Origin of the sequence: Caproiciproducens sp. CPB-2 (assembly GCF_036287215.1) — a bacterium.
In the GTDB taxonomy this organism is placed as follows: domain Bacteria; phylum Bacillota; class Clostridia; order Oscillospirales; family Acutalibacteraceae; genus Caproiciproducens.
This window is the reverse complement of sequence record NZ_CP142860.1, coordinates 2,816,348-2,931,690: the sequence shown is the minus strand read 5'-3', so window position 1 is coordinate 2,931,690 and position 115,343 is coordinate 2,816,348. Positions and strand designations below refer to the sequence as shown.

Sequence of the window (115,343 nt, the reverse complement as noted above, 5' to 3'; positions counted from 1 at the left end):
TCCTGCTCGGTCAGTATTGTAGCACGGATGATGAAGACACGATAGAAAAAGGCGTACAAAGCGTAAAGCGCATCCTTGCGGATAATTATGTACGCCCGGACGAAGCGGAAAAGATCAAGGCAATCCTTCGCAAAAACGGAAACCATACCGTGATCGACATGGTCACGGTGAAGCTGGACATTGTCAAAAATGCTTTCTTTGCTGAATTCTCTAATCTGGGCCTGACAAAAGTTCCGATTGAAGATGAATATCCGGAGAAGTACGACCGGCTTTTATGTGGAGGGATCTGGTGTATCGTTCAGCTTGACTATGAGTACATAGAAGAAGAGAAGAAGAACGGTATGCCGATTCGGATTCGTAAGCTGACGCCGATTCAGATGCCGCACGTGGACATTGAGGAACTGAAGGCAGGGCGCAAGGCGTTCACAAAAGAGGAATGGATGGACGTGCTGCTGCGCTCCATCGGCATGGAACCGGATGAACTGAACGAACGCGAAAAATGGCTTCTGCTGACGCGCATGATTCCGCTTGTGGAGAACAACTTCAATCTCTGCGAATTGGGGCCGCGCAGCACCGGCAAATCGCATCTTTATAAGGAAATATCGCCAAACAGTATCCTTGTTTCAGGCGGTCAGACGACCGTGGCGAACCTGTTCTATAACATGGGACGCAAAACGGTAGGGCTTGTCGGTCTTTGGGATTGCGTTGCCTTTGATGAAGTTGCCGGAATCCACTTCAAGGACAATGACGGTGTTCAGATCATGAAGGACTATATGGCTTCCGGCTCCTTTGCCCGCGGCAAGGAAGAAAAGGCTGCGTCTGCGTCGATGGTATTCATCGGGAATATCAACCAGAGCGTGGACGTGCTGCTGAAAACGTCGAGCCTTTTTGACCCGTTCCCGCCTGAAATGGGCAAGGACACCGCTTTTCTCGACAGAATCCATTGCTATCTGCCCGGCTGGGAAATCCCCAAATTCCGTCCTGAGCATTTCACGGACGATTATGGCTTTATCACCGATTATCTTGCCGAGTTCATCCGGGAGCTTCGTAAAGAGCAATACGGGGATGCGCTGGACAAATATTATCACCTTGGCAAAAACCTGAACCAACGCGACACCATTGCCGTCCGCAAAATGGTCGGCGGTTTTATCAAGTTGCTTTATCCTGACGGTGTTTATACAAAAGAGCAGTTGGAAGAAATCCTGACTATCTCACTGGAGATGCGGCGGCGTGTGAAAGAGCAACTCAAAAAGTTGGGTGGTATGGAGTTTTATGATGTGAACTTCTCCTACATTGATAATGATGACTTTTCGGAGCACTATGTATCCGTGCCGGAACAAGGCGGTGGAAAACTCATTCCGGAAGGAATGTGCAATCCAGGACAGGTTTATACCGTTTCACAGGGCAAGTCTGGCATGATTGGCGTATTCCGTCTGGAATCTCAGATGCTGCCCGGAAACGGGAAATTCGAGCGGACCGGGCTTGGAAGTGACCGGGAACCAAAAGAAGCATCGAATACGGCGTTCAACTTCTTGAAAGCCAACGGCAATCGGATCAGCGGTTCCATCAGCACGACCACGAAGGATTATATTATCAACTATCAGGACTTACAGGGCATTGGAATGACAAAAAGCCTTGCCTTACCTACATTGGTAGCTCTGTGCTCTATCGCTTTGGGAAAACCAACGCTTGGTTCACTGGCTGTTCTTGGAGAGATCAGCATCAGCGGGACTATGATAAAAGCGGACGAGTTGGCAAACGCCTTACAGGTATGCTTGGACAGCGGAGCAAAAAAGGTTCTCCTGCCGATTACATCAGCCGGCGATTTGGGTACAGTCCCTGCAGAATTGGTCGGCTGCTTCAATCTGATTTTTTATCAGAGTGCAGAAGATGCTGTATTCAAGGCGCTTGGTGTTGAGTGATTTTGGCATAATGTATTACTTCAATGTCCGGAGGTGAAACTGCATGGATAAGCCCCGCACCTACATAAGTTCAAAATCTGGTATGTCAATGGATTAGGGTCAAATGTCAGCATGTTTATGGACGAATTAAGAGGGGAAAGGAAATAAGTTTATGCTTAAAGACATAACAACAATTAAAATGTCAGGAGCAAATTTCGACACCTTGACTTCGTTTGATTTCTTCAATCCTCATGATGGCAATAAAATTAAAACTATTAAAGGTGCGCTTCTTTATGGTAGAAACGGTACAGGTAAGAGCACTATTGCAAGAGCTTTCCGGAAACTTGCCGGAGGGGACGCTCCGGTCATAACCAGCGCGACATTTTTTGATGATTCGGGTCATCCGGTGACACTCACCGAAGAAGAAAAAAGACATATCTTTATTTTTGATGAAGACTACGTAAATAAAAATGTAAGATTACAGCAGGATCACCTTGAAACCATTGTTATGCTCGGGCAAGTGGCCGATCTAACAGAGAAAGTTGAAAAAGCAGGGACTGAGCGAGATACGGCAAAAACTGCTTACGAACAACAGGATGCAGTATACAAGGAATACTGTGATGCGAGCAATATTAAATCCCCAAAGCACTATATTAGCCTTTTGGGGAACGCCCTTCGAGGTGATGACAACTGGGCTGGACGTGACAGGGAAATTAACAATGGCCGACAGAACACCGGTGTGAAAGATGATACGTATAAGAAGTTCGTGATACTTACACCATCCAAACCAAAAACGGAACTGATAGTTGACTATAAAGCAAAACAAACGGAACTTGAAGCTGCGAAAACTGGCGCTACTACGATTGATATAGGAGTTCCGTCGATACCAGATTGTTATAGCACTTATGACGATGAAGCTTTACAACTGCTTCTCGCAGAGAAAATAGAGAAACCGGAACTATCTGAACGCGAGAAGAAACTATTCGAATTGCTACAAGATGGAAGAGGCAATGAGCTATCCCAAAGGCTAACTGTGTTTCGCAAAAATGAAACTATAGAATGTCCGTATTGCTTTCAATCAGTGACGCCAGAGCATAGGCAATCTTTAGTAGAGAGTATTGAAAAGGTACTTAGTAAGGCCGTTGAAAGCCATCAGGAGGTTCTCCGAGGTCATATTTTTGTTCAAATTATCATCGATTTGAACCCATATGAAATGCTTGAAGGTTATCAAGCGTGCGTTGATCTGATTGCAAAAATAAATGCTGAAATCCAGGAAAGCAATGAAAATCTGAAAAAAAAGGTTGAAAATCCCTACGAGCCGATTGTTACAAGAACTACCAGCGTTAAGACTTTGGTAACTCAGCTCATTACAGCTCTCGAGGAGTTGGAAAAAGCGAGGGTTGCGTATAATAAAGCAGCAAAGAAGACTGACCCTATTATCAAAGAGCTGAACCGAATCAATGGTGAGATTGCCCATTATGATGTGGTAAATTTAGCTGCACAGTATGAAAAGCAACAGGTTGAATATGTTGCGGCAGAGAAATTGCGCAAAGAACTCAAATTGGTATATGATATAAAGCAAAAAGCATTTGATGATCTGGAGGCGGAGAGAAAAAATATACGAATTGCATGTGATGCCATTAACGCTTGCATAAAATACATTTTCTTTGCAGATGACAGGTTGAAGATTGAGTATGTCGATGGAGCGTATAGGCTTCTGTCACATGGGAAGAGCGTAAAGCCATGCGATGTGTCTGTTGGCGAGCGTAACATCATAGGTCTCAGCTATTTCTTTACAAGTATTCTTGAAGGTAAGGAAGAGGAACATGCCTACGGTGAGGAGTATTTACTTGTTATTGATGATCCTGTTTCCAGCTATGATACGGAGAACAAGATTGGAATTTTGTCATTCTTGAAATATAAGCTGAGCTTATTTTTAGAGGGAAACCTCAACACGAAGGCTTTAGTGATGACACATGACCTAATGGCATTTTATGATGTTCACAAAGTGTTTGAGGAAATTGTGGATGTATGCAAACAGAAAGGATATCCACAAGGGCCAAAATTCAACCGCTTTGAGATACGAGAGGGAGATCTGAATCCGTTTTGCTACAACAATCGGCAAGAGTATACGGAAATTATCAAAGCAGTTTATACATATGCAGCAGGACAAGCCAACGATTACGAACTAATTATTGGAAATATGATGCGTCAGGCGCTGGAGGCATTCTCGACTTTTGAGTATAAGGAGGGTATAGAGGCAATTTCTACGGATCCACAGATTCTTAGTCTGCTGCCGGAGCCAGAGTATGTTTCATATTATAAAAATTTGATGTATCGATTAGTTCTCCACGGTGGAAGTCACAAGGAAGAACAGATAAAGGCCATGAAGGACTTTCGTTTTTTTAGCCTTATATCGGAAAATGAGAAAAAGAGAACAGCAAAGGATGTCCTCTGTTTTATCTATTTACTGAATAAAAGGCATCTGTTGGAGCACTTGAAAGACTTCGGGAACGTTGAGGCTGAATTGCAATCTTGGTGTCAGGATATCAAGGCCAGAGCGGCGGTAATATGAGTATATTTCGGAAATAGCTCTATTTATTTGACCTCAGGTTGGCGCTTTTAATGCACTTACCATGGCTGGTTGTCCCGGACACTAACAGAGCATCGTTGCCGAGAGATAAGAACTGTTTTTTGCCAGTATGGAGAGGACATTCAACAGGACGAAAAAGGTGACATTTCACATTATGTTGCGGGTGACGTAGAAAAAGGCATAGTGATTGATATTACGGGTGACCAGTTTGATGAATTGGCGATATATGTGGGAGAGCTTGATTGCTTTTACAAAAAATTTGAATTTGTTTTTGCTTATGACATGTGCAATCTTGTAAATGCGCGACTCCTATCTTTATACCGAAGAATTCTACAGCACATTTGAACCTCTCATTATGTTTATTTGGTAGTAGATTAAAGCTTTCCCCACAGCAGAGCTGTCAACGAGGAAAAGGATGGTGCTGGATGAAACTGCTTCATCTGTCGGATCTGCATATAGGTCTGAAGCTCTTTAACCGCGACTTATATGAGGATCAATCTTACATTTTGGGACAAGTCATTGAAATTGCCGTAAAAGAACAGCCTGACGCGATTGTAGTTGCTGGGGACATTTATGACAAAGCAATCCCTTCCGCCGAGGCAGTAGAGGTTTTCGACCAGTTTATCTCACACCTGGTGCAGGCCGTTCCGAATGCCGAGATCATGCTCATCAGCGGCAATCATGACAGTGCACCGAGGGTCAATGTGTTTCGAAATATCCTTCAGCGTCAGAAGATCCATATGATCGGGATGCCGCCCCAGATGCCGGAGGAACAGATCGAGAAAGTGGTACTGCAGGACGAATATGGTGATGTAAACTTCTACCTGCTTCCCTTTGTCAAGCCGTCCATGATCAGACCCATCGTCGGCAGCGATGAAAACGGAAATAACCTGTCCTACAACGATGCGATCCATAAGCTGATCCAGCACGAACAGATTGACTCCAATGCCCGGAATGTTCTGGTAAGCCATCAGTTTTATCTTCCTGCCTCAACGGACCCCAACAGTGTGGAACGCATGGATTCTGAGGTTCGCACCGTGGGCAATATCGACGCGGTAAAGGCGGATATTCTGGAACGATTCGACTATGCGGCACTGGGGCATATCCACAAGCCGATGAAGGTCGGCAGCGAGTTTTATCGCTACTGCGGTACGCCGCTTGCATGTTCGGTCAGCGAAGCGGGGCAGCAAAAGGGCATTATAATGGTGAATCTGGAGGAAAAGGGTAAGGTAAAAACAGACGTTCTTCCACTCATCCCCCTCCGGCAGGTGCGGGTCATCACTGGCACCTTACAAGAAGTGCTGATGCAAAGCTGCGGCGATTATGTGACCGTGATCCTCACCGACAAGGTGGACTTTGACATCTTTGATATGCAGGACAAGATCCGCTATGCGTTTCCAAATCTTCTGGAAATCCGGCGGGAAAGCCTTCGGAAAGCAGACTATACTGCGGTATATTCCGCAGACGAGGAGTTGGATGCGTTTGCGCTGTGTAATTCCTTCTTAAAAGATTTGGACGCCAACGAGCAGGCGCTTCTCCGGGATGTGATCAACACCGTGCAGGAGGTGCAGGCATGAGACCAATCACATTGACGATGCAGGCCTTTGGCTCCTATGGCAAAAAGACGAGCATCGACTTTACAAAGCCCAATCAAAACCTATTTTTGATCACCGGCGACACCGGCGCAGGCAAAACCACCATTTTTGACGCCATCGTATTTGCACTCTATGGAGAGGCCAGCTCCAACAGCAACAAAAAGGACGGGGCCGAGCTGCAAAGTCAATTCGTGGATTACGGCACGGAACCTTTTGTGGAGCTAACTTTTTCCGAGCTGACCGGCGGTACTGCGCTGCTCTATACAGTTCGCCGTGTGCCACGGCACATCCGCACACTGAAAAAAGGAGACGGCCTCAAGGACGAAAAAGAAACCGTGTCCCTGACCATGCCCGACGGCATGGAGTATTCCCAGAATCAAAAGGAGACAGACGGTAAGCTGGAGGAAATCGTAGGCCTGTCCAAAGAGCAGTTTATGCAGATTGCTATGATTGCACAGGGTGAGTTCATGGAATTGCTCCGTGCGGATTCCAATAAGAAAAAGGAGATCTTTCGGAAGCTCTTCAACACGGGACTGTTTCAGAATGTTGTGGACGAGCTCGGAAGACGTCGCAAGGATAAGATGGCCGAGATCGCGCAGATCCGCACTGTCTGCCAGACGGAAGTGGCACACATTGTTGTCCCGGAGAATTTTGAACACGCGGAGCAGCTTTCGGAATTAAAGCGGCAGATCTGCACGTCCGAGCACCTGAATGTGGCGGAAATGGAGAGCCTTTTGTGCGACTTGCAGAGCCTTTGCGCGTTGCTGGAAAAGGGCAAAGGCGCTGCAAAGACAGCGTTTGATGAGGCCGGCAAGGTTCGGGATACAAAGCGGGACGCATATAACAATGCCAAGACGCTGCTGGGTTCCTTCGCGCAGATGGAGAAGGCGCAAAAGGAACTGTCAGAATGTGCCGCGGCTGAAAAGGAAATGGACGAGGCAACCCGGTTAATCGCCGCCATCAATGCCAGCTACGAGATTAAAGCCGAGTACCAGAGATTTACAGATGCGGATCAGGCCGCCGCCAAAACAGAAAAAGAACTGTCCGAGCAACGAGAAACGCTGCCCCGCTTGGTGGAAGCGTATGCAAAGGCGGAAGCGGACGAAAAAGCGGCGAAGCTGGCGCAGGTTCAGGAGACTGAAACATTTACAAAAATTTCCCAGCAGGTAAAGAGGGCTCTGGAGGTCTTTGCGAAGCTCCACGCCGCAGAGACCGATCTAAAATCTAAGCAGACTGCTCTTTCGAAGGCGGAGGAAACCGCAAAGTCGGCGCAGGACACTCTGACCGCCTTTGAAACACAGGAGCAGCAGTGGCGCAGGCAGACGGAAGAGCTTGCCAACGCCGGGGAGTTGCTGGCTCTTTGGAATGTCAAAAACAGCGAAGCGGACAACATTGACGCAGAGATTGCCTCCGCAAAGGAACTGCAATCTGCGGTCAAAGCACAGATCAAAAAGGCAGAGCAGACGAAGAAAAAATATGAGCAGGCCCGTCAGAGCTTTGCGGAGAAGAACGCGGAATACGTGGAAAAGCAGATGACTTTTCTGGATGCGCAGGCCGGATTCCTTGCAAAGGAAAAGCTGAAACCAGGTGAACCCTGCCCTGTCTGCGGCTCAAAAGAGCATCCGCAGCCCTGCCGCTTGTCGGAGGAGCATCGGGATCTGACCCGTGAGATCATCGACGCGCTGGCAAAAGAGGTGGAGGAACTCCAGCAGGAGCAGACCGAAGCATCCACCGCTTCCGGCTCTGCGGCGGATATGCTGGCTGAAAAGCAGGGCACGCTCTCTGACGCGCTGGCAAAGCTCCGTGCTCGTATGGTAAAAAGCATTTCGGACGTACCGGAAGAACTGACCCCAGAACAAGCGGCAGCACTGCTTTCTAAACGGAAATCGGAACTTGAGGCGGAGGGCGCTGCCCTTCAAAAAAATGCGGAGATGCTCAGCAGCGTTCAGGAATCCCTGAAGGGAGCCAACGAAAAAAAGAAGACGCTGAAAGCGGCAGCTGACACGGCAACGGAGCAGTTATCCGCTGCAAAGGTGACGTTTGCTGCCACGCAGGAGACGCTCAACGGGCTTCAGGCGCAAAAGGTGTACCCTGCCGAGAAAGATGCAAATCTCGCCCTTGCGCAAGCTACCACGACAAAAGAAGCGGCGGACGCCGCCTATGACGTCGCTCATGCTTCCGCGCAATCCGCGAAAACGGCGAAGGAGACCGCTGAAACTCTGATCAAGCGCTATGATAAGGAGCTTCCAGCTCAGAAGGAAGAACGCGCTAAGCGCATGGAAGCCTATCAAAAAATTCTTGCAGAAAAGGCTCTGTCAGAAGCGAACTGGAAGGCCGTCACGGAGCAACACGAAAAATCGGAGGCAGCCGCCCTGCAGGAAACAATCACGGCGCACGGAACGAAGAAAGCGACTGCAGAGGGCGCTTTTGCTGCGGCCAAGGCTGCTATTGGGGATGCAGCGAAGCCGGAGCTGGAGAATTTGGAAGCTGCTCAAAAAGCAGCCGAAGACGCATTGGAAGTGACTCGGGCTGCGTTGGAGCAGCTGAAAGAATCCTATCGGGTCAATCACGGCGCTTATCTGGCGCTTGCTCCAAAGATGGAGGAGCGAGGCCGAATCACGCAGGAATACACCAAAATTGACAGCCTCTATAACCGTCTGGCCGGAAAAGTGACAGGTGCCAGAATGGACCTTGAGACCTTTGTGCAGCGTTATCATTTGCAGAGAATCCTCTATGCGGCCAACGAGCGCTTTCAGGATATGTCAGCCGGGCAGTATGAGCTGCGCATGATCGGAGATGATCAGGCCGGAGAAGGCAAAAACAGAGGCCTCGACCTGATGGTGTATTCCACGGTCACCGGCAAAGAGCGAGAAGTCCGGACGCTCTCCGGCGGAGAATCCTTCATGGCGGCCCTCTCCCTTGCCCTTGGAATGGCGGATCAAATCCAGGTGAGCTCTGCCTCCATCAACCTCGATATGATGTTCATTGACGAGGGCTTCGGCGCGCTGGACGATCACTCCAGAGATCAGGCGGTCAAGGTGCTGCAACGGATGGCAGCCGGCTCAAAGTTGATTGGCATCATCTCTCATGTTTCGGAGTTGAAGCAGGAGATCGAGGATCAGCTGATCGTCAGCAAGGATGAGGACGGCAGTCGTGTAAAATGGGTGATCAGCTGACAATTTGTCAGCGGTTATTTCAATTTGATTCTCCAGCGGTGCTACTTTCGGCCAGCGTGCTTTCTCCGGTGGCATAGTCGATGTTAACGCCGGGCTGGACGTTGTAGCAGAAGACGCAAAAACATATGCCCTCGCCCTTATCCTCAACCGATTCCGCTTCCATCAATACACCGGAAGCCACAAGGTTATCACCATCGAATATGGGCGTCACGCGATAAAGTACATGGTTGTCCGTTTCCTTTATGTAGTCCGCCACCATGTTCTCAAAAGGCAGCATACCATCGACATTCAGATAGCGTGTGCCGGTGATCAGATTCTTTTTATTCGCGTTTTCCGCGGTGAGCTGATAGCCGATTAAATGGCACCTGTTATAGAGATATTTGCCGTCGACGCAATCGTACTTGACCGTATGCCAGCCCGTGGGCTTTATCTGTCCGATCGAGCCGCGCTCCTTCGTGGGCATCGTGTCCGTGGAAACGCTGGCATAGGCGACTCCACAGCGGCCAAGGCCGTCAAGCTCGCTGTAGGTTTCAAAGGATGTTGTCGTCAGATCGGTATCGGAAAAATACGGCTGATTGTCATTGACGTTGACATATGCGCTGCCGGAATAATCTGGAATTGAGTCTAAGGAGAAGGAGCTTTCTGCGGAGCAGGCGGACAGAAGCAGCCCGATCGCCAGAAACAGCGGGAGCAACGCGCGAATGGACTTTTTCATCGTGTATAGATCTCCTCTGTAATTTTATCGTGAGAAGATCCGGCAAAGTCCTCCGTATGGACGAGCTTCCACCCGCCTTCGGCCAAATCAACAGAGAAAGTTTGATCCGCCGGATACCGCCGGTTCCAGCGGTACAGGATAATTTTTTCGGCCCACCGCAGGTAAGGGGTGACATCGCAATCCTCAACCAAGCAGTATTCGCCGTCTCCAGCCTCAGACATGAAGTTGTCATCCACGTTGATCTGCGGTGCATCGTTCTCCGAGAACTGCTTTGCGGAATAATGGTTCATCCAAAGCTTTCCGTCCTTCGTAGCCTCCAGGATATGTTCTCTTAGAACTCGATCCTGACTCTGCCTGCGATGATTGAACATCATCCCCATGTTGTCGTCTACACATACAATTATTATCATTGATTTCCCTCTAATTATGGTGGTAGATCCTACGATCCAACGCAAAGATTCTCCTGCTGAATTCCCCGGCAGGAACTTCCTCCAGCGTTTCGCGGTAGATCTCCATGTGGCTGTCAATCATATCAATATACGATAACAGCTCCCCCTCGGCGCACATCGGCTGAACGGCGGCACCGAACTCTGGCTCCCCGTGATGCGACAAAAAGAGGTGCTGGAGCAGCACCGATTTTTCCTCCGGCACATGTAGCTCAGCAGCGACATTGGCTACTTCGTAAGCACCCATTACGAGATGCCCCAGCAGTTGCCCTTTCATGGAATAATCCGTGACAAGCCCAAGCTGCGACGTTGTGAACTCCTCGCATTTCGCGAAATCGTGGAGCAGAGTTCCGGCGAGCAGCAGACTGCGGTCGATTACCGATTCGTATAGTCCGGCCAGAAAATCGGCAGTCTTAAGCATATACGTCATGTGCATCAAAAGCCCGTTTAGAAAACTGTGGTGAATGCTTTTGGCCGCGGGGATGCTTTTGACTCTCTCACCGTATTTGTCAAGCATCTCCTTACAGACTGATCTGTAATCCCGATCCTCAATTGTATCGACGGTTTCCAGCAACTTTCGCCAGGTTGCCTCGACGTCGATCGGCGCCGTGGGTACCAGGTCACCAACGCTGTATTGGTCGTTAGTGTCGGCCAAGCACAAACGATCCACCGTTATCTGCAATGTGCCCTTAAACTCGGATACAGTCCCGCGGATTTTCACCACTGCCCCTGTATCCTTCGGCGTCACTGGACCGGTATAATCCCAAATCTGCGCATCGATCGTGCCCGTACAGTCGGACAAGACCATGCTCAGGAACGGTTTCCCACTCATTGTTGTTTTTGCAAACGCATCCTGCAGCAAAAAAAATCCTTCGAACTGATCACCGATGCTCATATCTTTGATGTACATGACTTTACCTCTATTTGTTTTTAATACGCAGATAATCATACCACACATTGGGTACTTCAGACTATCTTAGAATCCGATTTTGGCTTTCAGCATACCGATATTCCGTGGCTCTGCCTGCATTGTGTTCGGGTCGATATCCGGTGCGTCCTTTTTCTCAACCTCCTCTTTCGGCACAACAATTGCAATCACGCTGGAATGCGTGATGAACATCACTTGCGCATATGCGTAGTCTTCAAGTTTGTCATAGAGCCTGCCGGCGCTGCAGGTACCGGCGAAAACGGTTCCCACGCTGTTGGCCACATAGCCGATCGTATCGATGAACGGAAGCTCGACACGAATCGCTTCCGGGTCGTGCGGGTTATCAGGCTCCTTGACCAATTTAACAAGGCGATTAATCTTATACGGGTTCATGCCGAGATAGTGGTTCATGCCGGTGATCGTGACAAAGTAGTTTTCCATGACGCGGACTCCTTTCATAGATGCTTTTTATTACACCTACATCATGCGGCAAATACTGTCCAATAATCAGGACTGTTTAGGGGAACGGGGAAAAAGGCACAGATTTTTACAATTTTGGTTGTCATACAAATTCAATTATGATATCCTGATGTTGTCCTGAGTATTGGACACCACTTTCATTATGCTTACAACATAACAACAACATAACCGAAAGCATAATGAATGAAGGAAGGCAATCCACATGTCGGATGATTACGGATATTTTGGAAAAGGCATCGATGGATATGTGCAATACATGCAGACTTTTAACGAGGTCAAAAAAGGCGGGGGCGGCGGCCCAAAAAAGAACGGCTGCTACATTGCAACCGCCGTCTATGGGTCTTATGACTGCCCGGAAGTATGGACGCTGCGCCGCCTCCGCGACTACAGGCTGAAGCGGACAGCGCCCGGACGCGCTTTCGTCCACTGCTACTATGCAGTCAGCCCCACCTTGGTCAAATGGTTCGGTGGCCTCAATTGGCTGAAACGGCTTATTCGCCGCCACCTTGACCACTTTGTAACCAGCCTGAAAACCGCAGGCGTGGAGGACACGCCCTACAACGACCCTGAAAATTAGCATTTATGGGAGGCGTTCCATATGGCTCGATCAGAGCGTCAAAAGTTAAAACTGCTCTATCTGCGTGATTACCTGCTGCGGAATACGGACGAGCAGCATCCCGTAACGATGAAGCAAATTATTGCCTACCTTGACCAGAACGACATCACGGCAGAACGCAAAAGCATCTATACCGATATTGAACTGCTTCGGACATATGGTATGGACATTATCCAGGAGTCGGGCAATTATTGCGTCGGAAGCCGATATTTTGAGCTGCCGGAGCTGAAGCTTCTTGTTGACAGCGTTCAGTCCTCAAAATTTATTACATACAAGAAAACCGGCTCTCTGATTAAAAAGATCGAAGAAATGGCCAGCATCTATGAAGCCCAACTGCTCAACCGTCAGGTCTATGTTACAAATCGAATCAAGAGCATGAACGAGTCCATCTATTATAACGTGGATGAAATCCATAACGGGATAGCTCATAACAGAAAAATCCGATTTCACTATTTCGAATACGACATTGCTAAAAAACGCATATTCCGAAAAAGCGGGGATTTTTATGAAGTAAGCCCCTATGCGCTCTCCTGGGACGACGAGAACTATTACATGGTCGCCTTTGATTCAGATGCTGAAATCATTAAGCACTACCGCGTGGACAAGATGGCAGATATCTCGATAACGGACCAGGAACGCGACGGAAAAGAACATTTTGAATCTCTGGATATGGGTACCTATGCCAAGAAAGTATTCGGCATGTTCTCCGGTGAGCAGCGTTCCGTCAGGTTGAAGGTCGCAAACCATCTGGTGGGGGCAATTCTGGACAGATTCGGGAAAGACGTTTCCATTGTACCCGATGGGGATGATCACTTCACCGTATCGGTTGATGTTATTGTCAGCCCGCAGTTTTTCGGGTGGATCAGTGGATTTGGGCCAGATATAGTTATCACGGCGCCGGATGCCGTAGTTGAACACATGCGGAAGCACATCAGTGCGATCAATGAGCAATATTTGAATACCCTGTGTGGCAGATGCAGCCTTGATAGGAGAGGAACATGAAAACGTGTAAAAAGTGCGGCAAGCCGCTGCCGGATAGTTATAGAAGCAAATTGTGTGAAAGCTGTATTGGCAAAAGAGCTCAAGTCCTAAAGAACTCGGGGAAGGCTGTGCTTAGCGTTGCCGTAATGGTGGGCGGCACCGTGGTGGCCATAGCTACAAAAGGCAAAATCAATCCCACCAAAAAGTAAATCAGGCTTCATTTACATCGGGCGCAAAAAGTAATTGTCCGAAAAAAGAGTGATTTTGCATTTCATTACGAACTCTATGGGGAATGTAGACTTGTAATGAAAGAAGGAGCATCCATGAAGGAGTTATACAGACGACTATACAATGATTTTTACACATTCCCGGAGTTTGACAGCTGCGCTCACTTTGTATCCATGTGCGGTGAATTATATGACAAAGGAACACGGCGCTTCATGCTGATTGGTCGCTCGACAAACGGTTGGGGTACACTGAATACGGCATCAGAAACCGCGTTTGGAGGAGCGGCTCAGGCGGAGTTTGACGACCATAAGCGCTGGAATTGGGTCGAGTCGATAGGCGGAACACTGTACAGCACCCACGATCAGGACAAATCAGACTTGACAAAACGATATTGCATCGACAAAAAGCCGTACTGGGACTATGCAAAAGCAATCTGGTTGCAGTTACCGGGGAACGTACAGAGTAATGATATTTGGATGGAAAGCATAGCATGGTCAAATCTTTACAAGGTATCCCCTAAAAATAGTGGGAATCCGAGTCCAAAGATTCAACAAATTCAGCTTGCCACCTGCAAAGAGATTTTGAAGCACGAGTTGGAAAAATACAGGCCTTCACACATTCTCATGATTACCGGCTTCGACTGGTTTTTTCCATTTGCTGACCTGTTTGAGAATGTGAAGGACTCAGGCAATCGCAATGTTCTCCGTGGAGTAAACAAAAATGCGGTTTATGTAGAAGGAACTGCCACATATGGGGATGCAAAAGTAGTTATAAACTGCCGCCCCGAATGGAGGGACAAAGCGGCGTTTGTTTCGGCTGCGCTTTTGGCGTTTGAAGTGGTTGTATGAAGACAGAGTGGCAGGAGCGGTTTAGGACTATGAGGATGCGATGAGCGATTACATCGATGTCTGGTTCCCCTATGAGGAGCCAAAGGTATTCGCCCGTGAACTGACAATGCGCGACTGGGAGCCAGGCGGTGTCGTTTATGAGGGACTGCATGGATCAGGTGAGTGAGATCCATCAGAAGTTTACCCGGCCTTACCACAGCTTATTTTTGACATATGTAAATCACTTGTGACTGGAGACCAAAGACAATGACAATTGCGCTGATATCCTGCAGCAAGGAAAAGAAGCCGTACCCATGCGAGGCGCGTGAGCTTTACTCCGCAAGCGCGCTCTTTTCCCTATCGTATCAATATGCCATGGAGAACGCTGATAAGGTTTTCATTCTTTCCGCAAAATATGGCCTCGTGTCGGAGAACAAGGTGATTGCGCCATACGATCAAACGCTGAATGATATGCCCCGCAAACAGCAGCTCGAATGGGCGCACGCGGTTCTGACGATGCTTGCACATGAGTGTAGCATGGAATATGACGACTTTATCCTTCTCGCTGGCAGTCATTATTGCCGGGATATCCAGAACCATCTGCCGCATTGTAGTCTACCGTTGGCAGGAATGCGTATGGGTGAGCGGATGGCCTTTTTGAAATCGCAGCTACATACCAAGGAATCCGCCCGGCAACCGGATTCCCAATGGGCGCAGACAAATTGGGTCACCAGCAGCAGTGAGGTTTCTCTATGCGTGCGTCTCCATGCGCTGTTTCAAAAGTTGCCGCGATATACATGGGAACAAATCCAGTTGCTCCCGTTTGACAATGGTATCTATATTGTCTACGAAGCGGGCGAACTCTACCACGGCATGGACAGAATCGTTCGCGTCGGTACGCATACTTCCCCAAACAGGCTCATACGGCGGCTGACAGACCACTTTGTGCGGGAAAACCACAATGGCAGCATTTTTCGCAAAAACATTGGAAAGGCCGTGCTGAACGCGCATCACGATCCATATCTGCCCGTATGGACTTTGGACACTTCGAAACCGGAAAACTACAAATATATTGATCCCATAAAGAACGCCGACACGGAGCAGCGCGTCAGCGATTATATGCGCGGCCATCTGACCTTTACGGCGTTCCCCGTTCCGGATAAAGGTCAGCGTCTGCGGTTAGAAGAAGCGATCATTTCAACCCTGAACCATACGAGCGATTTCGGGCCCGGAGAAAAATGGCCGGGGAAATACAGCCCCGAAACAGAGATCTGCACCAGCGGCCTATGGCTGAAGCAGGGACTGGATGCGGAAGGCCTGACGGAATCGGAATTCGCATTGCTTCAAAGACTCTGCGGGCTAACCGTGACAGCAGAGCCCGAACGATCACACACTCCAGTTCAGAAAGCTCAATCGTCGCTCGGAAAATATGAACCTCTCTACCGCTACCTCTGCACACAATCAAGCGACACCGTCACGCTTTCATTCTCGGAGCTGGAGAAAGTCCTTGGGTTTGCGCTTCCCAAAAGCGCTGGAACCTATACTATGTGGTGGAACCCCGGCGGTTCACATACGCAGTGTCAATCCTGGGTGCAAGCGGGATATAAAGCAGTAAATGTCCAACAGGGAATCCTAAACAAGCAAATGACCTTCATGAAGATTTGAGGAGATGCAACATGATAGACTGGAACGGAAACGGAAAAATCGACCCAGTCGATATTGGTATTTCGATTGCTGCCACGCAGAGCGAAACTGATGATAACGAGTGCGGCAACGCAGATGCTGCGGCGACCCCCCATCCCGAAACGAACTCATTTTCACAATTTAAGACGCTATTGAAATCCTTATTATTTCGCAGTAATCAGAAACACGGTTAGGCATTTAATGCCTTTCTCCCCATGATAGCAGATGACAGATACTGCAACCTAATTCAAGCGGCCAACCGATACTGCATCGGCTGGCCGTTCGGTTATTCTGTATCTCCTTCAAGTTTGTGCTTCAAGTCAAGGATTTTTTGGAGCATATTCCTGTAGTCATGCCGCATCTCATACAAGACCGCAGACGCGACGCTCTCCTTGCTTTCACCTGTTGCTGCCGACCATGTTTCCACAAACCATGTCATCAACTCAACCCGCTCGGAATCATTAAGATTATCGACTTCATCATTGCTCTCAAAAAGGGATGGGTTCTCTTCCCTGTACTGCTCCAAAAGAGCGGTAAGGTCTGGCCTGTTGCGCAGAATTGACTCAAAGATCTCGTTCTTGTCGGCAATCTCTTCAAAATAAAGGATGAAAATGTGTATCCGGAGTCTCCCATCATCGTTCGTCTGAAAAGTAATAGAATGGGACTTGTCGGCGAATTCTTTCAGAAGGTTCAGATCGTCACGATCACAAAACTCGGCAAACGGCAGAAGCAGATCTATTGTGGCCTCCCATTTCTCGTAGTTTACAACTCCGCGGACTTTGCCGCCCCAGCGTTGCGCAAGCTCGTCTGACCGTTGAAGCAAATATTCGTAGTTTTCTTTATCAGCGGGAACAACCACCTTGGGAATGACCTGCATTGCATCAGCGTATGCCGCGATGAACCCTCCATCAGTGGCAATCTCAAATATCGCGGATGCGGTGTCATTTCCATCTTGCTGACGATGTTCTTCCTCATAGTCACGCTCAAATACGATGTTTTCCATTATTCCCTCCGAACATCACTTGATACGCTTACGCCAGGAACAGGCTGCGGTTCTGCTCCAAGGTCTGCGATACGGCGCTCCAAACTCGCACATTATACCCGTCATCCGTAAAGACTTTCCCGTGGCTCTTGCCCTTGTCAGTTTTCATGGATGCGAAATTGCCACGGAAGTCCCGTACATATACATCCGGGTGTTTGCTTTGATCATGACAGCGGGCCTCCAGCTCCGGCCGGGTGACCAGTCCCCGTTCATTCAGTAGCTGATAATAGGCCCGAATGATTTTGTAATTGTTTTGCTCCGGGCTAAGCGCCCACTTGGGTATGCGCTCGATTGCCTTTCCTTCATCGGTATACGAACCTGTGCGCGGTTTCGATTGAGCGATGACAATCTGCTCTTTTGAAGCCTTTGCCGGCGCGGGCGCTGCTTTCCCGGCGAACATCTGGTACATCTGAACGCTGCGCAAAAACAGCTCTGATGTGTCCGCGATACTCGTACCCTTTTTCAGTACGGGCTGCATGATCCCAGTCAGAAAAGTATCGTTACAATATAGAATCGCAGTAAACTCCAATCCGAGCTGCGAGAACAGGTCGGTCAGCTCCACAAACATGGGCGAAAGTTCTTTTTCGATTACCGGGTTTATTTTTGGTGAGGCAAAAATGATCTCACCAGTTGCGATGCTGAAGAAGCCATATAAGCACAATGCAGTTCGCACACACTTCTGGATGATCTTTGTCAGCGTCTTGATCTTGTCACCGTAATTTAGACCGGCTTCGTGATATGCGACATCAACAGCGAAGATGCTCTCTGCGGATTGGGAAAACGAGATGCCGATAGCATCAATTTCCGCCTGCTTAATAAATTGCTCCAGAGAACAACCCTTCAAAATATCAAGCTGATACTTGTCCTGATAGTACTGAGCAAATTTCTCATAAAGCGACTGCAGTTCGCCCCAGCTGTCCAACACCCAATAGGGTGACGCTTTCCAGTTGGTCTGCGCCAACTGGCATTGCTTTTCATGGCGCAGCCACGAGTATATCAGGGATTCTCCCATTTCAATCTTCATGTCCAGCCTCTATTCTTGGCTCATATTCCGACGTTTTGCTTCAGAGAGCCAGTTCTGGAACTCCCACCGCAGCGGAGGCGCTGTCACCGCCGCCCGTATCCTCTTCTGATACCGAATGTACTGCTCATAGTTCGTGAGCTTACTCCACGCGCTGCAGGGTGGCTTTATCCCCAGATCATTCTCCACAGCGCCAAAAACATAGGAATCCAGCGGAACATGGAGATAGCTGAAAACAGGAGTGATATCAAGCGCCCCGTGAATGTATATGTATTTCATGGTCATATTGACCCATTTCTGCGCATGGCCAAGATTGAATTCGAAACCAGTAGAACCGTAATACCCGATTAGCTCATCACAGAGCGCATGATGCCAAGTGTCATATCCCGCCTGAGTATCGGGAGGTTTTGAAAGCATGGCTGTGATTTCCGCTTCTAAAACCCTGCCCACATGGTCGCGGTACTTTGTGCCGCTCTCACCATGAAAGCGAAGCGTTCGGCACAGGTCACGATATGCGCGGTCGCTTACGGCCGGAAAGGGCTTGTCGCCGCCGAAAAAGGCATATTGCAAAAAATCAGATCTATCTTTATCTATCAGAATTTCCGCCATCGCCGTCACCTCATACTGTCTGTTTTTCTATGATTTCCCTGTCATGCCGCCCTGCGCTCCACAAACCAGCGACCCAGGTTGTCCCTGGTCATCAAAGCGTTCCGTTCGAAGAACAGATAGCTCTGATGGCCGTTTATGATGACCGTGTATCGGTCGCCCTGCCCCCCCGGCTTTCAGCGCTGGCACCTGACGAATGTCCAGAACACGATCAATTGCATATACCGTCCCGTCCTCCCATGTCAGCGATATAGGGATCAATGTCCCGTCCGCATCAAAGACAGCGGATACCAGCACATAAACCTTGACGGTCATGTCATCACCTTGCATATCAGAGTGCCGTCATTTGCTCAGTTTTTCAGGAATGTGCTGTTCAGGCCCTGCGGCAGATTATAGCGATAGCCGCGCTGGATCATGGAGAACAGCTTAAACGACATCAGATCGGGGCTCACATAGAGCTCCTTGCACATACGAAAATAATCCATGTCCTCCTGCTCCGTCAGTTCCTCAATAGCCTCATCAGAAATGAGGAAATCAGCAGTAAACAGGTTTGCCTGATACTCCGTTCTGGAGGTCATGTCGTATATTACATTATCCCTCATCGGAGCAACCTTGATTTGAGCCTGATGGAGTATCACATGCGCGGCCTCGTGCATGGCAACGATCCGTTGCTCAATCTCAGGCAGAAAGGCGTTGAGAACAACAAATATCGTCCGCTTGGAAAAATAGCAATACCCTTTCAGTCCATGTGGTCCATACGCACGGGACTCACGGACCTCCACGCCAAGCGCGTCAAGCAGCTCATAAGGGTCATTGGTCTTATATTTTGCCATGACCCTGTGAACCTCTCGATGTATAAAATCTCCAGTCATTTCCTCACCTCAAGTTGGGTACAGATAATATCATGCATACAGCATACATCGTAAGTAGTCCCATAATACGGACTGTAAACGATTTATCGCGCGTCGTCTTTTCTGTATTTCTTGGGGGTGAATTTTTTTGCCGCAATGTCCTTGGATTCCAGATAAAGCTGCTGGATCTCAGTCATAAACGCGAGGCGATCCTCATCGCTGAGCTCACCGCCGGCAAAAACAGCGGCAGCCTGAGTCAGAACCGCTTTGGCGTCCCGTTCACCTTTTACGCCATAACGCTCCGCTGCATCGGATATGAACTCTTCCTCCTCAGAGGCTAAGTAGCTGGTAGGAACCTCAAACACCTTCGCAAGCGCATCATACAAATCGCGCTTTTGCGGATAGCGCCCGTCATTCTCCCAACCGGCGACGGTGCGCTTGGTAACGCCGACCAGCTTGCCCAGCTCCGCCTGCGTGATATCCTTTTTCGTGCGCAGCTCACGCACCTTATCTCCAAATTTCATGTTGCGCCTCCATGTGATGAAATCCGATTGCACTTTTTTCTGAAATGGTATTGACAAGAGAAATCAGATTTCGTATAATCATGACGTAGATGAAATCCGATTACATCAAAATACTATATGAAGTTGCACCTTTTGTCAAGAGTCTTAAGAGAAAAAACATGGAGAGAGTAATACTTCACATCGTTCTGAACTGCTTTTACGCTTCGGCCGAGATGATGCTCAATCCTGCGCTGCGGGGGAAGGCCGTCGTCGTGTGCGGCTCCACCCAATCAAGGCACGGTATCGTCCTCGCCAAATCAGAGCTCGCCAAGAAACGCGGGGTTAAAACGGGGATGGTCAATTGGGAGGCGAGCCAGTGTTGCCCGGATATTATCATGGTGCCGCCACAATATGACGAGTATCTCAAGTATTCCAAACTGACTCGGACAATTTATGAAAGATATACCGATCAGGTCGAAGGGTACGGCATGGATGAGTGCTGGTGCGATGTGAGCGGCAGATCGCCAGAAAAGCAAGATAGCTCTTTGAGGCAAACTACCGCTGGACAAGCAAAGTCCGTGCCGTGATAGTCAGGGCGATTAACCTCATTCCTGTCGATACGCCGTATCAGGCAAACATCTTCGAGGATACCGCCAAGCGTGAACGGCGGGAGCGTTTGGATACGGCGGTCGAAGAAATCCGCGGCAGGTTCGGCAAAAGGGCCATATATTCGGCTTGCTTTACGGGAAACTTGAAAATGTCGTCCGATGGTCGAGAAAAAGTGGTCATGCCCGGTATGATGTATCAATAACAGAAAGGAAACTCAACATGGACACGATAACGCTCGGCAGCTTTATAAAGGAGCGGCGTGAGCAGCTTGGAAAGACGTTGCGCGGATTTGCCGCAGAGCTGGACATTGCTGCGCCATATCTTCACGACATCGAAAAGGACAACCGCACACCATCGGAGAAGCTCCTCCCGGCCTTCATCAAAGGGCTCCGTCTCTCCCGAGAGGACGAGACTACGCTGTATGATCTGGTCGGTCGCAGGCGGCAGGGCCTGTACCCCGATCTAAGCGCGTATATCCAGAACTCTGAGCTTGCGAGGGTTGCTCTCAGAAAGGCCCGCGACTGCAATATCCCTGATACCATGTGGATTAGAATTATTGACTCCATTGACAACGGAGGATAGAGCATCATGGAAATTCCGTTAAACCAGAAAAGCAATGGCATGTACCTCTTCCACTGCGGTGATTTTGATAAGATTGCCGAACTCGTCCTGCGGGAGCAGGCTCCGTATATGCTTGAAAAAGCTCAGCCCTTGGAGATTGAGGCGCTTGCCGATGAATCATACAGCCTGACAATTATTGACCGTTGCCTGTCGGCACACGGCAGCGTACTTGGCATGATCAACTTTGATGACATCAATGTTGAAGTCATGAGTCTGGAAAAGAAGATGATTCAGGAACGCCTTATGGCCGGCACAATTGTCGTTGACGCCAGCCTAATGCCGGAGGAAAACCACCATCGCCGGCGCTTTACCATCGCGCATGAAGTTTCGCATTGGATCATCCATCGGCAGATGTATTACGCGGACGGGAACAAGTTCAATCTTCGTCAATCCCGCCCGTACATTGCATGCAGGAAAGCCAATACGAGCAGAGATAATCGGCGGGAGTTCTGGTCGGAGAGCGATTGGCTGGAATGGCAGGCGGACAGATTTGCTTCGTCCATGCTGATGCCCGCCTGCGTGTTCTATCCTGTGGCGCTGGCGGTTATGCATCGCCACCATGCCGGCTCATATATCATCGAAGGCTGCGGGTCAAAGGAAACGGCCAGTGTGATTACGGAACTGACTGAAATCTTCGATGTTTCACGAACAGCGGTTCGCATTCGGCTGAAACAGGCCGACATGCTGCGTTCACTCGACGTCATCGTCTGCGATTGAATATGCGGGCGGGGCTCAGGCCCCGCCGCTTTTACCCCGTCGTGTTAGCAGGTGCGCTAACGTAGCTAACAGATAGGATTTTGCCGGTTTATGGCTCAAGGGAGGTTTACGAATGGCAAAAGATACCGCAGCATTACGCAAGCACAAAGCGAAAATTGCTTCGCTTGGCATGGATGGCGACACGGTGTTCCACAAATCGAAACTGCTGCTGAAGATTTATCGGGACGTCACCTGGGCGCTTGACGATCACCTCGAAGAAATGCACGACTATGCGTATGAGGCCGGGAACCAGAATGCCGCAGTCGGCTTCCGATATCTCGCGGATTTTGCGCCCACCGTGGAGATCGACAAGTTTGCCGAGCGAGTCTGCTGCGTTTGTGAAACGCGGATGTACGTTGAACTCATCAACAAAGCGCTTGCCCGCGTGAAAGTATACCCCGTTTATGGGGATATGTACTATCAGATTCTGGACAAGCAATACATCAGCCGGTTCCCTCTCACGGAGCCGGAGATTTCCGAAATGCTGAATATCGAGCGAAGCGTGTTCTATGACAGAAAAAAGGAGGCTCTTTATTTGTTCGGAATATGTCTGTTTGGATATACGCTGCCGGAGGTGCACCGACTACTTACCGACTGAAAACCGATGAAATACCCACCCTTTTCCTACTCCCAAGCGACTTTTGATATGCTACGCTGTCCATGCTGGGGAATAATACCAAGACGCCGCAAGACCTGATCGGTCTTGCGGCGTTCCTCGTCTCTCCAGCCAATACGGGGGCATAAAGGCCGGGCGTGATTTAATTCGCGCCCGGCCTTTTTTGCTGCCCATTTTTGGAGAGTAAGCATGAACAAGGCAGACAGGCACATCTGCCCCGGCTGCCGTTCTCCCCCATCGGTTTCTGGTTTTTCCCACGCTCCACAAAACCAGAAATCGATAAGGAGAATGAAAAATGGGCTTTAATCATGCCGCAGAGAGGAAAAAGTTCGAGCAAAAGTGGGCACTCCTCCGCAAGAAGTACCGCAAAGCTGGAATGTCCAAAGAAGAAATCCAAGAAATGTATGAATTCGACTGGAATGCTTTTCTCAGTGAACGCAGGTACAGAGAGCACACTCAGCCGCTTCCCTCGGAATCGTTTAGTGATGATGATGAAGACAGTATGTCCGGTCTCTTTAAGAAGTTCGACTCGCTAAAGGTTACCTTCAGTGAAGATGACTTCACTGGGCGGTATAGCTGGGTTGAAACGATTGAGGATCAAGAACTGTGTGCCAGCCTCAAAGTACTATCAGCCAATGATTTGGAACTTATTACGCGCATGGTCATTGATGACTACAGTCAGTCAGATATAGCGAAGAAGGAGGGTTGTGCGAGGAACACTGTAAACAAAAAACTCGCCAGAATCAAAAAACTTTTGCGTGAAGGGTGACAAACGTGCCTTCTCGTCGGCTACACAGTGAGGGAATAAACAATCCCTTTCCTGCACTTTGACAAATACCGCAGTCATGCGGTCATATCCGACGACCTGAACACATCAGTTGACAAGCCCGAAAGGGGCAAGCGACATCGGAGGATGCGCCAAGACCACCTACGGCGGGAGTTTTCCTGCCGGAAAAGACGGCCAAGAGGTGCGAGCGGTACCCATCCAACCGAAAGACAGCCGTGGCAAGCTGTTTCGCAATGACCTTGTCAACCTACAATGGTACTCCTGTCCAGCCACAGAATCACGCAATGGGGGCAGCCCGGAGAGATCCTCGGGGAGGTTAGAATCCTGTGAAGCGGCGCCAGCCGCTGTTCTCGTCGTCGCCCAAGACTCGGGAAATTGTGTCGAATAGAGTCAGACTGACAATAGCAACACCATGGCTTAATGTCAGAAGCCACGGAGATCGCCACCGCTTATGGTTGGGGATCTCCGTTTTTGTGCCACTAAGCGATGAAACAAAAGAGGAGGAACGAAAAATGAAGAATCACATCGAGGCGAGCTCTGCCGCCCAAAAGCGCGCATGGATATACATAAGGAAAACCCACACACCTGATTCCTACTACAATTCACTGGAGGAAACGCTCCGCTCCTTTGCGGCCACCCAGAATCTCGCAGTCGCCGGTGTCTCTATCGACTTTAACCGCCGTCGTGGTGGATATGGCGTTTCGCAGATGTTGCAGGCAGCGAATGAGGGCGCGTTCGACATTCTGTGGTCAATAGCCTTGGCCAGCTCAGCGACAGCCTTCTCTCTGCCTTTGACCTCATGGCCTGCCTGGACAAGAAAGGCATCAGGATCTGCGCTCCCGGTCGTGGCGTTTTCAATTTCAAGAAGATGAAAAGCGACTACGACATGGACAGGTTCATGGATGAGCTGGAAGAAGGCAGAACCGCACGGGCACACGTGGAATGCTATATGGGTGACTGTGAGCCGGAGGACTACGACAGCGACTACAAATCCGACTATGAGCCTAACGACTGGGAAAAGAAGAAGCGTTCCGGATTAGGATGTTGTAGGAGGTGGTGAGGCTGTGATATCGCATCTGAACACCAAAAACGCCAACTATCTCTTCATTGTAAGCGTTCTGAAAGAGATGCTCGGCCTTGGTTCCATCACCCAGAAGGAATACCTGCGAGCCAAAAACTACTATCTCAAACTGACCGGAGCGGACATCGTTTTAGCGGATTAAATCTTTTCTTTCTTTTCCTCATATTTGTATAGCTATTCGGAAAAGGTGTCGGTATAATGTGTGTTGCCGGCCAACCGGAGGTCTGTATCACATTATGATACAGACCAAAACATATACAAAAAAGCACGAAAACATAATCACTTTTGAGAAAGGGAGTTGCCGCTGATGCCCGAAGCAAGACTGATATCGCCAATCACACGACAGGCTATGGCTAAGTCCAGAGTCGCTGCTTATTGTCGAGTATCGTCCAATTCGGCAGATCAGCAGAGCTCCTATGCGAACCAGATTCGAGTGTACACCAGCATGATCCAGAAACGCAGGGATTGGGAACTGGTGGAAATATTTGCAGATGAAGGACTCTCAGGGATGAAAGCCGAGAACCGCACAGAGTTCCAACGGATGATCCGTATGTGTGAGCTTCACCAAATCGACCTCATTATCACAAAGTCCGTGTCACGGTTCGCCAGAAACGCGAAAGAGTCCCTCGTGTATGTCCGAAAGCTGAAGCTACTCGGCATCGGCGTTCAGTTCGAAAAGGAAGGAATTTTCACGCTGGCGCTTGGCGATGAGATGCTCCTAAACACCTTCTCTGCTATCGCGCAGGAAGAATCCAAGGCGATCTCCCAGAACCAGCGTCTCTCCATCGTAAAACGCATGGAGGACGGCGAGTATGTGGACAGCAACGCCCCATACGGATTCCGCCTCATGAACAAGGAACTGACAGTGTACGAACCGGAAGCTGAAATCGTCCGCTCGATCTTCAGAATGTATCTGAACGGATGCTCCACAACCGAAATTGCTCGGGAGCTGAATAACCGACGTATCCAGACTAAGACAGGTAAAGGGACATGGCGCTCCGCAAAGGTCGCTTACATTCTAAGAAACGAAAGATACATTGGCGACTGCCGCTACCAGAAAACCTACCGAGATACGACAGTCCCGTTTAAGCAATACGCCAACAGGGGTCAGGAGGATCAGTTCTATGCGAAAGGGACTCACGCGCCGCTGATCGACCAGGACACCTTTGGTAAAGTTCAGTCGCTTCTGCAAAAGAGGCAGGAGAACTTCTCAAAAGTGGCAACACAAAACATATATCCTCTTACGAGCCGCATTCAGTGTTCTGAGTGCGGCTCGTATTTTCGTAGACGGCTCGTTTCTGGAACCGTCAAATGGGCTTGCTGCCGACATATAAATGACCGAAACGCCTGTGAATCAAGCTACTACAGCGAAGAACGCATCTATGACGGGTTCACCGCTATGGTGAACAAGCTCCGCTTCGGAGAAGAGGACATACTCGGGCAGGTAATATCCCGGCTTGAGTCGGCCGTCCTGCTATATAAGAAAAACAACACCGCCGCACGAGAGATGAGCCAGAGCATAGCCGAGCTGAACGCAAAGCTTCTCATGCTCGAACAACTCCGCGCCAAAGGTTACCTCGCTCCCGAAGTGCATCAAACACAGTCCCGAGATATCAACAACCAGCTTGCCAAGTTGAAAAAAGAGCGCCAGACGGAGCTGGACTCCCATATCATCCAAATGCTTGACGATGTGAAGCACCTGAAAACCATACTGGAAGAGCTGGAAGATCCGCTCGAACGTTTTGACGAAAAGCTGTTTACTGAGGTCGTAAAGGCGATCTCAATTGACCATAACGATGAAATGACGCTTACAGTGATCGGCGGCCTCAGATTCACAGAGCTGATCTGAAACAGGAGAATCTCGACATGAAAAAAATACGCTACATCCCATATGGCTATACGCTCCGAAACGGCAGGACGGTCATCGAACATGGTGAAGCCGATGTTATTCGGGAAATATTCGATGCCTACATCAGCGGCGCATCGCTGAAAGCCATTGCCGAGGAATTGACCGGTCGAAAGATACCCTATAGCGAGCGCACAGACACATGGGACAAAGCGCGTATCGCCAGAATCATCGACAATGCAAAATACACCGGCGATGATGAATATGACCCCATTATTGATGAAGCACTCTACGAAACGGCGATCAGCCTGAAAACCGCCAGACAGCGCAATACATTTGAGAAAGATACCGCAGCAATCAACCTCCTGCGGGATTATATTCGCTGCCAACAGTGCGGCGCACCCATGAAACGGAGCGTCAGCACAAAGCACCGCATCAGGGAAAGTTGGATGTGTACGAATGATGAGTGTGGAATCAAGGTTCGCATCGGAGATACACAGCTTCTCGAGAAGGTCAATGTGCTGATGAATCGAATCATCAACAACACAAGGCTCCTGATTCCGCGGCGCAAAAAGCGGCCTGAGATGTCTCCAGCTGTCTTGAAGCTGAATAACGAAATCAGCCTCGAGCTTGAGAGAGACAATCCAAATGAAGAACTCATAATTGCCAAAACTGCGGAAATGGCGAGTCAGCTCTACCGAGAAAGCGAAACCAGAATTAACATCGCTGCCTCTATCGCCAGAAAACGCGCTGAGATGATGACGCCGCAGGAGGAGTTCAGCGAAAGCCACTTCACCGATATCGTCAGCTACATATCCCTTGACGACGGAGGCAGGATCACCCTTCATACCAAGACGGACACGGAAATCGGAGATGATGACAATGCAAGTAACCAAGATACCGAAAAAGACAATCACGGTCATTGAGCCGAAGCGTTCCCTGATCGTAGATAAGGAAAAATACCGACAGCAGCGCGTGGCGGCTTATTGCCGAGTCTCCACGGACAGCGAGGAACAACTCACTTCCTACACCACGCAAAAGAAGGTCTATACGGAGATGATCGCCGCAAGGACAGACTGGGAATTTGCGGGGCTTTATGCCGATGAGGGCATTTCTGGAACCCGTGCCGATAAACGGCCTGAGTTCAAAAAGATGATTAACGACTGCCTCTCCGGAAAAATCGACTACATTATCACGAAGTCAGTATCTCGCTTCGCCAGAAACACGGTGGACTGTCTGGATCATGTACGAATCCTGAAATCCAGAGGCATCGGGGTGTTTTTTGAGGAACAGAACATCGACACACTCAAGATCGACAGCGAACTCTACCTCGTCATATACGCCGGTTTCGCTCAGTCCGAATCCGAAAGCATGAGCAAAAACATCACATGGAGCTATCGCAAAAAATTTGAGGATGGCAACTCAATCTTTATGTACAAGAAGCTCCTCGGATATCGGAAAGGCGAGGATGGAATGCCGGAGGTAGTTCCGGACGAAGCTGCAATCGTTATGCGAATCTTTAATATGTACCTTGCCGGCGAAACGCCTCCCCGCATCTCGGCTGTCCTAAAAGCTGAACACACCGAAATCCCCGGTAAGAATTTATCCTTCAGCAGCTCCATGATAGCCAATGTCCTTGCAAACGAAAAATACTGCGGCGACTCAATTCTCCAGAAGACCGTGACCGTCGACTGCATATCCAAGACAAGGCGCAAGAACACGGGCGAGGCTCCTATGTACTATGTACAGAACAGCCATCCGGCAATTATCAGCCGCGATACCTTTCACAAGGTTCAGGAAGAACTCATCAGGAGAAAAACAGTAGCGCCGAAGTCTACAAAATCCTCAATCACATCGACAGGAAAATACTCTCGATTTGCCCTGACGGATGTGCTAATCTGTGGGGAGTGCGGCAGCCGCTATAAGAGAGTCACATGGACTGCCTATAAGCAAAAAAGGGTCGTCTGGCGGTGCATAAACCGTCTCGACTACGGAAAGAAGTACTGTAAGGAATCCACCACCATCGATGAGAAAGCACTCCAAAACGCCATCATGCGAGCGCTCAACAGATTTAACGAGGAGGACAGACCCACCTACATGGCGCTTATGAAAGCAACCATCGGCGAGGCAATCGGCTTGAACGGATGCTCCGACGAAGTCGACCTGCTCCAGCGCAAAGTCGATGCGCTGAACCGAAAAATGCTTGAATTGATCAATGAAAGCGTTCAGACCGGAAACGACATCGAAAGCCGCGAGGATGAGTTCAAACAAATCTCGGATACGATTGCGCTCCTCAAGAACAGAATCAACGCCATACAGGAGCTTGCCAGCTCGGACAATTCTCCCAATGACCGCCTCGACCAGATTCAGCGAGTCATCTCCGAACGGGAGCAAAGCAGATTTCAATATGACGACTCCATTGTCCGCCAAATGATTGAATGCATCAAGGTCTACCCAAGCGGAAAGCTGGATATCATATTCGGGGGCGGCTATATCGTAGAAGAAAACATCACTGCCGAGTAATATAACAGCCTATACACTTGACAATATCGCTATATTTGTATATTATATTAGACATTACAAGAACGGCGGTGATTGAATGAGCAAGAAATCGGCGGTTATCATGCCCGGAACCCGAGAGATACTCGAGCGGATGGGTGAGCAGATCAGGCTGGCGCGGCTCCGGAGAAAGCTGACCTCCGAGCTCGTTGCGGAACGGGCAGGAATCAGCAGGCAGACGCTAAACTCAATAGAAAAGGGCTCTTCAACCGTTGCAATAGGCTCCTATGCTGCTGTCCTTCACGCGCTGAACAATCTGGACGCAGACCTGCTCCTGATCGCCAAAGACGACGAGTTTGGACGGAAGCTGCAAGACCTTGAACTGCCAACGAGGAAACGGGCGCCAAAGAAAGGTGATTAGTATGGCTCAGGCCGAAAAAACGATATATGTATATGAGAACTGGCGCGCCGCAGCCCCGTCGCTGGTAGGGATCTTGCGCGCCTCGTTTGTAAGAGGGGTTGAGAGCTTCTCGTTTGAATACACCCCGGAATGGCTGAGTTCCTTTGAGAGCGCATACCCTCTTGACCCGGATCTCTCGCTCTACAAGGGGCGGCAGTATGCTCCGTTGGATAAGAAGCTGTTTGGACTGTTCGCGGACTCTTGTCCTGATCGCTGGGGTCGGCTCCTCATGACGCGAAAAGAGGCCATCGAAGCGCGAAAAGAGGATCGCAAACCCCGCAAGCTGACGGATAGCGATTTCCTGCTCGGCGTATATGACGAATCCCGTATGGGCGCTCTTCGATTCAGCTTGGAGGAGGGCGGAGAATTTGTTTCAAACGAGAAAGTCTACGCCACGCCTCCGTGGATCAACTTGCGGACGCTGGAGAACGCCTCCATCGCATTTGAGAATGACGACAGCGGACTCGACGAGCGCTGGCTGAAAGAGCTCCTGGCTCCCGGCTCCTCTCTGGGAGGAGCCAGACCGAAAGCGACCGTCCAGGCAACCGATGGCTCACTCTGGATAGCCAAGTTTCCATCCAAGCACGATGAGAGCAACACCGGTGCATGGGAAAAAGTCGTCCATGAGCTGGCACGGCGCTGCACATTGGATGCGCCGGAGTCAAAGCTCGAAACCTTTTCAAAAAATGGCAGCACCTTTCTGGTAAAGCGCTTTGACCGCGATGGTAAACGGCGCATTCATTTCGCCTCCGCCATGACGCTGCTGGGCAAAACTGACGGCGCTTCCGGCGCGGACGGAACGAGCTATCTTGATATAGCCGCCTTTATCCGCGCAAACGGTGCGGAACCAAAGCGTGATCTCAAGGAGCTTTGGAAGCGAATCGTATTCAATATGGCGGTGTCCAACACGGATGACCATCTTCGCAACCACGGTTTCCTCCTGACGCCGTCCGGCTGGAAACTCTCTCCGCTCTTTGATGTGAACCCGATCCCATCCGGCGACCGACTCTCGCTCAATGTGACCGAGCTGGACAACAGCATCGATCTGGATCTGGCGATGGAGGTTTCCGAATATTTCGGACTGACAAAGGCAGAAGCGGAGAAAGCCGCATCAGACATCGTCACAACGGTGCAGGAGAGCTGGGAAAGGGTCGCAGATAGATTTGGACTGAGCCGAGGTGCTGTTGAATATATGCGACCGGCATTCTCGCTAAAGCTCTGAACAATAAAGACTGCAAACTGGGTTTCCCACGGAGTTTGAGGGGAACCCAGTTTTTATTCTTCCACGGTTTCCGCTTCGTCCACTTCATCATCTGGCAGATCGACATCGACATCCAGCGCGTCGCTCGTGCCGAGATTTTTCTCATAGAGTTTATTCCAAACCAGAGGATATTTACATTTCCTGTTATATGCAACAAGCATGGCCTCTGCAAATCCGAGGGAACCCGGACGCCGTTCTTTTGCGTTGCGGGTGAGCTGTTTGACCGAGGTGGCGCCGACTCGCTCCTTGAAAAGCTCGTCCTTTAGCTTGTCCCCGTAGGTATTCACAAGCCTTGCGACACCGTTCAGGAAGTTGGCGCACAGCGAATTCATATCTCCCTCCCACGTCCCCGCGCACAGGCGCAGGGTACGGTCTAATACATGGTAGCCAAACTTATCGTAGATCCCTTCCAGCGCGGATACGGCACAGATTACACCGTAGCCTTTTACCTGTCCGATGGATAGAGAATACGATTCTACCAAATCCCTGATGATGAGCTGCTTATCGCTCCCGGCCTCAATGTTGGCCATGAACACCTCGTAGGGTTTCAGCGGCTTTACGAACTTCATTTGATTGGCAAAGACAAACGCTTCGTTCTCATAATTCAAATCGTCGTATATCATGCACCAGACCGGCGTATCCCGTGACCCCGAAACGAGCGCCACGATCTCTATGGTATGCTGGCCGTTAAAGACATAATTGGAACCCTCCCGGCAACTCACCTTGACCGGATTGATCTGGTACAAATCGAAGTGTTCTGCGGCGTTCTGCACATGACGCCATGACAGGTTCCGCTGGTACTCCTGATTAGAGACCAAGTTCTTTATTGGGATCAGTTCAAAATGAACATGGGGGACGAACATACTATAATCGGGCATCAGGAGTCCTCCTTTATCGCGCGGATCATTTCCTGCGCTTTGCTCTGCAGCGACAGCAAAGCATCTTCAAGCCGTCTCTTCGCTGACGGCGAAACGGTACGCAAGTCCGCAGCGGCTTTTGTTCGATCAATTGAGCTCGTCCACGAAGGGATGGTGAGCGTCAGCCCGGTGACCTCCGCATCAGGATCAAATGAGGGCATCGTCTTTATTACGGGTAGGTCTGGAGGCTTCGGCCCTGGCTTTTGCGCCGGCTCATCTGTGAAATCCTTTCTCGACTCGCTGTATCGGATGAAAGGCGCGGCTCCATGCCCAACCTTATTGCTCAGCTTCCGCACTTCCTCAGCCTCCATCATTGACAGCGCAACGACATTGTCGTGCGAAATCTTGTAATTGCCGGACAGAATCTGCGGAACCAGTTCCGGCGCTTTATCTGCAATCGTGTCCAGTGCGGCGCTGTATTTCCCATATTTCTGCACAGCTCCCGAGGAAACGTGATATTTTTTGCCGAGCCGGTTTGCGGTACGCCGGCCGCTTTCTCTGCGTTCCTTGCCGCTCATATCACTGGGCTCGTCTATCTCGTCATAATCGTCTGCTCTCGTGTACTGGTTATGCCCATCCGTGTTTCTGCGAAAGCCGACGATCTTCTCCGCTTCATATTGCCGGCCAATCAAATACTTGCGGGTTTCCTCCGTAATGTTCCGGCGGCCGAGCTGATTATTGCATATCCAGACGATGGCGTTCTCTCGACTGTCGAACTCGATCTCCTGAACCGCATACGGGATATGAAGCCGATTGCAAATCTCGTAGCGGTTGTGCCCATCGACAAGGACATCATTCCATACTATGATCGGGTCACGGCATCCATCCAGAACGAGGTTTGCCTCAAGCTGGGCATACTCATCGCGGCGCAGCGGCCTTATCAATGCTTTGAACTCAGCGTCAATGCAAAGCTCTCTATACCCCTTGTCCATCATTGAGTTTCCTCCGCTCGATTCGCTTCAGTGTGCGCAAAGAAAAATATGCCACCCGATTCACCTGGTCAATCTCACCTGTAAGGCGGTAGTTATATTCACGGTCCAACACGCCGAAAATGCTATATATACCGTCGAGCAGCGCGGCGCTGTAGAACTCGACAGACAGCTTGCCATCCAGACGCGAGTTCGGTATCTTGACCCTGTTTGCAGTTCCACCGGACAGCGGAATCTCAGAACCGAGGATCGCAATATAAAGCTCCTCCGGATTGATCAGAAACTGGATATACGCCGGATCTCCGAGCGCGCGTAGCGTCGCCCTATATATTCGAATCCGATTCCTTTTCATATCAAGGGTGAGGTTCGCAACCATTCCTGTCTTGCTGCTCATACATCAGAACCTCCCGGCGCATTGTTATTTGCCGCTTCAACCGGGTGTGCATCAGATGTTGCGCCCTCGGTTTCCGCAGTTGTAGTCACGCTGTTTTCTTTAATGCCATAGACGGCGTACCCCTCAAAGATATTGACCTGCATTGAGTTGCGATGTTCCTTAAAAGACAATCCGAACTGGTTCTGCCAGCCTTCCGGGAAGACGGGAGTGCGGGAGGTCTTGGGTTTCTCGCCATCCTTGAACACGCGCTGGTATACCTCGGTAGCCGACAGGTCAAAGGCGATAAGGTATTCATCGTTTGCGTGGATAACCTTCCCAAGCAGCTTGTATCGGTAATCCGTGTTCCAGTCCATGAGGGAAAACACCTTCACAAAGAACAGACGGCAGGTGATCTGCCGTGGCTTTCTCCTGGCCGATCCGGGGACGCACCACGAAAAGGCGTCACGTTCCTCCTCTCTGCACGGACGGATAGCAAGGATCTTGCTGTCACTGTTGACCAGCACCTGCACATAGTCCACAGATGGGAACCTGCTCAAGCACGCGGCATTGACATACACCTTGAAATTATTGAAGGTGATGGACGGCTCGTTGGTATGCGCGAAGAACTCGCGGCGAACCACCTGATAGCCCTCATAATCGAACTCGCCGCCCAGCTCAATCACATCGCCATTAACGGAAGTCGAGTTGGGGGACTGCTCGCCGACTTCTTCTCGCAGGGTAAAGGCCGTGTCGCTGTCGGGCGTTGCTTCATAAAGATGCTGCAGCATACCCGCAAGAACCCCTTGCGTCTGCCCATCGTTCAAGTCATTCATTTGCTTTCTCCTCCAATTCACCTCTGCTCAGTTCCTGATTGATAAAGCGCTTGAGTTCGTCAAATCCCGTAACATGGATTTTTTCGCCTGTTTCAAATAACTGACCCTCCAAGCGTATTTTCCAATCGTTTTCGCTTTGCGACTCGACGGGCGGAAAAATGTGCTGATGCAGGTAGTATTGGTTTCCAAAGGAACTCATCCATTCCTGCGGCACAGCTCGCACTCTTGTGCCTGATACTGAGAGAGGCTTAATTTCATCTTTCGGAGCATCGGACTCTGCTGCTCTTGCCATCAGATAGGGTTTAATAAAAGCCTCAGCATTGCTCATATTGAACAAATAGACGGCTTCGTTTCCCTTCTGAAAGAGAGTCCCGGAAATGCGATACTTGAAATCCGAGTTCCATCCGAATATCTGATACAGCGTGTCCATATATGCCGCACAGGAAATGGTCTTGGGATAGTAAATCCCGTTTGATACCCGCGAACAGGCCACAGCGTGGCGGCTGCCCTTGGCGGCTGTTCTGACGGCGAACTTCATTTCTCGCGGGTTCACAAGAAACTCGACCATATTGTTTTTATCAAGCTTCCTAACGCAGTCGGTGCTGAATTTGATCTGCTTATCCTGGAAAACCACATACGGGCGGCGGTGAGAATCGAAGAATTCGGAGCGGGTGATTTCAAACCCGCGCATATCAAAGTCGCCCGCCTCCACGGCAACATGGATTTCAGGATCTTCCTCGATATAACCCTCGGCATCTTCCACTTCTGCAGAAGGTTTCAGGCTGGCCGCAGCTTGAAAGTAATCCGATGCCTTGAATCCCGCCCAACGGGGATTAATCGTAACATAGCCTCGCAAAAGGCCACTGTCGATGACCCGAAGTTCGGGGAGAATAGACTTGTTTCCGTATTTCGCGTTGTTCAACAGGTGCTGGACAGCTATGTAATCATCCCTTGATACGATGGCTTCGTGATGGTTTCGATAGACACTCTGGGGCCTGTCACCTTTGTTTTTCCTTGACTTGTGATTCAGGTAGTTCGGAGTGAAAGTCTTTCTTGTCAGAACCTCTCCGCAATGCCTTTCATTGCGAAGTACCTGAACAATCGAGTTGGAAGTCCAAGTAACATTTCCAAGATAGGTTTTTCGCCCCAGCTCAGTCAGAGCCTCCGCGATTTCGGTAGTTGAGTAACCATAGAGATACATGAAAAAGATGAGCTTTACCGTTGACTGCTCATCTGGGTTAATGACCAATTTTCCGTCTGCATCATGGGAATACCCCAGAAGCTTCGGCGTCAATGGAAGTCCGCCGTCGAGTCGCATACGAAGCGAGGTCTCCATGCTGCGGCTTCGGATGTGCGACTCCTCCTGCGCCATGGTCGCCTGGAAGGACAGTGCCATCTGAGAGTCATCCTTCAGGGAGAAAATGCACTCGCTCTCAAAGAATACGCCGACCGGGTGTGTGAGCTCGGCCAGCGTTCGCACCATGCTGATACAGTCAACGACATTTCGGGCAAATCTGGAAACGCTCTTGGTGATGATCATGTCGATCTTCCCGGCACGGCAGTCGGAGATCATTAGGTTGAACTCGTCCCGGTGCGCCAGCGAAGTCCCGCTTATCCCTTCATCTGCGTAGATTTTTACCAGCGTCCAGTTCGGATGATGGACGACAAACTCTTCATAATACTTCTTTTGCAGTTCGTAGGACGAGGTCTGCTGGATGTTATCTGTCGAAACACGGGCATATACGGCGACGCGCTGCGGAACATCATTGTCATAGTAATCGATCTGCTTTTTAGCCGGTATGAACTCGTAGTTGTTCGGATCAACCTCGGCATAAACCCTTCTGTGGACACGCGCCTTTTGCTCCTCCAATTTCTGCTTTTTGCTCTGATCAATCATGGAGTAAACCTCCCATGCCGGGAGCATCGTCAGGCAGCAGTTTCCAATCAGGGGTGGGGAGAAAAAACGGATCTTTTAAATCCTCCTGATAATATGAAGCCAGAGTGTAGATGTCCTCAGAAATAAAGTAGATGCCAACGGGCTTCTTGAGCGAGGCGAGTATCCTCGCGCAGAAGCTGAGTTCCGTTTGCTTCTTGGAAACATTGCTCGCCTTTTGGGTAATAATGAGGTTGATCTTTCCCTCGAAACAATCCTGAAGGAGCCTCGACCATTCCTCGGCTGTTTCCATGTTTGGCGCGGTTCCACCCTCATCCACATAGAAGCCGACAAACTCCCAGTTGGGGCAGAGGCCAATGGTATCCAGAAACTGCTGTTTGTGAAACGCGAGGTAGTCCTCGTGTTTTGTCTGGTTAAAATAGCGGATATAGACCGCAACCTTGAAGTGATGCTTCGGCAGGGGGCGTTCATGTTTGATGCTCTTAAGCCACGCACGATGCTCTGCGATTTGAGTCTGCTGCTCGGTCTCTTTTTCAAAAACGAAGTCAAAAGACGGCATGACTTCGAGATCAGCGTCATCGTCTCGTTTTATCAGATCAGACATAGAATCCCTCCGGAACATAATGTTTTCTTGAAAATTATATAAACTGGAGGCTAAGAAAGAAATAAACCAGAAGTCAAGATGTTGACCTCTGGTTTAGATTTGAAATAAAAAAACGGATTGGATCACTCCAACCCGCTTTGGTAGATGTTATTCTTCTTCTTTTTTACACATGGTCTGCTTCAGTTCCCGGACGATTTTCAAGAGGGAATCCATCTGCGATGGAGTACAGTCATTGAGGATCTCCGAAAACTCGCTCTCATAGAGGCTCGTTACGCCCGGCACATTCGGCCGGAGCAATGAATCGGCGGACACCTGCAAGGCTTCAGTAATCCGAATGAACGAGGTGAGCATCATATTGCTTTTCCCAAGCTCTATGTCGCTGATATGCGGCAAGGAAATGTTGGACTTCACCGCCAGTTCCGCTTGGCTCATGCCGTTCTTAATCCGAGCCCCTCTGATCCGTGAGCCGATCACCTGACTCTCCGTTGTATCGCGCCCTGCCATCGTCTCACCCCTCTCAACTTAATGCGCAGACTATTTTATAATCTCAATTATATCAACTGCGGACTAAATTGATATAAAGAGAGGATTATCATATAGCCTTGACATTATAATGGAACCGACATTTTTATTTTGGAGGTTCTTATTATGAGTCTAAACTATCGCGCGATCGGACGCCGAATCATGATCATCAGAAAGCGAAACAACATATCCCAGTTGGTCTTCTCGGAGCTGATAGACAAATCTCCCACTTATGTCAGCTACATAGAAAACGGGAAAAAGAGCATGAGCCTCGACACCTTCGTACAAATTGCAAACGCGCTGGACATCCCGGCGGACATTCTCCTTGCTGAGCAGCTCACCGGCTCCGTCATGGCTGCCAGTCAAGAGATCACGATGCTCCTGACAGATTGCAGCGATTATGAAAGGATGGTCATCACCGACACGGTAAAAGCAATGAAAATATCGCTGCGCGACCACAAATCCATCCTGACACGCACGGATCGATAAGAATTTTAGCGCACCTCCCGGAGAAAACAATCGACTGGGAGTCATGGTTTTGACTGCTGGTTTATTTTTGCGCAGTTTCATAGTGAATATGTTTTTGGAAAAGTGATTATGTTTTCTGTGTGTCCAAGATTTCGGGCAGATAGGCTGATATAATAGTCTCGGAAAGGTTGCGATCCAAATGGTTTACTTTACTGGGGACACTCACGGTTCGGCATTCGAGGTCGTGCGGTTCTGCAAGCGGTTCAATCTGACGGCTGCCGATACCGTCGTGATCCTCGGCGATGTAGGAGCCAACTTCTGCCTTGATGAGCGTGACATAGCGATGAAAACGGAGCTCCACTGCTTCAAGCCGACGATTCTCTGTATCTACGGAAATCATGAAATAAGACCGGCCAACATCCCGGCCTATATCACGAAGGACTGGAACGGCGGCACGGTCTGGTTTGAGGAGACATTTCCCAATATCTTGTTTGCACGGGACGGCAATCGTATTGGCCTTGTTCGTCATGATTGCCAAGATAGATATTTAACGGTGCTTTGTGGGTGATTACCGATCTGGAGGGGTGATAAAAGTGGCATTGGGTATGTGTCTTATAATAATTTCACTGATAGGGTTAATTTATCGAATAAAAAGAAAAAAAGAAAAGCAAAGGATTTATCATATCATCGGTAATTGCGTTGACAGTGATTGTGATTATTTGGATTTTGTACTCATATCTGTATTCTCTGGCGCCTTATTAATGGGCTTGGTCCTAAAAATTCAGAATATATTTCAGGTAAATAACGGGGAGCGAAGGCAAATTGTCGCCGCTCCCCGCTTTCGTTATAGCGCTACTACCGTTACAAGCTGTTTGAATACATCGGATACCCGACTCCATAGCTCCATATAATCTTTTTGCAAAGAAGCGGTTCGACGGATATACACCCTTTGCGCTTGTGCGAATTGTCACCTGATGAGCACCGGCGTTGCAGGGAAACAAGCTCCCAGACAAGGTCAAGGTCGATATACCGAATTTGCCGTACACTTAGGGAATTTACAGCTCGGTATTGGTTGGCCACGGTGAAAAGGCACATTTCTGCTACTTCGGTAAGGACGCTTTTGCAAAGTGGACCAGTGACAACAGGGCGCCGATGATTATCCCAGGTGCTGTCCACACTGATCTGTACAATAAAATTGAGTATACGTCTTAACTTCAAAGTGATACAATGAATACATTCAAAAAAGCGAGCTTTAGCTCCTTGTTATCTCAAACACTTTTGGATTTAGGAGGGACAATATGGAGAAAAACTTATATGAGGTAATGATTCAGCAATCGCCAGTAGCATCGATCGTTTTTGAAATTATCAAAAGCGGCGAAGCAGTTCCTTCCAATGTTGCAATATTTGATGCGAATCCAGCGTTTGAAAGACTGTCAGGAGTAAGTCGTGATAAGATTGTTCGGAAATTAATTTCTGAAATTGACCTGGAAATTTGCAACAGATGGTTTGACTGGATCGTAAATGACATAAAAAATACTTTTGCTTCTCAGACTGCAGGATATGAACGTTATGTTAAGGATACTGGGTCATGGTACCGCATCTACACATACCCTCTTGACCAATACTATTTTGGAGTCAGTTTCTTAGATATAACGAGCGAAAAGCAGGGTGAGATCTCTAATCGTTTGATATTTGAAAATGCGTCTGAAAGTATTCTGATTGTCGAAAGCGGTCTGGTGCGATTCTGCAACCCTATGGTACAGAAGATGTTTCAATATTCAGAAGAGGAAATGCTTAACAAGCCTTTTCTGGATCTGTTTCATTTGGATAATCGTACGCAAGCAGAAGAGGCCTATCACTTGAGACTTTCGGGGCAGAAGATTGGAAATAAAGCACAGTATAAATCGGTCCGGAGAGACGGTAAATTTGTTTGGCTTGAGGCGAACGGCATTTGTGTGGACTGGAAGGGTAATCCAGCTATTTTATATTTCATTGTTGATATTACAGATCAGAAGAAGGCAACAGAGGCTTTAAAAGCCAACGAAGAACAATATCGACTGATTATGGAATTTTCGATGGATATGATCTGGGTTTTAAACTATACAAAACAAAAGCCAACTTATGTCAGTCCTTCTGTATTTAGCATGTTGGGCTATCTTCCGGAAGAATTTTTAACGCTCGATTTTCGAAAGCTCATTCCAGCAGAATTCTTGTTGGAGGCAGAAGAAAGATTGCAGAAAAAAGTCAAACGGTTTTTAGAAGGTAACGAAAAGAACGAGCCTCATTTGATTGAAATACAAACTATCTGTAAAAATGGAGAGCGAACATGGGTGGAGCTTTCTGCAAAGTGCCGCTACAATGCCAAAAATGAAATAGAGATTATTGGAATCAGTCGGAATATTGAAGAGCGCAAACGTGCAGAGCAAGATATTTTGCATCTGAGTTATCACGACCAGCTTACAGGGCTTTATAACCGGCGCTTCTATGAAGAAGAGCTAAAGCGGCTGGATACACAGAGAAATCTACCTATCACACTGGTAATGGCTGACGTCAATGGTCTGAAACTGACCAATGACGCTTTTGGCCATCTGGAGGGGGACAAGCTCCTGATTTGTGCAGCCAATATTTTGAAGAAGGCATGCCGGGGTGATGATATTATTGCCAGAATCGGCGGGGATGAGTTTATATTTCTGCTCCCCAAAACCGAGCAAGAAACGGCTGAAAAGATGATCGGCCGAATCAAAAAGGCTATGCTTGCGGAGAATTATGAAAATGGAATTTTGTCTGTATCCTTTGGATCTGCAACAAAAAGCTCATCAGCGCAAGATATCTATAATGTTTTTAGTGAAGCAGAGAATGCAATGTACCAGCGCAAGCTTAAAGAAAGCAGCACAATGCGAAGTAAAACGATCCAGGTTATTGCCCACTCTTTTTTTAGCAGCAATAAAGAGGAAGAAGCACATAACCATAGAGTTGGAGAGCTATGTCGAGAAATCGCTCGCGCGATGGACTTGGATAAAGAAACGACAAATGATATTGCAACCGCTGGCTTTTTTCATGATATTGGGAAGATCAGCGTAAACAAAAAAATCTTGCTAAAAACTATGCCACTAACAGAGGATGAATGGGTTGAGCTGAAGCGTCATCCAGAAAAGGGTTACCAAATTTTAAAGTCTTCCGCAGAATTTGCACAGGCGGCACAGTATGTCCTATGCCATCATGAGCGTATTGATGGGCAAGGATATCCCCAAGGGTTATCTGGAGAGGATATACCTTTGCCCGCAAAAATTTTGACGGTAGCAGATGCGTATGACTCAATGATTAATCCACGGCAATATCATAAAAAATTGGATCAGAAGGAAGTAATTGAGGAACTTAAACGAAATGCCGGTACGCAATTTGATGTATTTGTAACGCGTATGTTTATAGAAAAAGTCCTGCATCAAATATAGAAGGCTTGATAGTTTTCTGCATCCAACGCCATGTTCTATAATGAGGACAAGTACTTGTGCTGGGATATTCGAAGCATCACGGAAAAATCATTACATTCCATGTATACCGGATAAAGTCTCCGATCATCTCGGAGCATTTCGTCATTTTGAATCTCTCAACATGCAGGCAAGTGCGTGGGAGTGGACTATCTTTTCTGCACAGACTTAAAATTTTCCGAATCTCGCCCAAAATCAGTAAAACTTAGAGAGTATAAATTGGAAATCCATTGAAAACAAGCTTTTTAGGCATTATCTCAATTACTGCCACCCGCCACAAAAAACCCAGTAGCCATGCGGCTTCTGGGCTTTTTCTTTTTTTCTTAAGCTGTCAAAAATCCGTTTTTGACAGTCATTTTGACAGCCATTCTTTTTGACTGCTTTTTTTAAAGGAACACAATGGTGGCTGCCGGAGAAGAAATTTTCCTGGCAGCCTGTTTTTTGACAGCCATTGACAGTCAAACGATTTCTTTCATTTTAAATAATTATAAGCTGAGAACGAGCCCTTTATCCTGCTCCTGTTGCTTTACGGTTGAGATTGGCGTGGAGTACAGGCTGCTGATTTTCTGCATGCTGTCCTTTTTATGCTCGGTGAGCACATGGCCATACATATTCAGCGTCGTGGATGGTTTAGCATGGCCGAGGACCTTGGAAAGTACCAGAATATCCATTCCGTTTTCTATGGACCGTGTTGCAAAGGTATGACGCAGGCAGTGAAAATTCGCGTTCTTAATTTCGGCCGCTTTGACTTCTCGGTGAAATAGATCCTGAAACGTTCGTGGGTCAAACCGATTCCCCTCGGCAGTCACGAAGACATAGCTTTGCGGGTTGTAGCCCGGAAATTCGGCGGTTATCTCATCCTGCTGTCTCTTATGCTCAACGAGGTCTACGTATAGTTCGTCAATGATGTCAATGTTTCGCTTGGAGTTTTTTGTTTTTGGTGTTCTCGGCTCCAAAGTTGTAGCGGTTGGGGAGTTCTCATCAAATGTTTTCAGGCGGTTCAGGGATACCTTAACAGAGAAATTATGGTTTGCAAAGTCCACGCTGTTCCATCTGAGCCCCAGTAACTCTCCAATCCTGACACCGGTAAATAGAGCAAAAATGATCCCGAAGCATGCGGGATTACCCGACTCCCTGCAGACTTTCATCAGCGCCTGCTGTTCTTCACGGCTAAGGACCCGCATTTCCTTTTCTTCAGCTTTGGGTGGGTGTACTCCCTCGGCGCATAGTTCCGGGGGATCAGACCGTTTTCAACCGCCTGCTTTAGCGCCTCGTGAAGCATAATCAGGATATTTTTGATGGTTTTGGCGGATAGCCCGCCCTTGCGGTTATCTGCGCGACCAGACCGGCTCTTACCGGTGATAAAATGCTGCAGGAGTTCTACGTTCAGGTCTTTCATCTTTACCTGTCCGATGGCAGGCTTGATATGGGCGCGGACATAGGTTTCGTAACTGATATAGGTGGAAAGCTTTATGGATGGTCTTGCGTAGTTTTCCAGCCATTCATCGAACCATTCGCCAATCGTCATTCCGTGCGGATCGCAATAGTTCCCCTGACGAAGGGCATTCTTGACTTCCAGCAGCTTCTCCTTTGCTTCCGCCTGGTTTCGATATGTTTTAGTTTTCTTTTCACCGTTGATGTAGAACTGAGCAGTCCATCTCTTATCCTTGCGCTGAAAGATGCTGCCTTCGCCTCTTGTTCGTCTGGACATTTTTGCGGCTCCTTTCCAAAGCTTTAAATTCCGGAGAAATGGGTGTCCGCCCATTCGATGAATTTTTCACGATGAATGATGATCCGTTTGCCGATCCGGGCGCTTGGGAACCCTTTTTTCATAGCAAGCCGGTAAGCTGTATCTTTGCTGATGCCCAAAACGGGAGCGAGTTGGCTTGGATTGAAAAACAGAGGTAAATCTTCGATTCCTTTAACAGGGGCTTGTATTTGCTTCATAACACCATCCCCTGATACTGGTATTGGTGGGCCGCTAATGGGACAGAATTCAATCCGAAGCTGATGGACATGGCTTTGTCAACGGTTATCATGACTGACTGAGGAAGGTATCCTTTGTATTCCTTCAGTCTCGATCGGTCCATGGTTCTAACCTGCTCCAGGAGGACAACGGAATTTTTGTCCAGACCACAGCTTCGCCCATTCAGCGGTACATGGGTAGGGAGCATGGTTTTATTGAGTTGGCTGGTGATTGCCGCTACGATGGTAGTCGGGCTGTAGCGGTTGCCGATGTCATTTTGAAGGACCAGTACTGGTCTGGTCCCTCCCTGCTCTGAGCCGACCACAGGATTCAGGTCGGCGCAATAAATTTGTCCCCTTTTTAGGGATGAATAAGGATGTGACATGGGTGAATCGCCTCCTATAACATTGAGTTAATGCCGATTTTGATCCCACATGGACGCGCCGGGCACAAAAATACCCCGGCGCGCAGTATCTGGAATCAAAATTCTAGTTGTTTTTTAATTTAGCTTTTTGCTCCTGTTCGGCACACCTTCCCGGAGCATGGCTCGGAGCTTGGCAGTCAACTGAAACGGCCTGTCGGTTTTTACAGGCTCCATAGGTCTACTTGCCTCCTGCAGGATCTCTGCGGGCCGCCCCCATTGCGATGTCTGTGGATAGGCGGAAGTGTCGTTAGCCCTGTCCATTTCTTGGCGATACAGCCCACCACAGGCTGTTTTCAGATCAGGTGTTGTCGCTCGTGTCCTTCGATGCCATCGTCTTGGCGGAATAGATTCCGCAGGGAGTCGTGGCGCACCCATCTCGTCGCTGCCGTGTTTCATCTGTTTGCGCGGCTGGACAGTTGCTGTATTTCAGTTGCCGGAATGTTCTTTTTTCAAAGAGCGATGGGAGGATATAAAAATCCCCTCACTTCTATAGGGAAAAAAGTGAGGGGGTTGCACGGAATTATTTTTAATTTGTATTGACTTTTTTTGAACCATGGCCGCTGACACCGGATTCTGCCGTATCTTATTGGTATCATTAAGAAGTTCTTAATAATTTCTCATGCTAAAAATTATAATTAGAACATCTTATCTTGATATAATGATACAATACTGAACTATTCTGGAAGGCTGTGTCAAGAGAAGTTCGCAATTTGAGGGCTCCGAAAAATGAATTACGCGGCATTATGTAGCAATGCGCGGACGGATATTGGGTTTAAATACGCTCGGGAAACAGACCAATCGTCGGCAAATTCCATGAGATAAGTGGTCACCAGCCGCAGGTAGGAATCCGAGTTGGGAAATATACCGACGACATTGGTTCTGCGGCGGATTTCCTTGTTGAGCCATTCGAGCATATTGGTGGACGAAATTTTGCGGGCGTCGAGGTCTGGAAACGCATAGAAGGCCAGAGAATCCTCCAGTCCATCCTCCAGAAGCTCAATCGCCCTTGGGAACCGCTTTCCGTATTGCTTCGACAGCTGTTCTGCGCGCTGCCGGGCCAGCTCGGCGCAAGGCGTCAGCCAGATTTCCTTGAGCTGAGCTGCGAAGGTTTCCTTTTCCTTCTGCGGCACGTGACAGAATGTTCCGCATGAAGTGAACCTTGCACCCCTGTTCGTTGACGCCACAGACGATCAGGATCGCCATGCTGACTACGCGCCCATCCACGCGGACTTTTTCGTATAAGGCGTCCGTCCAGAGCACCGGATAGCCGGAATCTGCGAGAGAACGGCTGCGGAACTTCTGTACCTGCCCGTTCAGTCCTTTTGTCATCTCGCTGACCTGACTGCGGGAGAGAGTTTCAATCCCCAGACTCCGCGCCAGCTTCTCCATCTTCCGGGTGGATACGCCCTGAACGAACGCCTCCTGTACCACTTGAATCAACGCCGCTTCGCTGCGCTTGCGCTCGGTGATGAAGAAAGGAACATACCCGCAGTTGCGGAGCTTTGGAATCATGAGATACATCGTGCCCATTCGGGTATCCAGACGCCGGGGCCGGTATCCGCAGCGATAGTCGCTGCGGGACGGATTGTGCGCATTTTTCTCAGATCCGACAAGACCGGATACCTCCGCTTCCATCAACTGGGCGCAGAGCCATTCCAGCATGCTGAGCATGGGGTCGGGTTCTGCCATACATTTCAGTAGCAATTCCGTGAGACCTGTGGTAGTCTTTCCTTGAGCCATTGGGTTCCTCTCCTTTTTTGAATGTCTCGACACCATTCATTTTACCGGAGCCCCAATGGCTTTTCTATGCCTTTTTTAAATTGCGAACTTTATTGTACTCTATCTTCTGGAAAGGAATGGTATCCATGGATAATAAAATTCTCGTTGTCGACGACGAACACGATATTGCTGACTTAATAGAAGTATATCTGCAAAATGAAACTTATACCGTATTTAAGTATTATTCGGCAAAGGAAGCACTCGCTTGCGTAGAAACCACGGAGCTTGACCTTGCTATTCTGGATATTATGATGCCGGAGGTAAACGGTTTTTCCCTTTGCCAAAAAATCCGCGAAAAATATACTTTTCCGATTATTATGCTGACGGCCAAAGATGAGGAAACCGATAAAATCACGGGCTTAACTTTAGGCGCTGACGATTATATCACAAAACCGTTCCGCCCTCTCGAATTGGTTACCAGAGTAAAGGCGCAGTTGCGCAGGTACAAAAAGTACAATTCTTCTAAAGAGGAAACGGATATAAGCCCGGTTCTTTCCTATTCCGATCTGGAAGTGAATACAAAAACGCATGACTGCCTTGTTGATAATAAGCCTGTTTCTCTGACCCCTACGGAATTTTCCATTCTCCGCATCTTAGCCTGCTTGATACCCTTACCCTTTCCGATGTTAAGAACAAAAAAATTGTGAAACTATCCGGGGGCATGAAGCACCGGGTCGGGATTGCACAAGCGATGCTGAACGACCCCGAAATTCTTGTTATGGATGAACCAACCGCTGGTCTTGATCCCGGCGAGCGGGTTCACTTCCGCAATTTTATCTCAGAATTTTCCCATGGCCGCATTGTTCTTATTTCAACACATATTGTGTCTGATATTGAGTATATCGCCACAAAAAACGCGATTATGAAAGCTGGCAAAATTCTCGATGTTGGCACAACGGACGCATTAGTGAAGCAAGTCATGGGAAAAGTCTGGACTTGCATAGTGCCTGCCGATGTATGAAATGCAGTTACGTATTATCAACCAGCGCGGCGAGGACAACAATCAGGTGTCAATTCGCTACTTGGCCGATGAAGCAAAAATCAGCAACTCCGTTATGGCTCCCCCACGCTTGGAAGATTTGTATTTGTGGCTATTCCCGCAAGAGGATATTGACAAGGAGGGAAAATAACATATGCGTATCTATTGGTTGGAAATGAAACGTGTGTTAAAATCATGCCGCGTCATGGTTTTATTGATTATTGCGCTGGTAATGTCTGCGGTAATGGCCTACCTTCCCGTAACATTTGAATCCATCAATTATCAAGACAAGAATGGAAAAGTCATCATGTTAGATGGCATGGATGCGATTAAGTAGCCGTGCCTCAAACCGGACCAGCGCCGCCTCATAACTTGAAGAGCGCATGTCGGCCGTCACGACGTCCAATTCGTGGGAGAATTCAGGTCCGGCGTTCTTCTTATACCGTTCCATCAGGGCAAGGACATCGCGGCTGCTCTTTAGTGTCTGTTCAATCGACGCCACAAAGCGGGGCAGCTCGCCTTCGATCTGCTCCCGCTTGAAACTAAGCTGCTCATCCGCTTTGCGGATTTCCTTAAAATAGACAAGGACGGCGAGAAAAACAATCAGTACGGAAAGCAGCGGAAAGAGGAACAGACATGGAACCACGCAAAGCAGGATTGCCCCGGCTTTTACGAAGGCATAGGCTGTGTAGACCTCCGGTGTCATGCTGTATCCCGCCGCGCTGAGGTTGTTTTGCAGTCTGATTCTTTTGTATTCATCTAATCGGATGAACTTCGAGAGCTTTACGGCGGTGGTCATGAGATATGCGTCCATCGTTTTGGACGCTTTTTTCTCCCGTTTCCCGGCGTTCAGCATTGCTTTTGCCGCCCCCAGGGTCGGCAGTCTCAGCGCGTCGGCAAGAATAAAAAACAGCCCCGCCGTGAGCGGGACCGCAAATAGAATCAGCAAAGAGGGCAATGTTTGTCACCTCCAATTGTAAATAGGCAAAGAAAAACCGCCGCATCTCTGCGACGGTCTGATCGTTTGTATTCTTTTTTGTAAGGATAAAACTTGCTATTTCATATAACGCTTCAGTTCCTGATAGAAGTTTTCTCTGGTTCCGGCAAGGATTACCACAATCAATTTGTTTTCTTCCTCGTAGACCCGATACGCAATCTCATAGTTCGTCTTGTTGTAGAAAACATCAAATCCATAAATCCCTGTGAGATCTCCGGTTTTCAGCTCCCCGATGTATGGATCTTTTCTGATCTTTTCCAAAGCATTTCGATAAGCGAGCTTCAGCCCTTTTTCCCGGATTTTTTTGAAATACCTTTCGGAGGCTCCCGTAAAGCGCAACTCATACATCCGTTAATCCTCCGTGCCAAAAATCTCGTCAAGCGTTTTTTTTCCCTGATCGCTTTCGGCAAGAGAATCCGCCTCCGCAATGAGCTTTTTGATGGCGGGATGAACCTTTTTGCTCTGCTCCTTAAATTTGTCCAAAAGCTCCTGCCCGGAAATTCCCTGTGAAATCAAGTCGGCCAGGATCTGTTCGGAAAAATCATCCCCTCCAGAATCCCGGACAGGACGGATCAGAATGCCGTCATCCTGCAGGACACACTCCGCTTCGCTTTGGAATCCAAGGACTTCAAAATATTTTTGTGGAAGCGTCACCTGACGCTTCATGGAAACACGTATGATTTTTCTTTCCATCTTTGACTCACTCCCTGAAGCTGCAAACATAACTGCTTCCTCCTTATGATATGCTAAATTTTTCAAAGATATACATATTTCTTTGTTTCTTTGTTTTCAGTATATCATTGTTTTTTTCTGTTGTCAATCAGGGAATGAGGAAGGTTTTTATCGTTTGTACTCGATCGGTTTCGTCAGCCGGATGACGCGGGCGACGGAAAAGAAGATGACTGCGGCGCAGACGGCAAGCGTTCCCTGTCCCACAGGAGTGAACATCAGCGCCGCATACCAGTCCTTATTGAGAAAATACAGGATCGGGATATTCCCGATTACCAGTAACACCATCATTGCAAATTCCTTGCGTGGCTCCGCTACGAGGTAGTCCAGCTCGGCGTTGACGGTGCGCGTGTCCGACAGATTGTTCACGATCGGCGTCAGGGTGGTCTTGAGGTTCCGGTCGTACTGGCAGGAAGAAATCGCGTCGCACCATTCGTGAAACACATCGTTCTGGATTTTTGGTTTCATGTCTTCGATGGCTGTTTCTACGTCCGGATCGACGAGCTTCAGGCGGGTCAGGAATTCCGCAAACACTCTGCGAACCGGCGGGTTCAGGTAGTCGATGTTTTCCTCCACGGCAGTCAGGATATCCTCATGGCGGAGGTAGGCAGTGGTGATAATGGACAGAGCCGTTTCCAGCTCGGCTGCTACGTTCCTCCTGTAATGGACGGAGGTCAGCCGGATCTGCCAAAACGGAAGCAGCATCAGGCCGAGCGCCAGGACCGGAATGAGAAATCCATTCTGCATCAGAATTGCGACGCAGACGCCGAGAACAAAGAGAAGCAGGGAAACCATACACACCATGGGAAACCGTTCGCTTTGCCCGGTCATGGCAAGGACCTTCTGCGTCTCAATGATTTCGCGGCGCAGGAAAGACCGCTTTTTCCGTTTTGTCACCTCGTTGATTTCGTCCCGGATGTTCTTGGGCTTTCGGGTCAGGAAGCGAAACAGCCCGTCCGTGAATTGCATGGGCGAAATCTGAAATAAAAGAAAAGCGCCGGCAGTCATGCCGACGCAGGCGATCAGTTGAAGCAGAGTCATGCCGATTGAGCTCCTTTCTCCGGCCAGTTTTCGAGAATGTGATTCAAGGCTTGCTGGGGCATCCCGTTTTCCAGAAAGTGCCGGCACAGGCTGCCGGAAACGCACTGACCCGGCTGATGCTCGCCTGTGATGATGAAGCAGTCGCCCTCCATGCGGTTCTCTTTAATATGGAATCGAAACAGGGAGCGATAGTTGCGGCTCCCGTCCGGGAGAATCTCACACTCCATGATTTCCATGATCTTACGCTCCTTGCTTTCCAACTGTTTCGTGAACACAACGATCGGGAACGCCTCGGTCACGAGACCGATCAGGGTTGCGTCCGACATATCGTACTTTCGCTTACAGAGAGTCACCATCCTGCGCCAGGTAGCTTCGCAGCTATTGGAGTGGAGGGTGGTCAGCACCGTATGCCCGGTGCGGGCGGCTTCCTGCGCAGCGTAGGCTTCCGCGGAGCGCATTTCCCCGACGCAGATCACTTCCGGGTTATAACGTAGCGCCATGTCGAGCAGCATGTCCTGATCGATGTCCTGCTTTTCGCTGTCGCTGCTGCGGGTCAGGGTGTGAATGACGCTGTTGATGATTTTCCCGTCCTTTTCTTTCACCAGAGACAGTTCTCGACTCCCGTCTTCGATTGTGAAAATCCGCTTGCTGTCCGGGATAGTCGATAAGAGCCATCCCGCGAGCGTGGTCTTGCCGGAGCTGGTCGCGCCCGCGACGCAGACGGAGATCCCGTAGCGAAGGCAGGCGGCGAGGAAATCCAGCATTTCTTCGGTGCCGGTCCCTTCCTGGACAAAATCCTCTTTTTTCATGCTCTGCGGGTTCACGATGCGGATGGAGGCGCAAACGCCCACGTCTTCGTCCACAATCGGGGATTTCAGCACGGCGATGCGGATGTTTTTCGAGAGGTGTCCCAGGACGGCGGGGCTCGCGTTGTCCAGCACCATGCCGGATACGTGGAGCATACGGCGGATCACGCTACCCTTCTGCTTCTGCATGAAGTAAGTTTTCAACAAAATCTCCACAAGTTCTGGCTTTTTCAACATAGCGAAAAGGCTGCCGCAAAACTTTCGTTTTGCAACAGCCCCATTTTTACGGTCAGCATTTCCCACGGTGAAATCAGCAGCATTCCATGAGGTGCAGGATGTTGTCAAAGGTGTCCCGCAGGTCCCGGTGGTTGCGGGTTTTGGCAATAGAAAAAGGAACCGCCACGCGGTTGATGCTGAAAACGGCGGAAACGCCCTTCTCATAGACGCTTTCTATGTCGTCCGCGATGTCTCCCACCACTGCAACAAGGGGAACTCCCGCCTTTTTAGCACGTCTTGCCACGCCGATCACGACTTTTCCGCGCAAGCTCTGAGCGTCTATTTTTCCTTCACCGCTGAACACCATGTCCGCACCCTGCAGCAGCTCCTCGAACCTCACGGTGTCGAGCACCGTTTCTATGCCCATCTGAAGACGGGAGCGGAAAAAGGCCGCCATGCCGCCGCCCATGCCGCCTGCCGCGCCCGCGCCGGGAAGATTCGAAACATCGGCATTCAGCTCGCGGCGGATCGTTTCGGCTGCGGCGCGGAGCTGCTCATCCAGAAATATAGTCATCCGGTCATCCGCTCCTTTTTGGGGGGCGAAGACGAAGGCGGCTCCGGTTTCCCCATACAGCGGATTGTCAATGTCGCACATTGTGATGATTTCCGCCTCCCGAAGTTCGGGCAAAAGGCCGGAGCAGTCAATGTGTTCGATTTTGGAAAGGGTTCCCCCGGTGGGGACAAAGGCTGTGCCGGAACTGTCCAGGAAACGGATTCCCGCCGCGGCGGCGGCTCCGGTGCCGAGGTCGTTCGTGACACTCCCTCCAAGACCCATAATGATCCTTTTACATCTGCGTTTCGCGGCGTCAGCCATCAGAAGGCCCACGCCGTAGGTCGTGGCTTTATCCGGCTCCAGCCGCCCGCCCGCGAGGGGAAGCCCGGCGCAGGCCGCCATTTCGATTACCGCGGTCCGACCGTTGTCTACAAGACCGTAAAAACTGGTGATATCCTCCATATAAGGCCCTTTTGAGGGAACCGAAATCTTTTCGCCGCCCATGGCGGCCAGAAAGGCGTCAACGCTGCCCTCGCCGCCGTCGGCGACCGGGATCGCGACGACCTGTGCCGAGGGGTCGTGCTCGTGGATGCATTGTTCCATAACAGAGCAAATTTCCAGGGAGCTAAGCGTTCCCTTAAAGGAATCCGGGACCAGAATCAATTTTTTCATAAGTATTTTCCTTTCACCTGATTACAGGATGCTCCCTTGACAAAGGGTTCCAATCTGTTCGCCGTTTGTGCCCTTTCCAGGAAAGAACGGATTTTTAATGGCGATATACAAGAAGAAAAGCACGCGAATACTTGCTGTATTTCGGACGCTGTCCGGACAAAGATCATAGGAATAAAAGCAGTGCCGGGTTTCCGGCACTGCTTTTATTATAAACGGGAAAGCGAACGGGTTTCAACCCTGTCACGGGGAAGCCAGAGTCAACACCCCGCATTTAAAGAAATCGCTTACCTTACCAAAGCAGGCTTCTTGGGATCGAATTTCCAGTTAGGAATCAAATACTGCATCGCTACGGCATCGTTTCGGTCATGGAACTCGATCTTATTGTAAAGCTCATTTGCCGCCATAATTTTTCCATATCGGGATGAATCCCAAGGCCGGGCGCTTTTGGAACTTCCAGATATCCGTCCCTGATTTCAGGAGTATTTTCACAGAGGTTCTGTCCGTCCTGCCAGATCCAGTGCGTGTCCAGAGGAGTGGGAGTTCCGGGCGCCGCAGCGGTGACATGGGCATAGACGGTCAGGGTGATGTCGAAATGGTTGTTGGAATGAGACCCCCAAGTCAGCCCCCAGTCGTTGAGAATCTGTGCCATTCTCACTGTGCCGTTCATTCCCCAGAAATGCGGGTCCGCCAGCACGATGTCAACGGATTTGAGTGCCGCCGCATGATAAAATTGCCTCCAGTCGGTCGCAATCATATTGGTTGCGACCGGAAGATGAGTCGCATTTTTAAACTCGCACATAATTTCACGGCTGCTGTAGCCGTTTTCGGGGCCGCATGGATCTTCGATATAGGTGAGGACATTCTTCATGTTACTGCACAGTCTGATCGCTTCCCGAAGGCCCCATGCACCGTTGGGATCGATATTGATTCTTGCCTCGGGGAAGTGCTTCTTCAGCGCTCTGATCGTCTCCATTTTCTTTTCCCCGTCCAGAACGCCGCCTTTCAGCTTAAAGTTCCGGAATCCGTATTTTTCCTGCAAAGCCTGAGCCTGTTCCACGACTTTGTCCGAAGTAAGCATCTCTGTCCGCCGCATCCGATACCAGGGGTCTGTATGGCTGAGCTGCTGATGACCATGGCTTCCAGTGTGACATATGTTATAATAGCCTCGCGGCCGGGAGTCCTTACGGACTTCCCAAGCGGGGCTTCGGGCGTTTCAACGGAATGTGGGAATCGGCCGGTTGAATGAAAAATCGGATGGAGGATATTTTGCCATGGCTAAGATAATGATGCTGTTGTCCAAAAAATATATGCAGGATCAGGCTGAAAAGGTGATCCGTGAAAACCGGTTTGATGTTGACACCATCAGAATTATTGAAACAGTGGATGCGGTTGATGAAGCCAGAAGGTGCATCGAAGAGGGAGCCAATATCATAGTGGCCAGAGGCGTGCAGGCACAGCTGATTAAAATCCATACCAATATTCCGGTCGTGGAAATTTTAATGACTGCTCAGGAAATAGGCCTTCTGGTTTTGGAAAGCAAAAGAATCATTAAAAAGGAAATTCCCTGCATCGCGATCCTCTCACTGAAAAATATGATGAGTGATATTTCCTGCTTTGACAGGCTGTTCGGCGTCAAGCTGAACTGCTATATCATCGATAGCTTTGACGAAATGGAGCAAGCCGTAGAGAATGCTGTGAAAGACGGCGCGGATATCATACTGGGCGGCGATCACGTCATCCGGAGCGTGGAAAAATACCATATCCCGACTCTTTTTCTGAAATCTACGGAAGATTCCATGCGCGGCGCCCTGCAGATAGCTTCCAAAATGGCTTATGCGATCGACATTGAAAAAAGCAGCCAGGCTCAGTTTGAAACCGTGCTTGACATTGCGTTTAACGGAATACTCAAAATTGACAGCTATCGTACCATCCTGATTGTCAATCGTGTCATGGAGGAACTGCTGGGGAAATCGGAATCGGAAATTGTCGGCAAGCAGTTGGACGATGAGCTTGCTGACATCGACATCAATGCCATAGAAAGCATATTGAAGGGAGAAAGGGATAATTATTCCACTTCGATTAGGATCCGAAGAAATCCTTTACTTCTTTGTGTTGCGCCGATCCGGTGCGACCAGGTAATTACCGGCGCGATCCTTTCCTGCAGCAAAATCAAAAATGTTTCGCAATTCATGGATAAAAATATACACAATATGTATCTGTCCGGACGGATCGCACAGCTTGATTTTGGCGCTTTAAGGACGCTGGAGCCCCAATTGAGGCAAAGCATTGAACTGGGAAAAAAATATGCGCTGTCAAAGAACCCTGTCCTCCTTCATGGGGAAGAAGGAACGGAAAAGGAGCTTTTTGCCCAGTGCATCCACAATCACAGCGCAAGAAGAATTTCCCGTTTTTGATGGTGAATTGCAGTTCCATGGGCAACAGAGAGCAATACGGTTATCTTTTTGGGAGTACTGCCAGTTCTGACGGCGGGGAGGGGGGCGCAAGCGGCATCCTTCAGAAATGCAATTTTGGCACGGTCTATATCGGCGAGATTGAACGGCTGGATTTTGCCAGTCAGTATGGGCTTTACAGGACAATATGTTATCAGGGACTCATGCCGGGCAATCTGAACGGTGAAAAGAGTTATGATGTCCGCATCATCGCGGGGACACATCGGGATCTTAGCCTGCTTGTAAAAAACGGGACGTTTAGAAAGGACCTGTATTACAGTCTCAATGCGCTTACGTTGAATATTCCACCGATCCGCGAAAGAAAAGAGGATATTGAAAAAATGGTAAAACAGTATCTGAAGCAATTCACGGAGAAATATTCCACACATCTCACACTGACGGACGAAGCGATGGCCGTCATTCTGGAATACGGATGGGAAGGAAACCTGATTCAGCTGGAAAATTTTTGTGAAAGACTTTTTATTACGACTTACAAAAAAATATCGATCAGGTTATGGTGACAGGTTTACTGGAGGAATTATATCCTGAAATAAAAGTTTCCAACGGAGAAAAGCACGTTATCGTGTACAAATATCCGGAAGTGTCCGACATTGTAGAGCTTTTGAAAAAATGCGGCGGAAACCACAAAGCGGTTGCCAGGGAGATGGGCATCAGTACCACAACACTGTGGAGAAAGATGAAAAAATACGGAATCGCCAACAATTACGAATACGAGCCACCAAATACGGAGGGAAGGCCTTAAGACCAATAATTTATAATTGCGCTTCATAGTAATCTATGGTAACTTGAACTTCGGATTGGTACTATATAAGCATAGGCATGCACCAGCAGCTGGTGATGTTTGTGCTTATTTTTTTATAATAAGAGGAATCATGGTCTGGTGTGCTTTTCATTGCATTTCGCATCCGTAACATAATCCACCGGTCACCCCCTTATTATGAGCATTCGGTTTAGCCGGTTGAAACCATACGGTTTAAAGGAAGTCTATCGTATGTCTTTTTCACCTCTCATTTTGTTCGTGTCCCTAAAGCGGCGGGATTTTACCGCGTTCAAATAATGATTGACAAATCAGGAAATAGATAGTGTAATATATAAAGCACTTTTGCAAAAGATGGAGAGTAAATAGTATGAAAGATTTAAAAATGCCTGCTACCGAAAGACGCAGGCTGACGCGCAACAGTATTTACAATTTTATTTATGAATCCGAAACGCCGCCCTCCAAACAGGAAATCGCACAGCAGCTGAAGCTGAGCCTTCCGACCGTCCACCAGAATATCACAGAACTGCTGAACGCCGGATTAATTCGGGTGGGACAGATACAGAAATCCACGGGAGGCCGCCGCCCGGTTGGGTATTCCGTCGTCAGCAATCTCAAGTTTGCGGTGGGAATTTCAATCACTGCGGATAAACTGCGCTTTCTCGCGTCAGATTTAAAGCAGGAAGAACTGGCCTATCAAAAAATCGAGATGGGGTCGTTAAAAGGAGACGATATCGGCAGGCTGATCAGGGATGAACTGGAGATCTTTTTTGACAAGAATCGGCTGGACCGCAGCCGGCTGCTGGGTGTCGGAATCACGCTGCCGGCGGTTCTGGATGAAGAAAAGGACGAAGTGAAACTGTCGCCGACCCTGCGAATGCGTGATATCAGTCTTGGTACGATCCGGGAGCCGATCCCCTATCCGACCTACATTGAAAACGACGGGACCAGTGGCGGATTTGCCGAATGGTTTGAATCGCGAAATGCTGTGAGCAGCGATATTGCCTATCTTTATTTGGAAAACGGTGTCGGCGGGGCGGTTTTCATCAATGGGGCGCCGTATTTTGGGAAGAACAAAAGAAGCGGGGAGTTCGGCCATATGTGCGTGGAACCGGGCGGGCTTCCCTGCAACTGCGGAAAAAAAGGCTGTCTGGAGGCTTATTGTTCGGCGCTGCGGATTAGTGCGAAGCTTGGAATCACGGTTGAGGAATTTTTTGAAGATCTTGAAAAGGGAAATCCGGAATATCAGGCGCTTTGGCAGGACCTTCTGGAGCATCTGTCCGTCGGGATCAACAATATTCGCATGGCGCTGGACTGTGACGTGATTCTGGGGGGATTTCTTGCCCAATATCTGGAACCATATATGCCGGAACTAAGAAGAATGGTCTCGGAAAGAAATACGTTTGAGGACAATGCGGAATACGTCAGATTGTGCCGTTATCCGCGCAGAGCCGATATGATGGGCGTAGCCTGGCACTATATCAAAGAGTATATTGAGAACATCTGATTCGTGCTTAATGTATAAAAACAACAAAATAATATTGGACAGTATTTCTAAAAAGTAGAAAATAGACAAAATAGTATTGACTTCATTTGAAAAAAGCTTTATGATTTAAGCACTTAAGTAAATATCATTTATAAAAGATATTTACTTAACAAGTAATAGGTTATTTGTAAGGAGGAACGTATTATGAAAAAGTTTTTGGCAGCTGTATTGGCCTGTGCAATGGTTCTGACGATGGCGGCCTGCAGCAATGGTTCGGAAGGTGCAAGCACGCCTGCCGCGGCAAGCACCGAGGAAACTTCCGGCGGGGGAACAACGGGCGGCGGCAAGCTGATCGGCATTTCCATGCCCACGAAGTCTCTGGAGCGCTGGAACCGGGACGGTTCTTACCTGGAGCAGCAGTTTAAGGGTAAGGGCTGCGATGTAAAGCTTACTTATTCGGACAACAAAATTGACCAGCAGGTCAAGGATATTGAAAATCTGATTGCCGACAAAGTCAACCTTCTGGTTGTGGCGGCGATCGACGGCGAGTCACTTTCCAACGTTTTGAGCAGCGCAAAGAGCGCAAATATTCCTGTTATCTCCTATGACCGGCTGATTATGAACACAGACGCAATCGCCTACTACGTGTCGTTCGATAACTACAAGGTAGGCCAGCTGCAGGGCCAGTTCGTAATCGATCAGCTCGGTTTGAAGCAGGGCGACAAATCCAAGACCTATAACATCGAGTTCACCGCGGGTGATCCGGCCGACAACAACGCGACTTTCTTCTTTAACGGCGCGATGGACGCCTTGAAACCCTACATAGACGACGGCATTCTGAAGATCCCGTCCGGCCAGACGACGTTCCAGCAGGTTGCAACCGCGGCCTGGGATACCAAAAACGCGATGAACCGTATGCAGAACATTTTGGCTTCGTACTATTCGGACGGCAAAACGCAGCTGGATGTCGCCCTTTGCTCCAACGACTCCACGGCTCTCGGCGTTACCCAGGCGATCGAATCCGACTATAAGGGTAACAATACTCCGGTTATCACGGGGCAGGACGGCGATGAGGCAAACCTCGCGAACATTCTGGACGGCAAGCAGTCCATGACCGTTTATAAGGCGGTTGCAAACGAAGCGGTCGTTACGCTTGATCTCGGCATGGCAATCCTGAACGGGGATAAGCCGGACGGTCAGCTGATTCAGTCGGCGGGCTGGAAGTTCGACTGCTCTTACGACACGAAGTCTTATGATAATAAGAAGGGAATTGTTCCTTCCTTCCTGCTTGTGCCGACCGTCGTTACGAAAGACAATCTCCAGAAAGAACTGGTTGACACGGGATACTACACGATGGACGGTAAATATCCCAAAGCAAAGAAGTAATTGACGGCTGCTGCTTCGGACGGGGCCGATTTGGCCCCGTCCATCCTTTCATTGATCAAACATAAAAAATACTCGTTTCAGGGGGCATCAGCATGCCGGACAATATTCTATGGATGAAAAACATCACAAAACTGTATCCCGGTGTCAGAGCGCTTGACAATGTAAATCTGGAAGTACAGCGCGGGGAAATCCACGCGCTGGTCGGGGAAAACGGCGCCGGAAAATCAACCCTGATGAATGTTTTAAGCGGGACCATTCCCTACGGAGAGTATGAGGGTACGATTCTTTTCAATGAGGAAGAATGCCAGTTTAAACGCATTCACGACAGCGAAAAGCTGGGAATCGTCATTATTCATCAGGAGCTGGCTCTGATTCCGGAGCTTTCCATTGGCGAAAACATGTTTCTTGGAAATGAACGTAAGGGGAGTCTTGGCATCGATTGGCACGAAACCTATAACCAGGCGGAAAAACACTTAAAAGAAGTGGGGCTGCAGGAGAGGGCAACGACACTAATCAAGGACATTGGAACAGGGAAGCAGCAACTGGTCGAAATTGCAAAAGCGCTTTCGAAAAACGTAAAACTGTTGATTTTGGACGAACCGACCTCTTCTCTGAATGAAGAAGAATCGAAGATGCTTTTAGATATGCTGCTGCAATTTAAAAAGCAGGGAATGACTTCTATCCTTATTTCGCATAAATTGTCGGAGGTGGCCTACGTGGCCGACAGGATCACGGTTCTGCGGGACGGAGCGACGATCGAGACAATCGAAAATGAAAGTCATAACATTGACGAGAGCCGTATCATCAGGGGGATGGTTGGCCGCGAACTGACCAGCCGTTTTCCCTCCAGAGAACATAAGGTCAGTCCGGAAATCGGTATGGAAGTAAAAAACTGGAGCGTCTGCCACCCGGTTTACACAGAAAAATGCGTGGTAAACAATGTCAGTTTTCATGTACATAAGGGGGAAATTGTCGGCTTTTCCGGTCTGCAGGGCGCGGGGCGCACCGAACTGGCAAAGTCCCTGTTCGGGAAAAACTACGGCAGCAGTATTTCCGGACAGGAGTTTTTGAACGGGCAGGAGGTCCACCTGAAAACCGAAAAAGAAGCCATTGAGCACGGCCTCGCCTATGTGACCGAAGACCGTAAGACGAACGGACTGGTTCTGATCGACACGATCGCAAAGAACACTACGATGGCCCGGCTGCAGAAGATCTGTGACAACCGAGGGGTCATCGACGTCGGCATGGAAAACCATGTCGCTGAAAAATACAGAACAGCTCTGGACATCAAGACGCCGACCGTGCAGCAGCTTGTAGGGAATCTTTCGGGCGGCAATCAGCAGAAGGTCTTGCTTTCAAAGTGGATGTTTGCGGATCCGGATGTCCTGATTCTGGATGAGCCGACCCGTGGGATCGATGTGGGAGCGAAGTATGAAATTTATTGCATTATGAACGATATGGCCGTACAAGGGAAATCGGTCGTCATGATTTCATCCGAGCTGCCGGAACTTCTGGGAATGTGCGACAGAATCTACGTCATGAACGAAGGCTCCCTGGTAGCCGAGATGGAAAGCGCTGAAGCAACGCAGGAAAAGATCATGGCCGCGATTCTCCGCTCCGGCAAAAAAAGCGTCCCCGATGAACAAAAGGACGCATAGGAGGCAGAAGTATGAAAGCATCTACGAAAGCATCTACCCTGATTAAAAAATATACAATGGCCATCGCGTTGGTCGTAGTCTTTATTTTCTTCTCGGTCCTGACGAACGGCAGGCTGATGTATGCCCAAAATATCTCGAATCTGCTGCTGCAGAACGCCTATGTTCTGGTGATGGCATGCGGTATGCTGCTGTGTATCTTGACCGGCGGCAACGTTGACCTGTCGGTTGGCGCTACGCTCTGCCTGGTCGGCGCCGTTGCGGCGCAGCTGATGGGCCAGAATTCCATGGGTGCGCTGCCTACCATTCTTATTGCGCTGCTGATTGCCGCCGTGATCGGTATCTGGCAGGGATTCTGGATCGGCTATATTCACGTCCCGCCGTTTATCGCGACTCTGGCGGGCATGTTCCTGTTCCGGGGGCTTGGGCGCGTCGTCCTGGCATCCAAAACTGTCAATATTCAGAACACCGCGTTCCTCAACACGTTTATTTCTTATATTGACGTTCCTGGGCTGGACACCAAGTCCTTCCACCCGTCGGCGCTGATTACCGGGATAGCGGTTTCCGTTCTTCTGACCGTCCTGATGCTTGTCAACCGGGCCAAGAGGGCGAAAAAGAACTATGAAGTGGAGTCCACCGCGACGACTTTTATCAAGATCGGCGTGATAGACGCCTTGATTATTGCGTACTGCTGGAAGCTTGCAAACTATAAAGGCATCCCGGTTATGCTGCTCTGGATCCTGCTGGTGGTATTGATTTTCGCGTTTATTACGATCAAGACTGCCTTCGGCCGGTATTTTTACGCCGTGGGCGGGAATGAGAAAGCCGCGAAGCTGTCCGGCATTGATCCGAGGCGCGTATATTTCTGGGCGTACTTTCTCATGAGCGTGCTGGCCGGGTTCTCCGGACTGCTGGTAGCGGCCCGTATCGGCTCCGTAGACGGCAACATGGGGAATTCCTACGAAATGGACGCGATCGCTGCCTGTTTTATCGGCGGCGCGTCGGCCTACGGCGGCTCCGGCACCATTTCCGGCATTATGATCGGCGCCATTCTGCTCGGGGTTATGAATCAGGGCATGTCGATTTACGGACTGCCGGACGAGTGGCAGTATGTGGTCAAAGGAGCCGTGCTTCTGGCGGCCGTTATCTTTGACGTCGTTTCAAACCATAAGGTAGGAAAGCAGTAGACTGTACAGACCGATTGAATACATAAAAAAGAATGCGGGGCTGACCTATGCAGAATCAATCCGGAGAAATTCAGGGCAAGCGGAAGCATGCCAGAGTCAGGCTGACCCTGCGCGCGCTGGTTGTGCTTTATCTGCTGTATCTGACGAAAGGCATCGTCGAAGCGGCTGTCCAAAAAACAAGCACTCTCCCACTTTGGGTCACGGGACTTGTCAGCGCTGTTTTTCTTCTGGCTTCCGCGGCGTTCGGAGCCTACGCGTGGAGGGAATACAAACAATCGCTTGCCGATACGGCAAGCGATTGTAAAACAGAGTGTTCTGAAAAAGGGGGAACAGAAAATCCCGGCAATACGGACCGGAAATAAGCGGTTCAGTCGTTCAGAAACGAATCGATTTGCAGCAGTGCGGCGCCGATCGCGCTTGCCTTGTCGTTAAAGCGGCTGAAATGCAGATAATCCGGGGAAGTCCCGAAGGAATTAAGCGGAAGCAGCTTTTTAAACAGCAGGTCCGAGTGTTTTTCGAGGTACCGGTCAATTTCACCACCGATAATAATATCGGAGTCGAAGATCGTCCGGATATTATTGATTCCCGTAGCGAGGTAATCCAGATAGATTTCCCATTTCTGCCTGCAATATTGGTTGCCCATCTCAAGCGCCGCGAAGAAATCGTCGACATCTTCAAAATTCGGCTCCGTTAAAACCTTTGTGGAACAGTATGCTTCCAGACATCCCTTTTTTCCGCAGGAACAAACGAGGCCGTCCTGAACGATCGTCATGTGGCCGAATTCTCCGGAATGCCCGTTTACGCCGCCGTAAAGCTTGTTGTCAATGATAATTGCTCCGCCGACCCCTTTGTTGACGGAAAGAAAGACGGCGCTTTCCGTTCCATCCATTTTCCAGATTTCTGCAAGGCCGGCCAGACTTGCTTCATTGTTGACCATAACGGGGTATGGGATATACTTTTTCAGGCGGTCGATCGGAAGGTCTTTTACACGCAGCGTCGGGCTGTATTCCAAAATGTCGGATTTCGGGTTCATCAGTCCGGGGACCGCAATGCCGATTCCCAGAAGCTTGCCGCAGTCCACATGGTCTTCCTGCAGGAAAAGCTCTAAATTATCGGCCAGAGTTTTAAAATAAGCATCGTCGTTTTGAAACGTTTCGCGGATTTTTTTATAGAAAAGGACATTTTCCCCAAGATCGATCATTACAAAGCGGATATGGTTCTGGGTTACCTCTATTCCGCAGGAAAGTCTGGCGCCATACGCCAATGAGTTGACGAACGGCTTTCTTCCCCCGGAAGATTCCAGCGTTCCGGACTTCGTTACCAGACCGCGCCTTTCGAGGTCTTTTAAAATAAGGGAAACCGTGGGCATACTCAGCCCCAGAGTTTCCGCAATATTTTGTTTGGTTGCTCCGTTGTTGGAGTAAAGAAAGTTGATGATTCTGTTTTTATTTGCATCTCTTACCTGAAGATTATTCAATCCAATACACCCTTTAAGATTTCTATTTTTATGAAAATCATAACACGAATCAATTCCGGATTCCATATCCGGACCGATATTTTTACAAGTTTTCTTTAAGTTTTTAATTTTAGTTCTCATATGGGCGTTTCGGGCCGCTGTTCGGGCGTTAACCCGTGAAAGCCACCCGGCGGCAGCCTGCCGGTCAAAATCATGGCCGCGGTATCCGTTATTTTGCACATAGGAAAGCTGTTCTCAACATAAATTTACCTGCTCTTCATTTTTTATTTGCAAAAACATTCCGAGTATACCATGACTCTTTTTAAAAAGATATTTACGTAAGAAGCACCTTTAAAATTTTTCTAAGGATAGTGAAGACGATGAGTGAGACAATTGCGGTTCAATCGGTCCGGGAAAAAGCATTTCAGAAATACGGAAGAATTGTGACTGGATTCGATTGCGCCCAGCTTCTGAAAAAGTTGGCGGAAACGCCGAAACCGCCCGATTCCACGATTTACGCGGCTTCCGATCCGGAGCTTGAAAAGCTGGAAATATTCCGGGCGCTGCGGGACCGGGAATTCGGCGGTATGGAAATCGAGCTCGGCTATTGCAACGGCAGCAATGACCGGCTCAATGCCCTGGAATACCACCGCAGCTCCGAAATCAACATTGTGGGAACAGATCTGATTTTGCTGCTGGGTTTATTGCAGGATGTCGACGCCCTGACCTTTGAATACGATACCGCTCTTGTCGAAGCGTTTAAGGTTCCCGCCGGGACGGTGGTGGAGCTGTATGCCACTACCCTGCATTTCGCTCCCTGCAATGCGTCGGCGGAGGGGTTCCGCGACGCGATCGTCCTGCCGCGGGGGACCAATCTTCCGCTTCAGGCAAAACCGGAAACGGCGGGCGAAGATAGACTGCTGTTCGCGCGGAATAAGTGGCTGATCGCGCATCCGGAATCCGGTCTGCAGGCGGACGAAGCCTTCCCCGGTCTAAAGGGCCGGAATATTACGCTGTGACGGCGGAACGGAGGGAATCAGATGGATGGAAAATGTATGCTCGGGATAGACGTTGGGACTTCCGGGTGCAAAATTCTCGCGCTGGACGAATGCGGAACCATTCTGGGCTCCGTCGTGGAGGAATATCCCTGTTATGCACCGCAGGAAGGGTGGTCCGAACAGGACCCCGAGGACTGGTGGAAAGGCGTGGTGTCCGGACTCCGGAAAGCCGCGCCGCTTCTGAAAGGAAAAACAGTCGCTGCTGTGGGCCTGTCGGGTCAGATGCACGGGATGGTGGCGCTGGATCATAAAAACCGCGTAGTACGGCGGGCAATTCTCTGGAATGACCAGAGGACCGGCGCACAGTGCGAAGAAATCACCAAACTGGCCGGGGGGCCGGACGCGCTTCTGGCGGCGACCAATAACCAAATGCTGACGGGATACACGGGTGGAAAAATCCTCTGGATGAAGGAAAAGGAACCTGAAAATTACGGGAAGACCGTTCGCGCGATCAACCCGAAAGACTATATTCGCTTGAAGCTGACGGGGGAAATCAAGACGGACGTTTCCGACGCTTCCGGTACGGGCTTCTTCTGCGTACGCGAACGCGGATGGGCGGTCTCTTTGATCCGGAAAGTCGGCCTTGATCCCGATTTATTCCCGGAAGCGGTGGAATCCACCGCCGTTTCGGGATATGTGACAAAAGAAGCGGCGGAACTCACGGGGCTGCCGGAGGGGACCCCCATCGGGGGCGGCGGCGGAGACGCAGTCATTTCCACTACGGGTCTCGGGCTGGCGAAATCGGGCCGGATCGGCGTGACGGTCGGAACCTCCGGCGTTGTTGCCATGAGCCTTGGGTCCTTTCTGGAGAACCCGAAGGGGGTGCTTCAGGTGTTCTGCGGAAATGAACCGGGTTCGTTCAGCGCGATGGGCGTAACGCTCGCTGCGGCCGGTTCCTATCAGTGGTTCCGGAATGCGCTTGGGCAGTATGAAATGCAGAAAGCGGCGGCGGAAGGTAAAAGCGCGTTCGCGCTGCTTGACGCGGAAGCGGCTTGCGTTCCCCCGTGCTGTGAAGGAATGTTTTTCCTGCCGTATTTGTCCGGCGAGAGGGCGCCGCTGAATGACCCCGCCGCAAAAGGGGCGTTCCTCGGCGTGACTTCCCGCCACGGGAAGGGGCATTTTGCCAGAAGTGTTCTGGAAGGCGTTGCCTTTTCCCTGCGTCAGGTGTACGGGATGATCGGCGCTGAGGGTTCCAGTGAAATCGTCATTGCGGGCGGCGGAGCAGTCAGCCCGCTCTGGCGGCAGATTTTTGCGGACGTCTTTGGCCTTCCCGTGCGGACCGTATACGGCAGTGCGGAAGGCGGTTCGTTCGGGGCGGCTCTGGCGGCGGGCGTGACGGCAGGCGTCTGGGGCAGTCTGGAGGAAACCGTACCCTTGATCCGTCCGGAAAGCGTGACGATGCCGATTGCTGAAAATGTTCCTCTTTACGCGGAGCACTACGCAAAATATACAAAATTCTATGAAGCACTGAAATGGAGCTTCCATTAAATAGCAGAGAGGAGACATCAAAATGAATAATATTCCCGAGGTAAATCTGGGGATTATCGCCGTCAGCCGCGATTGCTTTATCATTTCTCTTTCCCAAAAGAGAAGAAAAGCGGTTGTCGACTCCTTCACGGAAAAATACGGCCCTGTTTACGAAGCGCAGACAACAGTGGAAAATGAACAGGATATGCTGAAAGCCGTCGCCGAAGTAAAAGCGGCCGGCTGCAACGCGCTGGTGGTGTTTTTGGGCAACTTCGGTCCGGAAACGCCCGAAACGCTGATTGCCAAATATTTTGACGGGCCGGTCATGTTTGTGGCGGCCGCGGAGGAGACGGGCAAAGATCTGATCAACGGCAGGGGCGACGCTTACTGCGGGATGCTCAACTGTTCTTACAACCTCGCGCTGCGCCATATTCCAGCCGTCATCCCCGAATATCCGGTCGGTACGGCGGAAGAGATAAGCGATATGATGGCCCGTTTTGTGCCGGTGGCCCGGGCGCTGATAGGAATCAATTCACTGAAGATCATCACTTTCGGCCCCCGTCCGCAGGACTTCTTCGCCTGCAACGCGCCGATTCAGCCTCTGTACGACCTCGGCGTCGAGGTTCAGGAAAATTCGGAACTGGACCTTCTGGTAGCCTATCGGGCACACAGGGAAGATCCCCGTATCCACGATGTTGCGGAAGATATGGCCAAAGAGCTGGGGGTCGATGGAAACCATTATCCTGATCTTCTGCCCCGCATGGCGCAGTTTGAGCTTACCCTGCTCGATTGGGCGAAAGACAACAGGGGGGCCAAAAAATATGTGGCCTTCGCAGACAAATGCTGGCCTGCCTTCCCGAAAGAATTCGGATTTGAGCCATGTTATGTCAACAGCCGCCTGACCTCCCGGGGAATCCCGGTGGCCTGTGAGGTGGATATTTACGGCGCTTTGAGCGAATACATCGGCGCTTGTGTGACAGGTGACGCCGTCACCTTGCTGGATATCAACAACAGCGTGCCGCGCGACCTTTACGAAGATGAGATCGCCGGAAAGTACCCCTATACGTTGAAAGATACCTTTATGGGCTTCCACTGCGGGAATACGCCGTTCTGCAAGCTGTCAAAGGGTGCGGCGGTGAAATACCAGCTGATCCAGAACCGTCTGCTGGAAAACGGCGGGAAGCCCGATTTTACCCGCGGAACACTGGAGGGCGACATCGCACCCGGAAAGATCACTTTCTTCCGGCTGCAGGGTTCTGCACAGGGAAACCTGTCCGCATATATCGCGCAGGGAGAGGTGCTTGAGGTCGCGACCCGTTCCTTTGGCGGGATAGGAATCATTGCAATTCCGGAAATGGGCCGTTTCTACCGTCACGTCCTGATTGAAAAGCATTATCCCCATCATGGCGCTGTGGCGTTTGCCCATGCGGGAAGCCGCCTGTTCACGATATTTCGTACGCTGGGCATCACGGATATTTCCTTTAATCAGCCTAAAACCATGCTGTACGGGACGGAAAATCCGTTTGTGTAAAGTAAAAGAGCTTTTTTGTTAAATCTCCTCCCATATTCCATTTTTATCAGAAGCCCCCACGCACGGCGCGGGGGCTTCTGATTTGCGACAAGCAAAGAATCTCGTTGCGGATATTCAAAACGACATTAATATCTCAAAATGCTTGCGATATGTTTCAATTTCATTCTTGATTTTTAGATGATCATCCAAATTAGTGTATAAAGTCGCGCAACCGCAAGATTATGAAATAATTTTACTTACTGCGTTGGCTGCGCTTGCAAATTTCAGTCACATACAGCAAACCTGTTCCCTCATTTGCGACTTGACGCCTCGTCTTGCACGATTTTTCGACGACTGACAGTTTTTGATATTCTTATGGCAGCTCCAAAATATGGAGTTGCCGTTTTTCTTAGTCTACCAGTTCTAACTTTGTTTCCAGAACCTGACACCCCTGGATTTCATACCAGGTTTGCGGCCTTAGCAATAATGTACCAAGGCATGGGAGCTAAACTTATTAACATTGACCAACAAATACCGAAGCAAGCTATAACGACAGAGAGACCAGAACACATAGGTCCTGGTCTCTCTGTCTTGTACCCGTCTATTATAGCTTAAAGATAGCGACTTTGTTAAAATCATTCATTCAAACGACCCCCAAAGCCAATAGCAGAGCCAGCGGCTGATGAATAAAAAAACCTTGCTGACTCACCTTGGGACTTATCAAAGATTTAGCGCAGTGTGTCCCGCGCTGCAGACGGGGAGTGCTGGGCGACGTTGTATGCGGCGGATTCGCAATGTCGATCCGCGAAGGGAAAGCACAGGAAATCTATATTGTGGCCAGCGGTGAGATAATGGCTTTGTACGCAACGAACAATATCTCAAAGGACATCAAAAAATACGCCAGCACGGGCGGAGTCCGTCTGGGAGGTATCATCTGCAACAGCCGCAAGGTGGATGGAGAAGCCGATCTGGTGGAAGCCTTTGCCAAAGAACTCGGTTCCCAAATGATTTATTTTGTTCCCCGTGACAACATGGTACAGAGGGCCGAGATCCATAAAAAAACAGTTATTGAATTTGATCCCGCCTGCAATCAGGCGGACGAATACCGTAATCTCGCCAAAAAAATTGATGAGAACGATATGTTTGTTATTCCAAAACCGCTTTCTCAGGAAAGACTGGAAAGCATCCTGATGGATCACGGAATTATGGATCTGTAACAGATTACTTTATACATCAAGGGGGACTTGTACCATGTTGTTAGTAAGAGCGATTATCAGACCCGAAAAAACCGGGATTGTCTTATCCGAACTGCTGTCGGCCGGTTTCCCCGCAGTGACCAAAATGGACGTTTACGGGCGCGGCAAACAAAAGGGAATTACCGTCGGAGAAATTCATTATGATGAAATCCCTAAAGAAATGCATCGCCGGAGTGGAAACACCCGACAGCGGCAGAATTGTTTTAGACGGCCGCGTGCTGTTCGATTCAAAAGAAAAAATCAACCTGTCGCCGCAAAAACGCGGGACAGGTTACCTGTTTCAGCACTATGCACTGTTTCCCAACATGACGATCGAAGAAAACATCGCCGCCGGAATCCAACTCCCGCACAGGGAAAAAGGCCGGATTGTAAAGGATAAAATAAAAGCGTTTTATTTGGAAGGGCTTGAAAAGCGGTATCCTTCACAAATCTCCGGCGGTCAGCAGCAGCGCGTCGCGCTTGCGCGAATTCTTGCTTCACAGCCGAACATTCTGATGCTTGACGAACCGCTTTCGGCTCTGGACAGCTATTTGCGCTGGCAGACGGAACAGAAAATCAGCAGCGTTTTGGAAAAGTATGAAGGGACCACTCTGTTTGTTTTCCACAGCCGCGACGAAGTTTACCGGATATGCAACAAAATAGCAGTAATGTCCGACGGCCGTCTGGAAACAGTCAGCGAAAAATGGGATCTTTTCAATCATTCCCGATCCCTCGCCGCAGCGCTTCTGACCGGATGCAAAAAATCAAGAAAGGAGATCGTATTATCAGCTGTATACAGGTGCGTTTGAGCTCGAATAAATAGCGGGGAATATGGGGACAGCAGAATCGGAAATTAACTGTGGGTTTGCCGGACACGCTCTTCGTTGACAGTAAGATATCGGGTTCTCCTTCATCTGCCCGTTCTTAGCTGTTGCTTCGCAAAATCGGCGAACTTTCGGGCGGCCGGCGGCAGTTCCGCGTAGGAACGCATGGCGATGCCGAGTTCACGGCAGAAAAAGGGTTTCAGCGGCAGCGCCGTGATCCGCTCCGTATAATCCGTCAGGATCAGTTCGGACAGGATGCTGATTCCGAGATGATGAATGACCATAGAGATGATCGCACGGTCGTCCATAGAGGAGTATTTCATGTCCGGATGTACCTTGCAGGTTTCCAGGGCACGGTGTATATCGTAGTCCGTCCCCACAGCCGAAATGATAAACGATTTCCCCTCAAATTCCTCCATGGGAAAGGCGCCGCGCGATGCGAGAGGATAATCTTTTGGCAAAACCGCCATAAGCGGGTCGCTGGCGAGCGGGATCCAGTCCAGCCCACAGGGGCGCGGCAGGCTCAAAAACCCGAGATCGACAATATTTTCCTGGATCCACTGCAGAATGTCATCGGCTCCGCCCTCCTTTAATATGATATCAATATGCGGATACCGCTCTTTGAACTGATGCAAAAGGGGCGGAAGCCAGTGGACGGATATGCTGGCATACGTCGCGATGGTCAGCTCTCCCGCTTCCAGCCCCTGGATCGCATGGATGGTCTGCTCCAGCTTTTCGGTTTCGGAAAGAACATTGCGGATCAGCGGGAGCAAAAGCTCCGCGTTGGGCGTGGGGGTCACTCCCCGCTTGGAACGCACAAACAGGGGGAAGCCGAGCTCCGCCTCCAGCCCTTTCAGGATATGGCTGACGCCGGACTGCGAATAGCCGAGACGCTCCGCGCTTTTCGTAAAACTCCTCGTCTCCGCCACATCCTCAAACAGCTTGTATTTACTGATAACCATCCCGCACGGCAACCTCATAAAAACAGAGATTCTGCCCCGGCTGTTCTCCAAAATGTCCGCGATGCCTTTGCCGGCGCAGGCCCATTCTTATGCCGGATTGCCAAATCCCCCCTTTTTTCCCCAGTATAGGGGGAAATGACGCCTGTGTCAATGCAATACATGAAAATAACTAATGGATGACATTCAAAATGTGAGCTTTACTAATCGATAAAGCACATGTATAATACAGACATAATCTGTTCAGGATTTTTTATCATACGTGTCAAGGGCGACAGAACGCGAAAGCGTCTGCCGCCCTTTTTGATTTTTTAACAGGGAATGAGTGCAGTGACTGCGGAATATCGTTTTTATCTGAAACAGAATATCGGCGCCCGGTCGGAGCCGGTCGTCCGGCAGGGCGGCCATGTGGAGCGCGGCGAACGGATCGCCGCAAAACCGGAGGGCCTCGGCGCTGCCCTTCACAGCAGCGTGACCGGGACCGTCGTGCTCGTGACGGAGGATGAGATCGTCATCCGGGATACGGGCACCGACTTTTCTTCCTACAGAAGGCTTACGGGAAAAAACCCGTGGGAAAGGGTGGAGGAAGCCGGGATCGTCGGGCTGGGCGGGGCCGGGTTCCCGACCGCCGAAAAGCTGCGGAGCCGGCTCGGCGTGAACGCGACGGTCATTATAAACGCGGCGGAATGTGAGCCGATCCTGTGCCACAATATCGCGCGGATCGAAGAAGAGGCGGGCAGCCTGCTGGACGCGCTGCAGATCGTCATGGACCTGGTGAAGGCTTCTGACGGGATCGTAGCGATCAAGCGCAGGCATACGAAGGCGGTCGCCGCGCTGCGCGCCGCAGACCGCGGCGGCAGATACCGTATCGCGCCGCTGGAGGACCTGTATCCGATGGGAGAAGAAAGAGCCGTGGTCCGTGAAACCATGGGAATCCTGCTCCCTCCCGACTCGCTTCCTTCTGAAGCGAACGCCGTGGTAATCAACGCGGAAACGGCGCTGCGTATCCGCGAGGCGGTCGTCCTGCAAAAGCCGATGATCGACAAGGACATGACCGTGGCCGGAAAACTCAGGGAAAACGCCGGAGTGAAGGTTTTGAGGGACGTTCCCGTCGGCAGGAGGATTTCCGGCGTGTTTGAGCTGGCAGGCGGCCTTGGAAACGAATATGGCGAGCTGATCATGGGCGGTCCGTTTACCGGAAGCCGCACGGCGCCGGCGGAGGCGGTCCGCAAGACGACCGGGGGCCTGATCGCGACGGAATGTTTTCCCAAAGGGCCGGAAAAAATCGGGCTTCTCGTGTGCGCCTGCGGCGCGGACGAGAGCAGGATGCGTGAAATTGCGCGCGGCCTGGAAAGCGGCGTCTGCGGCGTGGCCTACTGCAAACAGGCGGTCAAGGTCAAAAACGCGTATAAATGCGAGAATCCGGGACATTGCCCCGGTCAGATACAAAAGGTGATGGAGCTGAAAAAGAAGGGGGCACAGGCGCTGCTGATCGGCAACTGCACGGATTGTTCCAATACCGTGATGGCCTGCGCGCCGAAGCTGAACCTGAAAGTATACCATACCACCGATCAGGCGCTGCGTGCGGTCAATCATCCGCTGGTACGCAGAATGCATCCGGATGAAAAATGGAAAGAAGAGGAGCGAAGCCAATGTCTATGACGACTGAAACGCTGAAAGCCAATTTGAAGGAACCGGCCATTTTCTGCTGCAGACGCCGCAAGGGGACTGTAATCAGTGCTGCGGATCTGGAAGATCCCAGCCTGTTTGACGACATGGCCGAAGCGGGGCTGCTGACGCTGAGCGGCGATGCGCTGACCGTAGAGGAGGCCCTGGGTGCCACGCTGCTTGCGGACTGCGAAGCCCTGACCCCGATCCTGCCGTCCATGGTGGAGGGCGCGCGCAAAACCGAAAAGGAAAAGGCGGAGCGGCCCGCCCCCGCGGAAGCCGGAGAGCCGGGTGGAGCACCATCTGCGAAAGGAGCGTCGGGTATGATGCATATCGAAATCAAAAGTCTGGAAGGGTTGTCCCTTGACCTGCCGTGGCCCGGCCTTTTTCCGCCGGCTGCCGTGCCGGTCAATGCGCCCGCCGCGGTTCCGGCTGTTGCGCCGGCTGCCGTGCAGGGGGAAGACAAAACGCTGCGGACGCTGACAAAAAAATACTTTCAGGCGGCCGACGTGGTCATCGGGGAAAAGACCTCGTTTGAAAACGGCGTCCTGACGCTGGACCGGGGACTGCTGGAAAAGGCGGTCCAAGCGGATCCTCTCGTAAAAGAGATCAAAATGGACGTGATCAAGCCCGCCGGCCGCCATATTTACACCGACACGATCATGGACGTATGCCCGATCGCCGCCAAGGTGAGCGGTACGCTCGGCGAAGGAGTCACCCATGTGATGGAGGGCGCCGTTTTCATGCTGACCGGCGTGGACGAGGACGGCACTCAGGTGCACGAATTCGGCTCTTCGGAAGGGTATCTGGATGAAAAGATGGCGTTCGGTAACCCCGGCTGCGCGGACGGGAACGATATCATCATCCGCGTGGAAACTATCATTCAGCGCCATACCGGGATGGAACGCCGCGGGCCGCTGGCGGCGCATAAATGTGAGGACGTTATTATTCAGGCGGCGCGCGACGTGTTAAAAACGGCAAATCAGGCCCCGCTGCGCGACGAAATCTGCCGCGACGTAAAAAAATACGGCAGACCGCGCGTGGTTCTGGTAAAGGAAATCATGGGCCAGGGCGCAATGCACGATAATATCCTCTGCCCGAACGAGCCGTGCGGCGTGACGGGCGGACAGAAAAACGTGGATCTCGGGAACGTCCCGGTCATGCTTTCCCCCAACGAGGTGCTGGACGGCGGTATCCACGCGCTGACGTGCATCGGCCCGTCCACCAAGGAAATGACGCGCCACTATTTCCGCGAGCCGCTGGTCCAGGCGCTGGCGGCGGATGAGGAACTGAATCTTCTCGGCGTCGTCTTTGTGGGAAGCCCTCAGGTGAATGACGAAAAAACCTTTGTATCCGAACGGCTGGGCGCGTGGATGGAAGCGCTCGGGGCCGAAGGCGCCATCGTCACAACCGAAGGCTTCGGCAACAATCACATCGATTTTATTTCCCATATCGGGCAGATCGGAAAACGCGGCATCCCCGTCGTCGGCGTTTCCTTCTGTGCCTACCAGGGCCAGCTGGTGGTCGGCAACCAATATGCGGACGCGATGATCGAGCTCAACAAGGATCAAAAGGGCTTTGAGAACGAGGTCGCCGGCTGTTCGGAAATCTGCTCGAAGGACGCGCTGCGCGCCGTCCAGATGCTGAAAAACAAGATGATGGGCGTTGAAATCAAGCCGGCTCCCAAAAAATGGTCGCAGCAGGTCGTCGACGGCAACAATCTTCTTCTGGGCCTGTAAAACAGTCTGCGAAGAAATAGGAGGCCGTCGATGCAATACGAACTGAACCCGATCCTGATGGAGGGAAAAGTAGTGGAGGTCAACGATACGGCCGTCAAGGTCGATATTCAGGGAAGGCTGGGAGTCATCACGGTCCCGAAGCGTTGGGTCCTGACGGATTTTCCGCTGCGGCCCGGCCTGAAGGTGAAATTTTATTTCAGCTATCTGCAGGTGACCGAACCAAAGCAGGCGCCGAACGCGCCTGAAACGAAATTTTGAACGGAGGCAAGCCATGAAACTGACGGTAGTAGAAGGGATGCAGTCTGAAATCTTTGTGCCGGTCACGCCGAGCCCGGTCTGGTCGGAGCTGAAGAAGCCGCTGAACGAATGCAGGGTGGCGTTTATCACGGCGGGCGGCATCCACCAGAAAACCCAGACGCCCTACGACACTTCCGGGGATTACACCTATCGTGTGATTCCGTCCGATATCCCCACTTCCGAGCTGATGGTCACCCACGGGGGATTCGACAACTCGGATATCAACAAGGACGTGAACGCCATGCTTCCGCTGGACCGCCTGCGGGAGCTGGTCGCGGAAGGCTTTATCGGAAGCCTTGCCGGTGAAATGTACGGCTTCATGGGCGGCGGCGGAAACGTCGATAAGTTCCGCACGGAAACCGGCCCGGAAATCGCGGCCAAACTGAAAGCGCAGGGGGTCGATATCGTGCTTTGCACCGGCGGATGCGGCACGTGTCACCGCTCGGCGACGATCGTCACCAGATGCTGCGAGGCGGCGGGCATGTCCTGCTGCGTGATCGCGGCGCTGCCGCCCATCGCCAAGCAGCAGGGGGCTCCGCGGATCACCGCGCCGCACGTGCCGATCGGTTCCAACGCGGGCGAGCCGAACAATCCGGGAATGCAGACGGCGATCCTGAAGGACACGCTGAATTTTATCGCCCGCGAGGCGGACCACTACGGCATGTGCAAGGTGCTGCCGTACGAATACAGGCATAATGTCTGACGGCCCCGGGGACGGAGCATGAAAAAGCTGATTGTGGTTTTGGGCGTGGCCGGATCGTCCCTGTCCGCTGTTTTCGTCAGGGTCGCGAACGCTCCGCCGATGGTGCTGGTCTTGTACCGGGTCGGGTTTGCGGCGGCGTTTCTTCTGCCGGTTCTGGTCCTCCGCTGCAGGGCTGAAATCAGGGGCGTCCCCCCGAAATATTTCATATGCGCCGCCATCAGCGGCATGTTTTTAAGCTTTCATTTCACCGCTTACTTCCAGTCGCTGAGCTATACGAGCATTGCCTCTTCGGTCGCGCTGGTCGACACGGAAGTGTTCTTTATCGCTCTGGCAACGTTTCTGCTGTTCCGGGAAAAGCTGGGGACCAAGCACTGGGCCGCGATTCTGGTCACCTTTTCAGGTACCGTCGTCATCGCCCTGGCGGACGCGGGCAGCGGAAACAACGTTTTGCTGGGGGATTTCCTCGCGCTGGCCGGCGCCTGCTTTCTGTCCGTGTATACGATGCTCGGCGTGTTCTGCAGAAAGAAAATGTCCACCACGGTCTACACCTTCACGGTATATTCCTCCGCGGCGCTGACTTTGCTCTTGATTTTATGCGTGCAGCATGTTAAAATAACTCAATATCATACAGTCAACGTCCTGTCCGGCATCGGCCTTGCGGTGTTCTGCACGCTTCTGGGGCACAGCCTGTTCAGCTGGGTCCTGAAGTATGAAAAGCCGGCGTATGTGTCGGCCTCAAAGATGCTGGAGCCGGTTTTCGCCACGGGACTGGGGATCGCTTTTTTCCGGGAATTCCCTTCCGTCTATGTGGCCGCGGGCGGCGCCCTCGTCGTTTTGGGCATCGTCTGCTATACCCTTCTCAACTCCGAGGCCCGGCCGGCGGATTTCCCGGACGGTTAACAGGTCAGTTTTTACATTTTCATATAGGATCAGAGCAAAATGAATGGACAATGGTGTTTATTTTATAACATCCTTGTCTTTTTTTTATTCATTTTTTCTGTTCATATAAATTCAAAGTATCATAAAGGAGGATTCAACATGAAGAAAAAACTTTTATCCTTGATTTCCGCAGCGCTGACGTTCGCAATGACGGCGGTTATGCTGACGGGCTGCACAGGCGGCACCGAATCTGCTTCCCAGCCGGAGAGCAGCACAGCCCCGGCAGCGTCCTCGCAGGCGGCCGGTGAAAGCACACCGTCCTTTCAGGGCGCGCTGAAAGGAGTCACGCTGGCTGTCGGCACCTCCGGCACCTACGCGCCGTTCTCCTATTTTAAAGAGGATGGAACGACCCTGCAGGGCTTCGATGTGGAATTCCTGAATGAACTGCAGAAGCTCCTCGGATTCTCCATTAAATCCGATAAACTGCAGGATATGGACTACGGTCCGCTGACCACCTCCGTGTCCCAGGGCCAGCTGGATGTTGTGGCGGCCGCCCTCTGCGCCACGGATGAGCGCAAAAAGACCATGAACTTCACCGATACCTATTATGACGCGGGCATCGTAGTCGTCGTGGGCGAGGACAACAACGAAATCAAAAGCGTGGATGATCTGAAGGACGGCAAATATACCGTGGCCGTACAGGCCGGCACCATCGCCTATGAATACGCCGCGGCCAACCTGCCGGAAAAATGCCTGAAAACCTTCGACTCCCAGTCTCTCGCCTATAAAGCCGTGGAGGGCGGGCAGGCGGACGCCACCATTTACGACGCGCCCGGCACGGCCTATTCCATCAAGACCGGCGAGATCAAGCTGAAAATCGTCGGGGATGAATTCTACAACGGGCAGGCGCCTTACGCCATCGCTCTTTCCTTCAACGTCTGCAAGGCGAATCCCGATATCGTCCAGAATTTTAACGAAGCCATCGCTTACCTCCAGTCGAACGGGACCATCGATCAGCTGAAGGAAAAGTGGTGTGAATAAGCAATGAACCGGCGCGGCCGGCCGCAGATCCGCTTTTTTAACGTCTTTTTCCGGCGGATTTCCTCCCGCTTCGCGTACAAACGGGCTTTTCGCCCCCTTGTACGCGGGCTGCGGCGGAGAGGCCCACATTGAAAGGAGGTGTTCCAATGGATTTGGAATCCGTCAAGAATATTGCTCCCATGCTGCTGCGCGGGCTGAGGCTGACAATGGAAATTTCCGTGGTCGGTATCCTGATAGGCTTTTTGATCGGATCGGTTTCCGGGTATGCCCTGCACGGACATTTCAGGGCGGGCAGACGCATCGCCGGCGTCTATATCTGGCTGATCCGCGGCACGCCGCTGGTGGTGCAGGCGCTGTATGTCTATTTTGTGGTCCCTCTGCTGATTTCCGCGGCCACGGGAACGAATTTTACGCTGGAAAGCACGGCGGCGGGCATCATCGTCATCTCCCTGAACTCCGGAGCGTTTATCTCCACCATCGTAAAGGGCGCCCTGGACGGCGTGGAGATCGGCCAGACCGAGGCGGGGAAATCCCTTGGGCTGACAAACAGGCAGGTCATGTGGCATCTGATCGTCCCACCGGCGTTTCAGTCCATGCTGCCCGCTTTGTTCAATCAGTTTATCATTTCCGTGAAGGATACGGCCCTGCTGTCCATCATATCGGTCAATGAAATGACCAGGCAGACGCAGAACTATATCGCGCGGACCTTCCAGACAGTTCCGGCCTACACGGTCTGCGCCCTGTTTTACTTAGTGCTGCTGTCCATACTCATGGTACTGCAAAAATTTATCGAAAAGAAATTCAGTTTGAAATAGGCGGGTGACGACAATGAGCAGCCCACTTTTGCAGATCAGCCATCTATCCAAAATTTTTGGCGATCTGGTGGTTCTGAAAGATATCAACATCGAAGTTTCCGAGGGAGAGGTGGTATGCATCATCGGCCCCTCCGGCTCGGGGAAAAGCACGCTGTTAAGATGCATCAATCAACTGGAGATTCCTACCTCCGGCGATGTTTTTTACAGAGACCAGAACATGTGCGATAAAAAGGCCGATATCCGGAAATTCCGGGAGGAGGTCGGCATGGTGTTCCAGCGCTTCAATCTGTTCCCGATGAAAACCGTTCTGGGAAACGTCATGCTGGCGCCGGTGCTGACAAAGCGCAGAAACAAGCAGGAGGCCCGCGGAAAAGCCGTGGAGCTGCTGGACCGGGTGGGCCTGGAAAGCAAAAAGGACGCGCTGCCGTCCACCCTCTCGGGCGGGCAGCAGCAGCGGGTAGCCATTGCGCGGGCACTGGCCATGGACCCCGTCGCGCTGCTTTTTGACGAACCGACGTCGGCGCTGGACCCGGAGCTTGTGGGCGAGGTCCTGAGCGTGATGCGTCAGCTTGCCGCGGACGGCATGACAATGGTCGTGGTCACTCACGAGATGGCGTTTGCGAAAGACGTCGCGGACCGCGTCATTTTTATGGATAACGGCTATGTTGTGGAGGAAGGGACTCCGCAGGAGGTACTGGAAAGCCCGCGGGAAGAACGGACGAAGGCTTTTCTGTCCAGATTCCTGGCGTCTTAGCGGCCCGCGGCAGCGGACCGCCCGCGGCAAAGAAAGACAGGGGTGAAAGGTTTGGAAAAATATGTGGTCACCATAACAAGGGACTTTGGAAGCCTTGGGCGTCCGATCGCCAGACGATTATCCGAACTGCTGAACATCGAATATTACGACCGTGACATTGTGGAAGCGACTGCGGAAAAAATGGGAATGCCGGTTTCGGTGATCAGCGACGAGGAGGAGAAGGGCTCCACCTTTTTCCGGATGCTGTTTCCGCTTGGAACGGAGTCGGTCGAGCGGCAGGCGCGGATCTTCCAGACGCAAAAGGATATCATCACCGGCCTGGCGGAGAAGGGCTCCTGCATTATCGTCGGCCGCTGCGCCGACTATATTCTCGCGGAGGAAAAAAACGCGATGCATGTTTATATCTATGCGCCGTATAAGATCCGGTACGATAACTGCCTGAACACGCTGGAAATGAAACCGTACGAGGCAAAACGGATGATCGAGGCGGTGGACAGAGCGCGCGGCAATTATCATAAGCAGTATGCCAAATATGCCCCGGGCGATCCGGCCCACAAGGACCTGATGGTAAACAGCGGGCTGCTGGGTGTTGAGGGAACCGCGAGGCTGCTGGCGGAGGTCGTCAGATTGAATTTCGGCGGATAGGGAACAGGGGAAATCCATATTTGCGGGAGGAACGGCATGGATATCAGGCCCAAAACAGGCAATTACGCGCACTGCTTCAAAACCATCGATTCCCACACCGTGGGAGAAGCGACGCGGATCATTTACGAGGGGTTTCCGGAACTGCCCGGAAGCACGATGATGGAAAAGAAAAAATATCTGGAGAAGAATTACGATCATTACCGCACGGCGCTGATGCTGGAGCCGAGAGGGCACCGTGATATGTTCGGGGCGCTGATTACCGAACCGGTGAACCCGGAAGCGGATCTGGGCGTGGTTTTCATGGACAGCGGAGGCTACCTGAATATGTGCGGCCACGGCAGCATCGGGACCGCCTCCATGGCGGTTGAAACCGGACTGGTGGCGGTGACCGAACCGTATACCGAGGTCGTGCTGGATACGCCTTCCGGCATTATCCGCGCGAAGGTGCGCGTGGAGGGCGGTAAAGCGGTGGAGGTCAGTATCCTGAACGTACCCTCTTTCCTGTATCGGGAAAACCTGAAAACCGAGATTCCCGGGTACGGGATGATTCCCTACGATATCTCCTTTGGCGGATCCTTTTTTGCGCTGGTTGATGCCGAAGCCATCGGCCTGGAACTGAAGCCAAAATATATCGAGGAAATCACCGAGCTGGGAATGAAGCTCCGGAACCGAATTAATAAAGAAGTGAATATCCGGCATCCTTATCTGGATATCACCACCGTCGATCTGGTGGAATTCTATGCACGTGCCGATCATCCGCAGGCCGATCTGAAAAACTGCGTCATCTTCGGGCAGGCGCAGGCCGACCGTTCGCCGTGCGGAACCGGAACGAGCGCCAAAATAGCGGCCTTATACGCAAAGGGGAAACTAAAGCTGAACCAGGAATTTGTTTACGAGAGCATGATCGGTTCGATATTCAAAGGCGAGGCCGCTCAGGAGCTGGAAATCAGCGGCATGAAGGCGATTATTCCGCAGATCACCGGCAGCGCGTATATCACCGGCATGAACCAATGGATTCTGGACGCGGACGATCCGCTAAAAAACGGATTTTTGCTGGGCAGCGTGAAAAAGGCGGAGCCGGAAAGCATCCGGACCAGGATCGTCCGGGCGGCGTGGAAGCTGTTCCGGGAAAAGGGCTTCCCGGAGACCCGTACGGCCGATGTGATCGGGCTGGCCGGCGTATCCGCCGACGAATTCCACCGCGTTTTTGAAAAGAAGGAGGATCTGCTGGATACGCTTGGGGATTTTTTCGATCAGAAATACGCGGAGCTGATGCTGGAAATGAACCCCCGGCTAAACCATTACGAGCAGCTGCTTTATCTGAACAGGGAGCTGTTCCGGCTGATTGAAACACAGGTGCCCTTTAACCTGGTTGTGTTTCTTTACACGCAGGATGTTGAAAAAAAGAAAAAGAGCCTGTTTAATGAGGAACGGCTCTACTTTAAGCTGATTACGCGCATCCTTCGGGAAGGACGGAAGAGCGGGGAATTTAAAAATTCGGATTCCGTACAAAGCATGGCGGAAATATATGCCTCTCTGGAAAGAGGAATGATCTACAACTGGTGTGTGGCGGGCGGCGTTTACAGCCTGACAGACAACAGCCAGAGCCTTTTGCCCATCTATCTGAAGGAATTTTTAAGATAAAACTTTATAGGCATATCGCAGCTTTTTAAAAGAACCTCTGCATTACAGCGGAGACCATCGTACCGACAGCGAAAAGAGCATCCCTGCACAACGGGGATGCTCTTTTTTTTCAAAGCGCCGTCAGGGCCCCGCTTATGATTGGCGGATTTCGTATCCAAAATATGCAATGAATGGCTATTTTTTATGGAAAAACAGACAAACTATCCGTAAAGAGATCCTGTCCTATCCGAAGGGTCTCTTAAATAAGGAGGAGCTTCCATTGCAGATCGTATTGAAAAAAATTGACTTTTATATAGATTCCCCCTTTCTGCCGGTTGTTTTACCGATCCTGATTTCACTGGTCTGTTTGGTTCTGTTCCTGCTGTACCGCAGACTGAACCATTTTGGCAGGAAAGTGAATTTTTCGGTTTGTTCCCCGGGAGAAGGAGAGAAACCGGGTCCGGGCGAGTGGGAAAAGCAAATGCTTGATCTGGCGGAAAGCCACAGTCAGGTCAGACTGACCGGATATAGCTTTGTTCTGAATGATTATAATCAGGCCGCCTATAAGGAACTCAATAAAATCAGAGACAGCATCTCCGCCGTATCCGCCGATATGATTTCCCTGATTCCGGCGGCGCGCTGGCTCTTTGACAATTTCCAGATGCTGTACCGGGAAATCAAAAAAGTACGTACCTCGGGAACGGACTATGCCGTACTGCCGGTCCTGAAAGGGAAGGAATACCGTAACTTTCCCCGTGTTTATGTTGTGGCGAAAAAGATGGTGACTCTTTCCGGCGGACACCTGAGTGAAGAAAATATTTCCGTAATGCTGAAGGCATATCAGCGGAAAATACCGCTTACGGACAAGGAAATCTGGGTTTTACCGGAAGTGCTGGGCTTTTGCCTTCTGGAAGAGATCATCGCAGCCGCGGATGAAATTCTTCGGATGATTGACGTGAAGTCGAAGGCGGAAAAATTTCTGCGGGACAGGCTGGCGGATCGGCAGGGGCCGGCCGACCTGTCGGCACTGCTGTGCAAAATAGAAGAGGATTCCTTAAAGCGGAACTGCTCGTTCCATGCCCATGTCATCTATCTGCTGAAAAATATGTCCTTTGACGAGGCTTCCATCCAAAGCTATCTGGAGTATCATTTGTCTTCTCCGGGAAAACAGGTGAAGACTTCCGGCGTCTTTCTGGAAGAAGGAAAGATCGAATCGTTTCTTGAGACCAATATCCGGACGCTGATCGTCAGCCTGAGGGATATCAATGAAGTGGACGAGGAGAAATTCTTTGAGGAATATTCCTGCCTGGATCGGATTTTATCGCAGGACCCGGACGGCGTCTATCAAAAGATGGATTTGGAGTCCAGGGGCATGTACCGTGGAGTCATTGTCAAATTATCGCTCCGCTATCGTCTGATGGAAGAAAAGATAGCCAGGGACTGCCTGGAGCTGGCGGTTCAGGGAAGGGAGGACCTGCATTGCTCTCATCATGTGGGGGCCTATCTTTTGGGCAAAGGCTATCCGATTCTGAAAGCGAAGGTATTGGGAAAACCGATCCCCAAAAGAATCAGAAAAAGGATGAACGTAAAGGGCTTCCTTTATTTCCTTGCCCTGTCCCTGATCACTCTTGGGCTGAGCGCCTGCCTGTTCCGTGCTTTCGGGGCCCTTGGCGGGCTGCGGGGTACCGGCCGGTACCTGATTGCCCTTCTGGCGGCTTTTCCGCTGCTGGCGGGTATTTCCCTGGAGATTACCAATTTTATATTTACCAGAAGAATCATGGTCAAGAAGATTCCTTCTCTGAACTATCTGGAGGAAATACCGGAGGAAGCCAGGACCTTTGTGGTCATGCCGGTCATCGTTTCCTCGAAGGAACAGGGCCTGGAGTACATGGACCGTCTTCAAAAGCATTATCTGGCAAACCGGCAGCCGAACCTTTTCTTTGCGCTGCTGCTCGATTTTGAGGATTCTCAGGACCCGTTCCTGCCGAAGGACGAGGTGATTGAAAGCGCTCTTGCCGCGCGCAGGAAGGAGCTGAACGAGCTCTATCCGTCGGAGTACCCGCGGTTTTCCCTGTTCTTCCGCTGCCGTAAATGGAACCAGGCGGAGAACTGTTATATGGGCTGGGAGCGTAAGCGGGGAAAGCTGGAAGAATTCAATAACCTTTTAAATGGAGCGGAAAAGGAGAACACCACCTTCTCCTCCGTTTACTGCGACCAGAAGCTGCTTACCACCTTCCGGTATGTGATTACACTGGATGCGGACACCAATCTGATCCGCGACAACGCCGCGAAACTGGTCGGACTGATCGATCATCCTTTAAATCAACCGATTCTGGATCTCGCCAATCAAAAGGTGGAGGAAGGCTATGTCATCATACAGCCCTCGGTAAGGAATCATATCGCGGACAAGAACGGCAGCAGGTTTACGAAAATCTTCGGGGGAGAATCGGGCCTCGCCCATTACGGAACCGTGATCTCGGATATCTACCAGGATATTTTCAACGAAGGAATCTATACCGGAAAGGGCATCTATGACATCAAAGCCTTCCACAAGGTGCTTCAAAATAAGGTGCCGGAAAACCGGATTCTGAGTCACGACCTTTTTGAGAGCTGCTACGCGCGGACAGCTTTTTCCAGCGCGGCCAAGATCATGGACAGCTTTCCAAACAGCGTTTTGTCCTTTACCAAAAGGGAACACCGGTGGCTGCGCGGAGACTGGCAGCTGCTGCCCTGGCTGTTTATGAAAAAGGCCGCGGACGGGGAAAGCTTATGCGCCCTGTCAAAATGGAAAATCTTTGACAACCTGAGAAGAAGTCTGGTTCCGCTGAGCAAGACTCTGCTTCTGCTCTTGAATCTGGCATGGATGCCGCAGGCATATTATCTTTGGCTGCCCCTGGTTTTCTTTAACGACCTGTTTTCCACGGTGATTCTGCTGCTTTCGGTGATCGCTCAGAAGCTGGTCCGGCCGAAGCTCGCCGTTATTTATAAAAGCTTTTTAAAGGAACTTGCCGTGATGCTGGAAAGGGCGTTGCTGGAATTCACGATCACGCCCTACCGGGCGTATATCGCATGCGACGCCATTGTCAGAACGCTGTATCGGCTCTTCATCAGCAAAAAGAATCTGCTTCGCTGGAATACGGCGGAAGCGGTGGACGCCTCCATTGTCAATACGAGAAAAGGGTATTTTCTTACCATGTGGAGTTCTTTTCTTCCGGCGTTTGCGCTTGCGCTTCTTTTATTTATGGGATCTTTGAGCCCCGCGGGAATGATCCTGACGGCGATCGTCATTGCCGACTGGAGCATTGCCTTTGAAATCGCGTACCGGATCAGTCAGCCGGAAAACAAGCTTCATCCGAGGGACAAGGCACGGGACAGCGGGCTGCTTCTGGATACCGCGCGCAGAACCTGGCTGTTTTTCAAGGAGTTTTCCACGAAGGAAAACAACTGGCTCTGCCCGGACAATTATCAGATTTCAACAGCCGAAAAAGTCAGCGATAAAACATCGCCGACCAATATCGGACTTCAGTTTCTGGCGATCCTGTCGGCCAGGGACCTGGGATTTGAAACGCTGAGCTCCACGGTTGAGGCCGCGGAAAAGCTGATGGATACGGTTCAGAAAATGCCGAAATGGAAGGGGCATCTCTATAACTGGTATCATATCCGATCCCTCGAGGTGCTCAGCCCCGCCTATATTTCCACCGTAGACAGCGGCAATTTCCTGGGGCATCTGGTCGTGCTGAAAAACGGCCTTTTAGAGCAGATCGGCAAGCCGGTTTATCCGGACAACTTTCTGTCCGAGCTCAGGATCGCGGCCCGGAACAGCAATGAGGAAATTCTGCTGAGAACGGGCGACTCCGCCGGAAATAAGCTCAGGGCCGGGTACCAAAGCATAGGGGAACTGATCGAAGATATCGCGGATATCTGGGAGGACTTAAACGGGAGAGATCTCAGACCGGCCGCGGATTACCGCTGGACCAGACATCTGATGAACCTGATTGACAGTACCGTCAATGAAGCCGGGGCCTTAAAGCTGAAAAAAGAGAGCTTTTCTTCTTATCCCGCGCTTTGCCGTATCGCGGCGGAGGGGAATCCATTCGCGAATGGCGTGATCCGTCGGATCAAAGAACTCTGCAATCAGATAGACTGCATTTTGGCAAATGTTGATTTCCGCTTTTTATTTAACGAAAAGAGGATGCTGTTCCATATCGGGTATCATGTATCCTCGCACACGCTGGACGACGGCTGTTACGACCTGATGGCGTCGGAATCGGCGCTTACAAGTCTTCTTGCAATCTCCATGGGCCAGGTGCCGTTAAAGCATTGGTATAAACTGGGAAGGCCCCTGACCATGGTCGAGGGCATTCCGTGCTTCGTATCCTGGAGCGGCACGATGTTTGAATATCTGATGCCGAACCTGGTGTTCAGGGAATATGAGGGCTCGGTTTACGAACAGACTTCCAGGGCGGCGGTGCTTCAGCAGATCCAGTACGCGAGGGAGGCGGGGATACCCTGGGGAATATCGGAATCCCAGTATTACCGCTTTGACCTGAACTCAAATTACCAGTACAAAGCCTTCGGGGTCCCGAAGATCAGGCTCCAGCCGGTCCGCAGGAATTCCCTTGTGGTCGCTCCCTACGCAACGATGCTGGCGCTGGATATCGCGGAAGAGGAATGCGTGGAAAATTTGAAGCGGCTGAAGGAATTGGGCGCCTTCGGCGATTACGGCTTTTATGAGTCTGTTGATTTTAACCTGCCGAATTCTGTGGAGCTGACGCCTTACTGCATTGTAAAATCCTATATGGCGCATCATCAGGGGATGAATCTGGCCGCCATTAATAATTATCTGAATGAGGGCGTCCTCCGGGAGCGGTTCCATGCGGAGATGATGATCAAGGCCTCGGAAGTCCTTCTCGAGGAAAAACGCCAGTCCTATCTGATTTCGATTGCCCGGCAGGGATATACGGTCAGAATCGGGAAGTCCCTTTTCAAAGAAGACAGCTACAGCAACCGGTATGTCAACCGTACGGGCGTGAATTCGCCGGTCGTGGATTATCTGTCAAACGGCAAGTATTCCCTGATGATCACTTCGGACGGCGACGGCTTCAGCAAATATGAGGACCGGATGCTTTACCGCTGGCGATCGGATATTTACGGGAATACAGGCAATTATATCTATATTAAGGACATGGAACGGGGAAAGCTCTGGAGCGCCGCTTATCATCCCACCAGAACGGAGCCAGAGGATTACCAGGTGGTTTTCTGCCCGCACCAGGCGGAATTTAAACGCAGGGACGGGGATATCTCGTCGGACATGATCGTCAGCCTGGACGCGGACCATGACTTTGAGATACGCAAGGTTATCCTTACCAATCACGGAAACCGGGAAAAGCGGCTGGAAGTGACCAGTTATCTGGAGTTGGTGGACGACACCTATCCGGCGGAGCTGAGCCATCCCGCGTTCAATAAGCTCTTTCTGGAAAGCGAGTATCTGGAAGAGCAGGAAATCTTCCTTGCGAAAAGGCGGCGGAAGCAGGAGGAGGATCATCCTTATGTAATGCACATGCTGAGGACGGGAACGAAACTATGCAAGAAACTGGAATATGAAAACGACAGAAAACGCTTTATCGGAAGGAACAATACTCTGGAAAATCCGGATTCTGTGGTGAACAGCAGCGCTTTTTTCAATCATTCGGGCTTTTGCAATGATCCGATTATGAGCCTGAGGGCGCAATTCTGCATAGGAGCGGGGGAAACCGCCTGCGTTTCTTTCATTACCGGCGTGTGCGGCAGTAAGGAGGAAGCAATCAAAACAGCGGAGGAATTGAATGTCGGCTACCGGATCGACGATATCCTGGAAAAATTCAGGCTTCAAAAGAACCTGGAGCTAAAGTATCTGGAAATTACCAGAACCCAGCTGAACGCCTTTCAGGACCTGGTCAGCCCGGTCTACTATCCCGCGGATATTTACCGGGGGCCGCATGAAAATATAAGACGGAACTTTATGAATCAGAGCTTCTTGTGGAAATTCGGCGTATCCGGCGATCATCCCATCCTGCTTTTGACGGTTCGGTCCATCACGGAGGAAAGAACCGTGATGGATGTGTTAAAGGCTTACGAATATCTGAAAATCAACCGTGTTGCGGTGGACCTGATTATCCTGATCGATTCCAAGCACGGCTATCTTCAGGAGGTGGATGAATTAATCAACGATATGACAAGCTCTCTTCGGATTTATGATTCCGGGAACGAGAAGCCAAGCTTTTTTACCCTGCATACGTATGAGATGAAACCGGCGGAGATCGATCTGCTGTATACGGTGGCGCGGGTCGTATTTTCAGAGAAGGCGGGGATTTATTTTAACAATGTAAAAGAAAATCCGTATGAGTTACTTGAGAAATATTAGGCCTTCGAGGCCCTGCCCTTAAGGAGGAAGAGGCTTTGGACACAGCATATGCGCCAACAGCACAGGAGAAAGAAACAGAGAATTATGAATTTTTTAACGGCTTCGGGGCATTTGCCTGTGGGGGCAGAGAATATGAAATCCTGCTGGAAGGTGACAACAGGCCGCCGGCACCCTGGATCAATGTCATCTCAAACAAGAACTTCGGATTCCAGATATCGGAATCGGGCGCGGGCTTTACCTGGAGTATCAACAGCAGGGAAAATAAGCTTACGCCCTGGTCCAACGATCCCGTAAGCGACAGAGCCTCCGAGGCAATCTATATTTTGGATGAAATCACCGGCGAGGTCATGACTCCCATGTCCCTCGGAAGGTCCGATCGGGGCGTTTACCGGGTAAGGCATGGCTTCGGATACAGCAGGTTCCTGCATGAGGAAGCGCTCGTTGATCAGGAGCTGACCGTTTTTACCCCTTTGGAGGAGTCGCTGAAGCTGTGGAGCCTGAAGCTGACGAACCGCTCGGATAAAGTGAAGTATCTGAGCCTGACCTATTATGTGGAATGGGTCATGGGTACGGACAGGGAGCAGACCAATCCCTATCTTCTGACCTCTTATGACAACGAGCACGAATGTTTCTGCGCAAGGAACCTCTATACCATGAACTTTCCGAACCTCTATTCCTATCTGTTTTCCAGCGAGACGATCGTCGGCTATACCGGCGACAGACAGGAATTTCTGGGGCAGGGGGGCGGCATCCGGGAACCGCGGGGAGCACAGGTCAAGCTGTCCTGCCATACGGGCGTATGCTATGACCCCTGCGGAGCGATTCAGGTATCCGTCGCGATCCAGCCGCAGGAGAGCCGGACGGTGCTGTTCGGGCTCGGGCAGAGCGGCAGCCTGAACGGGATATACGAAATCAAAAACAAATACAGGGACACCGCCGCCGCCGAAAAAGAGCTTGACAGGGTGAAGGCCTATTGGGACGGATTGTTGGGGACCGTCCGGGTGAAGACGAAGGACAGGGCGGTCGATATCCTATTGAACGGCTGGCTGCTCTATCAGACGCTGTCCTGCCGCATTCACGCGAGAGCGGGTTTTTATCAGTGCGGGGGAGCCTATGGATTCCGGGACCAGCTGCAGGATTCCCTTTCGCTTCTCTTTGCCGATCCCGGTATCCTGCGCGGGCAGATCCTGATTTCCTGCAGCAGGCAGTTTGAAGAAGGGGACGTCCAGCACTGGTGGCATCCTCCGATGGGGATCGGGGTAAGAACGAGAATATCCGATGATCTGCTGTGGCTGCCTTACTGCACCGCCGCCTATGTCCGAAGTACCGGAGACGCCTCGATTTTAAAGGAGCAGGTACCTTACATCAGGGGTCCGGCGCTTCAGGAGGGCCAGCAGGACGCAATGTTTACTCCCGAAATATCCGGGCGTTCCGGAAGCGTTTATGAGCATTGCAAGAAAGCCGTTGACCGGACCCGCTTCGGGGAACACGGGCTTCCCCTTATGGGGGGAGGCGACTGGAACGACGGCATGAATGAGGTCGGAGCGCAGGGGAAAGGGGAAAGCGTCTGGCTGGCGTGGTTTTTGTATACCGTGCTGGGGGACTTCCTTCCTTTGTGCCGCCGGGAAGGCGACGGGGCCTACGGCCGGGAATTGGAGCAAAAACGGGAAAGCCTGCTTCAAAGCATTGAAGAGCACGCCTGGGACGGGGAGTGGTATCTTCGGGCCTTTTACGACGACGGCTCGAAGCTCGGTTCCAAGGAAAACGACGAGTGCAGGATCGATTCCATCAGCCAGTCCTGGAGCGTGATATCCGGGGGGGCCGGAAAAGAACGCGCGAAAACGGCGATGCAGTCGGCATGGCGTTATCTGGTAAGGGAGGAGGAAGCCCTTTCCCTGCTGCTGGCGCCTCCTTTTCATAAGACGGTTAAAAACCCGGGTTATATCAAAAATTATATCCCCGGCATACGGGAAAACGGGGGCCAGTATACCCATGCGGCGGTTTGGCTGGCGATCGCCGCGTCGATGCTGTCCGACTGTAACATGGCGAAAACCCTGTTCACCATGCTCAACCCGATTTACGTTACGCAAAACAGGAAGGACGCGCTCAGGTACGAGAAGGAACCGTATGTCATGACGGCGGATATCTCCCTGTGCCCGCCCTATACCGGAAGGGGCGGGTGGAGCTGGTATACCGGTTCCGCAGGCTGGATGTATCAGGGGCTGTTAAACTGGTTCCTGGGCATCCGGAAAGAGGGGAACGAGCTGGTGATCGATCCGGCGACGCCCGCGGGTTTCGGGGATTTTTCCGTTGAATACAAATATGGGAAATCTCTCTATGAAATCAGGGTGGAAAGCAGAAGCAGGGGAAATCTGAAGACGGAAGCCGTCACCGTGGACGGCAGGTTGATCCAGGGAAACAGAGTCTTGCTGGAGGACGACGGAAAAAAGCACTGCGTTGTCGTATAGCCGCTTACCGGCTGTTCCGGGAAAACAGAGTCCTGCGGGCAGATCGGGGAAATAGAAGCACCGCCCTTCCCCGTTGTGTGATATGCTACCCCCAGATAGGACAGTGAAATAAAAAAGCACTGTTCTTCAGTCTGGGGGTAAAATTATGCCGAATAGGAAGAAGACAACAGCCGAAGAAAAGATCCGTATTGTAGAATTGTATTTGTCAGGCAAAATTGGATACAGCGAAGCAGGAAAACAGGCGGGAGTAGATTGCAAGACGATTGCGCGTTGGGTCAGTCGGTACAAGACGGAAGGGCCTGCGGGGTTTCTGACCCACGGACACGACCGGGCATACGGCAAGGAAACGAAACTATCGGCAGTTTTGGATTATCTTGCTGGGAAAGGTTCTCTTCAGGAAATCTGCGAAAAGTACGGAATCCGTGATACCCGGCAGCTCAGGGATTGGCTGAGGGTATATAATTGTCATGAAGACTTCAGGATACATACGGGAGGGAGTCGCATGACGAAGGGCCGGGATACAACCGCGAAAGAACGGATGGAGATCGTAAAAGCGTGTATCGTCAACGGGAATGATTACGGCGGTACAGCGCTTAAGTATCGAGTTTCTTACCAGCAGGTTTACACCTGGACGAGGAAATACCGAAATATGGGCAGGGCGGGGCTGGAGGACCGGCGGGGACACCGGGCCGGGACGCTTCCGAGCCGGACGCCGGAAGAAGAACTCAGAGACAAGGTTGCTCAGCTTGAACGGAAAAACTATGATCTGGAAATGGAGAACGCTCTGTTAAAAAAAGTGAAGGAATTGGAGAGGAGGCGACGTTGAGCTTCATCAGGCATCCGGCGGCTTACGGCGCGGTAAGCACGCTGTCTGCGGAACGGGTATTCCCTGTTTGGAAACTCTGCGGCTTTCTGCACATCACGCGCTCGGCGTATTACAGATGGCTGAAGCACCCGAAAAGCAGCCGCGAGTTGGAAAACGAACTCATCGCAGGCGAGGTCGAGAAAATCCATAGCCTGCATACGGATATGGGATACCGCAGAATACGGGATGAGTTGGACAGGCATCATGGCATTCATGTCAACGACAAGCGAGTACTCCGCATCGACCGTGCACTTCATATTCAGTCCAGCGTCAAATACCGTCGGCACGGGTGCACAAAAAGTGCGGCATCGCCGGAATACATTGCCAAAAACTATTTGAACCGCAAATTTTATGCGGACGCTCCGAACCGAAAATGGTTGACCGATGTAACGGAATTCAAGTATTTCATCGGCCCGGAAATCCGCAAGGTTTATCTGAGCGCTATTCTGGACTTGTACGACCGGCGCATCGTTGCCTATGCCGTAGGCGATCATAATGACAACAGGTTGGTATTCAATACGCTGGATGCTGCCGTGGCCGCTAATCCGGACGCACACCCGCTATTTCACAGTGACCGGGGGTACCAGTATACCAGCCGTTCTTTTCACTCGAAATTGCATGCCGCCAAGATGAAGCAAAGCATGTCCAGAGTGGCGCACTGTATTGACAATGGGCCGATGGAAGGCTTTTGGGGTATCCTCAAACGGGAAATGTACTATGGACGCAAATTCACCGACCGGAAACAGATCACGCAAGCCATTTCAGAGTATATTTACTTTTACAACTACCGGCGACTGCAGCGCCGATTGTCTGTTATGACACCCATGGAGTTCCATGCACAGTACGCAAAAGCTGCGTAAAAATTGCTGCCCGCCGGTTCCGGCGGACAGCAGTCCTAAAAATCTTTTTATTTTTTCATTGTCCTCTTGACGGGGTGCACACCAGTGATGGGATAAGGCGGTGTTTTTTATCGTTCCGAATATCGGGGACAAAAAATTCAAGCTTTCCGGGGCAGCCCTTTCGCCTGGCATTCAGGGCAATAACCGTAGATATTCAGCTTGTGATCCGTAATGATAAAATGGGTCTGCTCCTGCAGCGTTTCCTCATAAGTCTTCAGGGGACACATATCGAGGGAAATCATTTTTTTACAGCCCAGGCACACTAAATAATGCTTGTGTATCATCCTGTTATATTCATAAAGCGCCTTGTTGCTTTCATTGATCTTTATTTTGAGAGCTAAATGGTTGTTCACTAAACTGTCCAGTTCTCTGTAAACCGTCGACATGCTGGTCGAAAGGTCGTAACGGTTCAGTTCCATAAAGATTTGTTCCGCTGCCACAGGCTGGGTCTGTTTTTCCAATATTTCCAGGATAGCCATCCTGCGCTTCGTGTTTTTTAATCCCTTTTGCCTGAGATCCGCGCGGTGATCAGCTTTATTTTTCATAATATCACTCCTGATTCATGCGAATGATCCTGATTCGCATAGGTTATATGACAGCAGATTGCTCCGGCCAACACAAAATGATAAACAATGCCAAGGGGCCGCTGTTGGAACCGGAAGGGAGAAAGGGCATCCTTGCAGCTTTATTATAGCACAATTTGTAAAGAAGAAAAGCGTCCGTTTTGCATGGAATAGATTTGCCCCCCGCCGCAGCTCAATATCCTGCGGCAGGGGGCAGCGTTACCCTTTTATTTCGTTTCCCTGTGCAGTGTGTGCTTGCGCAGCCGGGGACAATACTTCATCATTTCCATTCGTTCCGGGTGGGTCTTCTTGTTTTTTGTTGTCGTGTAGTTCCGATCCCCTGTTTCCGTACAGGCCAATGTGATTTTTACCCGCATGTTTTTTCTTCACCGTCTTTCTCAATCCCTACCAGCTTGCTTTCCTGACGCCGGGAATTTGCCCGCGGTGCGCCAGCTCACGAAATACAATACGGGACACTCCGAATTTCCGCAGATAGCCGTGCGGACGGCCTGTCAGGGAACAGCGGTTGTGGACCCGTGTCGGAGAAGCGTCGCGCGGCAGCTCGCCCAATGCGGCGCGGTCGCCTTTTTCAATCAGTTCCCTGCGCAGCGCAGCGTATTTTTGCACCGTTTGCTGTTGCCGCCGATGCTTGATTACAATCGATTTCTTAGCCAATTCAAACCTCCCTGATATTGAAGCTTCACGCCTGTTCTCTCATTTTCGCAAAGCATTCGCTGCAATATACGGGACGCCCCTCGGTCGGCTGAAAGGGAACTTTGCAAGGCTTTCCGCAAGCCGCGCACACGGCGTCATACATTACCCGTTCCGGTTTCTGTCCTTCCTTGCGCTTCTTCCTGCATTCGGGGCAGCGCCTCGGCTCGTTTACGAAGCCTTTCGCGGCATAAAATTCCTGTTCCCCGGCTGTCCAGGTAAACTCTTTCCCACAATCCTGACAAACCAGCACCTTGTCTTCGTACATACTGTTTTCCTCACTTTACATGTTTTTGCCCTGGGACGGAGTTCAACCGACACCTTTGGAAACACCAAAACTCTTGCGTTAAGCTACGAGGGCATATAATAGATGCAAATAAGACTCGTTTGCATCTATATTAGCACTTCAGATGATCTTTGTCAAGATTCTGTGAATAAACATTTATCCAGAGAGCCGCTTATTTTTTCCTTATTGAGGCGGATCCCGATAAAAACCAGTTTCGTCATGCGGTCCCCGACTTTTGGATCCCAATCCTTTTTTGCATCCGGATTTTTTGTAAAGGCTTTTTCCTGCTCAGATTTTGTCCCCGACGCGAGCCAACGGCCGAAGGGAGTCATATCGATTGCCTGCCCGGCTTGTTCAAAAAGGAAAATGGTATCGTTATGATTGGACATCCAGGCGATCCCTTTGCATCTTACGATGCTTTTGGGCCAGCTTTCCAGCCATTTGGACAGCTTTGCGGGATCAAACGGAAGCCTCCTTTCGTATACAAAGGAATTGATACCGTATTCTTCCTCTTCTCCTTCCTTCTCCCCGTTTTGTGTGTTTTCAAGCTCCTGCACCCATCCCGGCGCCAGGCATGCCTCTTCAAAGTGGAAAAGCTCTGTGTTTAAAATGTCTTTCGGCTCAATTCTGCCGTACTCCGTGCAGATGATGTTTGCAGACGGCTGCAGCTTTTGAAGAATGGCCTGAATCCTGTGCAGCTGAGCTTTGCCGACCATGTCCGTTTTATTCAGTATGATGACGTTGCAAAATTCGATTTGCTGAACCAGCAATTGTACAATATCATCCTCTCCAAGTTCGTCGGCCTGCAGCAGCGAAGCCCCTCCTAAAAATTCCGTTTCCAGCCTGCAGGCGTCAACGACGGTCGCGATTGTGTCGAGCCTGCATATTTTCGGCAGTCTGCCGTTCCCGATGCTTCCGTCCATTAACGTCAGGGTTTGCGCAATAGGGAGCGGCTCACAGATTCCGCTGGCCTCAATCAGGATATAGTCGTACCGGTTGGATTTTACAAGCTGGGTGACCTGCTGCATCAGGTCCGTCCGCAGGGTACAGCAAATGCAGCCGTTGGAAAGGGGGACCAGGCTTTCGTCGCTTTGCGAAACATGGTTTTCTTTTTCGATCAATGCGGCGTCGATGTTTACTTCGCCCATATCGTTTACAATGACGGCGACTCTTAAACCCGCCTGATTATTGAGCACATGGTTCATTACGGTCGTTTTCCCCGAGCCAAGATATCCGGTCAAAACCGTAACCGGTATTTGCCTGATCAATGGGAATCCCTTCTTTCAATGGTTACTAAAAAATTCACATCCCGAAAAATCCGTTTGTGGGATATTTTCATTGCAATTTACAGGGTAGAAAGGACCTTAATTTGTGTGAAACACAAAATTAAGGTCCTCCTTCTGTCAGGATCTGCCCGAGTCATCCTGTTCCCAAAAATCAGGTTTTGCTTTCCAGACTCGCATAGATTTTACTCAGATTGCTTTCGACCCGCTCCAGATACGTTTTGTTGTCTTCACCGCCCTCAATGGTATAAATGGTTTCGACATTCGCTCCGACTTCCTTGGCCAACGTTTTTGAAACGTCCGGGCTTGCCATTTCCTCGGCGAAAATGGTCGTTACCTTGTTATCTTTGCAGTATTTGACAAGCTCCGTCAGCTGCTGCGCGCTGGGTTCTCCCTCGGCGAAGACGTCTTCCACGCTGTTTTGCTCCAGCCCGAAATCGCGGCAGAGATACCCGAAAGCGGCATGTCCCGTAACAAAGCTCTTCTTTTCTGCGGATTGGAATTTTTTATTGTATTCTGTATAAAGATTTTCCAATTTGGAAACAAAATCATCACAATTTTTCTCATAATATTGTTGGTTGGCTCCGTCGGCTTTGACCAGCGCGTCTTTGATATTTTTCACTTCAATTTCAGCGCCTTTCAGGCTCAGCCAAATATGGGGATCGTACTGTCCGTGTTCCTCAATTTCTTCCGGATCCGTGTTTTTGATCGGATCCGCGCCCTTCGAGGCTTCCACGGTGATCAAATTCGGATTGTTCGCGGATTTGACCGCGTCCTCCGTCCAGGCCTCCATGCCCAATCCGCTGTATACAAAGACCTGTGCCGTGCTGAGGGCGACAAGGTCCTGTGCTTTCGGTTCGAAATCGTGCGGCTCTGTTCCGTCCGGGATAATCGTGGCGACATCCACCTTGTCTTTGCCGACCGCTTCCGTAAACTCTTTCATAGCGTTAAAAGTTACCGAAACCTTTATCCTGCTGTCCGGGCCCTTGCTTTCTTCCGCTGCCGTACTGGAAGCCGGGGCCGCGCCGGACGCCTCCGCGCTCGCCGGATTGTTGCTTCCGCACGCCGAAAGGCCCACGCTCATAACGGCTGCTACACTTAGCAGGAGCGCCGTATACCGTTTAAACATTTTTTACCTCCAAAAAATAATTACTTGCAAATGCGACTCATTTGTATTTATAATATAATCCGGAAGGGAATCCTTGTCAAGCGATTCCTTGAAAATATTTCTATAGCATTTCCAGTTGATTCTGCAACAAGGTTGCGTTCCTCCCCCGCCTTTGGCGGGGGAGGAAAACACGTTTTGTCTCGTAAACTGAAATGAAATTGCTGTAATAGAGATTTTTGTTGATACGCTGAATATGAAATAAGGGGAATTATTATGATTAAGGCAGAAAACTTATCTTTTTCGTATACGGGGGCCGCGCCCTATGTGCTCAGGGGGATCGACCTGGATATACGGCGGGGGGAATATGTTTCCGTAGTAGGGGAAAACGGTTCCGGTAAAAGCACGCTGATGCGGCTGATTTTAAAATTCATAAAACCGACGGAAGGAACCATTGCCTCAGAAGCCAGGAGGATTGGATATGTGCCGCAGAAAAATGATTTTTCAAACTCCAATTTTCCTATTACCGTTTATGAGATGTTAAATTCCTATCGTAAGCTTTTGAAAATAAAAAATAAGGGCATCCTTGCGGAAAATCTTGAGAAAGTCGGGATGTCCGAGTTTTCCGGCGCTTTAATGGGGACGCTGTCCGGCGGACAAACCCAGAAAATCCTGATTGCCAGAGCTTTGACAGGCGATCCCGATTTACTGATTCTGGACGAGCCTTCCACCGGAGTCGACATTGGCAGCCAAAAAGAGATCTATGGCTTTCTGAGGAAGATGAACCGGGAAAATCAAATAACGATTGTTTCGGTAGAGCATAATCTGGACGCCGCGGTTTCCAATTCCACGCTGATTTACCATCTGGTCAACGGTCAGGGGCATCTTTGTTCCCCGAAACAGTATGCCGATGAATATTTAAAGAGAAATGATAAGGGTGATGCAGATGTTGAATTATAGTTTTATGCAAAACGCATTGTTTGTTTCGGTGTTTATTTCCGTTTTATGTCCCTGTATCGGAATTTTTCTGGTCCTTCGGCGATATTCCATGATCGGGGACACCTTGTCCCATGCTTCCCTGGCCGGGATTACGATCGGGCTGATGCTGAACCAGAATCCCGTTCTGGGAGCGTTTGTCTTTACTTCCATTTGCGGCGCCCTGATCGAATTTCTCAGAACCTATTTTAAAAAATACACGGATTTGATTCTGAGCATTGTGCTTGCGCTAAGCGTAGGTACCGCTATCACCATCATCAGTTCCGGAAAGCTCCATGCCAACGCGGATTCCTTCATGTTCGGCAGTATTCTTACCGTTACCCGGTTCGATATGATCATGGTGGTCGTGCTCAGCGTCATTTCTGTTCTGGCCCTTGTTTTTTTGTATCATCAGATGCTTTACATCGCATACGACGAGGAAGCCGCAAAAGTTGCGGGGGTAAGGGTGAAGCTGATCAACTATGTGTTTTCGATCCTTGTGGCCTCCGCAATCTCCGTTTCCATCCGGATTGTGGGCGTTTTAGTGCTCAGCTCCATGATCGCGCTTCCGGTCGCTACCGCTCTGCAGCTGGGAAAAGGGTTTAAAGCGACCCTGCTGTTTTCCATTCTTTTCAGTGTGATCGATATTATGCTGGGGCTGTTTGTCTCTTTTTACCTGAATGTGGCTCCGGGGGGCTTTACCGCACTCGTTTCCGTTGCCGTCCTTGTCTTGGTTCTTCTGACAAAAAGGATACTGGCCGGCATCCGGGAGATTCGTTGACCATGCCCGACTTTTTTCTTTCCCTTATGATTGGGTTATGATAAAATATAGAAAAAGATACTTGAGAGATTGAAATGGATGGAGAGGGTATTGTGATGGAAAAAGGGGATAAAAAAATGTTTTCCGGATGCGCAAACTGTAAAAACGGTCTTTTGTGCACGATGGCGATTCCCTTGTTCAGTACGCTTCCGAAAGACCTGCAAAAAAACCTTACGGAACACTCCATACAGACGACCAAAGCAAAGGGCAGTTTTCTGTTCAGGGTAGGCGAGCAAGTGGACTCTGTCCTGATCATCCGGAAAGGAAGGATCAAGCTCTGTAAATATGACGCGGACGGAAACGAATACATCCTTGATATCATTCACGACGGAGACGCCGTATGGGAAAATCTTTTCCTCGAAAATGCCGTTTTTCCCTATTCGGCGGTGTGCCTGTCAAAGGTGGAGCTGTGCGAGATCAGAAAAAGTGAATTTATACAGCTTCTCGCCGATCGCCCGGGGATTGCGATGAACCTGATTTCCCTTCTCTCCCTCCGGTTAAAGGACGCCAATGAAAAGGCGCTGCTGCTTTCCATCCGTGACCCGAAAATACGCCTGGCGGGATTTCTGCTGGACAGGGATATCCGGTGCGTCGGACCGGAGATCAAGCTGAAGCTGGAGGATATCGCCGCCAGCATTGGGCTGCGCCCGGAGACGGTCAGCAGGAACCTGAGCCGGTTTGAAAAGGATGGTTTCATTCAAAGGCTCGGCCAGGGGAAGATCCTGGTCACGGACCGCAGCGGACTGAAGAAAATTTATGAAGCCAGCCAGCCGGAGAAGTGACCCCAAAAAACTCAGGCGGATATTTTCATGAAGCGGCGGAGAGGGCTTGTTGCCTGTGAATTGCAGGCGGCAGGCCCTCCCTTTTTTTGAGTATATCCTACTGCCTGATACGGATCTTCCTTAGAAAAACGCGGATATTTTTTGATACTCCCTCCCGCCACAGGCGGGAGGGAGTATCATGACGAAAGCCGGGTTCATAATTAAGAAATCCACTCGTTGGAAACTTGATTCTGATCAAAGAAAAAGAGCAGAAGCGGGAGTATACTGAAAGCACCAGAAAGGAAGAGGCATATGATCAGAGGAGCAATCCATTCCACAGAATCCTTCGGTTCCGTCGACGGTCCGGGAGTCCGCTTTCTTATCTTTTTAAAAGGATGCATGATGCGCTGCCGCTATTGCCACAACGTCGATACGTGGGACCCTCGTTCCAACGACCTGCGCACGGCGGACGAGCTGCTGGATCAGGCGGAGCGGTACCGCAGCTATTGGGGAAAGGAAGGCGGGATTACCGTCAGCGGCGGGGAACCCCTTTTGCAGATCGATTTTCTTCTCGAGCTGTTTCAGAAGGCCAAAGCGCGCGGAATCCATACCGCGATCGATACGGCGGGGCAGCCTTTTACGAGGGAGGAACCGTTTTTTTCAAAATTCCGGGAGCTGATGCGTTACACGGATCTTCTTTTAATGGATATCAAGCATATCGACCCCATGGAGCATCGAAAGCTGACGGGACAGCCGAACGAAAATATTCTGGATATGTTCCGCTATCTGTCCGATATCGGCAAGCCTGTCTGGATCCGGTATGTGCTTGTTCCGGGGATTACGGACGACGACGGTTATCTGCACAGAACACGGGAGTTCATCGCCGCGCTTAAAAATGTGGAGAAGATCGAGGTGCTTCCTTACCATGCCATGGGTCAATACAAATGGAAAGAGCTTGGCATTCCATATTCTCTGGAAGGGGTAAAGTCGCCCGGCGCGGAGCGCGTGAAAAATGCCGAACGGATTCTTCGCGGGGAAAGCGGGCCGCGCAGGGAAACGCTGTGCTGCGAGCGGAGGAACCCGGCAACATGAAATGCTGTATTATTGATTACAATCAAGGAATCGGCAGAACAGATCAGCTAAACTATAGTCAGAACTGCAGAAGAAAGCTGCATGCTATCACAAGAAAGGAGTAGTGCTATGAAGCAGGAATGGAGAGGCTTCAAAGGTTCGCATTGGACGGACGACGTCAATGTGAGGGATTTCATTCAGGACAATTACACGCAATATGACGGGGACCAGAGTTTTCTGGCAGAACCGACGGATGCGACGAACAAGCTTTGGGGAAAGGTACAGGAGCTGCAGAAGCAGGAAAGAGCGAACAATGGGGTGCTGGATATGGAGACAAAGGTCGTCTCCGGCATCACCGCTTACGGGGCGGCCTACATCGACAGCGGGGATAAGAGCCTTGAGAAGGTCGTGGGACTGCAGACGGACAAACCCCTGAAAAGGGCGTTTATGCCCTACGGCGGCATCAAGATGGCGGAGGAAGCCTGCACCACCTACGGCTATACGCCGGCCCCCGAGCTGCATAAGATTTTCACGGATTACCACAAGACGCACAACCAGGCGGTTTTCGACGCGTATACGCCTGAAATGAAGAAGGCCCGCCACAATAAAATCATCACGGGGCTTCCGGATACCTACGGGCGCGGCCGCATCGTCGGCGATTACCGCCGCGTCGCCCTTTACGGCATTGACTATCTGATTGAAAAGAAGAAGGAGGATCTTTCTTACTGCGGGTCCGGTATCATGACGGATGACATCATCCGCCAAAGAGAGGAGCTCTCCGACCAGATCAGGGCCTTAAAGGACATGAAGGAAATGGCGGCGGCCTACGGCTTCGATCTTTCAGAGCCGGCCGGTAACGCCAAAGAAGCCGTCCAGTGGCTTTACTTCGGGTATCTGGCGGCAATCAGGAGCCAGAACGGCGCGGCGATGAGTGTCGGCCGCGTGTCCACCTTCCTTGACATCTATATCCATCGTGATCTGGAGGAAGGAACGCTGACCGAGGCGGAGGCGCAGGAGCTGATCGACCATCTGGTGTTAAAGCTCAGAATGGTGAAGTTCGCCCGCATCCCCTCTTACAATCAGCTGTTCTCCGGGGACCCCGTCTGGGCTACGCTGGAAACGGCGGGGCTTGGGATGGACGGCCGCCACATGGTGACCAAAAACGACTATCGGTTCCTGCATACGCTGGAAAATATGGGGCCCGCGCCGGAGCCGAACCTGACCGTCCTTTATTCCTCCAAGCTGCCGGAAAACTATAAGAAATACGCGGCTTACATTTCCGTAAAGACAAGCTCCATCCAATACGAAAACGACGATGTGATGCGCCCGATCTGGGGAGACGACTACAGCATCTGCTGCTGCGTATCCGCGACGCAGACCGGTAAGGAAATGCAGTTCTTCGGTGCGCGCGCAAACCTTGCCAAGTGCCTGCTGTACGCCATTAACGGCGGTGTGGATGAAAAGAGCGGCATGCAGGTGGGACCCGCTTACAAGCCCGTCACCTCGGCGGTCCTCGATTATGAGGACGTGATGGCGAAGTACGACGTCATGATGGATTGGCTTGCGGGGCTTTATGTGAATGTCCTGAACCTGATTCAGTATATGCATGACAAGTATTATTACGAAGCGGCGGAGATGGCGCTGATCGATACCGACGTCAGAAGAACCTTCGCAACCGGTATTGCGGGTTTCTCCCACGTGGTCGATTCCCTGTCCGCCATCAAATACGCGAAGGTAACTCCCGTGCGCAACGAGAACGGCGTGGCTGTGGACTTTCAGATCGAAGGCGATTTCCCGCGCTACGGAAACGACGACGACCGCGCGGACGACATTGCCGTATGGCTTTTGAAGACCTTCATGAAGAAGCTGACAAAATACCACACCTATCGTGATTCGGAGCCTACGACATCGATTCTTACGATTACCTCCAATGTTGTGTACGGCAAGAACACCGGCACGCTTCCGGACGGAAGACAGGCGTGGACGCCGCTGGCGCCGGGCGCGAACCCGTCCTACGGCGCGGAAAAGAACGGGCTTCTCGCTTCCCTGAACTCCGTCGCAAAGCTGCCTTACGAGTATGCGCTCGACGGCATTTCCAATACGCAGACCATCAGCCCGGGCACGCTTGGGCATACGGAGGGAGAACAGAGCGAAACCCTTGTGCATGTTCTTGACGGATATTTTGACCGCGGCGCCCACCATCTGAACGTCAACGTCTTCGGCACCGAAAAGCTGAAAGATGCGATGGAGCATCCTGAGAAACCGGAGTATGCGAACTTTACGATCCGTGTATCCGGATATGCGGTAAAATTCATCGACCTGACGAGAGAGCAGCAGCTCGATGTCATTGCGAGAACCTGCCACGACAAAATGTAATTTTCACTCATAGTACAATTCAGCCGCCGCCACCTGTTTACACGGGTGGCGGCGGCTGTCGTTTCACGGGCTTTGATTTCCGCAGAAGCAACGATAGCAATTCCATTTCAGTTTGCGAGACAAAACACGTTTTCCCCCCGCCTTCGACGGGGGGAGAAACGTAACCTTGTTAAGCGGATCTTTCAATTCCGAGAATACGAAATAGATTTCTTCATCGTCCCAACCGTCGCCATAAGACTCTTTGCACAAAAGCAGGTCGTTTCTTGTGTAAAAGCAAACGTCCCCAATGAGAATGGAGCCCTGCGCTTCCAGTAAATCAAGGAGTTCGGCAATGAAACTGACCTTGGCGTCATCCGTAAGGTGATGCGGGGCATATGTCCTTTCAATCGCATGTGACGGAATTGCTGAATTTATATTCCATTTCTTTCCTTTCTCCTGCCTGAGGTTCATATATGGTTGAAAAAATGTTAAATTAATACGGAGTTTTTCTTTGAAAGAAGGACTCTATGCGGAAAGGCATGCGGAGGAACGGTGGGACGGATTACTCTAAAGTTAGGAAAGGCAGTTGGAAAAAAGAAATAATGGAAAATAGAAAGCAATTGAAATGGGGCGGGTGGAGCGGAACGCTCGCCTTTGACCGGAGCCTGTCCGGTTTTGTTCGAGAACACATCTTCGGGATCGCATGGATCGCCCTGACGCTTTTATCCCTTGCCGTGCGCTGGCGGGGGTTCCCGACGGAAAGCAGCGACTATCAGCATTTTCTGCTCCCGTGGTTCCAGGAGCTGAAGAAGAGCGGAGGATTCGCGGCGCTGGGCAGGCCGGTCGGAAATTACAATTTTCCCTATCTGACGATTCTCGCCGCCTTAACGTACCTGCCGGTTCCGCCGCTGTTCTCTATCAAAGCGGTCTCTATTCTGTTCGATTACGTCGGCGCCGCTGCGGGGGCGCGGATCGTATACAGCCTTGCCTCAAATAAGAAAAAAGGGGAACTTCTGGCGGCCGCCGCATGGCTGTGCATCTTGTTCCACCCGGTCGTTTTCATTAATTCGGCCTTTTGGGGGCAGTGCGATTTCATTTATGTGTCCTTTTTATTGCTGTGCATAAAAGAACTGATCCGGGAATCCTATGTGCCGGCTTTTGTGTGGTTTTCTTTTGCCCTTGCGTTTAAGCTTCAGGCCGTATTTTTTTTGCCGGTGCTTTTGATTCTATATTTCACAAATCGGTCCCATTCTGTCGTGCACTACTTGATCATCCCGCTGGGGGTGTCCGTTTTGTCGATTCCGGCTCTGGTCGCAGGAAGACCTGTCACAGATATTTTTAAGATTTATTTGGAGCAGACCCAGTTTAAACAACTGGTGTCCCACTTTCCCGGACTGTATTATCTGTTGATGGGAACCTACTCCCAATACGCGGTCGTGGGAATTTGTCTTTGCGTTGTTTTCTTGGGGGCGGGCGCCGTCCTTTGGATTTCGTATCAAAAGTCCGTCCGGGAGGAAAATATTTTATTGCTGGGCATGTGGGCTTCTTCCGTCTGCACGTATTTTTTGCCTTCCATGCATGAACGGTATTCATTCCTGACGGTGGTCCTGAGCGTTCTCTATATGCTTTCCGTGCGGAAAGACAGGCTGCCCGCCGTTCTGATCGCCGCCGGCTGGTCGTTCACCACAATGCTGACCTGTGTCAACGCAGTCAATATGGCGAATAAAATTCCGGTGGATTACATCGCTTTGTCAGCGGTGAATCTGGTGCTTGTGGCGGCGGTCACCTGGCTGATGATCCGCAGGGCGACGGAAAATACGTCGTCGGACTGAAACGGATTTTTGTCACGGAGTTCCGGCCGGGACTTTCACCTCCGTCATGAGAATATGCGGCTGATGAAAAAATAAGGGCTTGCCGTCTTCAGTTCACAGACGGCAAGCCCTTTCGGCTGCTTTTTAAGGCGATCCACTTTTTTGGAGAAAAAAACGGTCTTTCGCTCTGCGAACCCGTTTCAGCGCTGTTTTTTGGCTTGACCGATACGCTCTGCAGGTCGGGCGGAACGGCTGGATTTATTCCAGTTCAAACGCGCCGGTGTAGAGCTGATAATATTTCCCCTTTTCGCTGATCAGCTGCTCGTGGCTGCCGCGCTCGATGATGCGGCCGTGTTCCAGAACCATAATGACGTCGGAATTCTGCACGGTGGAAAGGCGGTGTGCGATGACAAATACCGTTCTGCCCTTCATCAGCGCATCCATACCCTTCTGAACAATGGCCTCGGTTCTGGTGTCGATGGAGGAGGTGGCCTCGTCAAGGATCATGACGGGCGGGTCGGCCACCGCCGCGCGGGCAATGGAAATCAGCTGCCGCTGCCCCTGCGAAAGGCCGCTGCCGTCGCCCTCCAGCACGGTATGATACCCCTGCGGAAGCATGCGGATAAATCCGTCGGCGTTCGAGAGCTTTGCGGCCGCAATACATTCCTCGTCCGTCGCGTCCAGCTTGCCGTAGCGGATGTTGTCCATCACCGTTCCCGTAAAGAGGTTCACGTCCTGCAAAACGATGCCGAGCGACCGTCGGAGATCGGCTTTCCTTATTTTGTTGATATTGATTCCGTCATACCGGATCTTCCCGTCGGCAATGTCATAGAACCGGTTGATCAGGTTGGTGATCGTCGTTTTTCCGGCGCCGGTCGCTCCTACAAAGGCGACCTTTTGGCCCGGCTCTGCGTAAAGCGTGATGTTGTGCAGGACGACGTTGTTTTCTTCGTAGCCGAAGTCCACGTCGTAAAAGCGGATGTCTCCCTGCAGCGGCGTATAGGTCACCGCTCCGTCGCTGTGCGGATATTTCCACGCCCATGTGTCCGTCCGTTCCCTGCATTCTTTTATTTCGCCGTTTTCTATTTTTGCATTGACCAAGGTGACGTATCCGTCGTCCTGCTCGCTTTCCTCATCCATCAGGTCAAAGATTCTTGACGCGCCGGCGAGCGCCATGATTACCATGTTGAACTGCATGGAAATCTGGCCGATCGGGTTGATGAAGCTGCGGGAAAGGGTAAGGAAGGATACGATCGTACCGATCGTCAGGGTCTGGACCCCGGCGAGGCTCAGGTTGGGAATTCCCGCGATGCCCGCCGCGCCGCCGATGATGGCAAGGAGCACATAGAGCATATAGCCCAGATTGCCGACCACCGGCATGGTGATATTTCCGTATTTGTTCGCCTCGGTCGCGCAGTAGCAGAGGTCTTCATTCTTTTTATCGAAGCCCTCCTCGGTTTTTTCTTCGTGACAGAAAACCTTTACGACTTTCTGACCGTTGATCATTTCTTCAATATAGCCGTTGACGTCTCCCAAAGACTGCTGCTGCTTCATAAAGAAGGCTCCGCTTCTTCCCACCAAGGCTTTGATTACCTTCAGCAAAATCACGGCGAACACGGCGACGAAAGCGGTAAGGCCGACGCTGAGATAAAGCATGGAGAAAAACGCAGCCGCCACGGAAACAAGGGACGCAAACATCTGCGGCAAGCTCTGGGAGATCGCCTGACGCAGCGTGTCGGTATCGTTGGTATAGCGGCTCATGATATCGCCGTGCGTATGCGTGTCAAAATATCGGATCGGCAGGCTCTGCATATGCGTGAACATTTCATCGCGGATTCTTTTCAGCGTGCCCTGCTCAATGATGACCATCATCCGGTTGTAGAACAAGGTGGACAGCACGCCGATGATGTAGATCGACCCCATGAAGAGAATCGCTTTGAAAAGGCCCGTGAAGGAAGGGGAGGCCTGGCCCAGCAGAGGGATAATGTACTTGTCGATCAGCGTCTGAAGGAACAAAGAGGACGCCGCGCCCGCGGCCGCGCTGATCAGGATACAGATAAAAACGAGGATCAGCTGAATCCGGTAGCCGGCCATATAGGCAAGCAGCCTTTTGATCGTACCCGGCTTAAAACGCTGCATCGGGGGCCTGCCGCCCGCCGCCGTTTTGCCGTGTGTCTGCGGATTGTCTTTCGGCATTTTACTCATGGAGAGCGCCTCCTCTGTTCTGAGACTCGTAGACTTCCCTGTAAATGGCACAGGTCCCGAGCAGTTCCTCGTGCGTCCCGACCGCGTTGATTTTGCCGTCGTCGAGCACAATGATTTTGTCGGCGTCCTGAACGGAGGAAACACGCTGCGCGATGATAATTTTCGTCGTGTTCGGGATGTCCTTCCGAAACGCCTGGCGGATCAATTCGTCGGTTTTGGTGTCGACCGCGCTGGTGGAATCGTCCAGAATCAGAATTTTGGGCTTTTTCAGCAATGCCCGCGCGATGCACAGCCGCTGTTTCTGTCCGCCGGACACATTGGTGCCGCCCTGCTCGATATAGGTATCGTACTGATCCGGGAATTCCCGGATGAAGCCGTCGGCCTGGGCAAGCCTGCAGGCATGGATCATTTCTTCCTCCGTGGCGTCCGCACTGCCCCAGCGGAGGTTCTCTTTGACCGTGCCGGAAAAAAGCACATTTTTCTGCAGCACCATCGCCACCTGATTGCGGAGCGATTCAAGATCGTAATCCCGCACGTCGACGCCGCCGACGGTTACCTTTCCTGCGGTGACATCATAAAGGCGCGGAATCAGCTGAACAAGGCTCGATTTCGAGGAGCCGGTTCCGCCGAGGATACCGACCGTCTCCCCTGACGCGATGGACAGGTTGATCCCGTCAAGGACCGGCTTGTCGGCCTTTCTGGAATAAGTAAAAGTGACGTTTTCAAAGGTGATGGAACCGTCTTCTACTGTGCAGACAGGGTTTTCCCCGTTTTTGAGATCGCTTTCCTCATTCAGGATTTCCACAATACGCTCCGCCGACGCGCGTGCGATAATGATCATGACAAACACCATGGAAAGCATCATCAGGCTCATCAGGATCTGCAGGGCGTAGGTGATCAGGCTGGCCAGCTCTCCTGTCGAAAGCCCGATTACGGGATTGTTGTTGCTGGCGATGATTTCTTTGGCGCCAAACCAGGAAAGCAAGAGCATGCTGGCATAGAGGCAAAGCTGCATCAGCGGCATATTGAACGCGATTCTCTTTTCCGCTTTCGTAAAATCCTGAAAAATCGACTGGGAAATGCCCGCGAACTTCTCTTCCTCATGATCCTCGCGGATATAGGATTTGACGACCCGGATGCCGAGCAGGTTTTCCTGAACAATGCGGTTCAGCTTGTCGTAGGTATTGAATACCCGCACGAAAATCGGGTGGACATGCGAGATGATCATAAAAAGGCCGACGCCGAGCACGGGGATCGTCGCAAGAAAGATCAGCGAAAGACGGGCGTCGATCCGGAAAGAAAAAATCAGCGCGAATACGATCATCACGGGCGCCCGCACCCCGAGGCGCACCAGCATCTGATAAGCGTTCTGTACATTGGTGACGTCGGTGGTCAGCCGTGTGATGATACTGGCGGTTGAAAATTTATCAATATTGGAAAAAGAAAATTTCTGCACGTTATAGAACATATCGCGGCGTAAATTTTTTGCAAAGCCCGAAGAGGCGATCGCCGCGCTGCGGCCCGCGAGAATGCCGGTCAGTAGCGAGATCATCGCGCAGACGACCAGCGCAAGCCCGATCCACAGAACATTGGGCATGCTTTTCCGATTGATTCCGTAGTCGATCAGATACGCCATCAGCGTGGGAATGACGATTTCAAGAATCGACTCGAAGGTCACATATGCCGGGGCAAGCAGGGAATTCTTTTTATATTCTCTCACGCTGGAGAGAAGCGTTTTTATCATAAAAAATCTCCTTACGTTTTACTGAAATATCAGGAAAGAGCAGGGTTCATATTGGATATATTTGTCCTCATCCTTTGCAGGTAAGAGTACAGCGTTTCCACTTCTTCCTCCGTAAATCCGCTTGTCAGGGTCCGTTCCATCCTCTCGGCGTCCTCCCGCATGAGCCCTTTGATTTTCCATGCTTTTTCTGTGAGGACAATCTTTTTCAGGCGCGCGTCCTGCGCGACCGCCTGCCTTTGAACCAGCCCCTTTTGTTCCATCAGGCTGAGTACTTTCGACGCTGTGGAACGGGTGATGGTAAAGTGATCCTCCAAATCCTTCTGATAGATATCTTTATCCGCATTATCGGCAAGATAGCCGATAATCCACCCGTTATTTCCGGTGATGGTTTCGATTTCATTTTTATGGGAAGAAAATTCAAAATAGCGCCGGATCATGTTGTTCAGCGAGCGAAGCTCCAGCCCAATCCTCATCTTTTCCATACAGCACTTCCTTTCTATGCTCAATATGATTTGAATCATATGTTTTATATCATACAGTTCTATGTACAACAGTATAGCGACCGCCCGGCGATCCGTCAATATTAGCTTTGGTTAATTTCAGCAAAAAAATGGAAGCTGAAACTGGTAAAATCGCTGATCTTACAGGAAAGTACGATCCGGCCCCAGGGATTGCCGCCGCTTTTTGCAGCCTGGATTGACGGCTTTTTCCAATGGTGGTAAAATGATACCAATCAAACAAAACAGAACAGATTGTTCTGTTTGATAATGAATTATCCGGATGCCAAAACGGCTTTCAGGAAAAGGGAGGTTCGGGCAATGGAAATGAGTGCCGCGCGACGCAGGATGGAAATCTATCAGCTTCTGCAAAAGGAGAGCTCCGTGGCGGTCAATGATCTGGCGGAGCGGTTCCATGTTTCCGCCATGACGATCCGCAGGGACCTTCTTTTCTTTGAAAAGCAAGGCTTTGTGACCACCGGCTACGGGGGAGCGTATTTAAATACCCGCACGGCGGTCGAGCCGAGCTTTTCCGTGAAATCCGGCCAGCTGACCGACCGGAAGCGGGCCATCGGGTACGAAGCGTCCCGGCTGATCGAGGACGGGGATACCGTCATCATCGACTGCGGGACCACCACGCTGCAGGTTGCCAGATGCATCCAGGAGAAAAAGCTGACCGTTATTACCAACTCGTGGCCGGTGATCCAGTATTTGGGAAGCCGTCCGAAAATCCGGCTGATTCTTGCCCCGGGGGAATACAACGAGGTTTCCGCGGGGGCCGTCAGCGGAATCACCGCAGAGTTTTTTCAGAATTTCCGGGCGGACAAGGTGTTTGCCGGTACGCACGGGTGCAGTCTGGAGTACGGCGCAACGGTGCCGGGACCGGAGGATGCTCTGGTAAAGAAGGCATTGCTCCGCGCGGGCAACCGGAAATACCTTCTGGCGGACCATACCAAATTCGGACAGACGTATCTGACCCGGTACGCCGATCTTTCCGAATTTGACTGCGTCATCACCGACGGCGGCATTCCGCAGGCGTATTACTCCAAATTGGAGAAGGTGTGTAAAAAAATCGTCACCGCCGGACCGGACGCGGAAAAACGGGAGCAAAAGGATTAAGAGCCGCGGCGGCGGGGGACAAAAAATCGGGGGTGGGCTGGATTATTTCGGCCCGATGTGGTAAAGTACAGGATAAGCGGAAACGGCAGCAGATTCTGCGGACTTTTTTCGCAGGAGGACGGCGAGTCGCCGCCCCCGAAAGGGCAAACGGACCGGCGCTGCGCGCGCAGAAAGCAATCCTCACCGTGTAACCATACACTTCGTGTATTTCAAAACACGGCTGCGGTTGCATTCCGAAGGAGAATTTTGTGCCTTTTCCGCTTATTAAAAAATCAGCCGGGTCTGCGGCAGGAGGCAGCGACCATGCTTCATACGCTTGAAGACTTTTGCAGATATCTTTACCATAACCGGGACGGGCGGAAGTTTTACCGGTGCTATTACCAGCTTCTGCGCCTTTCCCGTGAAAAATACCGGTGCGGCTGCTACACCCTTCGCGAGCTGCCGAAGGGAGAAAGCGGCACGCGGCTGCTCTGTGTTCCGAACCGCGCGCTCAGAAGGGTGCAGAAAGGCATTTTAGGGCTGCTGCCCGCCGCCGGGCCGCGCTGCGCGACCGCTTATTTGCCGGGAAAATCCGTACTGGACAACGCGTGGCCTCATCTGGGACAGCCTCTGGTGGTCAAGCTGGACATCCGTGCCTTTTTCGACAGCATTTCTTTCGCGCAGGTATTCCGCGCCGTCGACCGGGCGCTGGAAGCTTCTCCTTACGTGGGGTGCCATTATCTGAATGCGGATGACCGTTCTTTTTTGGAAAACCGGAATTACAACAGTGTTCTCAGCTTCTATTTTGCGCGTTTTTGTACCCGGGGCGGCTCGCTTCCCCAGGGAGCGCCGACCAGTCCCCTTCTTTCCAATCTGGTTTTCGGGCCGATCGACGGGCAGATCAGCGCGTATTGCGGCAGGCGCGGGATCGCCTATACCCGTTACAGCGACGATATGACTTTTTCCGGTGCCTTCAATCCGCTGGCGCTCATCGATTTTGTGCGGCGCGTTCTGGCGGAAAACGGATTCACCCTAAACGACCGGAAGACGCGGATTTTAAATCGCGGACAGCGGAGAAAGATCACCGGGGTAGTGGCAAACCAAAAGCTTCAGGCCCCCAGGGAATACCGCCGCGAAATCCGCCGGGAGCTGTACTATATTCGGAAGTACGGATGGGAATCCCATCTTGCCCATGAAAACATAGCGCAGGGGGCCGAGCAGTACCGGCGCAGCCTGCTCGGGCGCGTCGGCTTTGTGCTGCAGCTTTGTCCGGCGGACGGCGAATTTCTGCGGTACAGACAGTGGCTTTTGGAAAATTGAAAAACAATAAAACAGCACCCCGATCGTTAGACAGAGATACTGAATAACGATTGGGGTGCTGTTTGTTTCCGGCTTATAAATTGGCCTTGAAAAAAGCCTGCAGCGTTTCAAAAGCTTTTGCCTCGTCGCCGCCTTCCGCAGTAACGGTTACCGTCTCACCCTTTTTGGCGGCCAGCCCCATGACCGCGAAAATCTTTTTGGCGTTTGCCGCGTTTCCGTCCTTGACTACCTGAATGTCCGAAGCAAACGCCGCCGCTGTTTTTACAAGCAGCCCGGCCGGACGGGCGTGGATTCCTTCGGCATCCGTAATGGTATAAGTAAACTGCTTCATAGAAATACTCCCTTTGATGATTTGCGCCGCGGCGCTGATTTTTTACTGATTACTATGATATCATACCCGTCATAAAATGCAACCTCCGCTGTTTTCGGAAAAGCCGCGTTCCGTGCGCGGACAACCTTGGAATATTATTTTATGGAATGATATCCTCCGTATTCCTGCTTGTACGGTTCCGCTTTTTTCGTACTTCTGCCGGATGGCACACAGGCGAAAAGCCTTGAAACCGCCGGAAATTCAAGAATCGTACACATAAATTATACAAGATAGACAGTAATTTGTTTCCAGTGGCACCATCCCATGTCAAAGATTATAAGGAAATTCCCGAATAAAAAGTTATAATAGAATTGACCGGCGAGATCAAAATAAAAGCGAGGTGATTGGATGCTGACGAAAATTCAAATCAAACTGATACAACATCTCAGCGAGACGCAGACTCCCCTGACGGCGGAGGACATTGCCAAGCTGATCGATATTTCCTCCCGTACCGCCAAACGGTATGTTGAAATCATCAATGATGAAATCAAGGAAGACGGGCTGGAAATCGTTTCAAAGCGCGGCGTGGGCTATGAGCTGAAAGGCGACCTCAGGGCGGTGAAAAAGCTGCTGAGCGGCGAGTCCTACGAAGACAGCGCCGAACGTGTCAGAAGCATTCTTCTGACGATTATCCAGTCACAGCCCGTCACAATAGAAACGCTTTCCGGCTGCGTGCATTTGAGCCCTTCCACCGTAAACAAGATGATGCCGTCCATCAAGGACTATCTCCACAAATACAGCCTGGAGCTGTCTTCAAAGCCCTATTACGGACTGTTGATAGACGGCGGGGAAATCAACATCCGCGCACTGCTGACGGACATCGGATTCAACAACGGGCAGAGCAGCTTTCAGGTCAATCTGCCGAATCTGAGCGAAGACGAGTATCAGCAGATCGACGGTACCGTGCTGGAGCACTTGAAGAAGATTCACGTCGTCGCCGCGGACAGGGATATTCAGAATCTGTCCATGCGCATCGCCGTTTCCTTTTCCCGCGCAAGGCAGGGCTGCCGTCTGACCGATCTTTCGCTGCCGAAAAACGTGCGCCGGTATCACCTGCAGGTGATCCATCAGATGATGGACCCGCTCGCAAAGTCCTTTGGCATTGCGCTGGACGACGAAGAGGTTCAATATATTGCCGCGCTTTCCGGCCCCGTGATCCAGAGCTTTGAAGCGGATAAGGTAAATGTGGAGGACCATATCCACAACTTTGTAAAGGACCGGATCAGGGAAATTTCCCTGATTTCCGGCTCCGACTATTCCGCCGACGAAAAAGTGACCGAATCCCTGTCCGTACACATCAAAATTCTTCTGGAGCGGATGGAGAGCCAGATTCCGGTGAAAAACCCCCTGCTCAGCCAGATCAAAAAGAAGTATCCGATCGAGATGAACTACGCGATCTTTCTGGCGCAGAAGATTGAAAAGGAGTACGGCGTAACCATAGGCGAAGACGAATTAGGATACCTTGCCATGCATTTCGGCGCGTTCCATGAAAGGATGAACAGCCGGAAAAAGGCAGTCGTTCTGTGCAGCTACGGAATCGGCACAAGCCAGCTGATTACCGAGCGGATCAGCAGGGAAATCCCGGAGCTTGAAATTGCCGGCGTGTACCCGATCCACTATCTGGAAAGCGCGCTCGCACACGATCCCGATATTGTTATTTCCACCGTCGATATCGACGGCTATCACAGCGATATCCCTCTGGTGGTCATCGAGGATTTTCTGGGCAGCGACTGTATTATCCGGATCAGGGACGCCCTTTATCACAGCGGGGAAGAAAAGCCCGGCCTCGCCGCCATGTTCCGTCCGGAAGCATTTTTCCGGCTTCAGGCGCAGACGCGGGAAGAGGCGATTGAAGAGATTGGAAAAAGAATGCTGGCGATGGGCCTCATTCAAAAAAGTACGCTGGATTCCGTTAAGATGAGGGAGAAGAAATCCTCCACGGACATCGGCAATCTGGTGGCCGTTCCGCACACCATCTTTCAGGGGGAGCTGCCTTCCGTGGTGGGGATCGGCATTTTACAGCAGCCGATTAAATGGGGGGAGGAGAACGTTCAGCTGCTGTTCTTTATCAGCTTCAACAGTGCCGACAGCGTCAACGCATCCATGTTCCGGCAGCTGTACGGATGCGTAAAGGATATCAGACGGGTAAACCAGCTGATTGCTTCCTCTTCTTACGATGAATTTATGAATCATTTTTCTTTTTGAAGGAGAACACATATGCAGGAAGATAGCGTTTTTAAGAGGGAGTACGTCCTGCTGGATGCGGACGTTTCCACGAAAGAGGAATGCCTGGCCTTCATCGCCGAAAAGGCGGTGGAGTTCGGTATCAGTTCCGGCGTACAGGCGACCGTCGACGGCTTTATGGAGCGTGAAAACGTGGACAGCACCGGCTTCAGCGACGGGTTTGCCATTCCGCACACGCGCTGCGACGCGGTCCTGAAACCCTCGGTGCTTGTGGTCAAGACAAAGCACGGCATCGACTGGCCGTCCATGGACGGCGAACCGACCGTGGCGGTTCTCGCGCTGCTGGTTCCAAAGGAAGTGGGGGGCACGGTGCACCTGAAGCTCCTTTCCGCGCTTTCGCGCAAGCTGGTCAACGCGGAGTTTCAGAAATCACTGCTCCATTCATGTGATCCCGATGAAATATTCGGTATTATAAATCAAGCGATTCAAAGTTAAGAAGGAGGAACAGAATATGGCAAAGAAACTGGTGGCTCTGTGCGCCTGCACAATGGGTCTGGCCCATACCTTCATGGCCGCGCAGTCCCTGGAGGAAGCGGCGAAGGAGCTGGGGTATGAGGTGAAGATCGAAACGCAGGGCGCGGACGGGATCCAGAACGCGCTTACCCCGAAGGATCTTGCAGAAGCCGACATTATTATTCAGGCCGTGGCGATCACGCCGGAAAACAACGACCGTTTCGACAACTACGACGTGTATGAAATCAGCCTGCAGGACGCCATCAAAAACGCCAAAGGCACCATTCGGGAAATCGAGGAAATGATTTCCGCAGAAGCACAATAATTACATAATTTATTTTGAGGAGGAGTTAAAATGGCAATTACCAAAAAGAGCGCAGTCAACGGCGGAGCCGACCGCCCGAAATTGAACATCGGTTCCACTGCCCCCGCACCGGAAAAAAAGAGTGTCTGGGCAGAGCTTTCCAAACATGTTATGACCGGTATCTCCAATATGATTCCGTTCCTGATCATGGGCGGACTGATCCTGGCACTTTCCCAGCTGATTCCTTACGTCATCCTCGGTGTCGATCCCTCCATGGGCATTGTTGACGCGATGAACTCCGGAAAATACACGGGGTCGTCCATCGGTCTGCTGAAATTTGCCAATCTGACCGCGGAATTCGGCGGAACCCTGTTCGGCTTTGCCATTCCGATGTTCGCGGCCTTCATGGCGAACTCCATCGGCGGAAAGCTCGCTTTCCCGGCCGGTTTTATCGGCGGCCTGATGGCTACCAAGCCGACTTCCATCCTGAGCCTTGTGGACGGCAAGTGGGAAGCCAATTCCCCGGTTGCTTCCACCTTCCTGGGCGCGATCCTGATTGCGATCGCAGCCGGTTATTTTGTAAAATGGCTGAATAAGTCCATTAAAGTAAGCCACAACATGCTTGCTTTCAAGAGCACCTTCCTGATTCCGATTATCGCGGCCGCCGGCGTGATGCTCGGCATGCACTATGTCGTTACCCCGCTCGGCGGACTGATCAACTCCTGGATCAAAGCGGCTCTGGGCGCGGCAGGCGCGGCAGGCAGCTACGGATACGCCATCGCGCTTTCCGCGGCGACCGCCATTGACCTTGGCGGCCCGATCAACAAGGCCGCGGGATTTGTGGCGCTGAGCTTTACGACCGACAAGCTGCTGCCGATTACGGCCCGCTGCATCGCCATTGTCGTTCCGTCGATCGGCCTCGGCCTTGCGACGATCATCGACAAACTGGTTGTCGGCAGACATGTCTTTGACAAGCAGTTCTATCCCCAGGGAAAAACCGCCATGTTCCTTGCCTTCATGGGCATCAGCGAAGGCTCCATCCCGTTCGCCCTTGAGAAACCCTCCGTCACGATTCCTGCCTATATGATCGGCGCGATCGTCGGCGGTACCTCCGCCGTCGCCATGGGCGCCGTCCAGTGGTTCCCGGAATCCGCTGTCTGGGCATGGCCGCTGATCTCCAATATCGCCGCCTATATTGCGGGAATCGCCATCGGAGCGGTCATCACCGCGCTGATCGTTATTTTCGCCCGGAACAACCTGATCAAGCAGGGCAAGCTGGAAGTAGACTCCAACGACTGATTACATAGGAGCTGAGAGAAAGGGGTACGTTTCGTACTCCTTTCTTAAATAATACAGGAGAAAACATGAACAGACTTGAAAAATGCCGCGTGCTTCTGGCGGGCTGCAACGCACAGGCAATGCTGTGCACCTCTTACCACAACAAATTTTATCTTTCCGGGCTGTACAGCTCCTCGGGCTATGTGCTGATTACGCAGAAGCAGAAATATGTGATTGTGGATTCGCGCTATTACGAGGAAGTACGGCAGAACAACCGGGACGCACAGGTCCTTCTGATGACCGGGGAAAAGACCTGCGATCTGCTCATCAACAGGATTCTTGAAGAAGAAAATATCCGTACCGTCGGTTTTGAAGGCGACGATCTGTCCTACGACCGGTACCGGTCGCTGGAAAAGAAGCTCCGCGCTTCGCTGGTCCCCGTCAATATCAATCCGATCCGGGCAGTCAAAGACGCTCAGGAAATTGAGACCATACAGAAAGCCTGCGCCATCGCGGATCAGGCTTACGCGCACATTCTCGGCTTTGTCAGGGCCGGTATGCGCGAGGACGAAGTCGCAAACGAACTGGTTTACTTTATGAAGCAAAACGGCGCGATGAAGGAATCCTTCGACACCATTGCCGCCAGCGGCGTAAGGGGTTCCATGCCGCACGCCAAGGCCGGCGCCAGGCGGATTGAAGCCGGCGACCTTGTCACCCTTGACTTTGGGGCAAAGGTCGGCCAGTACTGCTCCGATATCACCCGCACGTTCGCGGTCGGGAAAATGCCGGTACCCGAATTGCGGAAAATCTATGAAACCGTCCGGAAAGCCCAGCAGAAGGGGATAGAGGCCGTCAGCGCCGGCGCCCGCTTCTGCGACGCGGACCGGGCGGCCAGGTCGGTGATTGAAGAAGCCGGGTACGGCGGGTATTTCGGCCACAACCTGGGCCATTCGCTGGGCATCAACGACCACGAGGACCCGCGCCTTTCCCCCACGGAGGAAGCGCGCATGGAGGCCGGGATGGTCGTGACCGTAGAGCCGGGCATCTATGTGCCGGGACTGGGCGGCGTGCGGATTGAAGACGACGTGCTGGTAACGGAAAACGGCTCCCGGGTGCTGACCCGCTCGCCCAGGCAGCTGATTGTTGCAGATAAGGAGTAACCAATGGATATTGAGCTGGTAAAAAAACTGAGCAACGCGGACGCGGTCGCTTCGCACGAGGACGAGGTCAGAAGCATCCTGCTGAAAGAGCTGGAGGGTGTTTCGGACGAAGTCGATTTCGACAGGCTGGGCTCCGCCATCTTCCATAAAAAGGGGGATACGCAGGGCCCGCGCGTCATGGTGTGCGCCCATATGGACGAAGTCGGCTTCCTCGTCAGAAGCGTCAGCAAAATCGGCATGCTCCATGTCATTCCGGTCGGGAGCGTCCGCACCTTCTCCAAGTTCATGCAGGGGGTCCGGGTCACAACGGAATCCGGGCGTAAAATCCCCGGCGTTTTGAATTCCGTGTACGCGGACGGCGACGTGAAGGATCTGGTCGTCGACATCGGCGCCGTTTCCGATGAAGAAGCCCTTTCTCTGGGAATCCGCGCGGGGGATATGGTGACCTTCAGCAGCGAATGTCAGGAATACGGAATCGACGGTACCTTTGCGGGCAAGGCCTTTGACGACCGGCTCGGCTGCTACGTGATGGCGGAAACGCTGAAACGCCTGGCGGGCACCCCGCTTCCGAACCAGCTGTATCTGGCGGCTACGTCCAGCGAAGAGGTGGGGCTGAGGGGCGGAAAGACCTCCGCGTACAGGATTCGGCCCGATATCGTGATCGTGCTGGACGTCGCCTGCTGGGGAAACGAGCTGGTCAGGGACCACACCAACAACCGGCAGATCGGGCACGGCCCCATGCTGCTGCACTACGACAAGACCATGGTGCCTTCCTCCCGCCTTTTGAATCATATTCAGAAGGTCGCGGACCAAAACGGCGTTGCGCTGCAGCAGGATATGTTCAGCAACGGCGGTACGGACGGCGGCCAGGCGCACCTGACCCGGGACGGCGCGGTGTGCGCCGTGCTCGGCATCCCGCTTCGCTACGGCCACAGCCCGTGGTCCATCGGCAGCCGTGCCGATGTGGACAACGCGGTGCTTCTGCTGACGGAGCTGATCAAAAGCCTGGACCGGATCGCTTACCTTTCTACCGTGGATTTTGCGCACAGGAGGCAGCCATGACGGATTTTGACCTTTTCCCCGACCGCTACGCGGAAAAATGCCGCAAATGGGACAGAGCGAAAATTGAAGAGCACTTCGGCCCGGTCGGCGATGATTATATTCCCATGTGGATTGCCGACATGGATTTCCGCGCGCCGGAGCCGCTGCTGAACAGGCTGCGTCAGGCCGTGGATATCGGCGTTTTCGGCTATACCTACGTTTATGAGGAATTCTACGACGCGGTGATCCGTTACTTTGAACGGCATCATCACGCTTCCCCGAAAAAGGAATGGCTGACCCTGTGCTACGGCACGGTTTCCACTCTGCATTATACGGTGCAGGCCTTCTGCCGGAAGGGTGATTCCGTCATGCTCAGCACGCCGGTCTACGACCCCTTTGCGCGGGCGGCGGCCGCGTTTGGTGCGCAGGTGATCGAAAATGAATTGATCGTGGAAAACAACCGTTACCGGATGGATTTTGAGAAAATGGAGGAGCAGCTCAAACAGTACCGCCCGAAGCTGTATCTGCTCTGCAATCCTCACAACCCCTCCGGCAGGATCTGGAGCCGGGAAGAGCTGGTCACGCTGATTTCCCTGTGCCGGAAATACGGGACCGTCGTCGTCGCCGACGAGGTACACAGCGGGCTGATTTTTGACGGGATTTATACCTCCACCGTTGAGACCGGGGAACTTTTTCAAAATGTTATCCTTTTATCTTCAC

At 51.1% G+C, this 115,343-nt stretch carries 106 protein-coding genes and 8 pseudogenes (2 of these 114 running past the window's edge); 74 read left to right on the top strand and 40 right to left on the bottom strand.

The genetic code is table 11. The annotated features are described in order from the left end of the window. From brxL to VXK30_RS14525, 4 genes are all read left to right on the top strand, one after another. On the top strand, nt 1–1,922 hold the 3' portion of the coding sequence (gene brxL / locus VXK30_RS14540; protein ID WP_275713595.1) for a protease Lon-related BREX system protein BrxL. The gene continues 142 nt to the left of window position 1, outside the view; only the last 1,922 of its 2,064 coding nucleotides appear in the window; the start codon falls outside the window, past its left edge; the stop codon is at nt 1,920–1,922. Nucleotides 1,923–2,073: 151 nt separating this feature from the next. Further along, complete coding sequence (locus VXK30_RS14535; protein WP_275713596.1) at nt 2,074–4,476, top strand: AAA family ATPase; 2,403 nt, start codon at nt 2,074–2,076, stop codon at nt 4,474–4,476. A gap of 443 nt (nt 4,477–4,919) precedes the next feature. Next, entirely contained in the window at nt 4,920–6,071 is a 1,152-nt protein-coding gene (locus tag VXK30_RS14530) for an exonuclease SbcCD subunit D (RefSeq protein WP_275713597.1), read from the top strand. Next, nucleotides 6,068–9,265, top strand: a complete 3,198-nt coding sequence (locus tag VXK30_RS14525; protein ID WP_275713598.1) for an AAA family ATPase — start codon at nt 6,068–6,070, stop codon at nt 9,263–9,265. The genes VXK30_RS14530 and VXK30_RS14525 overlap by 4 nt, the downstream gene beginning before the upstream one ends. Before the next feature lie 49 nt (nt 9,266–9,314). Here VXK30_RS14525 and VXK30_RS14520 read toward each other — a convergent pair. The 4 genes and pseudogenes from VXK30_RS14520 to VXK30_RS14505 form a co-directional block, all read right to left on the bottom strand. Further along, nucleotides 9,315–9,980, bottom strand: a pseudogene (locus tag VXK30_RS14520) (DNA/RNA non-specific endonuclease); the annotation flags it as partial. Next, nucleotides 9,977–10,390: a ribonuclease Z gene (locus tag VXK30_RS14515; RefSeq protein WP_275713599.1), complete on the bottom strand. Its 414-nt coding sequence runs from the start codon at nt 10,388–10,390 to the stop codon at nt 9,977–9,979. The pseudogene VXK30_RS14520 and the gene VXK30_RS14515, both read right to left, overlap by 4 nt. A 10-nt stretch (nt 10,391–10,400) precedes the next feature. Beyond that, the gene (locus tag VXK30_RS14510; protein ID WP_329493624.1) at nt 10,401–11,336 is read right to left on the bottom strand and encodes a 3'-5' exoribonuclease YhaM family protein; all 936 of its coding nucleotides are present in this window, start codon (nt 11,334–11,336) and stop codon (nt 10,401–10,403) included. Nucleotides 11,337–11,402: 66 nt separating this feature from the next. Then, nucleotides 11,403–11,795: an HIRAN domain-containing protein gene (locus VXK30_RS14505; RefSeq protein WP_275713601.1), complete on the bottom strand. Its 393-nt coding sequence runs from the start codon at nt 11,793–11,795 to the stop codon at nt 11,403–11,405. A 241-nt stretch (nt 11,796–12,036) separates the two neighbouring features. On the opposite strand from VXK30_RS14505, the gene VXK30_RS14500 reads away from it, so the two are divergent. From VXK30_RS14500 to VXK30_RS14470, 7 genes are all read left to right on the top strand, one after another. Then, entirely contained in the window at nt 12,037–12,411 is a 375-nt protein-coding gene (locus VXK30_RS14500) for a CFI-box-CTERM domain-containing protein (protein WP_275713602.1), read from the top strand. Nucleotides 12,412–12,432: 21 nt separating this feature from the next. Then, the gene (locus VXK30_RS14495; protein WP_275713603.1) at nt 12,433–13,452 is read left to right on the top strand and encodes a helix-turn-helix transcriptional regulator; all 1,020 of its coding nucleotides are present in this window, start codon (nt 12,433–12,435) and stop codon (nt 13,450–13,452) included. After that, the gene (locus tag VXK30_RS14490) at nt 13,449–13,640 is read left to right on the top strand and encodes a hypothetical protein (RefSeq protein WP_040660330.1); all 192 of its coding nucleotides are present in this window, start codon (nt 13,449–13,451) and stop codon (nt 13,638–13,640) included. Before VXK30_RS14495 ends, VXK30_RS14490 begins: the two co-directional genes overlap by 4 nt. A 114-nt stretch (nt 13,641–13,754) precedes the next feature. Beyond that, nucleotides 13,755–14,507 (top strand): hypothetical protein, encoded by a 753-nt coding sequence (locus VXK30_RS14485; RefSeq protein ID WP_275713604.1) that lies wholly within the window; start codon nt 13,755–13,757, stop codon nt 14,505–14,507. Between the two features lie 40 nt (nt 14,508–14,547). Beyond that, the gene (locus VXK30_RS14480; RefSeq protein WP_275713605.1) at nt 14,548–14,673 is read left to right on the top strand and encodes a hypothetical protein; all 126 of its coding nucleotides are present in this window, start codon (nt 14,548–14,550) and stop codon (nt 14,671–14,673) included. Nucleotides 14,674–14,753: 80 nt separating this feature from the next. Continuing rightward, a complete protein-coding gene (locus VXK30_RS14475) occupies nt 14,754–16,151 on the top strand; it encodes a DUF6884 domain-containing protein (RefSeq protein WP_275713606.1) in 1,398 nt (465 codons plus the stop codon). Nucleotides 16,152–16,162: 11 nt separating this feature from the next. Then, a complete protein-coding gene (locus VXK30_RS14470) occupies nt 16,163–16,363 on the top strand; it encodes a hypothetical protein (protein ID WP_275713607.1) in 201 nt (66 codons plus the stop codon). Nucleotides 16,364–16,455: 92 nt separating this feature from the next. Here VXK30_RS14470 and VXK30_RS14465 read toward each other — a convergent pair whose 3' ends face one another. From VXK30_RS14465 to VXK30_RS14445, 5 genes are all read right to left on the bottom strand, one after another. Further along, nucleotides 16,456–17,172: a hypothetical protein gene (locus tag VXK30_RS14465; protein ID WP_275713608.1), complete on the bottom strand. Its 717-nt coding sequence runs from the start codon at nt 17,170–17,172 to the stop codon at nt 16,456–16,458. 28 nt (nt 17,173–17,200) lie between these two features. Continuing rightward, complete coding sequence (locus tag VXK30_RS14460; protein ID WP_275713609.1) at nt 17,201–18,235, bottom strand: hypothetical protein; 1,035 nt, start codon at nt 18,233–18,235, stop codon at nt 17,201–17,203. A gap of 9 nt (nt 18,236–18,244) precedes the next feature. Continuing rightward, complete coding sequence (locus tag VXK30_RS14455; RefSeq protein ID WP_275713610.1) at nt 18,245–18,841, bottom strand: hypothetical protein; 597 nt, start codon at nt 18,839–18,841, stop codon at nt 18,245–18,247. A gap of 347 nt (nt 18,842–19,188) precedes the next feature. Further along, on the bottom strand, nt 19,189–19,671 hold the full coding sequence (locus VXK30_RS14450) for an ImmA/IrrE family metallo-endopeptidase (protein WP_051131570.1): 483 nt from the start codon (nt 19,669–19,671) through the stop codon (nt 19,189–19,191). 122 nt (nt 19,672–19,793) lie between these two features. Further along, nucleotides 19,794–20,213 carry a helix-turn-helix transcriptional regulator gene (locus VXK30_RS14445; protein ID WP_040660319.1) on the bottom strand — a complete coding sequence of 140 codons (420 nt, stop codon included), beginning with the start codon at nt 20,211–20,213 and terminating at the stop codon, nt 19,794–19,796. Nucleotides 20,214–20,371: 158 nt separating this feature from the next. Between VXK30_RS14445 and VXK30_RS14440 the strand changes: the two genes are divergently transcribed. The 13 genes from VXK30_RS14440 (at nt 20,372) to VXK30_RS14380 (ending at nt 30,689) form a co-directional block, all read left to right on the top strand. After that, nucleotides 20,372–20,779, top strand: a complete 408-nt coding sequence (locus VXK30_RS14440; protein ID WP_275713611.1) for a DNA polymerase Y family protein — start codon at nt 20,372–20,374, stop codon at nt 20,777–20,779. Beyond that, nucleotides 20,776–21,003, top strand: a complete 228-nt coding sequence (locus tag VXK30_RS14435) for a hypothetical protein (protein ID WP_040660316.1) — start codon at nt 20,776–20,778, stop codon at nt 21,001–21,003. The genes VXK30_RS14440 and VXK30_RS14435 overlap by 4 nt, the downstream gene beginning before the upstream one ends. Nucleotides 21,004–21,020: 17 nt before the next feature. Next, the gene (locus tag VXK30_RS14430; protein WP_275713612.1) at nt 21,021–21,383 is read left to right on the top strand and encodes a helix-turn-helix domain-containing protein; all 363 of its coding nucleotides are present in this window, start codon (nt 21,021–21,023) and stop codon (nt 21,381–21,383) included. A 6-nt stretch (nt 21,384–21,389) separates the two neighbouring features. Beyond that, on the top strand, nt 21,390–22,139 hold the full coding sequence (locus tag VXK30_RS14425) for an ImmA/IrrE family metallo-endopeptidase (protein ID WP_275713613.1): 750 nt from the start codon (nt 21,390–21,392) through the stop codon (nt 22,137–22,139). Nucleotides 22,140–22,251: 112 nt separating this feature from the next. Further along, complete coding sequence (locus VXK30_RS14420) at nt 22,252–22,776, top strand: hypothetical protein (protein WP_275713614.1); 525 nt, start codon at nt 22,252–22,254, stop codon at nt 22,774–22,776. Nucleotides 22,777–23,089: 313 nt separating this feature from the next. After that, on the top strand, nt 23,090–23,563 hold the full coding sequence (locus VXK30_RS14415; RefSeq protein WP_275713615.1) for an RNA polymerase subunit sigma-70: 474 nt from the start codon (nt 23,090–23,092) through the stop codon (nt 23,561–23,563). A 763-nt stretch (nt 23,564–24,326) separates the two neighbouring features. After that, nucleotides 24,327–24,641: a hypothetical protein gene (locus VXK30_RS14410; protein WP_329493611.1), complete on the top strand. Its 315-nt coding sequence runs from the start codon at nt 24,327–24,329 to the stop codon at nt 24,639–24,641. Nucleotides 24,642–24,645: 4 nt separating this feature from the next. Continuing rightward, complete coding sequence (locus tag VXK30_RS14405) at nt 24,646–24,804, top strand: hypothetical protein (RefSeq protein WP_162829295.1); 159 nt, start codon at nt 24,646–24,648, stop codon at nt 24,802–24,804. 165 nt (nt 24,805–24,969) lie between these two features. Further along, on the top strand, nt 24,970–26,511 hold the full coding sequence (locus tag VXK30_RS14400) for a recombinase family protein (protein ID WP_275713618.1): 1,542 nt from the start codon (nt 24,970–24,972) through the stop codon (nt 26,509–26,511). 17 nt (nt 26,512–26,528) lie between these two features. Further along, complete coding sequence (locus tag VXK30_RS14395; RefSeq protein WP_275713619.1) at nt 26,529–27,434, top strand: recombinase family protein; 906 nt, start codon at nt 26,529–26,531, stop codon at nt 27,432–27,434. Further along, on the top strand, nt 27,391–29,031 hold the full coding sequence (locus VXK30_RS14390; protein ID WP_275713620.1) for a recombinase family protein: 1,641 nt from the start codon (nt 27,391–27,393) through the stop codon (nt 29,029–29,031). The genes VXK30_RS14395 and VXK30_RS14390 overlap by 44 nt, the downstream gene beginning before the upstream one ends. Before the next feature lie 100 nt (nt 29,032–29,131). Beyond that, the gene (locus VXK30_RS14385) at nt 29,132–29,428 is read left to right on the top strand and encodes a helix-turn-helix transcriptional regulator (protein WP_275713621.1); all 297 of its coding nucleotides are present in this window, start codon (nt 29,132–29,134) and stop codon (nt 29,426–29,428) included. A 1-nt stretch (nt 29,429) separates the two neighbouring features. Then, a complete protein-coding gene (locus VXK30_RS14380; RefSeq protein WP_040660298.1) occupies nt 29,430–30,689 on the top strand; it encodes a type II toxin-antitoxin system HipA family toxin in 1,260 nt (419 codons plus the stop codon). A 53-nt stretch (nt 30,690–30,742) separates the two neighbouring features. On the opposite strand, the gene VXK30_RS14375 is transcribed toward VXK30_RS14380, so the two are convergent. The 7 genes from VXK30_RS14375 to VXK30_RS14345 form a co-directional block, all read right to left on the bottom strand. After that, nucleotides 30,743–31,606 (bottom strand): DUF6551 family protein, encoded by an 864-nt coding sequence (locus VXK30_RS14375; RefSeq protein ID WP_040660296.1) that lies wholly within the window; start codon nt 31,604–31,606, stop codon nt 30,743–30,745. After that, complete coding sequence (locus VXK30_RS14370; RefSeq protein WP_275713622.1) at nt 31,606–32,580, bottom strand: hypothetical protein; 975 nt, start codon at nt 32,578–32,580, stop codon at nt 31,606–31,608. The genes VXK30_RS14375 and VXK30_RS14370 overlap by 1 nt, the downstream gene beginning before the upstream one ends. After that, nucleotides 32,561–32,968, bottom strand: a complete 408-nt coding sequence (locus VXK30_RS14365) for a hypothetical protein (RefSeq protein ID WP_195377198.1) — start codon at nt 32,966–32,968, stop codon at nt 32,561–32,563. Before VXK30_RS14365 ends, VXK30_RS14370 begins: the two co-directional genes overlap by 20 nt. After that, nucleotides 32,965–33,780, bottom strand: coding sequence for a hypothetical protein (locus VXK30_RS14360; RefSeq protein WP_275713623.1), 816 nt, complete (start codon nt 33,778–33,780; stop codon nt 32,965–32,967). The genes VXK30_RS14365 and VXK30_RS14360 overlap by 4 nt, the downstream gene beginning before the upstream one ends. Next, nucleotides 33,773–35,677, bottom strand: coding sequence for a recombinase family protein (locus tag VXK30_RS14355; protein ID WP_275713624.1), 1,905 nt, complete (start codon nt 35,675–35,677; stop codon nt 33,773–33,775). The genes VXK30_RS14360 and VXK30_RS14355 overlap by 8 nt, the downstream gene beginning before the upstream one ends. After that, on the bottom strand, nt 35,670–36,278 hold the full coding sequence (locus VXK30_RS14350; protein WP_275713625.1) for a recombinase family protein: 609 nt from the start codon (nt 36,276–36,278) through the stop codon (nt 35,670–35,672). Before VXK30_RS14350 ends, VXK30_RS14355 begins: the two co-directional genes overlap by 8 nt. 147 nt (nt 36,279–36,425) lie before the next feature. Beyond that, the gene (locus tag VXK30_RS14345) at nt 36,426–36,782 is read right to left on the bottom strand and encodes a helix-turn-helix domain-containing protein (protein ID WP_195377202.1); all 357 of its coding nucleotides are present in this window, start codon (nt 36,780–36,782) and stop codon (nt 36,426–36,428) included. A 144-nt stretch (nt 36,783–36,926) separates the two neighbouring features. On the opposite strand from VXK30_RS14345, the gene VXK30_RS14340 reads away from it, so the two are divergent. From VXK30_RS14340 to VXK30_RS14330, 3 genes are all read left to right on the top strand, one after another. Next, a complete protein-coding gene (locus VXK30_RS14340) occupies nt 36,927–37,289 on the top strand; it encodes a helix-turn-helix domain-containing protein (protein ID WP_275713626.1) in 363 nt (120 codons plus the stop codon). Between the two features lie 178 nt (nt 37,290–37,467). Then, nucleotides 37,468–37,836 carry a metallophosphoesterase family protein gene (locus VXK30_RS14335; RefSeq protein ID WP_195377203.1) on the top strand — a complete coding sequence of 123 codons (369 nt, stop codon included), beginning with the start codon at nt 37,468–37,470 and terminating at the stop codon, nt 37,834–37,836. Nucleotides 37,837–38,566: 730 nt separating this feature from the next. Continuing rightward, nucleotides 38,567–40,720, top strand: coding sequence for a PAS domain S-box protein (locus VXK30_RS14330; protein WP_275713627.1), 2,154 nt, complete (start codon nt 38,567–38,569; stop codon nt 40,718–40,720). Nucleotides 40,721–41,241: 521 nt separating this feature from the next. Here the strand turns inward: VXK30_RS14330 and VXK30_RS14325 are convergent. From VXK30_RS14325 to VXK30_RS14305, 5 genes and pseudogenes are all read right to left on the bottom strand, one after another. Further along, nucleotides 41,242–41,904 (bottom strand): tyrosine-type recombinase/integrase, encoded by a 663-nt coding sequence (locus VXK30_RS14325; RefSeq protein WP_275713628.1) that lies wholly within the window; start codon nt 41,902–41,904, stop codon nt 41,242–41,244. After that, nucleotides 41,904–42,467 carry an N-terminal phage integrase SAM-like domain-containing protein gene (locus VXK30_RS14320; RefSeq protein WP_275713629.1) on the bottom strand — a complete coding sequence of 188 codons (564 nt, stop codon included), beginning with the start codon at nt 42,465–42,467 and terminating at the stop codon, nt 41,904–41,906. The genes VXK30_RS14325 and VXK30_RS14320 overlap by 1 nt, the downstream gene beginning before the upstream one ends. Nucleotides 42,468–42,490: 23 nt before the next feature. Further along, nucleotides 42,491–42,703, bottom strand: a complete 213-nt coding sequence (locus VXK30_RS14315) for a helix-turn-helix domain-containing protein (RefSeq protein WP_275713630.1) — start codon at nt 42,701–42,703, stop codon at nt 42,491–42,493. Then, entirely contained in the window at nt 42,700–43,107 is a 408-nt protein-coding gene (locus tag VXK30_RS14310; RefSeq protein ID WP_275713631.1) for a type II toxin-antitoxin system PemK/MazF family toxin, read from the bottom strand. The genes VXK30_RS14315 and VXK30_RS14310 overlap by 4 nt, the downstream gene beginning before the upstream one ends. Nucleotides 43,108–43,877: 770 nt before the next feature. Beyond that, a pseudogene (locus tag VXK30_RS14305) lies at nt 43,878–44,886 on the bottom strand (transposase). Nucleotides 44,887–45,011: 125 nt separating this feature from the next. Between VXK30_RS14305 and VXK30_RS14300 the strand changes: the two are divergent. The 3 genes and pseudogenes from VXK30_RS14300 to VXK30_RS14290 all read left to right on the top strand — a co-directional run. After that, nucleotides 45,012–45,375 (top strand): annotated as a pseudogene (locus tag VXK30_RS14300) (response regulator transcription factor); the annotation flags it as partial. Nucleotides 45,376–45,568: 193 nt separating this feature from the next. Beyond that, nucleotides 45,569–45,886, top strand: a complete 318-nt coding sequence (locus tag VXK30_RS17220) for an ATP-binding cassette domain-containing protein (protein ID WP_442867956.1) — start codon at nt 45,569–45,571, stop codon at nt 45,884–45,886. A 172-nt stretch (nt 45,887–46,058) separates the two neighbouring features. After that, nucleotides 46,059–46,241 (top strand): hypothetical protein, encoded by a 183-nt coding sequence (locus tag VXK30_RS14290; protein ID WP_275713632.1) that lies wholly within the window; start codon nt 46,059–46,061, stop codon nt 46,239–46,241. Here VXK30_RS14290 and VXK30_RS14285 read toward each other — a convergent pair. The 7 genes and pseudogenes from VXK30_RS14285 to VXK30_RS14255 all read right to left on the bottom strand — a co-directional run bounded on the left by VXK30_RS14285 (nt 46,215) and on the right by VXK30_RS14255 (nt 51,996). Beyond that, nucleotides 46,215–46,862 carry a secretion protein F gene (locus VXK30_RS14285; protein ID WP_329493597.1) on the bottom strand — a complete coding sequence of 216 codons (648 nt, stop codon included), beginning with the start codon at nt 46,860–46,862 and terminating at the stop codon, nt 46,215–46,217. The genes VXK30_RS14290 and VXK30_RS14285 overlap by 27 nt on opposite strands. A gap of 96 nt (nt 46,863–46,958) precedes the next feature. Further along, the gene (locus VXK30_RS14280) at nt 46,959–47,249 is read right to left on the bottom strand and encodes a type II toxin-antitoxin system RelE/ParE family toxin (protein WP_275713633.1); all 291 of its coding nucleotides are present in this window, start codon (nt 47,247–47,249) and stop codon (nt 46,959–46,961) included. A 3-nt stretch (nt 47,250–47,252) separates the two neighbouring features. Continuing rightward, entirely contained in the window at nt 47,253–47,594 is a 342-nt protein-coding gene (locus VXK30_RS14275; protein ID WP_275713634.1) for an AbrB/MazE/SpoVT family DNA-binding domain-containing protein, read from the bottom strand. A 147-nt stretch (nt 47,595–47,741) separates the two neighbouring features. Continuing rightward, nucleotides 47,742–48,671 carry a type II secretion system F family protein gene (locus VXK30_RS14270; RefSeq protein WP_275713635.1) on the bottom strand — a complete coding sequence of 310 codons (930 nt, stop codon included), beginning with the start codon at nt 48,669–48,671 and terminating at the stop codon, nt 47,742–47,744. Next, nucleotides 48,668–49,648: pseudogene (locus VXK30_RS14265) on the bottom strand (ATPase, T2SS/T4P/T4SS family); the annotation flags it as partial. The pseudogene VXK30_RS14265 and the gene VXK30_RS14270, both read right to left, overlap by 4 nt. Nucleotides 49,649–49,787: 139 nt before the next feature. After that, nucleotides 49,788–50,918, bottom strand: a complete 1,131-nt coding sequence (locus VXK30_RS14260) for a glycerate kinase family protein (protein ID WP_275713636.1) — start codon at nt 50,916–50,918, stop codon at nt 49,788–49,790. Between the two features lie 346 nt (nt 50,919–51,264). Next, nucleotides 51,265–51,996, bottom strand: a complete 732-nt coding sequence (locus VXK30_RS14255; RefSeq protein WP_442867957.1) for an enolase C-terminal domain-like protein — start codon at nt 51,994–51,996, stop codon at nt 51,265–51,267. A 193-nt stretch (nt 51,997–52,189) separates the two neighbouring features. Between VXK30_RS14255 and VXK30_RS14250 the strand changes: the two are divergent. The 8 genes and pseudogenes from VXK30_RS14250 to VXK30_RS14215 all read left to right on the top strand — a co-directional run. After that, nucleotides 52,190–53,665: pseudogene (locus VXK30_RS14250) on the top strand (sigma 54-interacting transcriptional regulator); the annotation flags it as partial. A gap of 5 nt (nt 53,666–53,670) precedes the next feature. Next, complete coding sequence (locus VXK30_RS17215) at nt 53,671–53,889, top strand: hypothetical protein (RefSeq protein ID WP_442877873.1); 219 nt, start codon at nt 53,671–53,673, stop codon at nt 53,887–53,889. A 62-nt stretch (nt 53,890–53,951) separates the two neighbouring features. Further along, the gene (locus tag VXK30_RS14240; protein ID WP_275713637.1) at nt 53,952–54,131 is read left to right on the top strand and encodes a helix-turn-helix domain-containing protein; all 180 of its coding nucleotides are present in this window, start codon (nt 53,952–53,954) and stop codon (nt 54,129–54,131) included. A gap of 385 nt (nt 54,132–54,516) precedes the next feature. Then, nucleotides 54,517–55,653 (top strand): ROK family transcriptional regulator, encoded by a 1,137-nt coding sequence (locus tag VXK30_RS14235; RefSeq protein ID WP_275713638.1) that lies wholly within the window; start codon nt 54,517–54,519, stop codon nt 55,651–55,653. Between the two features lie 183 nt (nt 55,654–55,836). Beyond that, a complete protein-coding gene (locus tag VXK30_RS14230) occupies nt 55,837–57,018 on the top strand; it encodes a substrate-binding domain-containing protein (protein WP_275713639.1) in 1,182 nt (393 codons plus the stop codon). A 92-nt stretch (nt 57,019–57,110) separates the two neighbouring features. Then, nucleotides 57,111–58,676: a sugar ABC transporter ATP-binding protein gene (locus tag VXK30_RS14225; RefSeq protein ID WP_275713640.1), complete on the top strand. Its 1,566-nt coding sequence runs from the start codon at nt 57,111–57,113 to the stop codon at nt 58,674–58,676. A gap of 11 nt (nt 58,677–58,687) precedes the next feature. Then, the gene (locus tag VXK30_RS14220) at nt 58,688–59,860 is read left to right on the top strand and encodes a sugar ABC transporter permease (protein WP_275713641.1); all 1,173 of its coding nucleotides are present in this window, start codon (nt 58,688–58,690) and stop codon (nt 59,858–59,860) included. A gap of 47 nt (nt 59,861–59,907) precedes the next feature. Next, nucleotides 59,908–60,222, top strand: coding sequence for a hypothetical protein (locus VXK30_RS14215; RefSeq protein ID WP_275713642.1), 315 nt, complete (start codon nt 59,908–59,910; stop codon nt 60,220–60,222). A 5-nt stretch (nt 60,223–60,227) separates the two neighbouring features. Here VXK30_RS14215 and VXK30_RS14210 read toward each other — a convergent pair whose 3' ends face one another. Next, a complete protein-coding gene (locus VXK30_RS14210) occupies nt 60,228–61,337 on the bottom strand; it encodes an ROK family transcriptional regulator (RefSeq protein WP_275713643.1) in 1,110 nt (369 codons plus the stop codon). Nucleotides 61,338–61,708: 371 nt separating this feature from the next. Here VXK30_RS14210 and VXK30_RS14205 point away from each other — a divergent pair, with 371 nt between their 5' ends. The 6 genes and pseudogenes from VXK30_RS14205 (at nt 61,709) to VXK30_RS14180 (ending at nt 67,395) form a co-directional block, all read left to right on the top strand. Beyond that, nucleotides 61,709–62,335, top strand: coding sequence for a DUF4867 family protein (locus tag VXK30_RS14205; RefSeq protein WP_275713665.1), 627 nt, complete (start codon nt 61,709–61,711; stop codon nt 62,333–62,335). Between the two features lie 21 nt (nt 62,336–62,356). Continuing rightward, nucleotides 62,357–63,862 carry a xylulokinase gene (xylB, locus tag VXK30_RS14200; protein ID WP_275713644.1) on the top strand — a complete coding sequence of 502 codons (1,506 nt, stop codon included), beginning with the start codon at nt 62,357–62,359 and terminating at the stop codon, nt 63,860–63,862. Between the two features lie 22 nt (nt 63,863–63,884). Beyond that, nucleotides 63,885–65,372 carry an L-fucose/L-arabinose isomerase family protein gene (locus VXK30_RS14195; protein WP_275713645.1) on the top strand — a complete coding sequence of 496 codons (1,488 nt, stop codon included), beginning with the start codon at nt 63,885–63,887 and terminating at the stop codon, nt 65,370–65,372. Nucleotides 65,373–66,112: 740 nt separating this feature from the next. Next, nucleotides 66,113–66,568, top strand: a pseudogene (gene nifH, locus VXK30_RS14190) (nitrogenase reductase); the annotation flags it as partial. A gap of 34 nt (nt 66,569–66,602) precedes the next feature. Next, a pseudogene (locus VXK30_RS14185) lies at nt 66,603–66,770 on the top strand (P-II family nitrogen regulator); the annotation flags it as partial. Next, nucleotides 66,748–67,395: a sulfate/molybdate ABC transporter ATP-binding protein gene (locus VXK30_RS14180; RefSeq protein WP_329493584.1), complete on the top strand. Its 648-nt coding sequence runs from the start codon at nt 66,748–66,750 to the stop codon at nt 67,393–67,395. The pseudogene VXK30_RS14185 and the gene VXK30_RS14180, both read left to right, overlap by 23 nt. A 101-nt stretch (nt 67,396–67,496) precedes the next feature. Here VXK30_RS14180 and VXK30_RS14175 read toward each other — a convergent pair whose 3' ends face one another. Continuing rightward, nucleotides 67,497–68,372: a LysR family transcriptional regulator gene (locus tag VXK30_RS14175; RefSeq protein ID WP_275713646.1), complete on the bottom strand. Its 876-nt coding sequence runs from the start codon at nt 68,370–68,372 to the stop codon at nt 67,497–67,499. Between the two features lie 318 nt (nt 68,373–68,690). Here VXK30_RS14175 and prdC point away from each other — a divergent pair, with 318 nt between their 5' ends. From prdC to VXK30_RS14100, 15 genes and pseudogenes are all read left to right on the top strand, one after another. Then, the gene (gene prdC / locus VXK30_RS14170) at nt 68,691–70,031 is read left to right on the top strand and encodes a proline reductase-associated electron transfer protein PrdC (protein WP_329493582.1); all 1,341 of its coding nucleotides are present in this window, start codon (nt 68,691–68,693) and stop codon (nt 70,029–70,031) included. Next, the gene (prdA, locus tag VXK30_RS14165) at nt 70,022–71,776 is read left to right on the top strand and encodes a D-proline reductase (dithiol) proprotein PrdA (RefSeq protein ID WP_275713648.1); all 1,755 of its coding nucleotides are present in this window, start codon (nt 70,022–70,024) and stop codon (nt 71,774–71,776) included. The genes prdC and prdA overlap by 10 nt, the downstream gene beginning before the upstream one ends. Nucleotides 71,777–71,806: 30 nt before the next feature. Then, nucleotides 71,807–72,034, top strand: coding sequence for a CBO2463/CBO2479 domain-containing protein (locus tag VXK30_RS14160; RefSeq protein WP_275713649.1), 228 nt, complete (start codon nt 71,807–71,809; stop codon nt 72,032–72,034). A gap of 13 nt (nt 72,035–72,047) precedes the next feature. Then, nucleotides 72,048–72,776 (top strand): D-proline reductase (dithiol) protein PrdB, encoded by a 729-nt coding sequence (gene prdB / locus VXK30_RS14155; protein ID WP_275713650.1) that lies wholly within the window; start codon nt 72,048–72,050, stop codon nt 72,774–72,776. An 18-nt stretch (nt 72,777–72,794) separates the two neighbouring features. Then, nucleotides 72,795–73,676, top strand: coding sequence for a DMT family transporter (locus tag VXK30_RS14150; RefSeq protein ID WP_275713651.1), 882 nt, complete (start codon nt 72,795–72,797; stop codon nt 73,674–73,676). Between the two features lie 138 nt (nt 73,677–73,814). After that, nucleotides 73,815–74,696 (top strand): ABC transporter substrate-binding protein, encoded by an 882-nt coding sequence (locus VXK30_RS14145; RefSeq protein ID WP_275713652.1) that lies wholly within the window; start codon nt 73,815–73,817, stop codon nt 74,694–74,696. 146 nt (nt 74,697–74,842) lie between these two features. Further along, nucleotides 74,843–75,511 (top strand): amino acid ABC transporter permease, encoded by a 669-nt coding sequence (locus VXK30_RS14140; protein WP_275713653.1) that lies wholly within the window; start codon nt 74,843–74,845, stop codon nt 75,509–75,511. 13 nt (nt 75,512–75,524) lie between these two features. Further along, nucleotides 75,525–76,265 carry an amino acid ABC transporter ATP-binding protein gene (locus tag VXK30_RS14135; protein WP_275713654.1) on the top strand — a complete coding sequence of 247 codons (741 nt, stop codon included), beginning with the start codon at nt 75,525–75,527 and terminating at the stop codon, nt 76,263–76,265. 51 nt (nt 76,266–76,316) lie between these two features. Continuing rightward, a complete protein-coding gene (locus VXK30_RS14130) occupies nt 76,317–76,910 on the top strand; it encodes a cytidylate kinase-like family protein (RefSeq protein ID WP_275713655.1) in 594 nt (197 codons plus the stop codon). Between the two features lie 36 nt (nt 76,911–76,946). After that, nucleotides 76,947–77,966 (top strand): annotated as a pseudogene (locus VXK30_RS14125) (proline racemase family protein); the annotation flags it as partial. A 6-nt stretch (nt 77,967–77,972) separates the two neighbouring features. Next, the gene (locus VXK30_RS14120; protein WP_275713667.1) at nt 77,973–78,554 is read left to right on the top strand and encodes a TetR/AcrR family transcriptional regulator; all 582 of its coding nucleotides are present in this window, start codon (nt 77,973–77,975) and stop codon (nt 78,552–78,554) included. Nucleotides 78,555–78,813: 259 nt separating this feature from the next. Beyond that, nucleotides 78,814–84,936 (top strand): glucoamylase family protein, encoded by a 6,123-nt coding sequence (locus VXK30_RS14115; protein WP_275713656.1) that lies wholly within the window; start codon nt 78,814–78,816, stop codon nt 84,934–84,936. Nucleotides 84,937–84,971: 35 nt separating this feature from the next. Beyond that, entirely contained in the window at nt 84,972–87,404 is a 2,433-nt protein-coding gene (locus VXK30_RS14110; protein ID WP_275713657.1) for a GH36-type glycosyl hydrolase domain-containing protein, read from the top strand. A 145-nt stretch (nt 87,405–87,549) separates the two neighbouring features. After that, nucleotides 87,550–88,230: a helix-turn-helix domain-containing protein gene (locus VXK30_RS14105; protein WP_329493119.1), complete on the top strand. Its 681-nt coding sequence runs from the start codon at nt 87,550–87,552 to the stop codon at nt 88,228–88,230. Continuing rightward, nucleotides 88,227–89,129, top strand: coding sequence for an IS3 family transposase (locus VXK30_RS14100; RefSeq protein WP_329493117.1), 903 nt, complete (start codon nt 88,227–88,229; stop codon nt 89,127–89,129). Before VXK30_RS14105 ends, VXK30_RS14100 begins: the two co-directional genes overlap by 4 nt. Nucleotides 89,130–89,266: 137 nt before the next feature. Here VXK30_RS14100 and VXK30_RS14095 read toward each other — a convergent pair whose 3' ends face one another. The 6 genes from VXK30_RS14095 to VXK30_RS14070 form a co-directional block, all read right to left on the bottom strand. Further along, complete coding sequence (locus VXK30_RS14095; RefSeq protein WP_275717964.1) at nt 89,267–89,713, bottom strand: Fur family transcriptional regulator; 447 nt, start codon at nt 89,711–89,713, stop codon at nt 89,267–89,269. 245 nt (nt 89,714–89,958) lie between these two features. Continuing rightward, nucleotides 89,959–90,108: a 50S ribosomal protein L33 gene (rpmG, locus tag VXK30_RS14090; protein WP_081928380.1), complete on the bottom strand. Its 150-nt coding sequence runs from the start codon at nt 90,106–90,108 to the stop codon at nt 89,959–89,961. Nucleotides 90,109–90,136: 28 nt separating this feature from the next. Next, nucleotides 90,137–90,406, bottom strand: a complete 270-nt coding sequence (gene rpsN, locus VXK30_RS14085) for a 30S ribosomal protein S14 (protein WP_275717965.1) — start codon at nt 90,404–90,406, stop codon at nt 90,137–90,139. A 25-nt stretch (nt 90,407–90,431) separates the two neighbouring features. Continuing rightward, nucleotides 90,432–90,710 (bottom strand): zinc-ribbon domain containing protein, encoded by a 279-nt coding sequence (locus VXK30_RS14080; RefSeq protein ID WP_275717966.1) that lies wholly within the window; start codon nt 90,708–90,710, stop codon nt 90,432–90,434. A gap of 152 nt (nt 90,711–90,862) precedes the next feature. Further along, nucleotides 90,863–91,996, bottom strand: a complete 1,134-nt coding sequence (locus VXK30_RS14075) for a GTP-binding protein (protein ID WP_275717967.1) — start codon at nt 91,994–91,996, stop codon at nt 90,863–90,865. A 169-nt stretch (nt 91,997–92,165) separates the two neighbouring features. Further along, complete coding sequence (locus VXK30_RS14070) at nt 92,166–93,140, bottom strand: metal ABC transporter substrate-binding protein (protein ID WP_275717968.1); 975 nt, start codon at nt 93,138–93,140, stop codon at nt 92,166–92,168. A gap of 252 nt (nt 93,141–93,392) precedes the next feature. Here VXK30_RS14070 and VXK30_RS14065 point away from each other — a divergent pair, with 252 nt between their 5' ends. From VXK30_RS14065 to VXK30_RS14040, 6 genes are all read left to right on the top strand, one after another. After that, nucleotides 93,393–94,076 (top strand): metal ABC transporter ATP-binding protein, encoded by a 684-nt coding sequence (locus tag VXK30_RS14065; protein ID WP_275717969.1) that lies wholly within the window; start codon nt 93,393–93,395, stop codon nt 94,074–94,076. Next, nucleotides 94,063–94,872, top strand: coding sequence for a metal ABC transporter permease (locus tag VXK30_RS14060; RefSeq protein WP_275717970.1), 810 nt, complete (start codon nt 94,063–94,065; stop codon nt 94,870–94,872). The genes VXK30_RS14065 and VXK30_RS14060 overlap by 14 nt, the downstream gene beginning before the upstream one ends. Before the next feature lie 74 nt (nt 94,873–94,946). Further along, nucleotides 94,947–95,693, top strand: a complete 747-nt coding sequence (locus VXK30_RS14055) for a Crp/Fnr family transcriptional regulator (protein WP_275717971.1) — start codon at nt 94,947–94,949, stop codon at nt 95,691–95,693. 291 nt (nt 95,694–95,984) lie between these two features. Continuing rightward, nucleotides 95,985–96,764 carry a pyruvate formate-lyase-activating protein gene (gene pflA / locus VXK30_RS14050; protein WP_275717972.1) on the top strand — a complete coding sequence of 260 codons (780 nt, stop codon included), beginning with the start codon at nt 95,985–95,987 and terminating at the stop codon, nt 96,762–96,764. Nucleotides 96,765–96,872: 108 nt separating this feature from the next. Then, nucleotides 96,873–99,119 (top strand): formate C-acetyltransferase, encoded by a 2,247-nt coding sequence (gene pflB / locus VXK30_RS14045; protein WP_275717973.1) that lies wholly within the window; start codon nt 96,873–96,875, stop codon nt 99,117–99,119. A 581-nt stretch (nt 99,120–99,700) separates the two neighbouring features. Continuing rightward, entirely contained in the window at nt 99,701–100,930 is a 1,230-nt protein-coding gene (locus tag VXK30_RS14040) for a hypothetical protein (protein ID WP_275717974.1), read from the top strand. Between the two features lie 237 nt (nt 100,931–101,167). Here VXK30_RS14040 and VXK30_RS14035 read toward each other — a convergent pair whose 3' ends face one another. The 3 genes from VXK30_RS14035 to VXK30_RS14025 are packed head-to-tail and all read right to left on the bottom strand — an operon-like array spanning nt 101,168 to nt 105,340. Next, nucleotides 101,168–103,114 carry an ABC transporter ATP-binding protein gene (locus VXK30_RS14035; RefSeq protein ID WP_275717975.1) on the bottom strand — a complete coding sequence of 649 codons (1,947 nt, stop codon included), beginning with the start codon at nt 103,112–103,114 and terminating at the stop codon, nt 101,168–101,170. Further along, nucleotides 103,107–104,858 carry an ABC transporter ATP-binding protein gene (locus tag VXK30_RS14030; RefSeq protein WP_275717976.1) on the bottom strand — a complete coding sequence of 584 codons (1,752 nt, stop codon included), beginning with the start codon at nt 104,856–104,858 and terminating at the stop codon, nt 103,107–103,109. The genes VXK30_RS14035 and VXK30_RS14030 overlap by 8 nt, the downstream gene beginning before the upstream one ends. Nucleotides 104,859–104,887: 29 nt before the next feature. Further along, nucleotides 104,888–105,340 (bottom strand): MarR family winged helix-turn-helix transcriptional regulator, encoded by a 453-nt coding sequence (locus VXK30_RS14025; RefSeq protein WP_275717977.1) that lies wholly within the window; start codon nt 105,338–105,340, stop codon nt 104,888–104,890. A gap of 336 nt (nt 105,341–105,676) precedes the next feature. Here VXK30_RS14025 and VXK30_RS14020 point away from each other — a divergent pair, with 336 nt between their 5' ends. Both VXK30_RS14020 and VXK30_RS14015 read left to right on the top strand, forming a co-directional pair. Beyond that, nucleotides 105,677–106,474, top strand: a complete 798-nt coding sequence (locus tag VXK30_RS14020; protein WP_275717978.1) for a DeoR/GlpR family DNA-binding transcription regulator — start codon at nt 105,677–105,679, stop codon at nt 106,472–106,474. Between the two features lie 303 nt (nt 106,475–106,777). Further along, nucleotides 106,778–107,773, top strand: a complete 996-nt coding sequence (locus VXK30_RS14015; RefSeq protein ID WP_275717979.1) for a reverse transcriptase family protein — start codon at nt 106,778–106,780, stop codon at nt 107,771–107,773. Between the two features lie 73 nt (nt 107,774–107,846). Here VXK30_RS14015 and VXK30_RS14010 read toward each other — a convergent pair whose 3' ends face one another. Then, the gene (locus VXK30_RS14010; protein ID WP_275717980.1) at nt 107,847–108,104 is read right to left on the bottom strand and encodes an HPr family phosphocarrier protein; all 258 of its coding nucleotides are present in this window, start codon (nt 108,102–108,104) and stop codon (nt 107,847–107,849) included. Nucleotides 108,105–108,491: 387 nt separating this feature from the next. Here VXK30_RS14010 and VXK30_RS14005 point away from each other — a divergent pair, with 387 nt between their 5' ends. The 7 genes from VXK30_RS14005 to VXK30_RS13975 all read left to right on the top strand — a co-directional run. Next, a complete protein-coding gene (locus VXK30_RS14005) occupies nt 108,492–110,348 on the top strand; it encodes a BglG family transcription antiterminator (protein WP_275717981.1) in 1,857 nt (618 codons plus the stop codon). Between the two features lie 12 nt (nt 110,349–110,360). After that, a complete protein-coding gene (locus VXK30_RS14000) occupies nt 110,361–110,822 on the top strand; it encodes a PTS sugar transporter subunit IIA (protein ID WP_275717982.1) in 462 nt (153 codons plus the stop codon). Nucleotides 110,823–110,838: 16 nt separating this feature from the next. Further along, the gene (locus VXK30_RS13995) at nt 110,839–111,165 is read left to right on the top strand and encodes a PTS fructose transporter subunit IIB (protein ID WP_275717983.1); all 327 of its coding nucleotides are present in this window, start codon (nt 110,839–110,841) and stop codon (nt 111,163–111,165) included. A 30-nt stretch (nt 111,166–111,195) separates the two neighbouring features. After that, nucleotides 111,196–112,443 carry a PTS fructose transporter subunit IIC gene (locus tag VXK30_RS13990; protein ID WP_275717984.1) on the top strand — a complete coding sequence of 416 codons (1,248 nt, stop codon included), beginning with the start codon at nt 111,196–111,198 and terminating at the stop codon, nt 112,441–112,443. Nucleotides 112,444–112,508: 65 nt separating this feature from the next. Next, the gene (locus tag VXK30_RS13985) at nt 112,509–113,582 is read left to right on the top strand and encodes a M24 family metallopeptidase (RefSeq protein WP_275717985.1); all 1,074 of its coding nucleotides are present in this window, start codon (nt 112,509–112,511) and stop codon (nt 113,580–113,582) included. Between the two features lie 3 nt (nt 113,583–113,585). Then, nucleotides 113,586–114,644, top strand: a complete 1,059-nt coding sequence (gene ypdE / locus VXK30_RS13980) for an aminopeptidase (protein ID WP_275717986.1) — start codon at nt 113,586–113,588, stop codon at nt 114,642–114,644. After that, a protein-coding gene (locus tag VXK30_RS13975; protein ID WP_275717987.1) for a MalY/PatB family protein crosses the window boundary here: on the top strand, nt 114,641–115,343 show its 5' portion. It continues 482 nt past the right edge of the window; only the first 703 of its 1,185 coding nucleotides appear in the window; the start codon lies at nt 114,641–114,643; the stop codon falls past the right edge of the window. Before ypdE ends, VXK30_RS13975 begins: the two co-directional genes overlap by 4 nt.

What these genes read in the sequence shown, in the direction of transcription:
- VXK30_RS14535 (WP_275713596.1), top strand. Translation starts at nt 2,074, where the DNA reads ATGCTTAAAGACATAACAACAATTAAAATGTCAGGAGCAAATTTCGAC.
- VXK30_RS14530 (WP_275713597.1), top strand. Translation starts at nt 4,920, where the DNA reads ATGAAACTGCTTCATCTGTCGGATCTGCATATAGGTCTGAAGCTCTTT.
- VXK30_RS14525 (WP_275713598.1), top strand. Translation starts at nt 6,068, where the DNA reads ATGAGACCAATCACATTGACGATGCAGGCCTTTGGCTCCTATGGCAAA.
- VXK30_RS14515 (WP_275713599.1), bottom strand. Translation starts at nt 10,390, where the DNA reads ATGATAATAATTGTATGTGTAGACGACAACATGGGGATGATGTTCAAT.
- VXK30_RS14510 (WP_329493624.1), bottom strand. Translation starts at nt 11,336, where the DNA reads ATGTACATCAAAGATATGAGCATCGGTGATCAGTTCGAAGGATTTTTT.
- VXK30_RS14505 (WP_275713601.1), bottom strand. Translation starts at nt 11,795, where the DNA reads ATGGAAAACTACTTTGTCACGATCACCGGCATGAACCACTATCTCGGC.
- VXK30_RS14500 (WP_275713602.1), top strand. Translation starts at nt 12,037, where the DNA reads ATGTCGGATGATTACGGATATTTTGGAAAAGGCATCGATGGATATGTG.
- VXK30_RS14495 (WP_275713603.1), top strand. Translation starts at nt 12,433, where the DNA reads ATGGCTCGATCAGAGCGTCAAAAGTTAAAACTGCTCTATCTGCGTGAT.
- VXK30_RS14490 (WP_040660330.1), top strand. Translation starts at nt 13,449, where the DNA reads ATGAAAACGTGTAAAAAGTGCGGCAAGCCGCTGCCGGATAGTTATAGA.
- VXK30_RS14485 (WP_275713604.1), top strand. Translation starts at nt 13,755, where the DNA reads ATGAAGGAGTTATACAGACGACTATACAATGATTTTTACACATTCCCG.
- VXK30_RS14480 (WP_275713605.1), top strand. Translation starts at nt 14,548, where the DNA reads ATGAGCGATTACATCGATGTCTGGTTCCCCTATGAGGAGCCAAAGGTA.
- VXK30_RS14475 (WP_275713606.1), top strand. Translation starts at nt 14,754, where the DNA reads ATGACAATTGCGCTGATATCCTGCAGCAAGGAAAAGAAGCCGTACCCA.
- VXK30_RS14470 (WP_275713607.1), top strand. Translation starts at nt 16,163, where the DNA reads ATGATAGACTGGAACGGAAACGGAAAAATCGACCCAGTCGATATTGGT.
- VXK30_RS14465 (WP_275713608.1), bottom strand. Translation starts at nt 17,172, where the DNA reads ATGGAAAACATCGTATTTGAGCGTGACTATGAGGAAGAACATCGTCAG.
- VXK30_RS14460 (WP_275713609.1), bottom strand. Translation starts at nt 18,235, where the DNA reads ATGAAGATTGAAATGGGAGAATCCCTGATATACTCGTGGCTGCGCCAT.
- VXK30_RS14455 (WP_275713610.1), bottom strand. Translation starts at nt 18,841, where the DNA reads ATGGCGGAAATTCTGATAGATAAAGATAGATCTGATTTTTTGCAATAT.
- VXK30_RS14450 (WP_051131570.1), bottom strand. Translation starts at nt 19,671, where the DNA reads ATGGCAAAATATAAGACCAATGACCCTTATGAGCTGCTTGACGCGCTT.
- VXK30_RS14445 (WP_040660319.1), bottom strand. Translation starts at nt 20,213, where the DNA reads ATGAAATTTGGAGATAAGGTGCGTGAGCTGCGCACGAAAAAGGATATC.
- VXK30_RS14440 (WP_275713611.1), top strand. Translation starts at nt 20,372, where the DNA reads ATGGAGAGAGTAATACTTCACATCGTTCTGAACTGCTTTTACGCTTCG.
- VXK30_RS14430 (WP_275713612.1), top strand. Translation starts at nt 21,021, where the DNA reads ATGGACACGATAACGCTCGGCAGCTTTATAAAGGAGCGGCGTGAGCAG.
- VXK30_RS14425 (WP_275713613.1), top strand. Translation starts at nt 21,390, where the DNA reads ATGGAAATTCCGTTAAACCAGAAAAGCAATGGCATGTACCTCTTCCAC.
- VXK30_RS14420 (WP_275713614.1), top strand. Translation starts at nt 22,252, where the DNA reads ATGGCAAAAGATACCGCAGCATTACGCAAGCACAAAGCGAAAATTGCT.
- VXK30_RS14415 (WP_275713615.1), top strand. Translation starts at nt 23,090, where the DNA reads ATGGGCTTTAATCATGCCGCAGAGAGGAAAAAGTTCGAGCAAAAGTGG.
- VXK30_RS14400 (WP_275713618.1), top strand. Translation starts at nt 24,970, where the DNA reads ATGCCCGAAGCAAGACTGATATCGCCAATCACACGACAGGCTATGGCT.
- VXK30_RS14395 (WP_275713619.1), top strand. Translation starts at nt 26,529, where the DNA reads ATGAAAAAAATACGCTACATCCCATATGGCTATACGCTCCGAAACGGC.
- VXK30_RS14390 (WP_275713620.1), top strand. Translation starts at nt 27,391, where the DNA reads ATGCAAGTAACCAAGATACCGAAAAAGACAATCACGGTCATTGAGCCG.
- VXK30_RS14385 (WP_275713621.1), top strand. Translation starts at nt 29,132, where the DNA reads ATGCCCGGAACCCGAGAGATACTCGAGCGGATGGGTGAGCAGATCAGG.
- VXK30_RS14380 (WP_040660298.1), top strand. Translation starts at nt 29,430, where the DNA reads ATGGCTCAGGCCGAAAAAACGATATATGTATATGAGAACTGGCGCGCC.
- VXK30_RS14375 (WP_040660296.1), bottom strand. Translation starts at nt 31,606, where the DNA reads ATGCCCGATTATAGTATGTTCGTCCCCCATGTTCATTTTGAACTGATC.
- VXK30_RS14370 (WP_275713622.1), bottom strand. Translation starts at nt 32,580, where the DNA reads ATGATGGACAAGGGGTATAGAGAGCTTTGCATTGACGCTGAGTTCAAA.
- VXK30_RS14365 (WP_195377198.1), bottom strand. Translation starts at nt 32,968, where the DNA reads ATGAGCAGCAAGACAGGAATGGTTGCGAACCTCACCCTTGATATGAAA.
- VXK30_RS14360 (WP_275713623.1), bottom strand. Translation starts at nt 33,780, where the DNA reads ATGAATGACTTGAACGATGGGCAGACGCAAGGGGTTCTTGCGGGTATG.
- VXK30_RS14355 (WP_275713624.1), bottom strand. Translation starts at nt 35,677, where the DNA reads ATGATTGATCAGAGCAAAAAGCAGAAATTGGAGGAGCAAAAGGCGCGT.
- VXK30_RS14350 (WP_275713625.1), bottom strand. Translation starts at nt 36,278, where the DNA reads ATGTCTGATCTGATAAAACGAGACGATGACGCTGATCTCGAAGTCATG.
- VXK30_RS14345 (WP_195377202.1), bottom strand. Translation starts at nt 36,782, where the DNA reads ATGGCAGGGCGCGATACAACGGAGAGTCAGGTGATCGGCTCACGGATC.
- VXK30_RS14340 (WP_275713626.1), top strand. Translation starts at nt 36,927, where the DNA reads ATGAGTCTAAACTATCGCGCGATCGGACGCCGAATCATGATCATCAGA.
- VXK30_RS14335 (WP_195377203.1), top strand. Translation starts at nt 37,468, where the DNA reads ATGGTTTACTTTACTGGGGACACTCACGGTTCGGCATTCGAGGTCGTG.
- VXK30_RS14330 (WP_275713627.1), top strand. Translation starts at nt 38,567, where the DNA reads ATGGAGAAAAACTTATATGAGGTAATGATTCAGCAATCGCCAGTAGCA.
- VXK30_RS14325 (WP_275713628.1), bottom strand. Translation starts at nt 41,904, where the DNA reads ATGAAAGTCTGCAGGGAGTCGGGTAATCCCGCATGCTTCGGGATCATT.
- VXK30_RS14320 (WP_275713629.1), bottom strand. Translation starts at nt 42,467, where the DNA reads ATGTCCAGACGAACAAGAGGCGAAGGCAGCATCTTTCAGCGCAAGGAT.
- VXK30_RS14315 (WP_275713630.1), bottom strand. Translation starts at nt 42,703, where the DNA reads ATGAAGCAAATACAAGCCCCTGTTAAAGGAATCGAAGATTTACCTCTG.
- VXK30_RS14310 (WP_275713631.1), bottom strand. Translation starts at nt 43,107, where the DNA reads ATGTCACATCCTTATTCATCCCTAAAAAGGGGACAAATTTATTGCGCC.
- VXK30_RS14290 (WP_275713632.1), top strand. Translation starts at nt 46,059, where the DNA reads ATGCGTATCTATTGGTTGGAAATGAAACGTGTGTTAAAATCATGCCGC.
- VXK30_RS14280 (WP_275713633.1), bottom strand. Translation starts at nt 47,249, where the DNA reads ATGTATGAGTTGCGCTTTACGGGAGCCTCCGAAAGGTATTTCAAAAAA.
- VXK30_RS14275 (WP_275713634.1), bottom strand. Translation starts at nt 47,594, where the DNA reads ATGGAAAGAAAAATCATACGTGTTTCCATGAAGCGTCAGGTGACGCTT.
- VXK30_RS14270 (WP_275713635.1), bottom strand. Translation starts at nt 48,671, where the DNA reads ATGACTCTGCTTCAACTGATCGCCTGCGTCGGCATGACTGCCGGCGCT.
- VXK30_RS14260 (WP_275713636.1), bottom strand. Translation starts at nt 50,918, where the DNA reads ATGAAAAAATTGATTCTGGTCCCGGATTCCTTTAAGGGAACGCTTAGC.
- VXK30_RS14255 (WP_442867957.1), bottom strand. Translation starts at nt 51,996, where the DNA reads ATGCTTACTTCGGACAAAGTCGTGGAACAGGCTCAGGCTTTGCAGGAA.
- VXK30_RS14235 (WP_275713638.1), top strand. Translation starts at nt 54,517, where the DNA reads ATGAAAGATTTAAAAATGCCTGCTACCGAAAGACGCAGGCTGACGCGC.
- VXK30_RS14230 (WP_275713639.1), top strand. Translation starts at nt 55,837, where the DNA reads ATGAAAAAGTTTTTGGCAGCTGTATTGGCCTGTGCAATGGTTCTGACG.
- VXK30_RS14225 (WP_275713640.1), top strand. Translation starts at nt 57,111, where the DNA reads ATGCCGGACAATATTCTATGGATGAAAAACATCACAAAACTGTATCCC.
- VXK30_RS14220 (WP_275713641.1), top strand. Translation starts at nt 58,688, where the DNA reads ATGAAAGCATCTACGAAAGCATCTACCCTGATTAAAAAATATACAATG.
- VXK30_RS14215 (WP_275713642.1), top strand. Translation starts at nt 59,908, where the DNA reads ATGCAGAATCAATCCGGAGAAATTCAGGGCAAGCGGAAGCATGCCAGA.
- xylB (WP_275713644.1), top strand. Translation starts at nt 62,357, where the DNA reads ATGGATGGAAAATGTATGCTCGGGATAGACGTTGGGACTTCCGGGTGC.
- VXK30_RS14195 (WP_275713645.1), top strand. Translation starts at nt 63,885, where the DNA reads ATGAATAATATTCCCGAGGTAAATCTGGGGATTATCGCCGTCAGCCGC.
- VXK30_RS14180 (WP_329493584.1), top strand. Translation starts at nt 66,748, where the DNA reads ATGATGAAATCCCTAAAGAAATGCATCGCCGGAGTGGAAACACCCGAC.
- VXK30_RS14175 (WP_275713646.1), bottom strand. Translation starts at nt 68,372, where the DNA reads ATGGTTATCAGTAAATACAAGCTGTTTGAGGATGTGGCGGAGACGAGG.
- prdC (WP_329493582.1), top strand. Translation starts at nt 68,691, where the DNA reads ATGAGTGCAGTGACTGCGGAATATCGTTTTTATCTGAAACAGAATATC.
- prdA (WP_275713648.1), top strand. Translation starts at nt 70,022, where the DNA reads ATGTCTATGACGACTGAAACGCTGAAAGCCAATTTGAAGGAACCGGCC.
- VXK30_RS14160 (WP_275713649.1), top strand. Translation starts at nt 71,807, where the DNA reads ATGCAATACGAACTGAACCCGATCCTGATGGAGGGAAAAGTAGTGGAG.
- prdB (WP_275713650.1), top strand. Translation starts at nt 72,048, where the DNA reads ATGAAACTGACGGTAGTAGAAGGGATGCAGTCTGAAATCTTTGTGCCG.
- VXK30_RS14150 (WP_275713651.1), top strand. Translation starts at nt 72,795, where the DNA reads ATGAAAAAGCTGATTGTGGTTTTGGGCGTGGCCGGATCGTCCCTGTCC.
- VXK30_RS14145 (WP_275713652.1), top strand. Translation starts at nt 73,815, where the DNA reads ATGAAGAAAAAACTTTTATCCTTGATTTCCGCAGCGCTGACGTTCGCA.
- VXK30_RS14140 (WP_275713653.1), top strand. Translation starts at nt 74,843, where the DNA reads ATGGATTTGGAATCCGTCAAGAATATTGCTCCCATGCTGCTGCGCGGG.
- VXK30_RS14135 (WP_275713654.1), top strand. Translation starts at nt 75,525, where the DNA reads ATGAGCAGCCCACTTTTGCAGATCAGCCATCTATCCAAAATTTTTGGC.
- VXK30_RS14105 (WP_329493119.1), top strand. Translation starts at nt 87,550, where the DNA reads ATGCCGAATAGGAAGAAGACAACAGCCGAAGAAAAGATCCGTATTGTA.
- VXK30_RS14095 (WP_275717964.1), bottom strand. Translation starts at nt 89,713, where the DNA reads ATGAAAAATAAAGCTGATCACCGCGCGGATCTCAGGCAAAAGGGATTA.
- rpmG (WP_081928380.1), bottom strand. Translation starts at nt 90,108, where the DNA reads ATGCGGGTAAAAATCACATTGGCCTGTACGGAAACAGGGGATCGGAAC.
- VXK30_RS14080 (WP_275717966.1), bottom strand. Translation starts at nt 90,710, where the DNA reads ATGTACGAAGACAAGGTGCTGGTTTGTCAGGATTGTGGGAAAGAGTTT.
- VXK30_RS14070 (WP_275717968.1), bottom strand. Translation starts at nt 93,140, where the DNA reads ATGTTTAAACGGTATACGGCGCTCCTGCTAAGTGTAGCAGCCGTTATG.
- VXK30_RS14065 (WP_275717969.1), top strand. Translation starts at nt 93,393, where the DNA reads ATGATTAAGGCAGAAAACTTATCTTTTTCGTATACGGGGGCCGCGCCC.
- VXK30_RS14060 (WP_275717970.1), top strand. Translation starts at nt 94,063, where the DNA reads ATGTTGAATTATAGTTTTATGCAAAACGCATTGTTTGTTTCGGTGTTT.
- VXK30_RS14055 (WP_275717971.1), top strand. Translation starts at nt 94,947, where the DNA reads ATGGATGGAGAGGGTATTGTGATGGAAAAAGGGGATAAAAAAATGTTT.
- pflA (WP_275717972.1), top strand. Translation starts at nt 95,985, where the DNA reads ATGATCAGAGGAGCAATCCATTCCACAGAATCCTTCGGTTCCGTCGAC.
- pflB (WP_275717973.1), top strand. Translation starts at nt 96,873, where the DNA reads ATGAAGCAGGAATGGAGAGGCTTCAAAGGTTCGCATTGGACGGACGAC.
- VXK30_RS14040 (WP_275717974.1), top strand. Translation starts at nt 99,701, where the DNA reads ATGGAAAATAGAAAGCAATTGAAATGGGGCGGGTGGAGCGGAACGCTC.
- VXK30_RS14035 (WP_275717975.1), bottom strand. Translation starts at nt 103,114, where the DNA reads ATGAGTAAAATGCCGAAAGACAATCCGCAGACACACGGCAAAACGGCG.
- VXK30_RS14030 (WP_275717976.1), bottom strand. Translation starts at nt 104,858, where the DNA reads ATGATAAAAACGCTTCTCTCCAGCGTGAGAGAATATAAAAAGAATTCC.
- VXK30_RS14025 (WP_275717977.1), bottom strand. Translation starts at nt 105,340, where the DNA reads ATGGAAAAGATGAGGATTGGGCTGGAGCTTCGCTCGCTGAACAACATG.
- VXK30_RS14020 (WP_275717978.1), top strand. Translation starts at nt 105,677, where the DNA reads ATGGAAATGAGTGCCGCGCGACGCAGGATGGAAATCTATCAGCTTCTG.
- VXK30_RS14015 (WP_275717979.1), top strand. Translation starts at nt 106,778, where the DNA reads ATGCTTCATACGCTTGAAGACTTTTGCAGATATCTTTACCATAACCGG.
- VXK30_RS14010 (WP_275717980.1), bottom strand. Translation starts at nt 108,104, where the DNA reads ATGAAGCAGTTTACTTATACCATTACGGATGCCGAAGGAATCCACGCC.
- VXK30_RS14005 (WP_275717981.1), top strand. Translation starts at nt 108,492, where the DNA reads ATGCTGACGAAAATTCAAATCAAACTGATACAACATCTCAGCGAGACG.
- VXK30_RS14000 (WP_275717982.1), top strand. Translation starts at nt 110,361, where the DNA reads ATGCAGGAAGATAGCGTTTTTAAGAGGGAGTACGTCCTGCTGGATGCG.
- VXK30_RS13995 (WP_275717983.1), top strand. Translation starts at nt 110,839, where the DNA reads ATGGCAAAGAAACTGGTGGCTCTGTGCGCCTGCACAATGGGTCTGGCC.
- VXK30_RS13990 (WP_275717984.1), top strand. Translation starts at nt 111,196, where the DNA reads ATGGCAATTACCAAAAAGAGCGCAGTCAACGGCGGAGCCGACCGCCCG.
- VXK30_RS13985 (WP_275717985.1), top strand. Translation starts at nt 112,509, where the DNA reads ATGAACAGACTTGAAAAATGCCGCGTGCTTCTGGCGGGCTGCAACGCA.
- ypdE (WP_275717986.1), top strand. Translation starts at nt 113,586, where the DNA reads ATGGATATTGAGCTGGTAAAAAAACTGAGCAACGCGGACGCGGTCGCT.